The organism is Acinetobacter sp. I-MWF (assembly GCF_025433935.1).
GTDB classification, from domain to species: Bacteria; Pseudomonadota; Gammaproteobacteria; order Pseudomonadales; family Moraxellaceae; genus Acinetobacter; species Acinetobacter guillouiae.
The window spans coordinates 1843945-1950114 of record NZ_JAMBAR010000001.1; the positions used below are offsets into that span (position 1 = coordinate 1843945).

Genomic DNA, 106170 nt, shown 5'->3' on the forward strand with positions numbered 1-106170 from the left:
ATTTTGGCTGGTCTGTCAATATTACTGAATACACTACAATTATTATCTGAACATTCGGTTGATGACCTTAAGCTGATTGCTGAAATTGCATTAGAGTCTCTACAAAAAGATGTGTAGATACCTATGCCCTCTGGGAGAAGGTTAGGATGAGGGTGCTTTTATGTTGATTTATGGTTTTAAAAAGCACTGATGAAAGAAGTCTAATAGACCTTAAATTAACTTGATATGTGTCGTAAATAAATAGTGAACATTTAGCCAAATGAGTAGCTTTATTTATTTCGCTCAGTAAGATTGAATTTTACCCGATAGTAAAATTTAACTACTGGGCTTTTTCATGTTTAAAATACAGGACGTTGCTTATGAAAATGTTGAAATTATTAGCATTGGATCGCTTTACGATACTTTTAATCGCGATGGTGGTTTTAGCTTCTATTTTACCGATTTCAGGTCAGGCAGCGCTTATCTTTGGAAAAATCACCACAATTGCGATTGCAATTTTATTTTTCCTACATGGCGCAAAATTATCACGTGAAGCGGTGATTGAGGGAATTTTGCATTGGAAATTGCATGGATTGGTTTTTGCTTTTACCTTCTTGGTTTTCCCTTTATTGGGGCTAATGGCAAAACCTGTGCTTGAACCTTTGCTGGGTCAACAGTTGTATTGGGGCTTTCTGTTTATGTGCTTTTTGCCATCGACAGTACAATCGTCAATTGCATTTACCTCTGTTGCAAAAGGGAACGTGGCAGCAGCTGTATGCAGTGCCTCATTTTCAAACCTGATCGGTATGTTTATTACTCCGATTTTGGTGAGCATATTTATTTTCGGTCAATCTAAGCATAATTACGATCCAACCTCGTCTATTATCGAAATCACCTTGTTGTTGTTAGTTCCATTTGTTCTAGGGCAGGTATTACGCCCTTATGTATTTCCATTGATGCAGAAAATGCCAAAGATCGTCAAAGTTTTTGATCAAGGCTCGATATTGATGGTGGTCTATGGTGCATTTAGTGGGGCAGTGGTGGCAGGTTTATGGCATCAGGTCAGCTTATCTACATTGATTTATCTCACCTTGGCATGTTCGATTCTACTTACGGTGATTATGCTATTGGCGTTGTATGTTACAAAATGGCTTGGATTTAGCAAAGCAGATCAGATTTCAATCTTCTTCTGTGGATCGAAGAAAACCCTTGCCAGTGGTGTGCCTATGGCGCAGATTTTATTTATTGGGCAGCCTTTAGGTATGATTGTGTTACCGATTATGATTTTCCATCAAATCCAGTTAATGGTTTGTGGGGTGATTGCAAACTACTGGTCTAAGCAAAAGCATTCTGACGAATAAATTAGTATCGATTGTTAATTGATTGGCTCGCAATTTATAAATATTTCGAGTATAATCTTGCCCACTTGTTGTGCTTAGCTCTGACGCTTATAGTCTCGGTGGGCCAAAAGAAATGGTCTGTTGTGGTGTTAACCTGCTGGTTTTTAATTTAAATCTGCTTTCCTCAAAGTTTTATTAGATTTTGAGAGTGGTTAATTGCGATGACAGCTAAACCTTTCTTAACTTAGGAGAATCGACCATGCGTGCCGATATTCACCCAAAATATGAAAAATTAGTTGCTACTTGTTCATGTGGTAACGTTATCGAAACTCGTTCAGCTTTAGGTAAAGAAACACTTTATCTAGACGTATGTTCAGCTTGCCACCCATTCTATACTGGTAAACAGAAGAATGTTGATACTGGCGGCCGTATCGATAAATTCAAACAACGTTTTGCTGGTATGTCACGTTCTGTTAAGCGTTAATACGACAAAACATAAAAAACGGGCTTTAGCCCGTTTTTTTGTTGCTGAATTTTATCTCGTGTTGATCTATTTCAGGATCAGACAAAGTGATAGATTTAAAAAAAGGTTGAGCATTTAAAACACTCAACCTTTTTTAGTATTAGACTTTATTGATCTTGAACATCAGTCAAGTGATCCAGTTTCTTTTGGAAATATTCACCTTGCAAGAATCTGACATCTACATTCCACGCATTTGCAAAAGAGTTCATATCATTTAGATTTTTCAATAACAATTCAATTGGCTTGATTGCATGATATTTTTCAAGAGTATGCTGGAATTGCGTCATAGTCGCATCACTATTGAGCTGCTTTGTAAACTTCTCATCCAGCGTTACTAAGCTCACATCCAATTGTTTTAAGATTGCTTCACTTGAAATGCTCGAACCAAAACGTCGAATTGAAATTTCGGCACCATGATCACGTAAAACGCCAATTTGCTTTTGAGTTTCTAAGATATTTTTTGCAATATCTTCCTCATCAAATTGTAAAATCAGTGGATGAGATTGGCGGCTTCCAACAATGGTCAATAGTTTAGAAATAAGCTCAGGGAACTGTTTGTCATGGAACAGCACATGACGATTTAAATTGACGATTAATTTTGCTTCTGGATATTGAGTGATAAAGTTATGTAATTGCTTACATGCTTCAACTAAAATCCAGCGATCTAATTTAATTGAAAGCTCAATATCATCATCTAAATCAATTAAATTACTTACTTTTTTCCACTGATTTTCAAAAATAAAACCGCTACTGACTTCATAAGTATTTAAATTGCTATCTTGTTTGTCATAAAGCTGTTGGTATTTTAGCTGAATCTCACCTTTTTCAAGCGATTGGGTAATTTGACCAAGAATCGCGGAGGTTTTAAAGATATGTGGCGCTGGCGTTTCTTGAATTTGAACTGGTTTCTCTACAGCTGTATTTTCAACTTGAGGTTTTGGGGCAAATTCAATGGAGTTACTTTGTATTTGCAGCGGTTCTGCTTGATCTAATTTGGGTTCAAGCAATGACAATTCAATTTTAGTGTCTTGTAAAGTCGCCGTTAATTGTTGCTCGGATACAGAGTCTTTTTTTGCCAGACGATGATTATAAGCTTGTTCTAAAACGTCGTTAAAACTTGCTTCTGTAAAGCTGTTTTGCTGTATGTTTGAATAGCCAATCTTAATATTCAGTGGGTAGGTATGACCATCAATTTCCAATAATTGAGGTTTTTCTAAAGCATGCAGCCCATGAATACGAGATTCTAAAATGGTGTCAGACTCAGCTTGTAAAATCACTGCATACAACAACATATCAATTTGATATACCGTGGTATTGGTTTGTTCTTGAATAAAGTTTTTAAAGCCTTCTAAGTATTGAACGGCTGTTTTCCAAGGAGAAGTTAAAATATTCTCAGGACAAGCGGCAAAGCTAAACAGTACCAATGCATTCGATTTGGCAGGTTGGTTAATTAAAGCGTACTGAATTTTTTGCAGACTAGTTGCGACAGCACTGATGTTTTTCTTATTCGATTCGGAGGATTGTGCTTGCGGTTTTTGACTTGCAGAATTGATCTCGATGGTGATTTGAATACAGTCTTCTTCATCTGAAGGCAGAAATTCAATTTTTAATGGATTTTCTGATTTAGCATTGCTATTCAGTGTATCAATTTCAAAACGTGCTAAATCAAAATTACCTTGAGAAATCTTTTTAAAACGTTGTTTAAAATCATTGATATTCTTCGGTTTTAAAATATCTAATACAGGCAATCCAATAATTTCTGCTTCATCTTTTAGACCAAACAATTTTAAATATTCAGCATTGGCTTGGGTATGGATACCTTCCTGAATTAAGGCAATCGCTTTATGTTGTTCTTCAACCAAGGCTTGAGCTTGATTTTTTGCACTTTCAAGATCGTTTAAAAGGTGCTTTTTCGCTTGTAAGGTACGGCTATAAGACAACGCACGGATTAAGCTAATATAAAAACGATCAGTATATTCTAAATTAACAACATCATAGATGCCTTTTTGAATATAGGACTGATATTGGTTGGTTTGATAATCTTCAGGTTTTAAGAACAAAACAGGCAGATCAATATCAGCAGAGGCTTGAATTAAGGTAATGGCTTGCTCAATTTTGATGTCATAAGCACGACCAAAAATAATCAAGTCCCATGAAGTATTGAGTTGTTTTTCAAAACTTTTTAAATCATCCAATAAAAGTGCTTGTACTTGATGATTCTTACTTTGAAAAAGATCAATAATTTGATTATAACGAATCTGGTTATCATCAATAATGAGTAATCTAGTTTCAGAGAGTTTTAATTTTTTCGATAATAATAAATTTCTCACTTTAAAGCTTCCCATACATCTTGATTATTCAAATTGGCAGATTGGTGTTGAATGAACTGATCAATGCGGTCATTTTCTTCATCATTGATCAATTCAAATTCGTACTGAATAAAGCTCTGGGTAATTAACAATGTTTTTGTTAAATACACCTTAATTTCTTCAGTGTCTAAACGTAGATAAATTGCTTGCTGTTCTTTGAAGAACGGTAAATTTGGCAAAATAATAGAAACATTGGATTCATTTAAATTTTGCACTTGAACCATAAGGCAAGGGTGGTAGTTAATCGTCGAACGATCCGCTGGAACTTTTACCGCACATGGGTAGATGTCTTGAGCTAAAACCTCTAAACCGACTTCATAAGTTTTTTTAACAGATTGTTTGATCCAACGAATGATCGCACCTTTCCATTTGTCATTGAGGCTTTCATTGACCAAGATAAATTCACCCGTGCGTAAATTTCGTGGGGTTTCATCTGACCAGCGAATACGATAACCATTTACACTGATATCCAGTACTTGGGTCTGATAGATCTGTTTTGCTTCACGGTCTAAAGTTTTGATTTGTCCTAAGTTCGATGCTGTGCTTGAACCTGTTGAAATCGATGAATGAATATTGGACTCAGACTGAAATGCATAATTATTATTTAAATTAAGTGTTTCATAAAAATTCTTAGCTTTGGATAAATAGAAGTGTGCGGTTTGTAAGCTAAAACAAATTTGAAGTTGTGCAGAGTATTCATAACGCTCATGTTGACGTTCAGTTGTGGTACCCAAGACATTTTGCACATGAAATTTTAATGCAGCAGATAAATAGATTTGTTCATTTTTAGACAGATATTCGTCTTTATGAATTGTTGAATTAATATGTTCAAGCAGATTCTGTGTAGAAATATACAAAGAAGTACGGAAATTCGCATGTTGTTTGCGATTATAAATTGGTGGAACGTCTTTAGAGCCATCAATCACATAACGCGATAAGCTGGTTTCTCTTGGTAAAATTTGGATCAGTTTGACCCAATCAAAAGTACATTGATAAAGTGCTTGTGTTTCTGAAGGGCGAATTTGGTGCGTATTAAAAATATCCAAAAGCAGCACTTGTGCATAGGCCTGCTGGATATTTTGAATGGTAAAGTGTGTACCTTGTAACTGGTTGATATTGATATTAAATTCTTGGTTTTTAACCGCAAGCTCGTAAAGATGATGTGTGGTGAGCCATTGATGGGTCAATGGGCCACTGTAGAGCATTTGCTGTTGAACCAACAATAAACCAAGTTGTTCTAAGGCATAAAAGGTTGCAAGTGTACGTGCTGTTTGTAAATTTCGTTTTTGTTTAAAATTAAAAAATGAGAATTTATTTGAAACCAGTGTCTGATGACTTCTTCGCACAATATTGATATAGACGTTGGCAAAATAGGTGCGAATTCTAGAGGATAAATCAATAATATGTTCAATACGCGCATTTTGAGAAAGACCTTGATTTAAGATGTTTTTTTCAAGGCTTGATAAAATGCTTTCGGTAATTGGGTGTAAAACTTGAATTAAATCAAAGCGTAGCATTTCGCTACAATCCAGTTCGCTGATTTCACAAATCGCTTTTAAGACCGATTCTGAGGTATCGCCAAGTTGCATAATAGACAATGTGGCCACCCATGCATTGACAGATGCCACCGAATTTTCTGCAAAACTTAGACTTTCTCGTTGTAGAACCGTGATATTTTGAAAAATTTCTGAAATTTCTTTATTTATCATGAGCATTTCAACTCTTAAAAGGTTGTGACTCCAAACAGCGGTGTTTTATTATTTTCTCCCGCGACTTCTCGAACCAATTTAGGAACTAGATAACCCGGTAAACTGGCCAATACATCCTTATAAATCTGATCAATTTTTTCCGCCCCTAAATCGAAATGATGCGCACCTTTTACTTTATCTAAAACATGAAGATAATACGGTAAAATTTGTGCTTCAAAAAGTCGTTGACTTAAATTAACAAGAGTTTGTGCAGAATCATTCACACCTTTAAGTAAAACGGCTTGATTCAACACAAGAATATTTTGTTTTGCTAAATGAGATAACTTTGCACAGGTCAAATTATCTAATTCTGCAGGATGGTTCGAGTGTACCACTAGAATTACACGTAGCCTACTGTTTTTCAATAAAGAAACTAGCTCTTCATCGATTCTTTCTGGAATTACAATTGGAACGCGTGAATGAATTCTCAAGATCTTAATCTGACTGAGAGATTCTAGACGTTCTATCCAAGTGGCTAATTTTCGGTTAGATAAAGTTAATGGATCACCACCACTTAAAATCACTTCATTGATTTCAGGATGAGCTTCTAAATAGCTTTTAATGTTCAACCAGTCTTCATTTTTAGGTAAATTTTCTTGGTATGGAAAATGACGACGGAAGCAATAACGGCAGTGCACGGCACATGCACCAGTGAGGGTCAGTAAAAAACGTGATTTATACTTATGTAAAACCCCAGGAATTTGATTGGCTTGTTCTTCATCAAGCGGATCTGTGACAAAGCCTTCGTGTTCTTCCATTTCCAGATGATGTGGTAAAACTTGCAGTAAAAGTGGATCTAAGGGATTGCCAACTTCCATCTTTCTGACAAATGCACGGGGCACACGTAGTTTAAATTGCCCAGACGCAAGGATTGCACCAGACAATAACTGTGCTTTAGAAAGTTCGAGTATTTCTAACAGTTCTAATGGATCAGTAATTAAATCACTGAGTTGAGATTGCCAATTTTGCTCTTGATATAAGTAGTTTAACATGCCACGTGCGATAAATAGTTGAAGATAGGGGAAAGCGGATGGTATTGCTTGTTCATATTGAATCTGTCAGGTTCAATATGAAATGTTTCACTGGAAAAATGCTTTCAGTATAGCTGATTTGTATTGAACAGCAGTGAATCTCCAATGAATCGAAGATTTTACCCTCAATCTGACCGAACATGGGTAATTTTTCATTGCTTCACGATGTATTGCTCATTTAGAATACGAAAAATGTAAAATACATTCTTTGCTGTTTGGAATGATCACTGTCACAAATCGGGTGATTTGTTGATAGCATCGCAGTAGAGATTTAAATTAGTAAGTTCGGAGTGTGCCTTTCATGGCCTATTATTCTACAAATGATTTCAAAGCTGGCCTAAAGGTTATGCTTGATGGTAACCCATGTTCAATCATGGAAAACGAATATGTAAAACCAGGTAAAGGTCAAGCGTTTAACCGTGTAAAACTACGTAACCTAAGATCTGGCAAAGTATTAGAAAAAACTTTTAAATCAGGTGAATCTTTAGAAGCAGCTGATATTGTAGAAGTAGAAATGGATTATCTCTACAACGATGGCGAATTGTGGAACTTCATGGATCCAGTATCTTTCGAACAAATTGCTGCGGATAAAGTTGCAATGGGCGATGCTGCAAAATGGTTAAAAGATGATTCAAACGAAAAATGCACAATTATGCTATTTAATGGTATTCCATTAAACGTTAGTGCACCAAACTTCGTTGTATTGAAAATCGTTGAAACTGATCCAGGTGTACGTGGTGATACTTCAGGTGGTGGTGGTAAACCAGCTAAACTTGAAACAGGTGCAGTTGTACGTGTTCCATTATTTGTACAGCAAGAAGAAAGCGTTCGTGTAGACACTCGTACTGGTGATTACTTAGAGCGTGCTTAATCATTTTATTGAAAAATGATGACGCTGAGGGATGATGAAAATCATCCCTTTTTTATTGTGCATAGATTGAGTTGGTATACGGCTTTTTAAAAGTACAAGCCTTTATAAAAATAGAGGGTATCGGCTAAATTTTCGACTAAAGTCGTAGATCGACAGCCTATAATTAATAGTAGAGTCAGAGAGTCAGATGATTACATTGATGATAAAAATAACAAAGTCGCGATTTAAGTCACTGTGATGTCATGCTAATAGTACATATTCAGACCAGTTTTAATGCCAAAGTCTTAGATGAAAACAAAAAAATGAGGAGTAGAGTCACCAAGGAATGAGTCACGGAAATGCATTACGCTTTATAAAAACAATGGAACTGCTTTTTGTAATCAAGATGTGAGGTTTTAATGGAAAATATTCAAACAAAATCATCACCCTTATCAAAATTGATCTGGGTGATTGTCGCCATAATTGGTGCAGTATCTTTTGGAATACTTGCAGTCAGCAAGGGTGAGCATGTCAATGCGGTTTGGCTAGTGCTTGCAGCGATATGTGTCTATAGCATCGCTTATCGTTTTTATAGTTTATTTATTGCGACCAAAGTTTTTGAACTGAATCCTCGGCGATTAACACCAGCACATCGTTTAGCAGATGGCTTGGATTATGTCCCGACCAATAAATATGTACTTTTTGGTCACCATTTTGCTGCTATTGCAGGAGCGGGGCCATTGGTTGGGCCTATTCTTGCTGCCCAAATGGGTTATTTACCAGGAACAATTTGGCTTTTGGTCGGGGTTGTTCTTGCTGGTGCAGTTCAGGATTTCTTGGTTTTATTTATCTCTACACGTCGAGACGGGCGCTCACTTGGTGAAATGGCAAAGCAAGAGCTGGGTTCATTTGCTGGTGTGGTGGTGATGCTTGGTGCGCTAGGTGTGATGATTATCATCCTTGCTGTATTGGCATTGGTAGTGGTGAAAGCACTGGCACATAGTCCATGGGGCGTGTTTAGTATCGCAGCGACGATACCGATTGCCTTATTTATGGGCATCTATATGCGCTATATCCGTCCGGGCAAGATTGCAGAAGTTTCTATCATTGGTTTTGTGTTGATGATGGCTGCAATTGTTTATGGTGGAAATGTTGCTGCTGATCCTTATTGGGGACCATTTTTCACATTAACTGGAACACAACTTACTTGGGCACTCATCATTTATGGATTCGTGGCTTCGGTTCTACCTGTTTGGTTGTTATTAGCACCGCGTGATTATTTATCAACATTCTTGAAAATTGGTGTAATTGCGGGTTTAGCAGTCGGTATTATTGTTGCAATGCCAATGTTAAAAATGCCGGCTGTTACGCATTTTGTTGATGGCACTGGTCCTGTATTTGCTGGATCCATGTTCCCATTCTTATTTATTACCATTGCTTGTGGTGCGATTTCTGGTTTCCATGCCTTAGTCTCGTCTGGAACTACACCTAAACTGATTGATAACGAAGTCAATATTCGTGTCATTGGTTATGGTGGTATGTTGATGGAATCATTTGTTGCAATCATGGCAATGATTTGTGCAACAGTGCTTGAACCTGGTGTTTATTTTGCGATTAATGCGCCAGCGGCAGTATTGGGTACTACAGTAGAGAGCGCAGCAGAAGCAGTACGTACACTTGGTTTTGTGGTTACACCTGAAACTTTGAGCTTGCTGGCAAAAGAAGTGGGTGAAAGTACGATTCTTTCGCGTACTGGTGGTGCGCCAACATTTGCAATTGGTATGGCTCACATCATCACGGATATTTTTAATAATCGTTCAATGATGGCGTTCTGGTATCATTTTGCGATCTTATTTGAAGCGCTGTTTATCTTAACCGCTGTCGATGCCGGAACTCGTGCATGTCGTTTTATGGTACAGGATACGGTGGGTATCGTTGTTCCAGCACTTAAAAACTCACACAACTTTGTGGGGAATATGATCGGTACAGCGGTTGCTGTCGCTGGATGGGGCTTCTTTGTTTATCAAGGTGTAGTCGACCCACTCGGTGGTATTAACAGCTTATGGCCTCTGTTTGGTATTGGTAACCAAATGCTTGCGGCAATGGCTTTGATCTTAGGTACAGTGATTTTATTTAAAATGAAGAAAGAGAAATATGTATGGGTTACCATTATCCCAACAATTTTCTTATTCATTACCTGTATGACTGCGGGTTGGCAAAAAATCTTCCATACCAATCCTAAGATTGGATTTTTGGCTCAGGCGGATAAATTCTCAACAGCAATTGCCAATGGTGAAATTTTAAAACCAGCCAAAACACTTGAAGAAATGCAAACCATTGTATTGTCCAATCAAATCAATGCTGTACTGTGTGCATTCTTTATGATTGTTGCGATTGTGATGCTGTTTGCTGCTATTGGCGCAATTCGTCGTGCATTGGCAAGCCCTACACCAACAGTAAATGAAGCTCCAGCGGTGTATGCAGATCCTGAAGAAGTGTCTGTTTCTAAATCACACTAAGTTGATATTACAGATAGAGTGAGAGGTGAGTGATGAAGCTTAAATTTGCTCAAGGTGGTAAAACGGTGATTTATAAAATCATCAAGATGACCATCATGTCGCAAAAGGAGCTAATTTTTAATCCTAAAAATTGGTCTAGAATTGCAACATTATGGACACGCTTACAGCAAAGTTTCCGTTTGATGGTGGGTGTTCCAGATTATCAAAATTATCTGGAACATATGAAAAAGCATCATCCCGATATGGATGCAATGGATGAAAAGACTTTTCATCGCTATTGTGTAGATGCCCGCTATCCAACGGCTGGTGGAACAATGAAGAAGTGTCCATGTTGATGGAAGGTATAAGTTGATTTAAAGCTTAAATAGAAACGGCACTTGGGTGCCGTTTTTTATTGAAGATGAGCGAAGTGATTTATCGGTTTAACACAATAACAGCGTACTTCATGATGAGACTTGTCGTATAACTGACAGTTGGCAAAGTCTAACTCCGCTAGAATCATGTAATACATATAAATGAAAAGGAGACTGCTATGAAAATCTGTATTTATGGTGCGGGTAGTATTGGATGCTATATTGGCGGTCGATTAGCAGCGGTAGGTGCTGATGTGAGCTTTATTACACGTCCTCGTGTATATGAAGAATTAAGCACGTCTGGTTTAAAACTGACGGATTACACTGGTAAAACGATAAAAATCGCGGCAAATGATTTACAGCTCAGTGTTGATCCTAAAATAGTCACAGATGCTGATATTATTTTTGTATGTGTAAAGTCGGCTGCGACTGAGCAAGTTGCCAAGGAACTTTATGACAACTTGGGCGCACACAGACCCTATATTGTGAGTTTTCAAAACGGGTTGAGTAATGTTCCAATTTTAAAGCAGATTTTAAAACATCATTCGATTTTAGAAGGTATGGTGCCTTTTAATGTTGCAGTTCAAGCAGTTGGGCATTTTCATCAAGGGACATCTGGTGCGTTGCATGTGAAAGCGTATGCACAGCAACAGGATTTAGCCAAGCTTTTTAAACAAGCAGAATTAGAAATTGTTTTTGATCAGGATATGCTTGCGGTGCAATGGGCAAAAATTTTGCTGAATTTAAATAATTCAATCAATGCTTTGTCAAAGTTACCATTAAAACAACAATTGTCTAATCATCAATATCGACAATGCCTTGCTATGGCGCAACAAGAAACATTACATCTCTTAGATTTAGTACAAATCAAGCCAGCCAAACTCACAGCAATTTCGGCACATCTATTGCCTAAAATAATCAGTTTGCCCAATTTCATTTTTAAAATATTAAGCCGTAAAATGTTGGCAATCGATCCCTTGGCGCGTTCATCTATGCAAGATGATTTGATAGCAGGGCGAACAACAGAAGTGGACTGGATCAACGGGGAAGTTATTCAGCTCGCCCAACAGCTAGGTAAACAAGCACCTATCAATAAAACCTTAATTGAATTGATTAAACAGGCTGAAATTTCAGGAAGTGAATTTTCAATTGGTGCGCACGATTTAAAAACAAAGTTAGAACATGCCGCAAAATTAAAAGTTTAAAATTTTGGTTGATGGGGGAAGCTATAAATTTTGAAGTGTATTCAGCAAATGAAAATATGGATTTATCGCAGTCAAGATTGAGTATTCCTTAAAACCGTGTATGTTAAGGAAGTTACAATAATTTTATTGGGGAAATAAAAGGTGATTTGGGGAACAACACAAATAAAAGCATCAGAACAACATAGCACTGTATCAAATTTAGACCTCACTCAGTTTTACCCAAAAATTGATGACTTTTTAAGTCAAATCAACCAAATTATTTTAGATAAAAGTCATCAGACTAAACTGGCACTCTGTAGTCTATTGGCTGGTGGACATTTACTTTTTGAAGACTTACCCGGACTTGGAAAAACCACCTTAGCCAGCAGCTTGTCACGTTTAGCAGGTCTCGATTTTCAACGGATTCAGTTTACCAATGATATGCTGGCAAGTGATGTGATTGGGATCAATATGTTTAATCAAAAAGAGCATCAATTTGAGTTTAAACATGGTCCAATCTTTACCCAAATTCTGCTTGCAGATGAAATTAACCGCTGTAGCCCTAAAACCCAAAGTGCTTTGCTTGAAGCAATGGAGGAGGGCAATGTCACTATAGATGGTACACGTTACCCTTTACCACAACCATTTTGGGTGATTGCAACACAGAACCCACTTTTTCAAAGTGGGACCTATAGTTTGCCTGAGTCACAACTTGACCGTTTCTTGATGCGACTGTCTTTAGGCTACCCATCACGCGCAGCAGAAAAACTATTATTGCAGCAAACCTCGCGCCATGATTTGATTGAAAAGTTGCAAGCGATTTTTCAACATCAGGAAATTTTGCAATTACAATGTATGGTAAATCAAATTACATTAAGTGATGTTGTTTTTGAATATATGCTTGATCTAGCAGAAGAAACACGTAAAGGTCGTCATGGCTTATCTCCACGTGGGTTATTGGCATTAAAAAAATCAGCACAAGCCTATGCCTTGATTGAAAAAAGACAATTTGTAATTGCAGATGATGTACAAGCAGTGTTTGTTGCTGTGGTGTCACATCGTATAGGATTAGGTGAGTCTGAGACACGAGCACTTATGCAAAAAGTTCCTGTAAAGGGCTAATTGGAAACGCTTATGTTAGGTCAACGATTTGTTAAATGGCTGCATCTTCGGTTTCGCTATACAGGAACCCGTACACTGAAACAAAACCAAGTGTTGGTGTTTATGTACCAGCAAGGTTTTCTGTATCTGGTCCTTATTCTGATTACTTTTATCGCTGGGATTAATTATGCCAACAATTTAATTCTTGGTTTTTGTTTTTTAATCAGTGCGATTTTATGTATTAGTTTCTATCTCAGTTTTAAACAATTACATGCGATTACATTAGATGTGGTTGTTGATGAGGTGGGTAAGGTTAATGAAGCTTTTAAGGTGAGAATTAACCTACAACAAGATCGTGCTACGCCTAAGTTTTTAAACTTTAAAATTGATGAACAATTACAATCTTTTCTATTTGAAGAAAAACAACAAAGTTTCGATTTGAATTTTATTCCACAACTACGGGGTGAATTTTCAGTTCCCCCAATTCAAATTTACTCCACATATCCGCTCGGTTTGGTGCGGGCATGGACCTATATTTATTTAACTGAAAGTTACTGGATTGCCCCTGAAGCGAAGCCTTTAACGCATCAATCACAGAATTATTCCAATACAGGTGAGCCTGATTTAGATGAATTTAAAGAGTTAAGGACTTTTAAATCAGGTGATTCATTGCAAAGCATTTCTTGGAAACAGGCCGCGCGTGGACAAGGATTATTTGTAAAGCAATTCGATGATTTGGTTGATACCCATGCGATGCAAATTGAATATAGCAAAATGCCAAGCGCAGACCATGAAGAGAAGCTAAGTTTTATGATGGAGTTGGTCGATCGATGTCATCAGACGGAAACGCCGTACAGCATCATTTTACCGCATGCACAAACTGAAAATGGAATTGGAGAACAGCACTATATTCATATCAAAACCTTATTGGCGCAAGCATGAGGATGAACAATGAATAAATCGATACAAATTTCAATTTTAGTTGTGCTGAGTTTGATTTGGCTGGCACAGCTGGCTTATATGCCTGTGGCATTGTCTATTTTATTCCTCATGAATATAGTGGCTCTGGAACTCTATTATGACAAAACCAATAAGCATCAAGTCTATAATCTGCCTCGATTCTTTGCACAAACCCCAAAATTAGTTTTTGCACTTTTAGCCTTAGTCATCATTTACTTTGATTCCCGCACTTTTTTAGGCGTAGAAGCAGGTACAGCGGTTCTCTCCACTTTTTTATTTGCGAAAGCACTGGAAACCAAATCAAAGCGTGACTTTATTATTCTGTTTAACTTTGCTTTGTTCGTCAGTGCCAGTTTATTTTTACACAGCCAAGCCTTTTGGATGGCACTGTTAGTTTTATGTTGTTTAATCAGCTGTTTGGTTGGCCTGTATCGTGTACAAATTGCCAACTTTGAAATAGAGCAACCGATTTTTCAGTCACTTAAAAGTGATTCATTGCATATTCTTAAATTTATTGCTTTGGCACTGCCATTCTTTGTTTTACTGTTTATGTTTTTCCCGCGTTTGCCACCACTTTGGCAAATCCCCATTTCCAATAACAAAGCGGTAACGGGATTAAGTGATCGCATGTCACCGGGTGATATTGCTGAGCTTTCACAGTCAAGTGCATTGGCATTTCGGGTTATTGGCAATATGAAGCAATTGCCAAATCGTAATGAGCTGTATTGGCGAGCGATGGTGCTTGATGGTTATGATGGTACAACGTGGACAAGTGAGTTTGCCAATAAACAGGTAAAAGCTTATTCCAATATCGTAGGGCAGATTGATGGATTTCATTATCAATATCTTGCCAGTGATCCAAGTCAGCAATGGATTACCGGTTTGGAAAAGTCCATTCCAATAGAACAACGTTTTGAGTTACACCAAGATTGGTCGATTACACCTAAGCGACTGGTACAGCGTACCCAGCCAATTGAATTGCAGTGGGTGGGGAGTCAGGTTAGAGATATTCAGGATGCACATTTTGAACAGATGATGCTGAAAAATAATCTCAGTTATCCGAAAAAGAATGATCTACAGGCCCAGAAGTTTGCTTTAAATCTATATCAGCAGAGCCAGTCTAATCCTGAAGCTTATATTCAGAATGTATTGAACTGGTACAAGAAAGAAAAGTTTGTTTATACACTTGCACCTGGAAGGTTGGGGAATAACCGCGTTGATGAGTTCTTGTTTCAATCTCGGCAGGGGTTTTGTGAACATTATGCCTCAAGCTTTGTCTTGCTGATGCGTTATGTTGGAATTCCAGCGCGTGTAGTCACAGGCTACCAAGGTGGTGAGCTGTCTCCTGATGGTCAAAGTTGGGAAGTACGCCAGTTAGATGCACATGCTTGGGCTGAGGTTTATCAACACGGGCAATGGCAACGCATTGATCCAACGGCCATCATTGCACCAATGCGTATAGATCGTGGTATGCAAAATGTGATGAATGATGATCGTTCGATTTTTGGTGATGCGGGTTATTCAAATTTGCGTTTTCAGCATTCATCACTGCTTAGAACGCTGCGTGTTTGGAGTGACTATGCTAGTTTTCAATGGCAGAGTAAGGTTGTCGGTTACGATGTAGAGAAGCAAAGTGGCTGGATGAAGAAGCTTGGTTTAACATCGGCTTATAGTTATGGTTTGGTTTTAATTTTTGGAATTCTTGGATTACTGTTGATCTATTGGGGCGTGACGAAATTTTGGCGCATTCGTCAAATGTCAGCGCTTGAGCGAATCATTGCTCAATTTAATCATCAATTATCTGAGGTTGATCAAAAAGCTGAATCGGAAACCTTTCAACAATGGATGCATCGTTTAGCCTTGCGGACTGAACAAAAACATCTGTTTGAGCAAGTGAATCAGATTTTTCAAAAAATTGTCTATTTAGGTAATGAAAATCAACAGGATATTCAAAATATCAAAAAATTGCTTAAAGAGTGTGCGAATGCATTAAAAGTAAAGAAATAAGGCTTGTCATCTTATTAAAAAATGAATAATATTCTCAGCACTTCAGGTGTATAGCTCAGTTGGTTAGAGCGCTACGTTGACATCGTAGAGGTCTCCAGTTCGAGTCTGGATATACCTACCAAGATTTTTAAAGACTTATAAGCAATTCAAAAGCTTATAGGTCTTTTTTTTTGCTTTTGTTGCATCTCTATTATTCGTGAATTCAGAAAAATTGCAGAAAATGGCGGTATATTCAACCTATTTGCAATAAGTTAGTGATCCTAGCCAGTATTGTAGACAGGATTTCCCTCTAAACTCTTAAAATATTTTTGCTCAAATACTTCGGGGCTTAACCAACCATTTGCAGAATGCCTTCTAATTCGATTGTAGTAAACTTCAATATATTCAAACAAAACTGAATTTGCCTCTTTTCTTGTAGAAAATACACTGTCATGTACAACACGTCCATTTAGTGTATGAAAGAAGCTTTCAGTAACTGCATTATCCCAACAGTTGCATCGCCTAGACATGCTCTGAATCGCTTTATTGGTCAGCAATGAAGGCCTAAAATCAAGACTACAATACTGACTACCTTGATCTGAGTGAACCTGACATTAGTTGGATAGCCTTGGCGTGCAAGTGCATAGTTAAATGCATCACATACCAATTGGCGATCTATTCGGATACTGGTTTGCCAACCAACGATACGTCGACTGAATAGATCTAACATCACGCATAAATACAGCCAACCTTCTTTTGTACGAATATACGTAATATCAGTTGCCCAGACCTTATTGGGTTCAGTCACTGTAAATTGACGAGCTAACAAATTCGGTGCTGTTGGTAAGCGATGATTTGAATCAGTTGTATGCCTATATTTACGAGCAACTTTGCTACGTAAGCCTAGCTTTTTAAGCATCCTACCCACAGTACGCTCACTCATGCTGTAACCTAGGTCATGCATATCATGAACGAGTGATGGTGCACCTAAGCGAGCATGATGCTGCCAATACACTGCTTTTAAAGCATCATATTGCTTTGCTATCCGTATCTGACGTTTTTCCAAGCATAGAAGCCTGATGTACTTACACCAAATTGCTTGCAAATAGCAGTAATATTAATCTTTTCCATCATAAAGTCTTTGATTACCGTGTACTTTTCTTGCCTTGATCTGCTAGTAAGTACACATGCACTTTTTTTAGAATGTCATTCGCCTCTTTGAGTTGTTTGACTTCTTTTTCTAGGTCTAAGATTTGCTGTTGCTCTGGAGTGAGTTGGCGTTCCTTGAACCTTCTGGATTGGCCATACGAATCCATTTATCAAGTGTTGAATATCCAACACCAAGTTTTACAGCAATTGAGGCCAATGATTCATGTGAGTTCGCAAGTGCATTATCAATTGCTTGTTGTTTAAATTCTGGACTAAAGCGTTTAGCCATTTTTACATCTCCAAAGTTAACGTTACATTATCTTCAGAGGGACGGTGTGTCCATTACTTTGGCTAGGATCAGTAATGTAATTAATCAATCTAATATAGTTTTATCCGCTTTTTTTTATCACTCTACAGTTTGATATTTAGGGTATCTAAAGCCTTTACCTTTTGAAGCACAAGCCACTTTCCATAAACTTTCACCTATGGTGTTTGATGTGACAGTGTTGTATTCCACATCTTTGCTATCAAATTGACTGGACGAGATAATATCACCTTTTTTATCATAATATACATAAGTTAAAAGCCTCATTTTATTTTCAACACATAAAAACTGGTATAAATTTTCTGCCCTCGTGTATGTGATCTTATTTCTGTAACCTTCGTAACCTGCATAACTTTCTGTTTTGAACCATGCTATAATAGAATTGTTTTTCTTATCATAATTATATTGACTGCTATCGACATAAATTCCCCTGTCATATTCATCCTGTGCCCCCATGGCAGCATACTTCCAATCAGCCCCAAAACTAAAACTTGAAGCTAACAACCCGCAAATTAAAAACAATTTTTTCATATAAGCTCCTTATTCTTATGAGGGATTTATAACATATAAATCAATAATATTAGAAATATAATATCTATTCTTTTTAAGCTGGTTTTTACCATGGTCTTTAGCTGATCAATAACCCAAATCCACACATACCACAAACATATTCAAACAAAAATATAAGTTTTCTTTTTTCGTGGTTGCACCTTTTTACCGATCACGATATTTTCTAGTTTCATAAAAACTCTGCATTTGCAGAGTTCCATAACTTTCCAGAGGTATTAAGAATAAAAATACTAAAATCACCATAACTATCATCATAGTTATTCTTATTCTGTATGTATTTAGAGACAAATTGCCAAGTTTTCAACAATGGGTTGGTGGTGCAATAACGAATGAGATCAATAAAAATAAGCCTTAAAAAAGCACTCGAAGGTGCTTTAATGTTATTAACTTATTTTTTTACATAATTAGGAAACTCTATTAATAGAGTTTTGCATGTTTTTCCTTTACCATCCTCATTAACATTACGATCAAATTCTTTCATGCCAAACATGAGAACTTCCTTGCCATATTCTTCGCCAAGTTCATGCTTAAAGCATTTTGCTGAATCAGAAATTAACTCATCATTATATTGGCTATATCCACATTCCATCTGTGCTCTGGTTAATAAGCCATGTACAGAAACAATCTGCTCGCAGTATGTTGGCTCTTCTCCATTTTTAGGATAATGCATTAGCTTGGGGTAAACCCAAAAATAGACCAATCAATATTAATTTTTTCATCCAAATATTCCTACAGAATTCCTTGTGAGTTATATGTAAAAAGCACCTGATAAAGAATCTATCTTCGTTCTAGTTCTTTTTCTCTAGCAATAGCTTTATTCATTAGACATTCAAACCTTAATGACATAGCACCCGTTCTGTCATCAAGTTGGTTTGCTAGTTGGATACAATCTGCTTCTTTAAATTGCACCCAAAGCCTTTGAGCTTTTATTAGTTGCTGTTTATTGTCAGGTTCAAGAATTTTTAATTTACTCTGATATGTTAAAAGCAATTTCTTTTCTGCTAAATTTAATTTCTCAGAATAGCATTCTCTAATATCTGTAGAGGACACCAATTCAAGGCAATCTTTAGCATTTATTGCACAGCTTATAAGGCTTATTAAGCTAAAAAAGATAATTTGTTTCATGAAAAATATTTCCACCGAGTTTCTAGTCATCTATAAATTAACTGCATCTTGTTCTTTTCAGTAAAAAATCTATCATAGAGTGAATAAAAAAGGGATCTAAAAATGAAAAAACTAATTTTAATTGCTTGTTGTATGTTTAGTGTTGGGGCTTACGCAAGTTGTGAAGATTTGAACAGAATAGCTGATAAAAAAGGCATACATTATGGAACTGAATACAGCTTTGTTGTTAAAGGACCAAAGGGACATAGAGCATACTTTCATTCTGCACCGGCGAATAAATGTAAGTATACCAAGTCTTACATAATTCCAAATGATTCAGTGATTGGTTATCAAAAGTTTACTAATGATAACCACAATTGGATCTATGTGATGTATGGCTCTAAAGATAGAGTTTATACTTCAGGATGGATTAAAGAAGATGACTTAAAAATATCTGATCGTATCAGTCCTATTAATTAATCAAGTAAGCACACTTTTAGAGATGAAAATAAATGAAAAAACTAATAATTCTTACCCTTTTATTAAGCGGCGGGGCTTGGGCTAAGACTTGTGATTATCTATCGAAGATAGCGGATGATAATGGCATACTTTACGGAACAAAGTATTCCTACACAGTTCAAGGTACAAAGGGGTTTAGATCATATTTTCATTCAGCACCATCAAGCGAATGTAAATTAAAGGGTGTATTTATTATTCCAAATGATTCAGTTATAGCTTATCAGGAATTTAAGAACGAAAATCAAACTTGGCTTTATGTAATGTTTATAGATAAAAACGGCAATGATACTTCAGGTTGGGTTAAAGCTAAAGATTTTAAATTATCTGGTCGCCTTAGTCCTATCAATTAATCAAGTAAACACAATTTTAGAGAAGCAAACAAATGAAAAAACTATTCCTTTTAACTCTTTTAATTAGTGGTGGGGCTTGGGCTAATGCGCCATACAAAGCTACAACCGAATGCCAATTTGATTATGATGATTTCAATTTTTGCTCAAAAGTAAACGTGGCTAAATACAAAAATGCCCTAAAAACACAAAAGCCTAACTTTAATCAAAAGTACATTCTACTCAACCTAAGCTCATCACCTAGAATTTTTAGATTTGTTGCTTTAGATACAAAAAATGGCTTGGCTTTACCTTTAAGAGATGGAATTCTAGGTTTCAAAGACAAAAAAGGAGGTCTAACAGGAAAACCTCCAGTAATCCAATACTCAGTTAATAATTCACTCTTATGCACTCAAGGTAGTATTTTTGCTTATCGAGATGATTATGATAATGTAAAAACATGTTATTCAATCCAAGATAATGAATACTCTGAATATGGCAAAGAGTTTAAAAGATCTGATACACCTGTGAGTATTAATTGACTAAATTATTAGTCCCTTTGAATTTCTAGTCATTTAAGCAAATAACAAGCATCAATTTTTTTATCATTACTTTTAGCACATGACCAATTTCCATCTTTATAGGATTTTATGATATTGCCTGTCTTATAATCTCTATAATACCTTTGACCATCATCTAAATCTTCAACGGTTCGTCCTACAGATGGATTACAACCTTTAGTATCATATTCAGGGCACATCGTTGATTCTTCAATGTGGACTTTAGTTTTACCAAAGTTTAAAACGGTATACATACCACCAGCACCACCACCTGAAGAAATCACACATTTTTTTGCTTGTATTAATTTATTATTAACAACATTTGCACATACTCCCTTGATATCAGGATTTTCATGTGCAATTGCTGTACAGCTTAAAAGTAATCCTAAACTGATTAAAATTAGTTTTTTCATGTGAAAACACCTACTGAATTTCTTGTCATTTGCAGATTAACAGCATCTTGCTCTTTTCGTACAAAAACATATCATAGAGTCATTCTAAAAAGGATTCCAAAATGAAAAAACTTCTTTTAATTGCTTGTTGTACGTTTAGTGTTGGGGCTTGGGCAATAGAACAATGTAAGCATGCACCTATCCCAGATATAAAAGGAAAACTTGATTATGATGAGAAATATCGCTCAAAGGTTTTAAAGTCTGGATGGAAGCCTATTCCTGTTTCTAAAGAAGAACAAGATTCAATGTTTTATGATAAAAAGATTCCTGAGCGTACTTGCGGCGCTCCTGCATGCTATTATCACTATCAAGATAAATACAACAATACTTTATTCATCTATGCTGGTGATATTATTGCAGATGTAACCCTTAAATGTAAAAAATAGGACCCCGCCTTTTTGAGTTTCTACTCATTTATAAGCCTATATTATTTTGCTTTTTTCGAATAAAAATCTATCGTAAAGTTAATTACAAACGGATTTAACAATGAAAAAACTACTATCAATTTTATGCTTCGTCAGTGGTGGGCTTGGGCTGAATCTTGTGACAAACTCTCTAAAATAGCTGATGATAATGATACATTTTATGGTAATAAATACAGTAATAGGCAATAAGAGATTTCGCTCTTATTTTCATTCAGCCCATCACGTCAATGTAAACTAAAAAAAAATTTATCGTCCCTAATTATTCTGTAATTGCTTACCAAGGATTCAAAAATGTATGTATGTAATGTCTGTTGATAAGAATGGAAATGATACCTCAGGTTGAGTTAAAGCTAGAGATTTTAGAATATTTGGTCGCTTTAGCCCAATCCAGTAATTAGCCAAATATCCTTTTTGAATTGCTAACCATTTCCAGATTTACTGCACTCTGCTTATTATTGGCAGTTCGAGCTGCAAGCATTGAATTAGAAACACCAGCAAATATGCGGCAAAATCAAAATACAATGTGGCAATTTTTGGCGTATTCAAGTCAAGTACAAACATCTTCGTGATGCTGGAACAGGAGATACCTTAGAAGAATGTATTATTGTTAGGACTCATAGCATACACATGCGACTTTAAATCAGGTTCTACTGTATTGAATTTAATACGGATTAAAATCTATTCACGTTATTGATATATTACTCAATAACCTTTCCAGCTTAGCTTAAATTTATCTTAAATATAGAAAGAAATATTTACATTTAATCATTAAATTACATTTTTAAAAAAATCATAATAAAAAAAGAAATAAAAATGAGTTATAGTCTAAATGATTTTAAATTGCAGGAATCACACTATTGAGTATTCATGAAATAGTACTTCAAGATGATAAATTTCATTTACATAAACTTGTCAAAGTTAAAGATAGTATTTATGACCCAGTCAAAAAAGATGAATCAACTTTATGGTTTTGGATTTATTCAGACACATCTGAATTTTTTTACTTTGAATTATGGGATGAACTTGATCATGCAAAAATAAACGAAAATATTAATTATAAAAATTGTAACTTTAAAGTAGTTAGTATTAATAATAACAATAAAATGAATTACTCATAAAACTTAATTATATTGCAGATAAATAATTTTCATAATAATTTAAAACATGTACCTAATGTAAAAACGATTTAACTTTATCTATTTAGGGATGGTAACAATACATCTCTATAAGTATAAGAAATTCAAAGTGAAAACTTAACAGCAGCCATCAATAGATTAATCCATTCATTAACTCGATTTGGTCTCTATTGTCGCTGGAAAACTTGTTACGCTTTTTAAATTAGTAAAAGCATCTATATCTGGTGAATCAGAGCAACTGGGTGCGAGTCAATCGGTCAAACTTTGAAATTCTTTAAAAGAGAGGGTCCATAACCCTCTCTTTTGATATTTAAAGAAAAGAGGAAATTCCTCGCTGATTTAAACCGACCTTTTTACGCACTCGAGTTTGCTTTTCTTTCAAAAGCTCATTTAATAAGCTATTTAAATGAGCTTTATTGAGGGCAGCTGGCGTAAATGAGTCATATCCAAGCTGATTAAAAAATAAATCAACTTTTGAGGACTTTTGCACGTATTTCATTGACCAGTTTTTAAAACTAATTTTGTCAATACCCATGATTTCAAATTCAATAATGCTATTATGCCTAGCGTCATTTTTTATACTTTGAAATAACGCTTGAACTATAGACTTTTCACCTTCAAGACATTGAAAAAAATGATTATTGGCATAATATAGAACGCCAAAAATTTTATTTTTCCCATTAAAATCACGCGCAGTATTTAAGATAGCATTTAAATCTTCAATAAGGTCATTGGCTAATTCATTTCGAGTACTCGCATAGCACAATCGAATTAGCATACATCTTTCCTCAAGTTGCGTAGATTCGCATAAAAAACCTTATTCATTGATATCAAAATTATATGGCTCAATAGCGTATTCCCCAGCCAAAAGGTCGATAAAAGAAGGGATCGTCTCGCTAGAAAGAAGAAATGGATTGAAATCATCACGATGATTTTCTAGGAAAAAGTCACCTAGTCTTTTATTGACAGGGGCAAATTTCATATTCCAATGCTTAAACAAACCTATGTCACATTTTTCGTAATATAAAATCTCACAATTTTGATGACGTTGATCTTTTAAAATTTGATTATAGAACAGATCATCAACCTTACTTTTATGACCTTCAAGACATTGAACAAAATATCCATGTCCATAGTAAAGAACACCTGTGATTTCATTGCGAGAGTTGAAATCAACAGCTGTGTTAAGAATATCTATCAAATCGTTCTTAAGATTTGGATGAGTACTCGTAGCTTTACTTGCATATAAAACTCTTACAAATTCCATTAGAAGGCTTCCACGATAAATAATTACTTCGAACTAGTGCTAACGCTTTAATTTTATTAATAAGCTTTATGTATTCACATAGAAAGATTAGTAACGATGACTACAATACATTGATAATTAATCAAAAGCTAACAAATCGTACCAATGGGGCGAAACAGGGAATGTAAAGTTTTTTTAACACTGTTTGAGTGTTTTGTTACTTTACAAAATAAATTTAGCATATTGTTAAAATTAACTAATTGAAAATAATAAATTTAACCAATATATTTTGATTTTAAAGTGGTTAAAAAACGTACAAATGTACGAAATTTCTCACAGTCATGTAAGCCATGGATTATTTTGCTAAATTTCATATTATTTATACTGCCTAGATACACCACAAGTGCTCATCATTATTATAAATCTGAATATTAATTTAAGGTGATTGTCGCTAACGCTTAAATTAAAATAATTCGTTATAAAAATGATGTGTTGAATAAAAAGTGTTGTGTATTGGGGGAGCCTTCCCCCTTAGTCGGACAACTAAGGGGGGAGCATTTTTATAAATATGAAATGAGAGAGGATGAAATGCAAATTTTAAAAAATATTGTTATTTTTATTGTCTCTGTTTTAAGTATTTCATTGCTTATTATTATTTTTGATCAATTGGGGATGAATAAAAAACTCAACTTGTTTTTATCAGCTTTATTGTATGGGGTATTCATCACAATTTATTTGCAAAAGGTATTCCTAAGTCTATCTTACTTCTTAGGATTCTATAGCCTTTTATTCATGATAAGTTACTCGGTTGAAGTCATCGTCATGCTTTTTATTTCTTGCTCTGTTTTATTGATTATAAAAATGATTATGCCGAAATTAAAGGATACACGTGTCGATAGATTTTTTATTCTTAATAAATTATATAAAAAGTAAGTTTTAATGATTACTTTTTTATTTTTTAATTTTAAGTTGATCTTAATTGGTGAGTTTAAGTGTTGGGTGTTATTTTGAGTTGTAAATATTATAAACTAGAACATTTTAATCACATAAAATAACACTTGAATTAAAATATTAATTTATAGTGTTGTTTTAAATCAAAATATATTTTAGGGAGTACTATAGTATGTTTCGTTGGGCGATTATCTTTGCTGTAATAGCACTTATAGCGAGTCTTTTAGGATTTGGTGGTGTAGCAGGTCTTTCAAAAGATTTTGCAGTTATTTTATTAGTAGTAGCTGTTATCCTTACTGTGATTGGTTTTATTTCTCGTGGAAAGGCATAGTCACTATAAACCATCTAACGATAGAATTTAATCATTCTATCGTTAGATATACTGAATTTGAAAGTACTTAAATCATTTAAATAAATTTGAACTGAGCACATTATGAAAAATATTAACTACGATTTTGTTTTAGAACAAATTTATAATTTTTTACTTTTAAGACCTGAGTTTAATAGTAAAACAAATTTTGAGAAGATCGCTGAATATTTCAGAGCTTTAAATGAGGGCACAGATGATGAGTTCAATTTTGAGAAACCAAACAAAATCTCGGGTAAATTTGGCAATAAAAAAAATATAGTAATAGTCAATGCACCTGAAATAAATAATAAAAATAAATTTTTGGAATGGGTTGATCGGCAAATAAATCTATAAAATTTTTTGATTAAGGGTATTTATATGCATCATAGACATAAGCGAAAAAATGCAGCATTGATTTCAGAATGGTCAACTGATCAAGACTGCTATTTGATTGAAAATAGTTCATTACCTATTGAAATATTAAAAGATTCTTTATCATTCTCTGAAGAGGAAATACTTGAAAGAAAGATGCAGCTAGGATTAGTTCGCCAGCAACGACAAATGATGAGAAGCAGTTGAATCAAATATTCTACGCTTCTCAATTCATTTTTATAATTTTAGCCTTAATTTAATCGGTCTAAAGTGACGAAGAGTTACCTCATAGAGTAACTTAACTAATCAAAACTACATCCTGAATATAAGATGCTACATTCATGGTAGTTTTTAAAGATGCAAAAATTTAGGGCTGTGTTTAGCTACTCGAAGTGAATAATCATAACGTTTTTCTGTTTCTTGGCCACCTTTAACAGGGGAAGCTAGGGCAGCTCAGCCATCTTAGTAGGTATATTTAAAAATAAGGCATAAACTTTATTCAAGTGAAAGCCAGTTACTAAAATCATTATACTTAAAATAAATACCTATACATGAGACTATTAAAAAGTGACATTGCTTACATGATTTTGACAGAAAATAAACTTAACTAATGATTTATAATAAAACTATTTAGGTGATAATGGATTATCAATCTTAATCTATAAATTGTTAATTATTTCATGTGTAAATTATTTATAAAATTTTAAAGATTATAAGTTTTATATTTAATGGTTTATAAAACTATTTGATTAAGATTTTTGAATTATCTTAAATAAGTGAGGAACGATTATGAAGATTGCTTTAATTGGTGCAACAGGTATGGCGGGTTCACGTATTTTAGAAGAGCTTGTTTCACGTGGTCATTACGTTAAAGCCATCGCACGTAATACACATAAAGTACCAGATACAGAGCGTGTCTTATCCGTAGATGTGGACTTAAATGATCATGAAGCGCTTGTAGAAGCTCTAAAAGGGCAAGATGTTGTGATAAGTGCTGTTCCTTTTCATGGCTTAGATGCGAATGCATTGATTAACACAATTCGGGATTCTAAAGTTAAGCGTTATTTGGTTGTTGGTGGTGCTGGTGGACTGACTATTCCCAACAAAAATGTACGCTTATTGGATACAGATGATTTCCCAGCCGCGTATAAACCTGAAGCAGAAGCTGCTGTAAATTTTCTTGAAAAACTTAAACAAGTCGATGATATTGAATGGACTTTTATATCACCTTCGGCAGAGTTTGGTCCAGGTAAACGTACTGGAGAATTTCGTTTAGGCAAAGATGAACTTATAATTGGTAAAGATGGCAGTAAAATTTCAGCTGAAGATTTTGCGATAGCATTATCTGATGAAATTGAAAATAACAACCATATTAATCAACGTTTTACTGTTGGATACTAAGAAGAAGTGTATAAGAGCCCTCATTTGAGGGTTTTTTTCTATAAAAATTAAATTGATGATTTTAGCATTTCCTAAACTTATTTGTACTTATAAGTATTTTATTTTAAATATTTTGGCCGTTGCTGTAGATCATTTTATTTATCTATATTGAATAAATATAACTGTATCATTTAAATGAATTAAGGATTGCAAATTTTAAAGATTGTGTTTAAAAGTTGAATGGACAATACATGTAATATTTTTATGATGATAAAACAGTTAATTATGGTTAATAAGCTGTCTGAAAAGTCATTATGGATTACATTAGTGGTCATAATTGATATAAATAAGACCAAAATTAAAATATAGAATTTGCTATTGATATATGGATTTGTCATGAAAAGCTCATTTTTGAATTGTTATACTATAACACTTTTATGTATGGACTTATATGTTGGAAATGTTATGAAACAAAAAGTATTCATTTAAAAAACTTTGAAAAATGTCTATCAGTTTCTTAGTTTAATCAGTATTTTTTATTTAAGTGTCTATTGGTTATAAGAATTTTAAGATAGTGTTATAATAGTCTCTAAAGGAGTCTTGTATGGAAAATAGATGAACGCATGATGATAAATGATTTATTGTCATTGGTTTTAAAATCACTATTCTGATTTTTCTAAATATTAATTCATTTAAATCAATAACATTTTTGATTTTGTTGTCATTTGAAGATAAATTATTTTTCGTGTTTTATTCATCAAACTTAGATTAGGTTGTACATAGATTAGGTCATACATGGACTGGCTCGTACTTGGATTAGTGCTGAGTAAAATGATATGAAGAGTTGCAACCATTGTAGATATGACTTTAAGTTTTATATTTTAGACATCTGCATAAGTCCTTTTTAAGACCATAGATCAACATAAAATCCCCCTCATCCTAGCTTTCTTCCAAAGCGAGAAGGAACTTTCAATATCCATCTGATTCACTCAATATGATCATTTTTTGATTTATGAAAAATCTTTTTTAACAACTACAAGGGTACAAATATATTAGGAAATGTAAGAATAGAAGGGGAAAATAACTAAAAATTGTTTTTTTATTGGCATTAAATCTCAAAATAGTAGAAATTTCAAAAGAATAGTAGTTGATTTTCATCCTAAGATTGAATTAGTATATCTATAAAATACGATATAGTGAATCGTAACTTAAGCACCAATGTCTGGATAACTGGTCTTTCTGATAAGTTAAAGAGTATTTGATTGGGGAGATACGAGATTCTTTATCTGGTTATGACTAGTGATTTAGGAAAGAAGGGATATGCACAAATTTTCAAAAATTGAGCTGGTAACAAATCATTTAACTAAAACACTAGAGGATTATCTCAAATTAAAAATGAGCTGTGATGGGGTATATACACATACTACAAAAAAAGAAGATGAAAATTATAAAATTGAAGTTGTTATTGATCCACCAAGTGATGTTTTAGAAACCTTTAAGAATATAGCACATGATATTAAAGATTATTTAGATGCTATTGATTATAAAGGAAAATTTGAGTTTAAATTTATTGTGTAGCGATATATAAACTACATGCAATAAGTCATATTTTCATTGAACTAAACTTCGTGTGTTTTTTACTCATTTTTATGATTTATACCCACAAGACCAGCTCTTTGTGGGTATTTCTTACATCATTTTAAAATAAATGCCAATAACTACCAAGTTTCATATCCCATTCTTTGGGTTCAATAACCATTCTTCCAGCATTAGGTGTTAGGGTTATTTCACTGAAATAGATATTATTTTTTGATATCAAAAAATCTATTCGACTATAACCATATTTCAGGCAGAGCGTTTGTGATAACTCAATTAAGATGCTTAGCCGAGCTGGTTTTTTTAAATATGCAGGGCTATTGCTTTTTAAATCAACTGTAAATGGTTGGAGTGTCCACGAAGTATCGTAAATATTTGAATATTCATTTTTGAGACTATCTTGTACATCGACTTCGATAAATTTGGGTTGACCTTCAAAGCAATGGACTCTACATGTGGTAATGGTTAATTTAGTTTCTTGGTCAATCAATAATTCAACATATTGCTCAGCTAAAATTGATGGCTTAATATTTTTGTAATGCCATTCTCTTTTCCTGAAATACATATTTTGCTTTAAATGATGTGTTAATTTGTTTTCCGCATTTCTTTGATCAAATTGACACTTATCATTGCAGACGATTGCGCTGCCGCTATCATGATTGCATTTCAAAACAAATCTATCGGGCAGTCGACTAAAGTCAATTTCATTGAATGATTGGTATACACCGATCAATGGGACCAGATGAGAAGAACAAATTTTATTGCTGATCACTTCTCTTACAGCCAATTTATCAGCCAATAAGGTATGCAATGGATCTCTTTCAAAAATCATTCTTGCTGTAACTTTTTCATTAAAACTTTTGGGTTGATCAAAATTGGGAATATAGCCAAGTTTATTAATAAAACGTTTGGTTAAATATTGCTTATCTGAGACAAAATATGCTCTTATAACTTTTGCAAAATAGGTGAGATTGTCAATCATTTATCAAAACCCAATTAATGATCGTATAAGTATAAATAACCAAAGCTTAAAAAATTTTTAAAAAGCCAATGACTTTATGTATGAGTATTATAGTAATAGGCTTATTACTTTGAATATTTCATACTTACTTTCACTTACGGGGTTATTGGAAAATCTTATTAGGCTACGTTTTTGAATTATAAATTATTATATTTAATCAATATGTTGAATCCAGTTTTTATATGTGTGATATGACATATTTGAATCAAGCGCGTGGTTATTGTAATCCATGAAAATTTAAGCTTTAGATCGCTTAGGCCGACAATCCTTAGGTGATTTGCTAAGGATTTAAGCAGTCTGTTACATAAAATTTACGATACATATATGAAGCTTTACCAAAAGGTAAAATATTTTCTTGAATCTTAATATGAATTGTGTAAAATTTAACCAGTGAAGAAGGTTGTGCTTTTCACTTTGACTTGGTATTTAAGTCTTTAATAAACCCACCTATTTTTAGGTGGGTTTATTAATTTTATCCTGATCAATAAATGATAGGTATCTGGCTTCTATCTAAAAGCATAAAAATGATTTAAAAAATGAATACTTAAGCTTTATTTAAAGAATATTGAGGATTTAATGTGATTTTAAGCACACTTTTAATAAATATGAATGAATTCATATTTGAAATAGCTACTGTAAACGGATGTTCTGCTTTCTAACTTAACATCATTGCAGTTCAAATAATGTACTATTTGATCTAATAATGTGGTCTTTTATTGTTTTGCTTAAAATCTATACGAAGGTATGGGTTGTTTATTTATAAATTTGATGTAAATTCAGAACAACATCTTTAAAATTAATTCTTATGAATATTTGTATAGGCGGTCCCTGGCATGGAAGTAAGTTGTTAGGAAATGATAATAAAAAGTCTTTTAAAGTAAAAGGCAAATTACCTAATTCAACAACAAACTATTTTAAAAGAAAGATTCAGTTTAAAAACGTATTTTATATTTTTTGGGTATCTGATGAACTGATGTTATTAGATGAGAATGAAATTATTAAAAATTTTTTACTTAAAAAATTAAATATTATTGTTTAAATAAACTTCATATAAATGAAAGATGCTATGGCGTCTTTTTTTTATATTTTTGCATTTTGCCTTGCTGCATTTCGGTTACAGTGAAATGGTGATTATTTTGGATAATCCATGATTTTTTTATTTTGATTGTTTGATAATTTATTTTAACAAATGGTAAAAAATATATTTTAAGTTGCTTAAATTGTTTGATATTTTACATAATTTATTGTATAAAAAAGAAACAACAATAAAATGAGGGTGAAATCATGATAGACAAATCAATAAACATCGTTTTTTTCTTTTCCGTATTTATTGCCTTAACTTTACTGGTACACCTGTTGGGAAATGTACCAACAGGCGTATGGTTTCCAAAATAAAACTGTTCAATAGAAAAGCTCATCTTGAGATGGGCTTCTTACTTTATGGAGGGATTGATTTTGATCCAGTTATTAAAATGTATGTTTGGCTTTCATCGGGTGATTGATACGCATTATTGTAAAGACGGAGAGTTGGCGGTGTGTCATCATTGTCTAAAAGTTGTTAAAAAATAATCATATAAATGAAATGACATGGAATACATGATATTTCAATTTCTATACTCAATTCAAAGTTAAGCTGTTCATAATATTTTTTTACTTTGTGAGTGTGAGTTTTTAAATGCCAATACCTAAAATGAATGAGACTAAAACAGATTCCAATCAAGCGCCATATTTTTCAATTGAGCAGCTTAAAAGATTTTTGAAAACACAAATTAGATTAAAAGCCGATGAAGGAGAGTTATTTGTAAGTGAATACATCACTACAGATTTCGCACAACATGACATCGTTAATCTGGGTGAAGAATTTAAGAAAGCAGGCTATAAGGTGAGGATCAAAAATGCTGGTAAAGAAAAAATATTTTCTGTTTTTTGGAATTAAAGCACTGTAAGTTTTAATGTCTCCTGAAGGAAATAACCATAACTTTATTCCACCACCTAAACGAACCAAGTTTTACTTTTTGATAGGGTTTAATTTTTTCAATCAAGACAGTCCCAACGATGAAAATCATTTCAATAGTCTGTCTCGTTTTATTGTGGGTTGAATCATATGTCGAAAATAAGATACATATCAACAAGATCAAGCTAAGACTCTGCATTTGCAGGATCAAATCAGTGAATTGATGTCAGCTATTGGCCGCGTAGAGGCAATATGGCATAGTTCTGCTATCGTGATGTAGTCAACTGAATAGCCCCTGAATTCACTGTGGAATTCTTATGCGAGGCTTATGGGAGAACAAAGTGAATAATTTAGAAAATCAAGATCTAGAACAGCAATCTCAACCAGAACAAAAAGATTCTAGCGTAATGAATGATATCGTGAATTCGATCAATCCTTTGGATGCCGTTGATCTGATCTTGGAAACAGGTCGGTTGATTGTGAATACGAGTAAAGATATTGTTTCTGACATTACCAACAACATTGATATTGATATAAGTCTTTAAAATCAATTCGCAAATGCACCCATCAAAAGTTGGGGCTTTAATTTATATGATTGAACTTTTTGTATATGACATTCAAATCAATGATGAACAAAATTCTTTTGGTATTTTTTATATTGAATTCGAAATTTAGCTTTGCTGATCCAATAAAACCAACTTTTCTTGAAGAAAAATTAGATATTAAAAAGTTTAAAAAAGAGCTAGATGATAAACATACATCTAAAATAAAAAAGTCGCTTTTTCTTGTAAAAAGAGAGCCAAAATTGGACCAGCCTAGATATAAAGCAGTGATGCTAAGAGTCGCTAAGGATAGGCAGGAGAATTCTTTTAAATATATGAAAATGATAAATTATGTAGACTGTGATAAAAATAAGATCTATACATATTTGTCATTTTATGATGAAAATGGCATTACACATGGTATTGGTTCATCTAATGACGATCTTGCAGATGATAGCCCATTAAGAAAACAAGTCTGTATCATTGAATGATGGTGAATAGTTGAAGAAGTATGCTTATTTTATGATTTAAAATTGACACATTTCACGTTATTTAGTAAAACTGTGATTGTTAATTCATTATAGTGAATAAACATACAATAATCCTTAATCAGCGCAAAATTAAGGGGAAGCCTCACAGTGATGTGAGGCTTTTTTATTCGAACAACTTATTCCAAAACAGTGTTCGAAATCGCTCGTGAGTAGTTGTTTGTGACTTTGTTTAAAACTAATAGAGATCATGCTCAGCTTTAAAGCGTTCCAGATTCCGAAGTGCGTCTTGATAACGTGAGCGTACTTGACTGCTATTGCTACGAAGATCAGATAATTTCTTTTTATAGTCGTCGCGATCTTTGGCAGATAGATCTTTGCTGTCTAATTTTCCAAGATAGTAATCTAGATTGTTTTGTGAAGTGTTAAATTCTGAATTCGCATGATAAAAGTTACTGGCCACTTGATAATAATGACGTAAGGATTCACGTTTCTCTGCAGGGCAAACTCGAAAATTACCGCGACCTTCTAAAGCTTCATAAAAGATATTTTCAGGTTGACAGTAAGCCCCTAAACCTTTTAGGTAACCCATTTCATAAAGATTTTGACTAGGAATAATATTGGCTTTTTTACAAGAGGAATAGTATTTATCTATGTGGGATTTATTTCCAGCAGCGCCATCTTTTTCACCAACGTTAAACCAATTTGCAGTTTTACATTGTTCAACACTCATTGCAGCACAACCGGAAAGTAAAACCGTAAAAGTAGATAAAATTACTATAAGTTTCATGAAAAATTCTTCCAAACGATTTTTGACTTACTTTAAAAAAATGATTTTATCATGACAAGATCAATAATTTCCTGATCATTAATATTGAATCACATGAAAAGTGAATCTAAATTCTTAAAAATACAATAGGGTTTTTATCTTGATTCTGCAGCTATTGCCGATATCGTATTTTAACTTTGACATATCTTCAGCTTGAGCATAATGTTTGTATCGCAGTTGATAGATATAAATCTAGGAATTCTATCTCCAAAAGAACAGAACTGCTAAATTCTTAACTTCATTTAATTTAAAAATAACGGATGGGCAGTTAAATTTAATAGATTGATAATTTGTTCAGGTTTTTTCTAAAAATAGGATTTTTCATCTAGCGTTGTAAAAATATAGTGGATTAAAGCAAGACTACAAATCCAAAACATAGACAATCATTGAGCTCAGTGCAATGATGATTACACAGAAATTTATAGTTACTTATTTAATTTCATAAAACTTATATACTATGATTTTATAGTTAAATTTACATTGATCTTTAAAGTGGCTTAATTCTAATGTTTGGGAAGATCGTTTTTACTGTATCGGTAGTCTTATCCATAGTTTTTTTTGTTCTCGGTTTAACGGAAGCTATTGTTGAGTTTATCGTTATTGGATGCCTTGGTTTTATCGCATCGGGTTTGGTTTTTAAACAAATGAAAATATCATTCAAGCAGAATGACGACTAATTTTGTGGTTTTAACCAAGAGTACTTTTGGCTAATTTTTATTGTCAAAAAATGCTATGCAATCATGGTGTTGGATTTAAAAATTAATTGGATATTTTTTAACTGTAATTATTTTCACAGATTTCTTATCTACGATTTACCTATGAAAAACAAAACAAACAAAAATTATAAAAAGTTGCTAAAAGAAAAAGATCTAATTTTACTATAGGAATGTAAGTACGGAGTTAAAAAGTACAAAAGCTTGATAGAGCCCTCATTGGAGGGCTTTTGTGTGTCAAGGTGCTGAAAAACATTAAAAAAATCACATATTATTATAATAATATAATATTTTATTATCATTTTATGATATTTTTATGTTGTTATATAGCGTTATAAATCTATATAAATCATCTTATATTGAATAAAAGGGGTAAAAAATAATGGCTAAAATTGACTTAAATCCATTGGCTGAGATTGATGGCTTCACAGCAGCAGCACTTGTAGACTATACAAGCGGATTATCACTTGCCGCTCAAGGAACGGGGATCGATTTAGAGCTTGCTGCTGCTGGAAATACGGAAGTTTTAAGAGCAAAAATTAAAACAGCAAAAGCCCTAGATTTGAAAGATACGATTGATGATGTTTTGATCACACTCGGGAAGCAGTACCATTTATTACGTCCACTTGAAAAGAATAGCGATTTATTTTTATATCTGGTATTGGACCGCCAAAAATCGAACTTAGCGATGGCAAGACATGAACTTCGAATTTTTGAAAAAGAGTTAGATTTTTCTTAAAAGCAGCAATTGGCTATTATATTGGATACGATGTAATAGCCATTTTAAATCATCAATACTAATAAAATAGAATGCATATTTAGCATATAAATATAGCCCGAATATAGGCTATATAAAGATGTTAAAACTTGAGTGAAATAGTCGACTTAAGTCTATGAATGTAAAGTTATAAATATGAATACCATAAAATAAAAAAATATCATTGAAAATCTCATAAATGTTATTAGAATTCTATTTCTAAATAAATTAAGAGATTGGGGATATGGAAAATAAAACAGCAAGATTAACTATTTTGATAGACCCGAATAAAAAGGAAGCTTTTGAAGAATTGTGCAACCGTCAGGATCTAAAGCCTTCACAAGTGGTTCGCCAACTGATTCGTGAGTATTTAGAAAAGCATGGTGTTGATTACGCGACTAAACCGACTTTACCAAAAAAGTAATATTTAAATTATCAATTTTATCAAGAAACGGGACTGTGCTTTTTAGGGGGAAAAGCGGGTCTTATTTATCTTGAATCAGAAAAATTCGAGTAAGATTGATCAAAAATGTTGTACTAATTATTGATGACTTTGATATTTATAAATTTTTAATATATTTGATTCTGTAAAGCTGACCAATTTGAGCTTGATGATATTGAGTAAAATAAGCAAAAGAGAGCTTACAAGCAGTTTTATGGCTTGTAAGCTCTCTTTTTTTGAAAAGAAAGTCTAGAAACAATATGATAAATAGATTTTTTTTAAATTTATTTTTGACAAAACTTCAGCTTAGTTTTGACTTTTATAGCGTTGTTTTTCATATGATTATGATTGAGTATTTCTCTGTTAATTGACTATAAATTAAAATTAAATAAATGATAATTATTATTATTAGCAATTGCATTTGAGGTTTTGCTCAAATACAATGCGCAACAATTCTTTCACAATTCCTCCTTAATTTGAGTTGCGTATTAACATGAATAAACAATTAAGATTTCAAACGCTGTCAATTTCCATACTCACAGCAATGTCAATTTCAGCATTTGCAAAAGATTCTTCTGAAGATGCGACAAAGTTAAAAACAATTGTGGTGACTGCGAGTAGTCAGGCTGTAGATGTTAAAGAAGCACCAGCAAGTATTAGTGTTATTACAAGTGAAGATATTGAAAAACAACCTGTCGGTAGTCTTGGAGAGTTATTAAGTAAAGTCCCCGGGGTAACGGGTGGAATTAGTCCTTCGAAGGAAGGTTCTAAGATTAAATTACGTGGTTTACCAGACAATTACACATTGATTTTAGTTGATGGCAAACGCATCGGGTCTTCAAGAGATGTCAGTTATCGTCCAAATTTAGGTCGTCAGGATTTAAACTGGATTACACCCGACATGATTGAGAGAATTGAAGTTGTTCGTGGTCCAATGTCTTCCTTATATGGCTCAGATGCCATGGGTGGTGTAATTAATATTATTACAAAGAAAATCCCCAGTGTTTGGGGAGGTAATGTCACTTTAAATTATATTCAGCCCACGACTTCTTCAGATTTAGGTACGTCTTTACAAACAGGTGTTATGGCCGCTGGCCCATTAACTGATACCTTAGGTCTGCGCTTGACAGCAGGGATGACAGAACGAGAGGCAGATAAAAAATATAAAGCAGGAAATGGGACTACAGGTTCTCAAGATCAAAACTACAATGCGATGTTGCACTATCAGCCAACAGATAAACAGTCACTCAGTTTTGAAGCAGGACACAGTATTCAAAAGAATGAAAAAGGTTCTCAAATTAACGCCACAACAGGTGCTGAACAGGAGACCAGTTGGGGCGCAAATAAATTAGAACATAATACATATAGCATATCGCATGAAGCTGAATGGGAGATTGGTAAATCCAAATTAAATGCTTATTACAATGATTATGACTCGAGTATAGGTGAGGTTACGAGCAAATCAAATGAAATGATTGTTGAAGGTAGTTTAACTATGCCATTTGAGGCAATGTTTAAGCAGGTCTTAACTGTCGGAGGCCAATGGAAAAAACAAGAATTAACCAATACTGACACGATTGGGACTCTACCAGGCGGGAGTTGGGATGGACAAGGATATAATAATCCTAAGGTAGATAATAAGAGCTGGGCATTATTTCTTGAAGACAATATTTCACTGCTTGATAATTTGACATTAACAGTAGGGAATCGTTTAGATCATGACGATAAATATGGTGCACATCATAGTCCAAGAGGTTATTTAGTGTATAGCCCCACAGATGATTTGGTAATTAAAGGCGGGATCTCAAAAGGTTTTCGTGCACCAACAGTGAAAGAATCATCTCCTGGTGGGGCAACTGAATCTGGTGGGAATGGTTGTAATGGGCTAAGAGGTAGAACTTGGTATGATGAGAATAAACAACCACATGAATATACGGGTGGTAGTTGTTTTATGACAGGTAATCCTAACCTTAAACCAGAAGAAAGCACAAACTATGAAATTGGAGTAAATTATACTGGTTTTGGTACAGACCTAGGTTTGACGTTTTTCCATACAGATTTTAAAAATAAAATTGATTACTCCCCATTAGGTTATTATTACGGTACTTGGTTTACTCGCAATGAGAATATTCAAAAAGCAGTAACACGTGGTATAGAAATGGTTGTAAATTTCCCGATTTTAGACAATCTAAAATGGAATAATAATGCAACGTATTTCTTAAAAGCAAAAAATGAAGATACTGGTGCAACTTTACTAACCACTTCAAAATTAACGGTAAATTCAGCTCTAAATTGGCAGCCAACAGATCCACTCAATGTGGAGTTGTCTGCGCAATATTTAGGTAAGCAATATTTGACCGATAAAGGTGCTACTCCTACGATGCAAAAACCACATACGATTGTAAATCTAGCAAGTAATTATCAAGTGAATGATAAATTGACTGTACGTGGTGGCTTTACTAACCTATTTGATAAAAAGCTGTCAAATGGTGGAGATAACTATTTGGTAGAACGTCAAAAAGTATTTGTAGGCGCAACCTTTAAATTTTAATCAAGTATACTGAAGTGAAAACTTACTTCAGTAATAAATCATGCGTTATAAAAACCATCTTTGGATGGTTTTTTTGTTATGTGTTTTTATTAGGAAAAGTGATTTTATTTCGATGAGTTAAGTGCTGTATATAAAATAGTAAAGCAATGATTTTCTTGATTTAAGCATTTTTATTCGCACCAAAATTTCCCCCAATATTTTTCGATAATTTTATAGTTTAATAAAATCAATAGGTTATGTGTGCTTTAAAAACTTTGGGTATTTTATGGTTTTTATACTTAACTGGCTGTTATCAGAGCGTTTTTTGATTTAAAATTATAGTTCACTGCCATATAGGCAGCTTAGAAATCTTGAATGGGTTGTCCTGCTGAATTCCAACAGTTCACTGCCATATAGGCAGCTTAGAAAATAACCACGTTGGGTTGATGATTTACCATCACGTTCACTGCCATATAGGCAGCTTAGAAAAAAGGAATATGCTAGTTGGTCACTTAAAAATAGTTCACTGCCATATAGGCAGCTTAGAAAATTCAGAAGTATTGAAAATACTGAGCTTTTATGTTCACTGCCATATAGGCAGCTTAGAAAACTCCACAATACTTTTCTGTTATCTGTTTGAGGTTCACTGCCATATAGGCAGCTTAGAAATACTTATGATTTTAGTAAGTTGAATAAAAATAGTTCACTGCCATATAGGCAGCTTAGAAAGATCAAAGGAAATGTTGAACGGTCATCCATTCGTTCACTGCCATATAGGCAGCTTAGAAATGGACAAGAATTTGCACTGCAGCGGAGTGTGCGTTCACTGCCATATAGGCAGCTTAGAAAATCCAACACCATCAACGAGAGCTTGTGTTGCAGTTCACTGCCATATAGGCAGCTTAGAAACAATGCAATCAAGTCTATTGCACGTGCAGAAAGTTCACTGCCATATAGGCAGCTTAGAAATGTTACGGGCTTGTTACGGGCTTTTTCGCTACGTTCACTGCCATATAGGCAGCTTAGAAACTGCAAACAACGAAATTGTATATAAAGAACAAGTTCACTGCCATATAGGCAGCTTAGAAAAATGATACAAGTGTCCTGAAAGCTATTGAATGGTTCACTGCCATATAGGCAGCTTAGAAATGACTGGTGTCTATGGGCTGCGGATCAATGCCGTTCACTGCCATATAGGCAGCTTAGAAACGATGGCGGGAACTCTACGCAGAAAAAATCCTGTTCACTGCCATATAGGCAGCTTAGAAAATATAACAGGCTTTGCAACGAGAAGCCCACTTGTTCACTGCCATATAGGCAGCTTAGAAATGATGTCATTACGATGGAAAACGTAAAGCAGAGTTCACTGCCATATAGGCAGCTTAGAAAACATCAGGGTGTGCTGTAAGTTTTTTTGCAAAGTTCACTGCCATATAGGCAGCTTAGAAATTACTTTTAAGTTTGGTGGTCTTTTGCGTTTAGTTCACTGCCATATAGGTAGTTTAACAATCAATGGAAGAACAATAGATGAGGTTTACTTTTAGGCCTGCAGAGGAGCTTATTCTAGTTATATTGATAACATTTGAATTTGTAGAGAAAGCCACCTTAACGGTAACTTTCTCTATATTTAACCTATTAATTTATTTAAGCTAAATCAATGTTTAGCTAATTATAAATAGGTTTCCAAATTACCAATCGTATTTTAAACCCACTCTAAAATTAGTTGGTGCACCGTAGTAACTATTCGTTGTAGCTAAATGATATTTTTCATTAAACAAGTTATTGATATTTAAATTCAGCAATAAATTTTTATTGATTTTATAACGTACCATTAAATCAACCAAAGTATAGCTGTCTTGGGTAAAACGAGTCTTTACAGGGAGCGTTATATCAGAATAAATATCACTTTGCCAACGTAGACCACCACCTATTGTTAGAGCTTGATCAAAGTAAGGTAGAGTATAAGTACTAAATAATTTAGCAGTATTATTTGGAATGTTGGTGTTTATACTATTACCTTGACTATTTTGTGATAAATTTCGAGTAAAACTTCCTGAAATTTGCCATAACTCAGAGAGTTTTCCTGTGGCTTCTAATTCAATACCGCGGCTTTTGGTTCCAGATTCCGCTGTATATGCTTGAGATCCATCGGGAGCAATGTGTGAATTATCGGGTTGTTCAGGAACAGCGACTGCAAAATTATCTTCTTTAGTTTGATAAACAGCAGCACCTATATTCAACTGATTATCAAAAAATTCACCTTTAATCCCTAGTTCAGTACTATTGCCGACAAGAGGGTCTAAATAGTCACCCTTAACTGTCTTTTTATCTTGTGGTGAAAAAATATTGGTATAACTGGCATATGTTGTCCAATGGTCAGTTAAATCATAGGTAAGTCCTACATAGGGGATTACTTCACCACTTTCTTTATGGATTTTGATATCTGTTGTATTTTTAGTATTGTCATGATTTATAGCGACACGTTTCCAGTCTTCTACACGTGTTCCTAAAATAATTGCTGCCTTATCTGATGGTTTTAACCGGACAGCACCGAATATTGAATGACTACTGTCATCGCCACTATACCAGCCGTCAATCATCGTCTCAGGTCGAGTTGGTGTATTGCCATTCCAACTGAAAATATTGTCTAATTTTCCATTCCAAGACATGCCATTATTCCAGCCTGAGTAGGTTGGACGTTGATTCTCACTTTTAGTAAAAGTTGTTCCCAAAACTAATTCATGGGTTTGGTTGAACAAATTAAATGAGCCATTCAGCGTTAAATTAAATAAATCTTGAGTAGGCTCATAATCCCAACGTGATGCGTAAATTAAAGCACCTTTTCCAGTTTGTTTATCTATCCCTGAGCTATAAGCATAACCAACAACTTCATCTGAAGAGGTTTTTGTTCGAGAAAGAATACCTTTAAGTTTCCAATTGTCATTGAACTTGTGTTCAATATCTGCAAAAAATGCAGTAGTTGATCGATCTGAGTACGTCCAGTCTGCAGCAGCCGAATCAGAGCGCGACCATTCAATTAAAGATCCATCAGTATAATATGAAGGTAATCCCCCACGGGCGATGCCTGAAATATCAATTTGTTGATAGCTAATTCCAAGACTTGCTTTGGTTCGATCTGTTAAATCTGCTTCAAGTACACCATAGGCAACTTTGCGTTCTTCTGCATAACGATCGATATAAGAGTCACCATCTTGATAAGCCAATACAGCACGACCACGGAGATTACCAGATTGATTCAATGGTGATGAAACATCGATATCTGTTCTATAGGCGTCCCAAGAACCAGCACTAGCACTTACAGAAGCTTTAAAGTCTTGTAATGGTTTTTTTCGAACCATATTAATACTAGCACTTGCAGAACCAGCACCAGTCATTAAACCATTTGCACCACGAACAATCTCTATTCTGTCAAAGAGTGCAGTGTCTTGACTTTGAAAAATACTAGAATATGAGTTCAGTAATTTCACACCATCTAATAAATAGTTGTCTACAGTTTGACCTCGTGCATAAATTGGTGAGTTATCTGAGCCAATATTTCCACCTTGATTAATTGTTAATCCCGCAGCTTGTGTTACGACATCAGTTAATTGTGTTAAGTTTTGATCCTCCATTTGCTGACGTGTGATTACACTGACCAATTGCGGTGTTTCTTTTAGGCTGAGTGCCAAGCCTGTTGAGGCGGTAGTAGCTTTTGCGGTATATAAACCAGAGCCTTCGGTTGTAAGGCTATTGGTATTATTGGCAGATACAGTGATGGTAGGAAGCTGAGTAGAGTTTTGTTCTTGGCCATCAGATGGGTTCGGTGCTGCAAATACAGATCCATGTATTAAACAAATAGATCCACCCCAAATTGCAGTTCGAATTGCAATTGCTAATGCATGTTTGCTTTGATGTTCCTTCATTAGATTCTCGTATGAGTCATATTCATCTACTTAGTCGTTTTTATTTTAAAAAAAGCTCATTTTTTTATGATTTAAATGAGGGATATTGTTGGATGTAACAACAATAGCGAGCAGGCGCGAATAGGGAAGAGGGTTATAACTATTTGTATGATCAATAGATCGATGTCATGAAAGTTCGAGAAGGATTTTTAAATATGTCTAATTGGCTTTATCTATTTATTTTTATTGAATCGTTTGTTTTATAAGTAAAAAGATTATGAGTTAAATGTTGTAGTATAAATACTGGAACAGGCTAAAAAAGCTTGTTTCATATCTCGTTTTACTGTGGCTTCAGAAATATTAAGTTTTTCACCGATTGCACGGTAAGTCATATCTTCCATTTGTGATAATAAAAAAACCTGTGCGACGCGTTCGGGTAGCTTTTCTAGCGTTTGTTGAACTTGATAGACACTTTCTCGAATACATATTTCATGTTCTACAGATGGATAGCCATCCTGTGGTGTATGTATTAGTGCATCTAGATATAAGTGTTCAACTTGTTGGTGGCGCCAATGATCAATAATCACATGTTTCGCAATTCCCAATAACCATGCTTTGGGTTCTTTAATATTTTCAAAACAGTAGTTACTTTTTAATGCACGATAAAAAACTTCCTGACTAAGATCTTCAGAGTGGTGATGGTTGTGAAGTTTATGTTTGAACCACAAAAGTAAAGTATTTTGATGGTCTTGATAAATATGATCAAACCATTGCTGCTTTTGTACGTTCAAATTCATAAGCGTTGCCTGTTAGAAAAGCCAACAACATGGAGTTTATTGATTAAAGGGAGGTGTTGAAAATAATGATAGTGATAATGATTATTAAATGCAATAATAAGAATTACAAAATGCAACATGATAATTAGCGAACTAAAAGACTATTTCTTCTTGATTATTAATGAGATGGGTGGTTGGTAATTGTGACATTTCACATTATTATCTAATTGATAAATGATAAATAACTTTGAAATTTCACTTTATTTATTTCGCAATTGTAAATTTTGATCGTTCTGCGACTGTATGAATAAGAGTTTTTATGAGTAAGCCATCTGTAAATGTAAACCCAAAAAAAAGTTTTATTGGCCGTAAGTTTAAATATTTAATTGGATTTATGCTGCTGATTATTTTCGGACTAGCAGGCTTCTATTGGAAAAAAACCTCATCCAAACCCGCAGAGGAATATAGCCAATGGAGTAAACCTGTACCCGTGCGAACTGTACCAGTACAACGACAAGATTTACAGATTGAAATCAAAGCAATTGGTACAGTCATTCCTACGCATACTGTGAATGTACAAAGTCAGGTTGCTGGGGTTTTACAGCAGATTTATTTTAAAGAAGGGCAAACCGTAAAAAAAGGTCAGCTCCTTGCACAAATTGATCCAGCACCGTTTCAGGTCGCACTTGCACAGGCTGAAGGAACACGGCAGCAGAATTTAGCACAGTTGCACAATGCTGAAACAGAGTTGCAGCGTTATCAATTATTGTTTAAACAAGATTCGATTGCGAAACAACAAGTAGAACAGCAACTGGCGCTGGTCAACCAGCTTAAAGGTCAAATACAGGCGAACAAGGCGCAAGTAGATGCTGCAAAACTACAGCTGTCTTATACTAAAATTTATGCACCTATTGATGGGCGGGTTGGATTTAGACAGAAAGATGCTGGCAACCTTATTCAAGCCAATGAAAGTGCTGGTTTAGTCAGTATTACTCAAGTTCATCCAATTTTTGTGCAATTTGCAGTGGCAGAAAACCATTTAGTAAATCTGCGTCAATCCTTAAAAAATGGCGATAAGGTGTTGGCAAGTGCTTGGGATAAAACAGAACAAAAACAACTTGCGCTGGGGCATGTACAAGCAATAGATAATCAGATTGATATCAGTACAGGGACTTTAAAAATAAAAGCAATTTTTGATAATTATGATGATGCCTTATTCCCAAATCAGTTTGTCAATGTGCGTTTAAAGACTCAAACCATTCAAAATGCAATCAGTATCCCGAGTGATGCTGTACAACATGGTGCAAAAGGCAGCTATGTTTATATCATCAATCCGCAAAATAAAGCCGAAATTCGAATGTTAAAACTGGGGATGACATCGAATGGTCAAATTGAAGTTTTAGACGGATTAACGGGTAGCGAAAAAGTAGTACTTGAAGGAATTGATCGTCTTTCGGAAGGCAAAGAAGTTCAAATTGTTGTAGAGAATCAACAGCCAATTTCTACGGCCAAGCCAACTGCTGGATAAATCATGAATATTTCACGATTCTTTATTTTACGTCCAGTCGCAACCACATTATTGATGTTAGCACTGCTGTTGAGTGGCTTCTTGGTTTGGCGGTTGTTGCCTGTCTCTGCTTTGCCACAGGTCGATTATCCAATTATTCAAGTCTATACTTTTCAACCTGGCGCCAATCCCGATACAGTACAACGCACAATCACCGCACCACTCGAACGAGAAATGGGCAAAATTGCTGGTTTAAAGCAAATGTCTTCTAGTAGTTCAGTGGGGGCATCCGTTATTACCTTGCAGTTTGAACTGAGCGCAGAACTTGGTGTCGTTGAACAAGAAGTACAGTCAGCACTCAGTACAGCCAGCAGTAAATTACCCAATGATCTACCAGCACCACCGATTTACCGTAAAGTAAATCCTGCTGATGTTCCTGTGATTACCCTTGCTATCAGTTCAGAAACTTTACCTTTAACAACAGTCTACGACATGGTGGATACCCGAGTTGCACAAAAGCTTTCTCAGCTTTCAGGTGTCGGGATGGTCAGCCTCGCGGGTGGGCAACGTCCAGCAATACGCGTGCAAATGAATGCTGCGGCACTTGCTGCCTATAAAATGAGTGCTGAGGATGTGCGTTCTGCAATTAATTCTGCCAATGCAAATCAACCCAAAGGCAGCTTTGATGGACCATATCGCACCACCATGTTGGATGCCAATGATCAGATTCGTTCGATTGCAGATTATGAAAATCTAATTTTACGCTGGAACAATGGCGCACCGATACGTCTTAGAGATGTGGCAAAAGTCATAGAAGGGAGCGAAGATCGCTATATGGCGGCTTGGGCAGGCAGTCAAGCTGCAATCTTGGTTAATGTACAGCGCCAACCGAATGCCAATGTGATTCAAGTTGCAGATCAGATTAAGCAAATATTGCCTGAGCTACAAAAAAATCTGCCTGAAAATGTCAAAATTCGAGTGTTAACCGATCGAACTGAGAGTATTCGCAGCTCCATTGATGATGTGCAAAAAGAATTGGTTTTTGCCGTGTGCTTGGTGGTGATGGTGACTTTTTTATTTTTAAGAAATTTATCCGCTACGATTATTCCTAGTATTGCCGTACCACTGTCGATTATTGGTACTTTTGTCGTCATGTATTTTTTAGGCTTTTCTGTCAATAACCTGACTTTAATGGCACTCACCATTGCGACAGGTTTTGTAGTCGATGATGCAATTGTGATGTTGGAAAATATTGCACGACATCGGGAGGCAGGGGAAAGCTTATTACAAGCCGCACTTAAAGGGTCTAAAGAAATCGGCTTTACCTTAATTTCCCTGACGATTTCCCTGATTGCAGTATTAATCCCATTACTGTTTATGGGGGATGTGGTTGGGCGACTGTTCCATGAATTTGCTGTCACTTTAGCAGCAGCAATCGCAATTTCATTGGTGGTGTCGCTTACATTGACGCCAATGATGTGCGCATATTTATTAAAAAATGCCAAACATTCAACTTCTCACAGTCGCTGGAGTCTAGACCGAATTATCCAGCAATACGGTAAAGCTTTACAGTGGGTTTTTCGGCATCAAGTACTGACTCTTGCGGTGATGTTGAGTACCGTCATTTTAGCGGGTCTGCTGTATTGGATGATTCCCAAAGGCTTTTTCCCTGTACAGGACAGTGGGGTCATACAGGTGGTGACTGAAGCGCCTGATGATATTTCATTCCAAGCCATGAGTAAGCGTCAACAAACACTCGCGGGGCAGATCTTAAAAGATCCTGCTGTGGAAAGTTTGTCTTCATTTATTGGTATAGATGCCAATAATCCAAAACTGAGTAATGGACGTATTTTAATTAATCTAAAGCCGCATGCTGAAAGAGATCCTGTAGATCAAATTATGGCACGACTTAGAGGACAATTCGCTCAAGTTGAAGGGATTGAAGGCTGGATGCAACCAGTACAAGAGCTGAGTATTGAAGATAAAATTAGTCGTACTCAATATCAACTGAGTATAAGTGCTGCTAAAACGACAGATTTAGCCGAATGGACCCCTATATTTGTTGATGCTTTACGACTACAACCTGAATTTGCACAAGTCACCAGTGAAGAGGGTGGACAAGGCTTACAAGCATTTATTGATGTCAATCGAGATGCCGCATCACGTTTGGGTTTAAACATTGAAGATATCAGTTTAGCTTTACAAAATTTATTTGCGCAGCGTCAGATTGCAACTTTATACACGCAATCTAATCAATATCGTATTGTTTTAGAACTTGACCCAACATTCACTCAAGGTATAGATGCTTTAGGGCAAACCTATATTCATAATAAAAGTGGAGAGCCGATATTACTCAGTTCTGTTGCCAATATTGTGCAAAAACGCGTGCCTATTATTCTGCAACAGCAATCACAATTTCCGGCCAATGGGGTATCTTTTAATCTTGCATCAGGGGTCGCGCTTGGGGAGGCAATCAAAGCGATTGATCGCGTACAACAGCGTCTAAATCTACCAACAGAAGTCAAAGTAAAACTACAAGGTGCAGCCGCTGCCTATGAGAACTCGCAACAACATACGTTCTGGTTGGTGATTGCAGCAATAGTGACCATGTACATTGTGTTAGGCATTCTGTACGAAAGTTTTATTCACCCGATAACCATTCTTTCTACCTTGCCATCTGCTGCAATTGGTGCTTTGTTGGCATTGTTTATGGTCAATCGGCCATTGGACATGATTGCCTTAATTGGGATCATTTTATTGATTGGTCTGGTCAAGAAAAATGGCATCATGATGGTGGATTTTGCTTTGGCTGCACAACGTAATGACGGATTGTCACCACAGCAAGCGATTTATCAAGCCGCACTGATGCGTTTTCGCCCAATTTTAATGACCACACTTGCGGCACTGGTTGGGGCAATTCCATTGATGCTTGCGTCGGGTTCAGGGGCTGAATTACGTCAGCCTCTTGGGATCGTCATGGTGGGTGGTTTGATTTTAAGTCAAGTCCTGACGTTATTTACGACACCAGTGGTTTATTTATTTTTTGATCGTCTGCAATATTCATTGCAACATACCAATTCAGATTTATCTGTAGATGATTTACCCACAGATCATGATACGACAAGGAGAGAGTTTTGACCTTTCTCTCGACCTTTATTCACCGACCTGTTGCCAGTATTTTACTGGGAATCGCAATTGTATTATTGGGTGTATTGGCCTATTTTCGCTTACCTGTAGCCGCGTTACCACAGGCAGATATTCCAACGATTGTGGTGCGAGCAAGTTTACCTGGTGCAAGTCCTGAAAGCATGTCTGCTACCGTGGCGACGCCGTTAGAGCGTGCCATGATGGGCGTTTCAGGGGTTAAAGCGATAAATTCTTCAAGTAATCAAAGCGCAACCCAAGTGGTTTTGCACTTTGATTTAAACACTGACATCAATGAAGCCGCCAGAGAGGTCCAAGCTGCAATCAATGCTGCGATGTCACAGCTGCCTTCTGGAATGCCAAGCCCTCCTGAATATTTCAAGATCAATCCAAGCCAGAGTCCAATTTTTTATTTGGCACTGAGTTCAGAACATCTTTCTGCGGGCAAACTCTATGAAATTGCCAGCAATCAGCTGCAGCCAAATCTTGCGCAAATTAATGGGGTTGGGGAAGTTGTCATTGACGGGGCATCTATGCCAGCTGTGCGAATTCAACTCAATCCAAATGCCTTGATTTCACAAGGGGTGTCTTTGGAGCAAGTTCGTGAAGCGATTGTAAAAAGTAATACAGTACAAGCCTTAGGGGCAATTGAAACTGAACAGTTGCGTTGGCAAGTTGAGCTTCCAAGTCGTTTAAAAAAAGCGGATGATTTTGCCAATTTGATCGTACATCAAAATGGTCAGACAGTTGTCCGTTTAAAAGATGTGGCTGAGGTACAGGATTCGGTTGAAAACCGTTATGTAAGTGGTTTTCACAATGGTAAACCCGCGGTCATTATCAAAATCAGCCGTCAGCCCAATGCAAATACCGTTGCCACAATTGAAAAGATCAAAGAAAAACTACCAGAGTTAAGCAGATTAATTCCAGCAGATTCACAACTGACCACAGTGATGGATGGATCGGAAATTATTCGGGCAGGCTTAAATGAGGCAAGGGATACTTTATTATTTTCCATGCTTTTGGTGATTATTGTGGTCGCTCTGATGTTAGGTCGTCTGCAAAGTGCTCTTGTACCAAGTATTGCTTTGCTGGTGACTTTGATTGGCGCATGCAGTCTGGTTTATCTCGCTGGATTTTCATTGAATAACTTGTCGATTATGGCGGTGATTGTTGCGATTGGACTTGTGGTTGATGATGCAATTGTGGTTTTGGAAAACATAGAACGTCATATAGAACAAGGTGAACAGCCTATACAAGCTGCCTTAAATAGTATTCGAGAAGTTGGTCTGACCTTGCTGGCAATGAATTTGGCTTTGGTGGTGATCTTTATTTCAGTGCTATTTATGGGTGGTGTGATCGAACGATTATTTAGGGAGTTTTCTTTAACACTGATTTTTATCATTATTTTATCTGTATTTGTCTCCCTAGTCCTTACGCCAAGCTTATCTGCACGCTGTTTAAAACCATTGGAGCGTTATCAACACCAGGCTTTATATCGCTATAGCCATCGCTTGATGCAGGGTTTGAGTCAACTCTATTTGCATTCACTGAAATGGATGATTAAACATGGTTATTTGGTCATTCTGCTATGGGGCGGTGCAATCGCTGCCTCTGTATATGTCTATCAAACATTACCCAAACGGGTGTTACCTGAGCAAGATACTGGACGGGTTGAAGCTTTTATTCGAGGGGATGATGGCTTCTCCTTTCAAATTATGCAGCCTAAAATCGCCACCTTTAGTGAAAGTGTATTAAAGGATCCCGCAGTCAAAGATGTGATTGGTACGTCTGGTGGTGCTGGCGGAATCACCAATTCTTTTTTAATGGTGAGTTTAAAACCCAAAGCAGAGCGAGATGGCAAATCTTCACATGAAATTGTAGACAGAATTAAAAAAAATGCCCCATGGCTGGCAGGTGCGATTTTTTCTGCACAAGTCAAACAGGAGCTAGAATTGGATGATCCATTTTCAAGTGGAAGTGGGCAAGATTATCTGTTGTTACTGCAATCTGATGATGTTGCGTTACTACGTCAGTGGGTGCCTAAAGTTGCTCAGGCAATGCAGAAGCTTCCAGAGTTGGAAGAAGTTGAAACTATGGGTGATGAAGGTGCTCAGCATGTGACTTTAGACATTGACCGTGAAGCAGCACGTCGTTTGGGTGTGGATATAGACAATATTTCAAGTGTACTCAATAACTCATTTTCGCAGCGCCAAATTTCGACTATTTATGATCAAACCCAACAGTTTTATGTGGTGATGGAAGTCGATAAACACTTTACTGAACATCCTGAAGCGCTGGCAAATGTACGCATTCCAAACCAACAAGGGATTGCTGTACCACTCAGTAATTTTGCCACATGGTCTTATGGTATTACCAATGATCGGGTTTATCGACGCAACCAATATGCTGCAATGGGGATTGGTTATGTGGTTAAACAAGGCTATAGCTATGAACAAGCGGATGCAGCTATTCGTAGTGTTTTACCCGAAGTGATGTTACCCAATGAAATTTTTATCATGACAGATAAAGATGTCGAGGCGGAAAGTTTGCAGGCTGGTTTATCGACCTCGTTACTTGTCTGTGTGGTGATCTTACTTATTTATATCGTTCTTGGGGTTACCTATGAAAGTCTGATTCATCCATTGACGATTTTATCGACAGTACCCGCAGTGGCTTTGGGGGCTTTGTTGACTTTATGGTTATTTAATTTCCAATTCACCTTAATTGCACTCTTGGGCATGTTTTTATTGATCGGAATTGTTGTTAAAAATGCCATTCTTTTAATTGATTTTACTTTATTAGAAAGAAGAGCAGGCAAGACTGCATATCAGGCTATTTTGTCTGCCGCAGCACTCCGTTTTCGTCCAATTCTGATGACCAATACCGCAGCGTTGTTGGGTGCAATTCCACTGGCACTTAGCTGGGGAGAAGGGGCAGAGCTACGTCAGCCTTTGGGTGTTGTCATTGTGGGTGGTTTAGCCTTGGGTCAATTATTGACGTTGTATACAACGCCTGTCTTGTATTTGGTGTTGGAAAAATGTGCTGAATCTTGTTTGAAATTAAAAAATAAATATGCACTTCATTGAGGTAAATAGGAAAATATAATGCAGAGTTTAATCGTTAAAAATGTCATGTGCCTTAGTGTGTTATTGATATTGACTGCATGCAATTCTACTGTTGTGTTGCATCCGCCTGAATATAAAGTGCCAGTCCTTCAAACGGATGATCATTATAAATATGCTGTTTTAAATTGGAAAAAAACCTCAAGCTTAGGCGTCAATGCCAACACTTGGTGGGAAATCTATCAAGACCCTATTCTCAGTCAATTGATGCAACAATTGAATCAAGAAAATTTGAGTCTGAAACAAGCTGAAGCACGCTATCAACAAGCCAATGCCTTACTTGAGCAGCAACGCGCTAACCGTTTGCCAAGTTTAAAGTTAAATGGTTCTGCACAACGTAGTGGAACAAAGGACAGTACGCCAAACAACCAATTTACGACGGGTGTTCAGGTCAGTTGGATTCCTGATTTATGGGGCAGAGTCGCCAAAGCGATTGAAGGACAACAGGCAAACTTAGGGGCTTCACAGGCTGACTTAGCCGCAGTCAAACTCAATCAACAATTATTGGGCACAGAAACCTATTGGAATATCCGAGTACTGGATGCACAATTGGATGTTTTACGACAAACCCAACACAGTTATCAGCGTTCCGTCAAAATTTTAAATAACCAATATGTTGCTGGAATGATCGCGCGCGCGGATGTGATACAGGCTGAAACACAGCTCAAGCAAGTGCAAATCCAGCAGATAGAAACCCAGCGGGAACGTGATTTACAAGAAAATATTTTAGCTGTGGTACAAGGTAAAACAGTTGCTCAATTTCAATTGGCCAAACAGAAACAGCACTTTCAAGTTCCACTATTACCAACTCAGCTACCAAGTCGGATGCTGATCCAGCGTCCTGATGTGATCCGTGCTGAACGTGAATTGGCGGCAACACATGCCCAATTGGGCTTGGCTCAAACAGCATGGTTACCTGATCTCAGTATTGGTTTAACGGGTGAATTAAATAGCCGCGTGTTGAGTCAACTGTTTCAAGCACCACAGTATTTGTGGTCGACGGGCTTACAAACAACGGCATTGATATTTGACGGTGGAAAACGTAAGGCTGAGATTGCACAAGCACAAGCCAGTTATGCTGAAAAAGCAGCAGCGTATAGACAGGCTGTTTTAACGGGTTGGAAAGAGGTGGAAGACGCGCTTTTACAGTCATCCAGTTTTAAACAGCAACAATCTGAACAGGCTCAACTATTTAAACTTGCTTTAGAAAATGAACAAGTTGTAACTCGTCGTTATCATGCAGGCTTAGTCAGTTATTTAGAAGTGGTTACCGCACAGAATTTAACCTTACAGGCGGAACAGGCAACTTTACAGCTCAAACAGTTGCAGTTAAAAAATACAGCCCAACTGATTGCAGCCTTAGGTGGCAATATAAGTTGAAGGCACGATGTAAAAACTTAAGTGACTTGGCTTAAATCTTTGAATAGTGTATTTAAACATTACTGATTTAAAAGCTTACACACTTTAAAAGCTTACATGCATTTTAAAGTGTGTAAGCTAAGCCGTCTAAACTCTTGTTATTGAAGACTTTATGTATTTAAAAGCTGTGTTTGATTGATTAAGTTTAATGTTGTTTTTTAATCATTATTTAAAATAAATAGCACCATTTTAGATGTATAGCAGGCTCTAAAATTTAGTATGCACTATGAAAGCGCAAGTTAATACTTGTGATTTGTCAGACAATTTTATTGTTAAAGTGTTATTTATGTCACGTTTATGTGTATAATCAGCGAAATTTATACCTTGATTTGATTTTGAAATGGTAAAGCTTGTAACTTTTTTCGTGTTGAGTAGTGTGATATTTCTAGGCTATTTTTCTTATGTCGATTCACAACAAAAAAAACAACAAGAAATGCAAGATATTATCAAAGATGCGAATTTAACCATTCGGAAAATTGAGTCTAATCCTAATAATCACAATCATTTCAAAGTAAGTAATACCGTGATTTGATTTAGGCACTGTATATCCTTAAAGCATTAAACTTCTGAGTTCACATGAATTGGATGACTAAAAGCGTCAGATTGATAAAATTATTTAAACTGTATGTTATAATTTGTAATATGTAATCGATAACGACCGTTAAACCTTCTAGAAAATGAAAGCTGCTAATCTGCAGCTTTTTTAATTCAAGTTTTTTATCGGAAATGTCATTTTGGTATGTTTATTGAATGCTGAATTATGGCCTTAATTGACGGCATTTAGCATTTTTTAAATGAACTCGATTTTATCAACGAATAGCTCAAACTTAACAGGGGCTCAACAATGACGAATCCAAATCCTTCAGCGGGTTTGCTTGAACGCTTATTTAAACTAAGCGAAAACAAAACAACGTTTAGAACCGAAATACTGGCAGGTTTAACGACATTTTTAACAATGTGCTACATCATCATTGTTAACCCATTGATTCTTTCAGAAACAGGTATGGATCATGGCGCCGTATTTGTGGCAACGTGTTTAGCCGCTGCGATTGGTTGTTTGGTCATGGGGGTTGTTGCAAACTATCCGATTGCACTTGCACCAGGTATGGGGCTGAATGCTTATTTTACCTATTCCGTTTGTTTAGGTATGGGCGTTGAGTGGCAAACCGCTTTGGCTGCTGTATTTGTTTCCGGACTTGTCTTTATTGCAATTAGCATGTTTAAAATCCGTGAAGCCATTGTCAATGCGATTCCAATGTCATTGAAATTTGCAATCGGTGGTGGTATTGGATTATTCCTTGCACTGGTTGCATTGAAAAACTCAGGCATTATTGTTGCAAATCAAGCAACTTTAGTAGGTTTGGGTGATTTAAAACAACCTACAGTATTACTGACTTTATTGGGTTTTTTCCTGATCGTGATTATGCACCACTATAAAATTCGTGGCGCAATTATTATCAGTATTTTAGCAATCACTGGTATTGCAACAGCTTTAGGTTTAAATGAATTTAAAGGGGTTGTTGGTTCGATTCCTTCTATTGCACCGACATTCATGCAAATGAATTTTGAAAACTTATTTACGGTAAGTTTAGTCGGCGTGATTTTCGTATTTTTCTTGGTTGATTTATTTGACTCAACAGGAACATTGGTCGGGGTTTCACATCGTGCTGGTTTATTGAAAGACGGTAAATTACCACGTTTGAAAAAAGCGCTATTTGCAGATTCAACTGCAATTGTTGCCGGTGCTGCTTTGGGTACATCATCAACAACGCCTTATATTGAGTCATCTGCGGGTGTTGCTGCAGGCGGTCGTACAGGTTTAACTGCAGTTGTTGTCGGTATTTTATTTTTAGCGTGTTTATTTTTAGCACCACTGGCTCAATCTGTTCCTGGATTTGCGACTGCTCCAGCATTATTATTCGTTGGTGTGTTGATGATTCAAGGCATCATCAATATTGAATGGGATGATATTACTGAGGCAGTTCCAGCATTTTTAACCATTGTATTTATGCCATTTGCTTATTCTATTGCAGATGGTATCGCAATGGGCTTTATCAGCTATGCATTGGTTAAATTATTTACAGGTAAAGCAAAAACAGTTCCATATATGGTTTGGATCATTGCTGTGCTCTGGGTGATTAAATTCGTTGCATTTGGTGGTTAATAAATTTAAGTAAGAAAAGGGTGTAAACTCAGGTTTGCACCCTTTTTTGTTTTAATCAGATTGAAATGAATCCAAGCGATTTGGATGATTGAAATTTAATTTAATAAGTTTGAGGAAAAACGTGAATAGATTAGAACTTATTCGTGCCTTACCTAAGGCAGAACTCCATGTACATATCGAAGGCACGTTTGAGCCTGAGCTGATGTTTGCGATAGCTCAGCGTAATCAGATTGATATCCCGTATAAATCTGTAGAAGAAGTTAAACAAGCGTATAACTTTCATAATCTACAGTCTTTCCTTGATATTTATTATGCTGGTGCCAATGTACTGATCAATGAACAAGATTTTTATGATTTAGCTTGGGCATATTTTGAAAAATGTGCAGAAGATAAAGTTGTACATACTGAAATGTTCTTTGATCCACAAACACATACCGACCGTGGTATTGCATTTGAAACGGTGATCAATGGCCTACAGCGTGCATGCGATGATGCTCAAACAAAGTTGGGTATAAGCTCTCATTTGATCATGTGTTTCCTGCGTCACCTAAGTGAAGAAGCAGCATTTGAAACGTTAAAGCAAGCCTTGCCATATAAAGATCAAATTATTGCTGTAGGTTTAGATTCAAGCGAAGTTGGGCATCCACCAGCTAAGTTTGAACGGGTTTTTGCTCAAGCACGCAAAGAAGGTTTCTTGGTGGTTGCGCATGCGGGAGAAGAAGGGCCTGCTGAATATGTCTGGGAAGCTTTAGATTTATTAAAAGTAAACCGTATTGACCACGGGGTGCGTTCAGAAGAAGACCCAGCACTGATGCAACGTTTAATCGCAGAAAAGATGCCTTTGACTGTTTGCCCACTGAGCAATTTAAAATTGTGCGTGGTGGATGATATGGCACAACATAATATTCACCGTTTATTGCAAAAGGGTGTGCATGTGACTGTCAATTCAGATGACCCATCTTATTTTGGTGGCTATATGAATGATAATTTTATTTCGATTGCTGAAGCGCTAGATCTTTCCAATACAGAGTTAAAGCAATTGGCAAAAAATTCATTTGAAGCGTCATTTATTTCAAATGAAGAAAAGCAAAAATGGAACAATCAAATTGATCAATTGGCTTAAATCAAGCTATATTCTTTAAGCCTATAAAAGCAGTGTGTGAACACTGCTTTTTTTCATGAGGAAAATAGAATGAAATTTTTAACAAGTCTAACCTTATTCATTATTTTACCTGTGACTGTTGCATGTGCAGACTCAAGCACAGAAACGATTACGCATAAGATGTTAAAACCTTTAATCGAACAGCAGTGTGCCAGTGAATTAAAAGCGTCAAAGATTTGGCAAGTATCCTCATTTTTATGGACAGCTACACAACAGCAACATGCACAGCAAAAAATCTGTGGCTGTGTCAGTGAGAATGCTTTGAATGATGTCCCTGCTAAACAGCTGGTTATGGCAACGTTTAATGAAGCTGCAAAAAATAAGCTGATTCAACAGGCGGTGATGAATAGTTTAAAAGGTTGTGCAAAAGAAGCATTAAAGTAAAGATCTAGAATTTAAGCAGCATAAATTTAAACCACAATAAAAATATAAAAAAGCACACCGTTTTGATGTGCTTTGCTAGATTTTTTAATTTATATTCAACTAACCTTGTCGTGTCATACTTTTCAATACATTGTCTTTATCAATGAAATGGTGTTTGAGCGCAGCCAGAACATGTCCGACAAGAAGTAAGCCTGCAGCCCATGAAATATAAATATGTAAAGGTTTTACAATCGCTGTTAAATCGGGGTTATCTTGTACAAGTCTTGGAATCTCAAATAAGTACAATACAGGCACGGGATGACCAGCACTCCAGCTAAATAAACATCCTGTGATTGGCAATGCCAATAACATGAAATATAAACCCAAATGACCTAAATGAGCCAAAGTTTTCATCAATGGTGACATGGTTTCAGGTAGTTCAGGTGCAGGGTGAGTGTAACGCCAAAAGATACGGATAATCACTAAAAAGATAATCACCGATGCAATATTCTTATGTAAGGTAATGACATCACCTTTAAACGGCCCATCGACATCATAGCTTAAAAAATTGCCACTATAAAAACCAATGACCCAAGCGGTAATAAAGATGATTGCCATAATCCAATGCAACCATTGTGCTGTCCTTGTATAGTATTGTGATTTTTGTTGCATGACACAGATTCCGATTTAATTTAGTGCTTATAATATGGATTTTATTAAAAGAAATCAGTTCTAAAAACTCAACGTATTGTTTTAAATTTGCAACGCTTAAAGCAATAATTGTGAAATATTTATCCATTTAGCGTCTAATGAGGTGATTATTCAAATTTTTAGTTTAATCCAAGTATAAGTTTAGGCAAAATAGCCTAGCTTTATCTCATAAAAAGGAAAAAATTGTGAAAAAACGCGTTGTCTTTCTTGCTTCAATCGCTTTAGCTCTATCGGCTTGCGCGACCAATGACCCAACAGGTGCTGCAGCAGCATCAACAACTCAGCAGTTAGGTGGTGTTGCGCTTAAAATTGCGATCAATGCGAAATGTACAACTGAACTGAATAATTTACCTGCTTGGAAGACTGCAACAAAAGTCATGACTGCAGATCAGAAAAACAATGTACAAAGTGAAATTTGTGGTTGTGTCAGTGAAAAAGCACCACAAAGTGTCAGCACTGTAGATTTGGCAACAGCTGCTTTAGACCCTCAAGCGCGTGCTACGATTGTTTCAAATGTGGTGACAAAAACAATTAATGCATGTGTTGCGGAAGCGATGAGATAATTGCATTAAAGCATCAAAGGCATATGAATTTATTGATACAGATTTTCTATATTGATAAATTCATGGTCTTAGGATTAATGCTGTTTTCTTTATATGGCGTCATTCACGCGAAGTAAAATATTCTAAATTTTGATCAGCCGATTGAATTTATGTACAAAGAAAAGGGCTTTCAATCTGTCATCATTTCAAGATGATGATCTATGAACTCAGATAAAACCTGTTGAGCTTCTTTTATGATAGGAAAGAAAATGTTAGTTGCTGGTGTAGATGAAGCAGGACGAGGTCCATTGGTTGGCTCTGTGGTTGCGGCTGCAGTAATTTTAGATCCAAACAAGCCAATTCAAGGCTTAAATGATTCTAAAAAATTAACTGAAAAAAAACGTGAAAAGTTATTCATTGAAATTCAGGAAAAAGCGATTGCTTGGGCAATTGCTGAAGCAACACATCAAGAAATTGATGAACTGAATATTTTACAAGCTTCATTATTGGCGATGCGACGTGCTGTAGAGGCACTTAAAACGCTACCAGAACATGTGCTTGTAGATGGCAATAAAGTTCCTAAAGGCTTAAGCATGAGCTGTGATGCGGTGGTAGGCGGGGATGCTTTACATGCTGAGATTAGTGCGGCAAGTATTTTGGCCAAAGTAACGCGTGATCATGAAATGGTTGAGTTAGACAAGTTATATCCGCAATTTGGTTTTGCAAAACATAAAGGTTATCCAACCAAAGCACACTTTGAAGCCATTGCTGAACATGGTGTGATTGATCAACATCGTCGTAGCTATTCACCAGTCAGAAAAGCACTAGGTCTTGAATAAAACGGATGATGTTTTTTACTGATCAATAAAAATTTAAAGCGGCTTAAAAGCCGCTTTAGTTTCCAAAACCACTATAATCTTAACGATTATAGGTGTTTTGCGAATTATCATCTTCAAAAGAAGGTTGATAATCTTGATCAATATGTTGCAAATGCTCGTGCATAGCACGCTCATGTTGAATACGTTGATAAATTTCTTCGCGATGTACAGAAACTTCTTTTGGGGCATTTACACCAATACGAACTTGGTTGCCTTTAACACCAAGCACAGTAACACTGACTTGATCCCCAATCATCAAAGTTTCTCCGACACGGCGGGTCAGAATCAGCATGTTTATCTCCTTGCTTAAACGCTAAACCTGCGATGAATTTCTAAAAACTAGAAAACACAACTTTAAATAGCACCGATAATTTTAACAGAATAATGTGACAAATTTTTCATTTTCACGTTGCTCTATTGAAATTTCTCTAAAACCTCAAAAACTAATATAACAGAGCCACTATAGAAAACACTATAGTGGCTCTGATTTTTTCTTGGTCAAAACAGCGAATAAGTAGCTATATTTGATCAAAAATTATGCACGCGCACTCGATTCGCCATGTTCACGGTCTAAACCGAAGGCTGTATGGAGTGAACGAACCGCAAGTTCTAAGTAATTTTCTTCAATAATCACAGAAATTTTGATTTCAGAAGTTGAGATCATCAGGATATTAATCCCTTCATCTGCAAGTGCAGTAAACATTTTACTTGCAACACCTGCATGAGAACGCATACCTACGCCAACAATTGACACTTTAACAATGTCATCACGCGTAGCAACTTCACGCGCGCCAATCGCTGTAGCCGTTTCTTCTAGGATTGCTTTGGCTTTTTTAAGCTCACCACGATTCACGGTAAAAGTGAAGTCAGTTGTGCCATCTTCTTCAACGTTTTGGATGATCATATCCACTTCAACGTTTGCAGCACCAATAGGCGATAAGATTTTAGACGCAATACCTGGTTCATCAGGGACACCTAAAATTGTTAATTTAGCTTCGTCACGGTTAAATGCGATACCAGAAATAATTGGCTGTTCCATATTGTCTTCCGCTTCAGTAGTGATTAGTGTTCCGACATTGTTTTTGAAATCTTCGTCGAATGCGCCATCATTGTCATTATCAAAACTTGATAATACGCGTAAAGGCACTTGGTATTTTCCTGCAAATTCAACAGAACGAATTTGCAATACTTTAGAACCGAGAGATGCCATTTCAAGCATTTCTTCAAATGAAATACGATCAACTTTTTTTGCTTTAGGTGCAACACGAGGATCAGTGGTATAAACCCCATCCACATCTGTGTAAATCTGACATTCATCTGCTTTTAATGCCGCAGCAAGTGCAACACCAGAGGTATCAGAACCGCCACGGCCTAGAGTTGTTGTATTGCCATCGATGTCGAAACCTTGGAAGCCTGCAACAACAATGACACGACCTGCATCCAAATGATTTGTCATCACATCTGTATCAATAGATTCGATACGGGCTTTGGTAAACGCGCTGTCAGTTTTGATACCAACTTGGCGACCTGTGAGTGACTTAGCTTCAACACCAATTGAATTGAGCGCCATTGCTAACATTGAAATCGTTACCTGTTCACCCGTAGACACCATTTGGTCTAGTTCACGAGGATCAGGGGTTTCGGTAATGGCTTTCGCTAAAGCCAATAAGCGGTTTGTTTCACCACTCATTGCAGATACAACCACTACAACCTTGTGGCCGTGGTCATGCCAACGCTTTACACGACGAGCAACATTTAAAATGCGCTCGGGAGTACCCATAGAAGTACCGCCATATTTTTGAACGATTAATGCCATAGTTGTTCCATATAAGCCATGACCCTAATCGGCATTAGGGTCAGTTACACAAAAGTGAAGTATTATTTTTGAGCAAGCCAAGCAGTTAAATCTGCCATCACTTGTTCAAACTTCTCGTTTAGTGGCGCGCCACCTTGTGCTAAGTCAGGTTTACCACCACCTTTACCACCAAGCTCAGTTGCTAAGTGTTTGATGATGTCACCCGCTTTTAGATTTGCAGTGAAATCTTTAGCTACAGATGCGATAAGACTAACTTTGTCACCTTCTACAGCCGCAAGCACAATCACTGCATTATCTAATTTTGATTTGACACTGTCATGAAGATGACGAACAGACTTCGCATCTTGTCCTTGAACTGTGGCAATAAGTGTTTGGCGACCCGCAATTTCCGTCACTTGACTGATTAAATCAGAGGCTTGGAAATTCGCCAATTTTTGATTCAATTGCTCAATTTGTTTTTGCAATTGATGTGCTGTTTCTAGCGTTGATTGAACTTTTTCAACAGTTTGATCTTTCTGTGCTTTTAATAAATCGTTGATATGCAAAATATCTGCATCAAATTTTTGAACGATTTCAAGCGCTTTGGTACCCGTAACAGCTTCAATACGACGAACACCTGCTGCAACACCACTTTCAGAGGTGATTTTAAACAGACCAATATCGCCAGTACGTTTTACATGGATACCACCACAAAGTTCGATAGAGAAATTTTTCTCATCTTGGATTGAACCCATAGAAAGTACACGAACTTCATCACCATATTTTTCACCGAACAACATCATTGCGCCTTTTTCTTTCGCAGCATCGATGTCTAAAAGTTCAGTAGAAACGGCGGTGTTTGCAATCACTTCGCGGTTTACAATACGTTCAACCTGTTGAATTTGTTCAAATGTCACCGGTTGGTCATTGGCAAAGTCAAAACGTAAAATGTCAGAAGCGACCAAAGAACCTTTTTGTTGTACGTGCTCGCCCAATACTTGACGTAAAGCGGCATGTAAAAGGTGAGTTGCAGAGTGGTTGCGTGCAGTTGCTTCACGAAGATCTGCTTTTACAATTGCTTCTACATTTTGAGTCGCTTTTAGGCTTCCCATTGTCACGATACCTTGATGGACAAAAGCGCCACCAGATTTTTTAGTATCTTGAACTTCAAAAATACCAGTATCGTTTTTGAACAGACCTGTATCACCAATTTGACCACCGCTTTCTGCATAGAAAGGTGTTTGGTTTAATACAATTAGTGCTTCATCGCCTTCAACAACTTCATCAACTTGTATGCCATCTTTATAGATCGCAATAATTTGACCTTGACCTTGAGTTGCTTCATAGCCATTAAATTGAGTTTCGCTATCTACTTTCACAATATTGTTATAGTCAACAGCAAACTTGCCTGCATCACGTGCACGTTGACGTTGTGCTGCCATTTCAACTTCAAAACCAGCTTCGTCAATTTCCAATTCGCGTTCACGTGCGATATCTGCGGTTAAATCAGCAGGGAAGCCATAAGTGTCGTAAAGTTTAAAGACGGTTTCACCTGGAATGGTTTTACCTTTGAGGTTGGCTAATTCACCTTCAAGCAGTTTTAAGCCTTGTTCAAGCGTTTTGGCAAATAATTCTTCTTCACGAATCAAAGCTGCTTCAATAACATTACGACGTTGTTCAAGCTCAGGATAAGCAGTGCCCATGGCATCGATTAATGGTTGCAACATTTTGTAGAAGAATGTACCCGTTGCGCCCATTTTATTACCATGACGTACTGCACGACGGATAATACGACGCAATACATAACCACGACCTTCATTTGAAGGGTTAACGCCATCTGCAATCAGGAAACAGCATGAGCGTGCATGGTCTGCAACCACTTTAAGTGAAGCAGGGTATTCAATAGGTTTATTGTTTGCTTGAGCAGTTGCAACCGCTTCAGATGTATCAACACCAATAATTTCAGCAGCAGACTTTAATAGGTCTTGGAATAGGTCAATTTCATAGTTTGAATTGACATGCTGTAAAACAGCAGAAATACGTTCCAAGCCCATGCCTGTATCTACAGATGGTGCAGGAAGATTATGCAGTACGCCATCAGCAGTACGGTTAAACTGCATGAAAACGTTGTTCCAGATTTCAATAAACCGGTCGCCATCTTCTTCTGGTGTGCCCGGTAAGCCACCCCAAATATGATCGCCATGGTCAAAGAAAATTTCAGAACAAGGACCACATGGACCAGTATCACCCATTGCCCAGAAGTTATCAGAAGCGTATTTTTCGCCTTTATTGTCACCAATACGGATAATACGATCTGCAGCTAAGCCAATTTCTTTGTTCCAAATGTCAAACGCTTCATCATCTGTATGATAAACAGTGGCATATAATTTATCTTTAGGTAGTGCTAACCATTCTTCACCAGTAAGGAAATCCCAAGCAAAACGAATCGCGTCACGCTTAAAATAATCACCAAAAGAGAAGTTGCCTAACATTTCAAAGAATGTATGGTGACGTGCTGTATAACCGACATTATCTAAGTCGTTGTGCTTACCGCCTGCACGGACACATTTTTGCGACGTCGTTGCACGAACATAGTCACGTTTTTCTAATCCAAGGAAACAGTCTTTAAACTGGTTCATCCCTGCGTTGGTAAAAAGCAGAGTAGGGTCATTGGCAGGTACAAGTGAACTTGACGCGACACGTGTATGTCCTTGCGATTCAAAGTAGCGCAAAAATGCTTCACGTATTTCAGCAGTTGTCATAAAACGAGTACTCACAACCAAGTCACTCCTTAATTTTCATATTGGCTAAAAGTGCGTTGCTGAGTCTGATTTTTGCGCTCAGTCACCACACGGGCTTATTTTTAAAAACGCCAAAGTATAACGGAAAATGTAGTGTCCACCAATGATTTTAAGGTGAATTATTGGTATTTCTATACATTTTCAACTTTAGCCTGGGGTAAATTTTGGTTGTATAAATTTAAAACATAGCTACATTGCCATTATCGGATTTAAGCTTGCTTAAAAAGGATCAATACTTAAAAAGTTATGATGCTCAAATTTATATACTTGACCATTAAATTTAAGCGTTTGTTGTTGCTTATATTGTTTTTTCACAGAAGTGCAGGTTTTATAGTTGGTTTTGGTCTGGTTTTTGGTTTCTTTTAAAATCATGTCCTGTAAGCCATGTGTCGTTTTATTTGATAAAATGAGGATACTTCTCACCTCTGAATTACTATTCTCTGGACAGTTTCCAATTCGTTCATCGCCGCTATCATTCATGCTGATACCGCCAATTTCTTTAATGGGGTGTTTAGGATTAACTTTAAATAAAGTTAAATTACTGTGACTATAAGTGAAACCACCTTGATGCGACGATGAAGTTTCAATTCCCACGACATCAATATCAGTTAATGTTGAAAAACGGGTCGTATGGAGTTGTGCACCATCATAATGATCTGCATCTGAGTAAAAAGTTTCTGGTGCTTTATACTTTTGCAGAATTTTATGCTGAGAAGAGTCAATTAAATATAAATTCAGATCATGTTCCATTTCATCATAAGATTTATAAGCAATTGGTTGACTGATTGCAATAAGCTGAATTTTTTGTTGATTGTCCAAATTGATACAGCTTTGATATGTTTTGGCTTCAGTATTGGCAAAACGTGGGTTAGTCAGTTTAAATTTTTGAATTAAAGAATCTTGTAATTGTTCTGAGCAAGCTTGATAAGGTGCTGCAAAACTATTTCCAGCAATAAAAAGCAGTGCAGTGTTCAATACAATTTGTAATGTTTTCATGCGCTCATCTCTAAAAAGTTCAAAATACAATTAAATTCCAAAGTCTAAAAAATTAAGATGTTCAAAACGATATTTTTTCCCATCAAATTTCATGATATGACGTTGCTTTTTGGCAATACGGTGGGTACTACAGTTTTTTTCGTTAAGTGTTATACGCTCTGTTTTTTCCGTTAATTGAATGTCAGCTAGACCATGACTGTTTTGTTTTAAGGAGTGAAGTAAAATTTGAGTCTCGGTTTGTACATCAGTTTCACATCTAGACGGCGTATTACCACCTGAAAAATTAGTCATAAAATTATCTAAAACGAGCTGAACTTTAGCAGCATTGATTTGAAATAGTTTTAATTCACGAATTGTATAATACATTCCTCCAGAATGCCCATAAGTTAAGGCTAATCCAATAACATGAGTATGGGGAGTTTTAGAGTAAGGATTGATATCAAATTTTAAATTTTCAAACTGACTGGTATCGGAAGAGATGGTTTTTGGATAAGTATAATGATTTAAAATTTTTGAAGATGCGGTATCGATCAAATATAAATTTAAATCATAATCCGCAAAGTCAGATTGCATAGCAACAGGATCGCTGATTGCAATAATCTGTTGGTGTTTACTGATCGTTAAGCAGGTTTGGAATACAGGATAACGCGCATCTAAATTTTGTTGTGTGTTTAAGTTGAATTTTTGGATGAGTTGTTGAGTCAGTGTTTCTGAGCAGTTTGAATAGAGATTTTGTGCATGTGTTGGTTGTGTATATAGAAAGGCTAGTAAAATCATGCAGTAAAGATAAAATAATTGATTTAATTTAAAAATATTTTTAATGGATGGATACATTTATTTTTATCCTAGCTGAATCAAAAAATTATTTTTGAGAAATTTTTATGACTAAATAAAGCATATTCTAACAGTAGTCACGCTAAATCTTATAACATATAGCGCATAAAGTAGTTTGGCTGTAAAAGGACATCTGATGCAACGTGTGGCAATAAACGGATTCGGGCGAATTGGACGGAATGTATTACGCGCTTGGTTTGAAAATCCGAAAAACTTCCATTTTGAAATTGTTGCCATTAACGATATTGCAGATGTTGAAACGCTGGTTCATTTATTTAAATACGATACTACCCATGGCCGCTTTGACGGTGCAGTGAATATCGTACAAGAACATGGGCAGCTTTATATGTCGATTGACGCACGGCAAATTAAACAGAAAGTGCAAATTTTAAGACAAGCCAATCCTGAATTATTGCCTTGGAAAGATTTAAATATTGATGTTGTTTTAGAATGTACAGGGCTGTTTCGATCAAGAGCTGCTGCAACGCAGCATATAACAGCAGGTGCAAAACGTGTCATTATCGGTGCAGCACCTTTTGATACTGTTGATGCTGCCATTGTTTATGGGGTAAATCATCATGATGTTAAAGCTAGTGATCAAATTATTTCGGGTGTGTCATGTACCACACAAGCTTTAGTCCCTTTGGTCAAAATTATTGATGATGCATTTGGAATTGACAGTGCATTAATGACTGAAATCCATGCGGTCACTGCGGATCAATCTGTATTGGATCATGCACATCGAGATTTACGCCGCGCACGTGCCTCAGGACAAAATATTATTCCAACTACATCTTCTGCTTTGGGTGCATTAAAACAAGTCATGCCCAAAATGGAAAACCGTATTGATGGTTTTTCAATCCGTGTACCAACAATTAATGTTGCCGCCATTGATTTAACATTTATTGCTAAAGCGCCAGTAACAGCTCATTTAATTAACCAAACCTTAATTCAAGCAGCAAAATATGATTATGCTGAAATTATGTCTGTCACAGATGAGCAATTGGTTTCAAGTGATTTTAATCATTCACCTTATTCACTGATTGTTGATCTGACTCAAACTATGGTCGTAGGTCAACAGGCGAAAGTGTTTGCTTGGTATGATAACGAATGGGGCTATGCAAATCGCTTGTTAGATTTGTGTGAATCATTTTATTAATCTAATATTTATCAGACTGTGATGAAAAATTCATGGATTATTATAAATATTCATCACTTTAAAATAACTTTAATGACTTGAGTTTAATCAAGACGAAGATTGACGTGTTTTGTTGGGGGTAAATGATGTTTTTTATATATTTGGTTATTGTGATTCTTTATCTGGCCATGATGTTTGTGATTTGGCAAATGGGAAAGTTAAAGAAAGAAAACCTTGAATGGCTTAAGCATGTGCAGAATCATGAGCAACAGATCCATGCACAAGAGCAACATCTCAAACAGACCTTACAAATTATGCAAGATTTGGCTAAAAAAATGCATGTACAGCAGGAAGTTTTAGACAATACCTCAACACGTTTGACTCAAGTTGAGTTTCAAAATGCTGAATTAATTAAAATATTACAGCAAAATTCAAAACCTTAATTGAGGTTTTGAATTGCATCAAGTCAGGAGTGACAGGCTATTGAGAACGTTTAAAGCATAAAGTATCTCAAGATCCCTGTTGCAATGATACTGATCAGTACAGTGGGTAATAATGAAAAATAACAAGCTGCGAACAGTGTGATGATAATTGCAATCAAGTTGGCTGGTTGATCCGTAACAAAGTAAGGTGCAATCACTGATATCAAAACACAGCCGGGGATCACCTGTAAAATTCGTGTGGTTCTTTTGCTAAGGTGTCTATTTTTTAACAGTAAATAACCTAAGATTCGAGTTAAATAGGTTGTTAATCCCACACAAACAATGGCGATGAATGTCGTCATATGAATCATTCTTCATCTCCAATTAATAAGAACGCAGCAATAATTCCTGAAATAGAACCAATCAATACATACCAGCCTTTGGGTAGATAATAATAGGCCAGTGCTGCCGCGATCAGGCTAATCAACCAAGGCAGAGCGGGTTTAAAGCCCTTCCACATTCCACGTAAAAGCACCAGAAAAACTGCGGGAAATGCCATGTCAAAACCAAACTTTGTGACATCGCCTAGGAAAGAACCAATGCCGACTCCCATCGTGGTAAAAACCACCCACATGACATATAACGCAAAACAAAGGCCGATATAAAAAAATACACTAAATCCTGCATAGGGATTGCGAGGGTTTTGTTTGTGTGCATCCGTAATGCTAAGGGCCCAACTTTCATCACACATAAAAAACAATAATGGAAGGGCTTTACGATTGGGCAAATGTCGAATATAGGGTGCTAAACTTGCACCCATTAAAATATGTCGGCTGTTGACCAGAAAAGTGATCAGAATTAAAAACAATAATTGAGGTGGCTGCGTCCAGACTTCAATAATGGCGAACTCAGAACCACCAGCAAAATTGAGTCCTGTTAATAAAGGAACTTCTAAGGCAGAAAAACCTTTTTGCGCTGCTTGTGTTCCTAAAACCAACGCAAAAGGGATAATACCCAGTAGCATTGGAATAGAGGTTTTAAGCCCACGTACAAACTCTCTAAATTCAATTGAATAGGTCAGTTCAGTCGTAGTGTTCTTAAAACTTAACATGAGTCGCTCAATGGTCGCTAAAACAAGGTGATTTTTATTTTATGCCAAATGATTCGCTATATTTCGCTAAACTTGCTGCTTGTAAAATAATTTTTGCAATATTATTGCTGGAATATGTTATTTTTTGGTTTTATCTACTAGAAATAATTTTATGAAATTGGATCAGATAGATCGGCGTATTTTGTGTGCATTACAACGTAATGGAAAACTACAAAATAATGAATTGGCAGAACAGATCGGTTTATCCGCTTCACCTTGTTTAAGACGAGTAAAGCAACTAGAAGATGAGGGAATCATTGATCAATATGTTGCATTGGTCAATCCACACAAAGTAGATCTCAGTTTGACAGTCTTTGCACGAATTTGGTTAAAGAGTCAGGATGAACAAGCGGTCAATCGATTTATCGAAAGCATTATGAATATTTCTGAAATTGTTGAATGTCAACTTATGGCAGGTGATTGTGATTTTTTCTTACGTATTGTGGTTTCTGATTTAGAGGCATATCGTAAATTTCAAATTAATCATTTAAATAAAATTCCAGGGATCCAGAATGTCAAAACTGAAATCCCTTTACAGAAGATCAAAAAGACCACAGCCTTACCATTGGATTAGTTTTTTTGATTCGCTTTCGAATAACTTTAAATATTTTATCGGCACTTGTTCCGTCAACCAAACCCCATTTTCAGCACAATAAAACTGGAAACCATCGTGGTGCATCTGTTTGGTGTCTAGGATGAAAATGATGACTTTGCCATGCCGTTGTCCCACTTTTTGTGCTGTGACTAAATCAGCAGATAAATGCACATGATGACGCTTACCTGAAATTAAGCCTTTTTCTAAAATACTGTCAACAAAGCGAGTTGCTGTGCCATGAAAAAGGGTATCGGGCGGCGTGATAGCAGCATACTCCCGTTGAACCTGAGCACTAGAGTGACCTTGTACTGCGCGGATTTTGCTTTGGTCAGGTGAGAGCTGGAAGCGTTTTTTATCACTACTTTCAACAATCTCGATCAACTCTACGAGTTTAAGCGGTCTTTTGTATTTGATCATTTGCTGTAAAAGGATATGTACATCCGTCCAGCCTTCGGAGTCGAGTTGGATTGCAATGGTTTCTGGTTGATGTCGAAGTACTAAACTTAGAAATTTACTATGTTCGCGTAATGTTTTTTCTGAAGATTTCATTTGTTATTCTTACATGATATGGATTTGGATATAAAATTAAGCCTGAGTTTCAATTGCTCTTACGACACTATCTACTGAATATTGCCCCCATTCAGAGAGTTGCTCGATAAATAAATTAATTGCATGACTATCAAAATGCGCAACCAGCATATAGCAAGCGGAACCACAGACTTTATAGCAACTTTCAATTGACTCAAATTGAGCGATAAATGCTTCAAACTGTTCAAATTCATTATTCTGCATCATCACACGTATAAATTGTGTTAATTGATGCTGTAGCGTAATTGTATATTTCTGAATTGTGCCTTCATCTTGCATTCGTGCAATGCGACTTCCTACAGCTTGCCCTGTACGGTGTACTAACTTTCCGATCTCTTTATTGCTTAAGCGAGAATCAGTTTTTAGTATTTTTAAAATTTTGAGGTCAATTGGGTCATTTGGCAACATAGTGAATTGAACAAATTTTCAGTTTGAAAGTTTCTAATCGATTATTCTTTCATGAGTGACTGCAAATCGCCAGCTGTTTTGATTAATCTTATAAAAACATCAACACAAGGGTTAGGAAAACACCATGAGCCAAACTGCATTATTAGTAATAGATGTCCAAAACGATTATTTTCCTCAAGGGAAGATGGAGTTGTTCTGTGCGGAACAGGCTTTAAAACACATCAATCGATTGGAAGATCTATTTATAAAGCGTGAGCAGCCGATTATTTATATACAGCATATTGCCAATCAACCCAATGCTACATTTTTTCAAGCAGGAACGCAGGGTGTCGCACTACATTCGGGTTTACGCGTTAAGGCCGATTCAATTGTGATTGAAAAACACTATCCCAATAGCTTTTTTCAAACCACTCTAAAAGCAGAATTAGAGCGACTGAATGTTGATAAACTGGTGATTAGTGGCATGATGACGCATATGTGTGTTGATGCGACGTCACGTGCAGCGGCAGAATTTGCTTATCAACCGACGATCATTGCAGACGCTACAGCGACGCGTCAATTGAGCTATTCAGGCAGAACGGTTGAAGCAGAAGATGTACAAACGGCCTGTTTATCAGCCTTTCAAATGTTTTCACAAGTGGTCAGTATCGAGGACTATTTAAAATAGTTGAAAGATTCTAAATAACAGGGAAGTACAGTGATTCGATTTTGTACTTCCCTTTAAATCTGAATAAAAATTTATGCTTGGTTTAAGAAACCTTCTTTGATTTTTTCAGGTAAACCTGTATGCCACCATGTATAAATGGAAGATTTTATTTCGTCATCTTGTTCAGGATCATTGAAAGGTTCATCATCTTCACGAATCAATTCATCACCTTCAAATTTAAACCAAAATTCCCACGGGTCATCATCCCCACAACCCCAAGCCAGTGTGTGAATTTCAGGGAGTAATGCTTTTAAGAAAAGTAGGATTGCTTCGATAAACTCATCACCCGAAGAACCATGCACAAAATGGGCAACTGAATAGCCTGCAATAGTGTGTAATGATTCAGGACCCAAATCAAACTCAATATTGTCAACTGTGTTTAAAAGATCTTCTGCAAGTTCTTGCCCCAATTGTGAATTGAGCTCAACTGCAACAGCAATAAATTTGTCTTGTTCACCGCGATGCTCTTGAAATAAACAGCCTAGCTTTTGCAAGATTTCCGTATTTGGATGCGTGTAATATAAGTTGCTATGTAGTTCCATACTTCCCCAGTTTTTAGTATTTCAGTTGCTTTAAATAGATGCTGTTTTTCTAAACGAATAAATTATATTTTGAACAACGTAAATAGCAATCAACACTTGTGTAAAAAGTTAAATAAATACAAAGAATTGAAGTGGAACAATGTGTAATAGATAGTTTTTTGCCTAAATTATGTATAAGTGGTCAAATTATCTAGGCATCAAAAGTTATTTTATTAATGCATGGCGCAGATGATCGTGCTAAAATAAGAGAAATCGGGTGTGTTCCCGATTTTTTTATGCGGATTACTTCCGCGCTGACAGGATTTAGGTTTACAACATGCCCATTTCAGAGACATGGTTATTACCTGATGGTGTAGCTGATGTATTACCAGAGCAAGCGCAAGTAATTGAAAAATTGCGCCGTGAAGCTTTAGATTTCCTCGCATCACGAGGTTATCAGCTGGTGTATACGCCATTCATCGAATACATCGAATCTCTTTCTTCTCTCTCCGAATCGAATCAAGATTTAGACTTAGCCACTTTTAAAGTCATCGACCAACTTTCAGGTCGTTTACTTGGTGTGCGTGCCGATATGACACCACAAGTGGCTCGTATTGATGCCCATGTACATCAAGTACAAGGTGTGGCGCGTTACTGCTATGCAGGAACTGTACTTCATACTAAACCACAAGGTTTTAATACCACACGTGCACCACTTCAGTTAGGTGCAGAGTTATTTGGATCAGACAGTATTGACGCAGACGTTGAAATGATCGACGTGATGCTCAATCTGATTAATACCGCGGGTTTAGCTGATGGTATCCATCTTGATTTAGGGCATGTAGGACTGTTTAGAAGTCTGGTAAAACATGTGGGTTTAAACAAATCAACAGAAAGCCACTTATCTGATTTGTATCAGCGCAAAGCACTACCAGAACTTGCTGAATTCACTCAAGATTTAGAATTTGGTTCTGATTTTTATGCTTTAGGTCGTTATGCAAGTGATCTGGATGCATTGCAAGCGAATATTAGCGCAGAGATTTTTGCTGATGAAGCATTTAAAAATGCTTTTGAGGTACTTAAAACAACATATACAGAAATTCAAGCACGTTGGCCAAAACTCAATATTGGTATCGATGTTGTAGAGCTTCGTTCATACCATTATCACACTGGGTTAATGTATGCGGTGTATGCGCCAAACCGTGCTGCGCCGTTGGCACAAGGTGGTCGTTATGATGGTATTGGTGAACACTTTGGACGCGCGCGTCCTGCAACGGGTTTTTCTTGTGACTTGTATTCCTTAAGTGCGGGTCAACGTCAACAGATTGAAAAAGTGGTTGCACCGAAAGGTACCGAATCCACTTTGCTGGATGCGATTGCCGTAGCACGTCAACAAGGTTTAAGTGTAATTCAGTTATTGGGTAATGACGATTTAAACTCAGTTCCAAATGCAACCCACCAGATGGTGAATGTTGCTGGTGAGTGGAAAATCGAAACAATTTAAGTATCAGATTGAATGTTCATGTCATTCGATTTGGTTTTCTATTTTAACAGCATGATGTAATGAGGCTATTATGGGCAAAAGTGTTGTGGTACTCGGTACCCAATGGGGCGACGAAGGTAAAGGTAAAATCGTTGACCTGCTCACAGATCAAGCAGCTGCGGTAGTACGTTATCAAGGCGGACATAACGCAGGGCATACGCTCGTCGTTGGTGGTAAGAAAACAGTTCTTCACCTCATTCCATCAGGTATTTTACGTGAAAACGTACTTTGCTTAATTGGCAATGGTGTTGTACTTTCACCTGAAGCATTGATCAAAGAGATGGATATTCTTGAGAAAGAGGGCGTACCCGTTCGTGAACGTCTACGTATTTCTCCAAACTGTCCGTTGATTCTTCCTCACCATATTGCACTTGATCAAGCGCGTGAGAAGAAACGTGGTAATGCCAAAATCGGTACAACGGGTCGTGGTATTGGTCCTGCTTATGAAGATAAAGTAGCACGTCGTGCGATCCGTGTTGCGGATTTAGTTCGCGGTGGCGAACATCTTAAAGCACAGCTTGAAGAGCTTCTTGAATACCATAACTTCCAATTGACTCAATTCTTCGGTGTTGAAGCCGTTAAAGTTGAAGATGTGTTGGCACTTTGTGATCAATGGCGCGAAGTGGTTAAGCCATTAGTTTTAGATGTGATTACAACATTGCATGACTATCGTAAAGATGGTGCAAATATCATGTTTGAAGGTGCGCAAGGCTCACTTCTTGATGTCGATCATGGTACATATCCGTATGTAACTTCATCGAACACTACCGCTGGTGGGGTAAGTTCTGGTTCAGGTCTTGGTCCATTGCATCTTGACTATGTTTTGGGAATTACCAAAGCCTATACAACTCGTGTAGGTGCAGGTCCATTCCCAACTGAGCTTGTTTATGATGCTGCCAATGATGTTGGTGATGCAGTTGGTAAACATTTGGGTACTGTGGGTTCAGAATTCGGTGCGTCGACTGGTCGTCAGCGTCGTTGTGGTTGGTTTGATGCTGAAATCTTACGTCGTTCTGTAGATGTAAACTCATTATCAGGTATTTGCTTAACTAAACTTGATGTTTTAGATGGTTTGGAAGAAGTGAAAATCTGTATCGGTTATGAAGCTGCGGATTCAGGTTGTGTAGGTTCTACAGATGCACTTGCATTTGAAACATTAAAACCAATTTATGAAACTATGCCAGGTTGGTCTGAGTCTACGTTTGGTGCGAAATCATTGGATCAATTGCCACAAAATGCAATTAACTATGTAAAACGTATTGAGCAGTTGATTGAATGTCCTATCGACATCATTTCAACAGGTCCAGATCGTGATGAAACAATTGTGATGCGTCATCCATTTGATGCTTAATTGATTCAATCTTTAAAAAGCTCCTTCGGGAGCTTTTTTTGTTATTATTTTTAGGTGTTTTAAATAAAGTGTGATTATATTTTGATTTTTTTTGTAAAATACAACATAATTCAGCCGCTAAGAGCTGAGCTTCGTTTTGAAGCTTGCAATAAGATCTATGAAATTTGGTGAAAATAATGATTAACAAGAAACTATTACTTGGCTTAGGGTTGGCTATAGGCTTAACAGGGTGTACCACTGTTGCTGAATTAACGGGTAATGATTCCGCGACGTTAAACATCAATGCAGCAGCAGATTATAAACTTCTTGTTGAAGATGCAAAGGCACAAAAAGCACTTGATACAACATCTGCAACATATAAACGAGTTAATGCTGTTTTCTTAAAGATGAAACCTTTTGCTGATCAAGCAAATCAAACGGGTCAAAAATTTGACTGGCAATTGAGCGTGCTTAAATCCAATGAACTCAATGCATTTGTCATGCCTGGCGGTAAGGTTGTTTTCTTTACAGGTATTGTCAATCAATTGAAACTGACTGATGCTGAAATTGCTGCCATTATGGGACATGAAATGACCCATGCCTTAGAAGAGCATTCTAAACGTGGTGCTGGCGCAACTGCAATTACAGATTTTGCTGTGAAAATGGGCAAAACTTATGCAGGCGATAAATTGGGCTCAGTTGGCACTCAAGCTTTAGATATCGGAAGTAAATATGGTGTAGGTTTGCCATATTCACGTAGTTTAGAGTCGTCTGCTGACCGTGGTGGATTAATGCTTATGGCGAAAGCTGGCTATAATCCTGAAGCAGCAATCAGCGTTTGGCAAAAAATGAACAAGATTGATGGTGGTAGTAATAATGGTGTACAGAAGTTCACTTCAACACACCCATCAAATAATGACCGTATTTCAGATTTAAACAAAAACATGGTTGAAGCAAAGCAAATCTATCAGTCTGTTGTTAAAAAGTAATTTGATCGCAGAACGCTAAGCCCGATGAAAATCGGGCTTTTTATTGACAGCTAAAAATACTAAAGTCGATATCAATTAGACTAGGTTTTCAAGTTTAGCTTGTTAAAATGTATTTTTAGATACACATTGAGTTTGTAGGATGCAAAAGAATATATCGAGCACGATATTTTATTCTCTGATTTTTGCTATGGGCGGTGCTCCAACGATCGCAATGCTGATTATTCAAGCTCAAACCAATGATCTGAATATCATCAATAATGCATTGCTTGGTCTGAGTGTGATGGTTGCATGTGTACTGGTTCCTATTATTTTGATCCAGAATGCGTTTTTGTTTATCAAAAGAAATGATCAACATTTAGAACAAAAGATTATTCCATTGAAAAACATATATTTGACGCTGAATGTGATTTGTCTCATATATTGGTTGGCGATTCAATTTTTGTGATATTTCACTTACATAATTAATATGAATTAATGGATTTTATTGATTTATCCTTATGTAACATTTGCATATAATCCACAATGCTTTTATTTGTTCTCCATGGAGTTGATTATAATGAACAATAAATTAATGCTTAGTCTTTGTGCGGCGACTGCCATTTCAATTTCAGGGTGCTCAACTATCGCAGATATGGCTGGTGCTGATTCTGCAACGCTTAATTTAAATGCAACGCAAGGCTTTAATAAAACAGTGCAAGAAGCACGTTTGAATAAGACTCTAGATACAACTTCTGCAACTTATAAAAAAGTGAATGCAGCATTTATTCGATTAAAACCTTTTGCAGATCAAATGAACCAAACGGGTCAAAGATTTGACTGGCAATTGGCAGTACTTAAGTCAGATGAAATCAATGCTTATGTTGCACCAGGTGGTAAAGTGGTTTTCTACACAGGGATTGTAAATCGACTGAATCTATCTGAAGCTGAAGTTGCTGCGGTGATGGGCCACGAAATGACCCATGCTTTAGAGGAACATTCTAAACAAAAATTAGGTGCGCAAGCGTTGACCAATCTTGCAGTTGGTATTGGTAAATCTTATGCAGGCAGCCAAATTGGTGAATTAGGCAATGCAGCGCTCGATTTGGGAAGCCAAGTTGGGGTAGGCTTACCGTACTCACGTAGTTTAGAGAGCCGTGCAGATGAGGGCGGCTTAATGATGATGGCGAAAGCTGGCTATAATCCTCAAGCGGCAATTACCTTATGGGAAAAAATGGCGAAACAGGGTGGAGGAAAGGGTTCTGCATTACTGTCAACACATCCATCTGATGTCAATCGTATCAATGCAATGAAAAAGAATTTACCTGCTGCAATGGCAGTTTATACTGCGCGAGGCGGAAGATAAGTTTTTTGATAAAACCTATCGAATAGAAAAGGATGCTTATGCATCCTTTTTTATTGAAAACAATGTAGAACAACACGTGTTTTAAAACCAGTACTTAAGGTGCGGGGTTTGGCTGCTGCTGATGAATCGCATCTATTTCCGATAAGATTTCTTCAGACAATTGGGTATCAAAGGCCTGAATATTCTCTTTTAGTTGGTCGAGCGTAGTCGCGCCAATAATGGTACTACTCACAAAAAATTGTTGTTTAATAAATGCCAAAGCCAATTGGGTAAGTGTTAAACCATGTTTTTCTGCAAGCTGTGCATATTGTTCAGTTGCCCAATCGCTCTGTGGATTGCTATAGCGGCTAAAGCGAGAAAATAGTGTAATACGTCCTTTTTCAGGGCGTGCGTCGTGGCGATATTTGCCAGTTAGGTAACCAAAGGCTAAGGGGGAGTAGGCGAGTAAGCCAACGCCCTCGTGTTGTGCGATCTCAGACATTCCAATTTCATAAGTACGATTGAGCAAACTATAAGGGTTTTGTACGCTCACTATTTTTTCTAAGCCCAATTGTTCAGCTAAATGTAAAAACTTTAAGGTACCCCAAGGTGTCTCATTGGATAAGCCAATATGACGAATACGCCCTTTTTTAACTTCTTTTGAGAGTGCTTCTAAAGTTTCAGCAAGCGGGGTGATGTCTTGTGTACGTGCCGCAAGCTGATTGCTGTAGCCCAGCGTGCCAAAGAAGTTAACAGGGCGTTGTGGCCAATGCAGTTGATAAAGATCTATATAGTCTGTTTGTAAGCGCTTGAGCGAGCTATCAATAGCACTACTGATCTCTGCTTCTATAAACTTGGTATGCCCATCACGAATTTGACTGCCACCTTGTTGGGGGCCTGCAATTTTTGTGGCAATGATAAGTTTGTCACGCTGACCGTTTTGAGCAATCCAATTCCCTATGATGGTTTCAGTCGATCCCTGTGTCTCTGGTTTAGGGGGTACGGGATACATTTCAGCAGTATCCCAGAAATGAATATTTTGATCGAGTGCATAAGCAAGTTGTTCAAATGCTTCATTCTGATTATTCTGTTCACCAAAGGTCATGGTACCTAAACAAATTTCAGGGACCACAAGATCAGAATGCCCTAAACGATTTGACTTCATTTTATGTCCTTCAAAATTAATATTCAGTATCTTATGAGAATAATAACGTAATTTAAATTTGATAACTAAGTGAAAGAATGTTTCTAATTATCAAAATAAGATAAAGTTATCTGATTCTTTTATAAAATGCTCATTTTAGCTTGGTCTTGTTTTATAGCATGGTCATGAGACTAGCTCACAGTAATTCTCTGTGTATTTATCGCAACATGAAAAAAGCAAACTCGGGAGTTTGCTTTTAAACTATATTTTAACTTTTTGACAATATTTGATATTTATCCCATTCAACATAATTCTTTAAGGAATTAAATTCTCAAATTTGTTCTCAAGCTTTATTCATCATCTGTGCTTAGTTCGTCTTCAGAAAAATTAGATTCTTCCAAAGATACATCAAATATAAGGATGGCTTTACCGTCGGTTTCGATCATGCCTTGTTCTTCAAGTGTTTTTAGAACACGACCAACCATTTCACGGGAACAACCCACGATACGACCAATTTCTTGGCGAGTAATGCGGATTTGACGGCCGTTTGGCAAGATCATCGCTTCAGGCTGTGCTGAAAGATCAATTAAACAACGCGCAATACGACCAGATACATCAATAAATGCAAGGTCAGTTACTTTGCGTGTTGTATTTTTTAAACGACGAACAAGTTGTGCAAATACTGCATAACTTAAGTCAGGATATTGTTTACTAATTTCGTGGAAATTATCATATGAAATTTCAGCAATTTCACATACGTCACGGGTTCTTACTTCCGCAGTACGTTGTGGATTCTGCTCAAATAATCCCATTTCCCCAAAAAAGTCCCCAGGGTTCAAATATGCAACAACAATTTCACGTTCATCATCTTCACGTAAAATAATTGAAACTGAACCTTTTAAAATTAAATACAGTGATTTTGACTCTGAACCTGCATCAATAATCGTTGAGCGTTTTGGAAAACGATTGATGTGGGCTCTTTTGAGCAAAGCTTTGACTGACTCAGGTAGTTGACCAGGAGACAAAGCATCTGTACTAAGTTGTGCAAAATTAGAAGACATGCTTAAAAATTCCGAATTGGATAATAACTAGATCTGTTGATCTAAATTGAACTCGTCACGTAGAAGCAGTAGAGATGAAATTCCTTATCAACTCATTTTATGCTAGTGTACAGGTACCCCGTAAATTTATAGCTTTTTTTAGGTAGTTGCAATGCAAACTAGCGTTCATTGGTTAGAGAATGTTGCTTTCGAAGCAAAATCAGAAAGTGGTCATCAAATTGTGATGGATGGTTCTGCTGAATATGGTGGTGAAAACCGTGGACCACGTCCTATGGAACTCATATTAATGGGACTTGGTGGGTGTGCTTCATTCGATATTGTGACCATTTTAAAGAAATCTAGGCAAAATGTAACAAATGTTGTTTGTCAGCTCAAAGCGGATCGAGCAGACACGATTCCAGCTGTATTTACGAAGATACATTTACATTTTGTGGTAACAGGGCATGATGTGAAAGAGAGGCAAGTGGCTAAAGCTGTTGAATTATCAGCCGAAAAGTATTGTTCAGCAAGTAAAATGCTGTCCGATGGTGGTGTTGAAATCACCCATGATTTTGAAATTATTTCTGCTGAATAACTGACTTAATTTTAAAAAAGCCAATCAAAAGATTGGCTTTTTTTTAACGCGTTTTGGCTGCTTAATTTGGTGACTTATCCGATCAAAATTAAAAAAAATAAATTATTACAAAATGTGTATTTGTTCAAAAATAAGCATTTTTGAAACAAGCGTTCAAAGGTTTCTTAGCATTTTTCTTGCTAAATTAAGGTGATAAAAATAATTGTGGGTCAACTCTGGCATTATTTAAGCTCATTCCCCAGTGTAGATGTGGACCTGTTACTCGTCCTGTTTTACCCACCAATCCCAATAATTCACCTTGTTTCAAGATTTGGCCTTTTTCTACATTTATTTTACTGAGGTGGCAAAACATACTGATCAGACCTTGTCCGTGATCAATCATGACAGTATTTCCATTAAAGAAATAACTGCCTGTCGCAACCACCGTTCCCGAAGCTGGCGCAACAACTTTTTGTCCGATTGGGGCAGGGATATCTAAACCAGAATGTGGAGCACGTTCTTCACCATTGAAAAAACGCTTACGACCAAATGAATTACTAAATTTTCCTGCTGTAGGACGGATAAATTTGGGAAAGTCTTTCCATTGTGCAGGGCTAAATGAGCTGTAAACACTGTTTTGTTCTTTCGCTTCTAGGCTATAACGATCAAGTTGTTCCTGATTTGGATTGACATAATCCTGATTTTTTACATTGAGGCGCTGTTCAGCGTATTTAAATGGCTTCACTTCAATATTAATTGGGCCTGTAGAGCTTTGTAATTGCAGTGTACCCAATGGTGCTGAAAGCGGAATACCAAAAACAATATGGTTTACTGAATTTTCACCATCCACGATCAAGACAGGTTTGTCTTGGTAAGTGACATTTAATACGGTTTTAGCAACAGGAATAACCGCTATGCCACCTGCACGACGTGAGTCTTGAGGTAAGGCAAAGGCTTGAGTTGCTATAATTAAGCTAGATAGTAGGAAAAGTTTTTTGATTGAAGGCATAAATAACATACAGGGTTTAATTTTTTGTAGTATCTCGCTTTTTTATTCAGATGCTCAAGCATGTGATTGTTAAATTATAAGACAAGAAAGATGTATGTGATTTACTTTATGCGATTGGTCATAAACTTAATAAGCCAGATAATTAAAACAGAAGTGCCATAAAAGACTGTCGTTAATTTGAGTAAATAAATTTAAATTATTAAATATAATTAATAACTCTATTAAATTTGCCTTAATAGTTGATTTTATGTTTTAATCGCTATGTTCTTCATTCAATAACAATAATTGGACTATGTATGACAAAACCTAATTTTTTACATGAATTACCAATTGAACAGTTAAAACAGATGTCTCAAGAAGACATAAAGCAAACAATAAAAGCAGAGCAGCTTTATTTTCGACATAGGCCCAAAAAAATCTATTACCTTGCGGTAAATGGGGCTAAAACTAAAAATGGTGGGTTAGTTAAAGCGAGTGCATTGCAAAGCCGAATAGGTGGATTGCCTATTGCTTTAGTTGGTGACGATGTTATTTACGCAGATGGGACAATTTCTAAAATCATTTCAGGAGCTGGCAAGGGTTGCCTTATAAATGGTCAGTCCGCTGCATTGGTGGGAAGCTCCTTAGAGAATGGTGATGAGATTGTAGATAGCCCTAACATCTCTGTAGTTATAAATATCTTTATTGGTGATAAGACCCCAGAAGGCTTTTTGTGCCAAGAAGGTGTTAATCATGGCTAAAGGTTTTGCAATTCATAACTCTATGACAAATCATGGAGGCATCATTCAAGCAACTCAACAGCGAACATCCCAAATGGGAAATCTATTTCTATGTGCAGGGGATGGCCACTTTTGTCCTAAGTGTAAATGCTGGTCGACAATACAACCGAGTCATAACCATATTATTATGGACGGAAAACCAGTCGCTTACGTTGACGATCTATTAAGTTGTGGAGCTAAAATTTTACCTAAACAAGATCATGTTGTTGGAACAAGTCAAGGTTCTCTTTATATTCGTTCTTCAGGCTCAAAAGAGCCTTTACAAAATAGCTTTATAGATAAAGTAATCTCAACAAATTTTGGTTTGCAGTATCAATTATTAGATAAAGCTACTCAGAAACCGTTGGTTGATTTTCCATACCAATTGAAACGAGCAAACGGTGAAGTTATTGAGGGGAAAACTGATGAAGATGGAAATACAGTTCATATTGATTCAGGTGATCAAGAGGAACAAGTAGAGCTAATTATTTATGACCTTTCTAAACCAATGCCTCCACTAGATGATGACTTAGGGTAAAAAATTATGGCTGACGTTATTGTAACTGATAATGGTATGTTTCCTAAGGGTATTGAAGTTTGTAACTATCCCACTGTAACGTGTAATCCAGCGTTTAAAGTTGGTAATTACTACATTGCTGCACCTTACAATTTTTTCTTTGACGAAGATCATTGGAAAGCACTTCAAGAAATAAATAAGGTAGAATTTTTCTTAGCTTTGCGCTTTGGCTTGGAATATGACATAAATAAATTTGGTGATGGAATGATTAATAAGCTTTCATTCAACACCATGATGTATATAAAGTTTCAACAATATGTGCGAAAACATGCTTTGAAAGATGCGACCAAGCTTGTAATGCAGTTTGAAAAAGCTACTTTTTCTTTGCGTTTGAAAGTTCCGCCATTTGGCTTAATGGATATATTTAAAGCTTTAGGTGTTAAAAATAACCTGAAATTACCTGAAGCTATGAGTAATATTCAGCAATTAGCAGAAAATGGTTATTCTCCACTTTATGTAAATAGGGCAACCTTTAAGTCTATTTTTAACACTGATTATCACCCAGCTATGCTTAAGCAATTAACTTTGGATGGGACGTATCGAGGTGAGGGTTCAGTATCCCAATTGCAAGAATATGATAAGAGATGAATAGAATAATATGATTTTTAGACAATTAACTCTCTTTGCTTTACTACCTTTTATTACTTTGGGTTGTTCTGCAAATGAGTCAGAAGTGGACTTTGTACAAAAATATATTGAAACAAGTGAAGTGTTTATTAGTTACGATATTCCAGTATATCGAGCTGCTGATGTAACCAAAAAAAATGTGGTTTCTGATGCAATATATAAATCCTCATTAGCAAAAATGTTTTCAATGTATGCGTATGAACAACAATTTCCTGAAAAGTATGTTGTAGAAGACCATACGGATCCTAAGAATTTTTTTGGTTATTGTTGGATGGGGAAATTTGTGACAGATTACAAACCATTTGCTCCGAAACCCTCTTTAGCTGATGTTGAAGCATTGCAGTGGCTCGATAAAAAGCGCGCTATATGGAGCCAGCATATTAGTAAAAATTTTAGCAAGAATACATCCGTGAAAAATTACTGTCCTTACTAACAGGTACAGCCGATATATTTATTTTAAAGTTATGAGTAATATAGTCTTAAAAATGTTGCAAAAATAGGTTGATAAAAATAATGGTAAATCAATCTGATTTAAGCTAAATAGCGACTTAATTAGTTTGTTGGAGTGTAGCGTTTTATCGAATTGAGAGGATATTTTTAGTCATTGGATGAATTACACACTCCATTCAAAAATAGATCATACAATCACCACCTCGAAAATCACATGCCTAATTAATTAAGCATGTGATTATGATCGATCAATAAAGTCTTTGGAAACTAAAACTTAAAAGCTAAAGTTTAAAATTAAGATTTATAAGGTTTAGCACGGCGCAGTTGATGCAATACTGAAACCAATAAATCAATTTCCTCAGTGGTATTATAAAACGCAAGAGAAGGGCGTACCGTACGTTCAACACCGAAACGGCGTAAGATCGGTTGGGCACAATGATGCCCAGTACGTACGGCGATTCCATATTGGTTGAGTACTTTCCCAACCTCTTCCGTTTCATAGCCTGCCAGTGTAAAAGACATCACACTGGCTTTATTTAATGCGATACCAATCAGTCGTAGCCCAGAAACGCTTTGTAGCGCATGTTGACCATATTCAAGCAAGTCATGTTCATAACGTGCAATGTTATGGATTCCAATGCTTTCTACGTATTCTAAGGCAGCACCTAAGCCAACAGCATCTGCAATATTCCCCGTACCTGCTTCAAATTTATTTGGTGCAGGTTGATAGACCACATTCTCAAACGTCACATCCTGAATCATATTCCCGCCGCCTTCCCATACAGGCATGCTATCAAGTAATTCAGACTTGGCATAGACAGCGCCAATACCTGTTGGGCCAAAAACTTTATGCCCAGAAAACACAAAGAAATCGGCATCTAAGGCAGTAACATTGGTGGGCATGTGCGAAACAGACTGAGCACCATCAATCAAAACTCGCACACCTGCTGCATGTGCCAATGCAATAATTTCTTGAGTAGGCGTTACAGTACCCAAGGCATTAGAAACCTGTGTAATTGAAACCAGCTTGGTTCTAGGATTGAGCAATTTTACAAACTCTTCAATCTGAATCTGACCAGTATCATCTACAGGAATTACACGGAGTTTTGCTCCAGTTTCTTTACTGAGTTGGTACCAAGGCACAATATTGGCATGATGCTCAAGATGGGACACAATAATTTCGTCTCCCGCTTGAATATTCTGTTTACCCCACGATTTTGCGATTAAGTTAATGCCTTCTGTTGTACCTCGAACAAAGACGATATTTTTTGCTGAAGCGGCCCCAATAAAGCGAGCCACAACATCACGTGCATGCTCATAAGCATCACTGGCCCGTGCTGCAAGTTCATGTGCTGCACGGTGAATATTCGAATTTTCATGTTGATAGAAATATGAAATTCGATCGATGACCGCCTGAGGTTTATGGGTGGTGGCTGCATTATCCAACCAAACCAATTGCTTACCATTTACACGTTCTTGTAGGATGGGAAAATCCCGACGGATTTGTAAAATATCAATGGGTTGATAGTTCTGAGCATTCGCTGGTATTTGCACATCTGAATGCGGACGAGCAGCTTCAATGGTAGGTGATTGAAGAAAATAATAACCAGACGCTGCGGTTGCAGGTTTGTCGTTACGATCTTGTAATACACTTTTTAATTGCTGGTCATCAGTCACATGATAATCATCAAAAGCATATGGATTTTTAAGCACATCAGTTTGAGCAGTATTGGTATTTACTGTTTGGGCACTGGCAACTTCAGGGTGAGGCAGATCCAAAAAGTAATAACTCGATTGCACTTGATGTGGCGCAGTCGTTGTTAGGTTTGATGGTGCAGTGTGTTGTGTGATTGGTGTAGGATTCAAAGACAAATCTAGCTTTTGTCCGACCGCAAATGGATCAGGAGTATTTGCACCACCAACAATGGGCGAAGAAGATAGAATTCTACGCTCGGGATGGTCGGCGGTCGGTTCTACATAGTGATGTGTAGAATCTGGGTTTAAATTTGCCTGTTGCACAATGGCAGGTATACGCCCAGACAATGCAGTAATTGGGTCTTTAGGCTGTGGTTGATGACTAATACCTTGAGATCGTTGATCGGGTAGATCAAAGTTAAAACCTTGTGGGTTTTGTTTGGGTAAAGCCGAAAAAAATTCAGCAGCCAATTGTGCAAGGACAGATTCACTGATGGGTGCATCAGCAATATGATCAGAAGAAATATCTGGAGTAGGTTGATTACTTGTAAGTTGTTGGATAGTCATGGTACTTGTCTACCTCCACATCTTCGAGCACAGCGAGTGCATCATCTGTCAACACAGCAAGAGAACAATATAAGGAGATTAAGTAAGAGGCGATTGCATTACGATTGATGCCCATAAAGCGTACAGATAGGCCTGGTGCCTGTTCACCTGCAAGACCGGGTTGGAATAAGCCAACAACACCTTGACGCTTTTCACCAACGCGTAACAGGATGATTTTGGTTTTGCCGTCTTCAACTGGAATTTTATTTGAAGGAATCAGTGGAATACCGCGCCAAGTGATGAACTGTGAACCAAATAGGCTTACAGTTGGTGGTGGAACACCACGACGGGTACATTCACGTCCAAATGCCGCAATCGCATCTGGATGTGCTAAGAAGAAGCCCGGTTCTTTCCAAACTTTGCGCAGTAAATCATCGAAATCATCTGGTGTGGGTGCACCCGTCAAAGTGGAAATACGTTGCTCATCTGCAACACTAGCCAATAAGCCGTATTCAGGATTATTGATCAATTCACTTTCTTGACGCTCTTTAATGGTCTCGATGGTTAAGCGTAACTGTTCTTTGATTTGATCATGAGGACTACTATATAAGTCAGAAACACGGGTATGAATATCCAGAACTGTGGAAACACCATTTAAAAAATATTCACGTGGATTAACTTCATAATCGACAAAAGTTTGTGGAAGTGTTGCTTCATCACGTTGTGTACACGCCACCTGAATGTCATCGGTATTGCTGACTTTGTTGACACGGTAAATACCCGCTTCAACAGGGGTCCATTGCAATAAATGTGTTAGCCAACGTGGTGTAATGGTGGAGAGTTGCGGTACTGTTTTTGTCGCATTGGCAAGTTGACGAGCTGCTTGATCATTCAATGCTTGGCGTGTGACTTCTTGGTTCTTAGCCATGTTTTAATCCTTGGTGGTATTGGAAATTAATTATTGATTACTGGTTTGATTTAAAAATGCTGTTGTTATCTTCTCCAATAAAGTAAAAATTTTGCTCTTGGGGTTTAATTGCGCTGTATATTTATTGGATTAATTTGAGGTTTATTGCGTGCGTTTTATTGCCATTTTCGAGGATTGATAAAAATCATAAGGGGAATAAAGCGAAAGCCTTATTCCTGACGCCAAGGTAAATTGTGGAAACGCCATCCATTGAAAGAACCACGATGATCATTTTCATCAAGGTCGCCTTCAAAGCCTTGTTCGATATTGTAAATATTTTCAAAACCCGCATTAAAAGCCACATTTGCAGCAGCAGCGGAACGTTTACCACTGCGACAAAGCAGCAGAATAACCTTGTCTTTTCCAATTTTAGTTTCAAGTTCTTTGGCAAAGCGTGGATTGCGGTTTAGTGCAGTTCCTGTTGCCCAAGGAATATGAATGGTATCTTCTACATAACCCACAAATTTACGTTCTTCGTTGGTGCGTACGTCGACAATCACCACATGTCCTGCTTTAAACAAAGCCCATGCTTCATGAGGTAAAATCGTTCCAGTAAATTCTAGATAATGATCTTCAACACGTTGTTTTGCTTGTTCAAAGATATTTTCAATTTGAGCCGTTGTTAATTCGGTAAAGTGTTGCTGATTTAAACTCGTCATTTCAATTGCCTTTTTTGAGACTTAAATCACGTCTAAGTCATCATGTATCAGATGTATTGATAACAACTATAATGATTTTATATATTCAATAAATTAATAAAAATTGAATTGCTTATTCTTATTTTGAAATAAGGTTTAAATGATTTTTAAAGATATCTTTATACGAAGAATGTTTATCTACAAGATTGCTAATAAAATAGTATCAAGGGTCTGCTAGCATTTCATATTATAGTTTGCGTTGTAAGTTAAAATGAGCACGAGGCGTATATGTCGTAACGCATGGGATAAGGAGAATAGCCAGCTTATTTCTGCGTTTTATAATGTAGGCTGAGATAATTTTAACGATAACCGAGAGTAAGAACAAAGCACTGCTTTGTTTGCAGTCTAAAGCGTAGTTGAGAGACTAGAGTGTTTTTTGCCGCTACTTCGTTATGAACTACTCATTTAGATGACTAAATTTCGTATTTCGTGCCTCGGATCGCCTAAAAAATACTCGTCGTCGCAAACATAAACGAATTGCCAACAGACCCTGTTCATTCAAAGTGAATAATAAAATTTCATGTTAAGCGCATGGATTGTGAAAAGTCATTTCAGTAGGTAAATATATGACCCAATGGAATATCCCCAATATTGTGGATGAGCTACAACAAGCTCGAAATGAATGGCGTACTCAACGTAAAAGCTTAAAAGACTTTGGCGGTAGGGAATTACCTTCAAAAGATGAAATTAAGAAAATCATGAATGATCTGTGTGGCATCTTGTTCCCTATGCGACTGGGGCCACCTGACCTACGCCAACAAAGTGAAAATTTTTATATTGCACATGCACTTGAGAAAACTTTGCACTCTTTATTGGAGCAAGTCAAACTCAATTTAACCTATGATTATAAATATAAAAAGCACAACGAAAATGCCGATGTGATTGAGGTATTGGCACAAAGTATCGTCAGTGAATTTGCGCAAAAATTACCAGATTTACGCCGTATTTTAGATACAGATGTGATTGCGGCCTATGATGGTGATCCAGCAGCGCGAAGTGTCGATGAGGTTTTATTGTGTTATCCGGGTATTTTGGCAATTATTTACCATCGTATTGCACATGAGTTTTATAAAAAAGACTTGTCACTGTTGGCACGTTTAATTGCTGAGATTGCACATTCAAAAACTGGCATTGATATACATCCAGGCGCACAAGTCGATCAAGGTTTCTTTATTGATCATGGTACAGGTGTGGTGATTGGTGAAACCTGTATTATTGGTAAAAATGTGCGGATTTACCAAGCCGTAACGCTTGGTGCTAAACGTTTTGAAATTGATGATTCTGGGCGTTTACAGAAAGAATATGCACGTCACCCAATCGTAGAAGACAATGTAGTGATCTATGCAGGTGCAACTATTCTTGGGCGTATTACCATTGGTCAGGGTGCTGTAATCGGTGGAAATGTATGGATTACCCAAAGTGTTGCAGCAAATAGTGCAGTTTCTCAAAGTTCTGCAACCAAGTCAGAAGTGTAAGTGTATTGAAAGCTTAATGAGTAGCTTAGCTTAAAATTTTATTGGGTTAAAATGCTTCATTAAGAAAGTGGAATGATGTAGTAAGTCTGATCAACCGAGATGATCAGTTTATTTCTGATTTGATATATCCAAGCAGTGTCAATGGGCAGCTTAAATTGTTTATTTTGCCCATGTTGTTTGATTTCAAATACGTCATAGCCAATAGGTGTAAACCAGAATATATAATGATTTCCTGAACCTTGCACATCATCAATACTTTGATATTTTAGATATTTGGCATTTACAGTGGATAACTCTACTGGCTTTTTGCATTCAGGCAGTCTTATCTCATCTTCCAACTGTGGCAGAAATTTGGAAAAATCGCGACTATAGAGATAACTTTGAGGTGTTTTTAAGAGCTGTGTTTCGTGATCAAGAATTAAATAACATTCTGCTTGGTGCTGTTGTAGGTAAAGCTTTAACTGTTGAATGAGTTTTAAATTAAAAGGTTCGGCAGGTTGAGCTGGGTAATCATCTGGTGAAAAATCACGTTTTGGTTGTTCAGGCTTGTTTCTAAAAATATCTTTGAAATTTTCGATTACAGATTGCTGCTGTTGTTTAAGTTCTTTTTGAGCTTCTGCGGCTGCTTTGGCTGAAACATATTGAGGATCAAAATAAACCGTTGTGCCATATTCTAAGACTTTCTTTTGATATGTTTTTTCTTGCACCATTTGCTCTAAAATTGTCTGAGCAAATGCGGTATAGGAAAATGAAGTCATGGCCGTTGAATTTTGTGTCTGTGCATTGAACAAATAAGCTTGCATTGGATCATTCACACCAGATTGAAAGGTTTTTATAGTGATGAGAAAGTGATTGTGATTTAAGGTGACAATTTGATCGATCAATTGATTTGTTTGCGCAGCAATGAAATGAGGCTGAATCTGTTGATCATGATTTAGATCATAAGTACATATTTTAAAATTCTTTACAGGATTTTGTTTTACATGACTTTCAGGGCAATTGTAGACAATAAAATTTTCATTGATGGCTTTTCTATTCATATCATCAGACGTTTTAAACCATGTGAATTCTATGCCTGATATATTCGGTGTTAATTGCTGGATATGTTGGTGCGGAAATTCTTCACTATTTGGCGCTTTGTAGCCACAGGCATACAGTGCAGATACTGCAATTAATACAGATAATGATTTACCGAAAGTCAACATTGTTCTTATACTAAAATCTCTCAATACTCCTTACTCTAAAAGCATATCGTTGAAAATACAAACGCTTAAAAAACTAATCTTCTATATTTTTCCATCAGCTTACTTGAAAAATAACGTTTCAGCACAGATATTAATACTGAAATCTATTCCAAGTGTTTTGGTAAGATTTTGAAAAATATATAAATTAATTCACTATTGCTATTGAAATCGAAAAAAACGTTCCCATTTATTATTCAAGTACAAAATTTGTTGTGAGGAATAACAAGAATGCGATTTGAAAAATTTACGAACCGCCTGCAGCAAGCCTTATCTGATGCACAATCTCAGGCAATGGGTAATGATAATACCGCAATTGAGGGTATTCATATTCTTTCTGTTTTATTGGAAGAACCATCCAATCTTAGCCTGTTGCAACAGTCAGGCGCCAATCTACCCGAGTTAAAAACAAAACTGCAAAAAGCCTTAACAGATGCGCCAAAAATTGGAACACCGACTGGGGATATCAATTTAAATCCTGAAGCTGTGCGTGCGCTTAATTTGGCAGACAGTTTTGCTCAAAAAGCAGGAGATGAATTTTTATCTACCGACTGGGTGATCTTGGCACTTGCTGAAACAGGTGCAACCAAAACATTGTTAACAAGTGTAGGCGTAACAACCGACAAACTACGCAAAGCAATTGAAAATATTCGAGGTGGCGAACAAGTTATGGCAAATAACCATGAAGATCAGCGAGATTCACTCAATAAATATACCGTAGATTTAACGGCACGTGCTGCGGAAGGCAAACTCGATCCTGTGATTGGTCGTGATGAAGAAATTCGTCGTACCATTCAAGTGCTGTCACGTCGGACTAAAAATAATCCCGTATTGATTGGTGAACCAGGTGTCGGTAAAACAGCGATTGTTGAAGGTCTTGCACAGCGTATTATCAATGGTGAGGTGCCTGAAGGCTTAAAAGGTAAACGTGTTTTATCGTTAGACTTAGGCTCGTTGCTGGCTGGTGCAAAATACCGTGGTGAGTTTGAAGAACGTTTAAAAGCAGTACTCAAAGATCTGGCTAAATTTGATGGTGAAATCATCCTATTTATTGATGAGCTACATACGCTTGTCGGTGCAGGTAAAGGTGATGGTGCGATGGATGCAGGTAATATGTTAAAACCTGCATTGGCACGTGGTGAATTACGTTGTGTGGGTGCAACAACACTGGATGAGTATCGCCAATTTATTGAAAAAGATGCAGCTTTGGAACGTCGTTTCCAAAAAGTTCTGGTGGATGAACCAAGTGTTGAAGACACCATTGCAATTTTACGTGGTCTAAAAGACAAATATGCAACGCATCATGGTGTGCAAATTCTCGATTCTGCAATCATTGCAGCCGCGAAAATGTCACATCGCTATATTACAGACCGTCAATTGCCAGATAAGGCGATTGATTTGATTGATGAAGCAGCATCACGTATCAAAATGGAAATTGACTCAAAACCTGAGCCACTTGACCGTTTAGACCGCCGTTTAATCCAATTAAAAATGCAATTGGAAGCGGTGAAAAAAGATGCAGATTCAGTCAGTAAAGCTGAAGTTGAGCATTTGGAAAAACAAATTGCAGATGTTGAAAAAGAATATAGTGATTTGGAAGAAATTTGGATTGCAGAAAAGCGTCTAGTTGATGGTACAAATCAGGCGCAAATCGAACTTGATAAAGCACGTACTGCATTTGAAAAAGCACAACGTGAAGGTGATTTGGCAGAAGCAAGTCGTTTGCAATATGGGGTGATTCCAGAGTTGCAAAAACGTTTGAATGAAGAAGAGGTTGCGGAAGTCAATGAAGAACCAAAACTGATTCGTACCAAAGTGACTGAAAATGAAATTGCAGAAGTGGTCAGTGCTGCAACCGGTATTCCTGTGTCAAAAATGCTACAAGGTGAGCGTGAGAAATTACTCCATATGGAAGATTTCTTACACAACCGCGTGGTGGGACAGGATGAAGCTGTGGTTGCTGTCTCAAATGCAGTTCGTCGTTCACGTGCGGGCTTATCTGATCCAAATCGTCCAAGTGGTTCGTTCTTATTCCTTGGACCAACCGGGGTGGGTAAAACTGAGTTAACCAAGGCTTTAGGTAACTTCTTATTTGACAGTGATGATGCGATTATCCGTATCGATATGTCAGAGTTTATGGAAAAGCATTCGGTGAGTCGCTTGGTGGGTGCGCCTCCGGGTTATGTGGGTTATGAAGAAGGTGGTGTTTTAACTGAAGCAGTACGCCGCAAACCGTACAGTGTGGTGTTATTTGATGAAGTTGAAAAAGCCCATCCAGATGTATTCAACATCTTATTACAAGTGTTGGATGATGGTCGATTAACAGACTCACAAGGCCGTGTGATTGACTTTAAAAATACCGTGATTGTGATGACATCGAACTTAGGTTCAAGTGATGTACGTGAACTCGGTGAAGGTGCTAGTGATGAAGATGTTCGTTTAACGGTGATGAATGCCGTATCACAACATTTCCGTCCTGAGTTTATTAACCGTATCGATGAATTGGTGGTGTTCCACTCGTTGAAAAAATCACAAATTCGTGGCATTGCGGATATTCAATTGGATCGTTTACGTTCACGTTTATCTGAACGCGACATTGGATTGAAAGTCGATGATCAGGCCTTTGATATTCTGATTGATGCTGGTTTTGATCCTGTATATGGTGCGCGTCCACTTAAACGTGCAATTCAACAACAGGTTGAAAATCCATTGGCTCAGCAAATCCTTGCTGGTCAATTTACAGCAGGTGATACCATCTTAATCAGTGCTGAAAATGGTCAACTTGATTTTGGTAAATTAAAATTAAGTTAATTTATCCAGCAGTATAACCGAAGCCAACTACCGTAAGGTGGTTGGCTTTTTTATTGGATACGCATTTATATTTTTGCGTGTTACAAGATTCCGATCAGTAGGACTTTTGCGTTCTGCATAAGTGTAAGCATTGGTGCAAGGGGAAGTAATATTGATGGATAGCACTTGTGAAGGGTAATTGAGGTTGATTGAGTAGTAGAATGCCAGATTAATAATTTCTGCATTATAGCGAAAACATTATATATCGCAGAATTAATACAAAGGTTTAAAGCCTGTTTAACTCCCCCAATCAAGCATCCAGAGCTATAGGGATGTATAGATTTATAAACCATTTAAAAGAAGCAATCGGCATAGCCTTGGCTTTTTATCGTATTATTTTAATCATCAGATATTTATGCGTGTTTATTTAGGTTTTACCTATTATCGGGTTTTTCATGAATTTATTGAAAAAACGGTCAAAAATTGATAGTTTTTCAATGAGGAATAATAAGAAAGGAAAAGTTGATCATGATGATCAAAGATAAGGACAAATCTGATTATTTAAAAATACTCGGTTTTCTCTTGATGGCATTTAGTTCGATAGAGGCATTGGCAGATAAATTAGATGATCAAGATCTTGCGGAGCAATCTGTAGGTGTGGTTAAACTGTCCCCCATTATTATTAAAGCTGTCAAGGATAATGCACAACAACCTGTCGAAGAGCAAAATAACCTGCATAAACAAGTTGCTCAGGAGAGGTCAGACGATGCTAAAAAAGATGAAATTTATTCTACCGTATTAACTGATTTCGAGTGGCAGAAAAAAGACCCAGATCCAAATCAACCTGGGGATAAATATTTAAAACCACTTGAAAAATATAGAATAATTGAGATTGGCTATAATCCATATCAACGCCATGATGTTCGAATTACAACCCAAGATCGCGTTACACTTTATATAGGACATGAAATTGACCCCGTGGCTTATAAATAAGCCCGAGGTCTAGTATGATTAAACAGGGAAGTGTTTAATTTTCCATGCTCTATGGATTTTTTGATTACGTTTGAAATCTAAGCCAATGGTTTCATTGGTGATCTCTTGTACATCAAACATTGCATCGATTTCTTCGTCCATCTCAAAACCACGATAGTTATTTGAGAAATACAACGTTCCCTCGGTGGTTAGACGATTCATTGCACGTTTAAGTAAAGAAATATGGTCACGTTGCACGTCAAAAGTACCATAGAATTTCTTTGAGTTTGAGAAGGTTGGTGGGTCAATAAAAATCATGTCATATTGTTCATGACCTTCTTTTAACCATTCAAAACAATCACTTGAGAAGAATTGATGCTGTTCATCTGGGTGATCAACCGTTAAGCCATTTAAGACAAAGTTTTCTTTAGACCAATTTAGGTAAGTATTGGATAAGTCAACACTTGTCGTACTTGCAGCACCACCTAAAGCAGCGTGTAGACTTGCTGTAGAGGTATAACTATACAGGTTCAGGAAATGTTTTCCTTTAGCTTCAGCTGCAATACGTAGACGCATTTGACGGTGATCTAGGAATAATCCAGTATCCAAATAATCAGTCAAGTTGATTAAAATTTTGGCTTTACCTTCTTGTACGATAAAACGTTTAGATGCTGTGCTTTGTTTTGCGTACTGAGTTTTACCTTCTTGACGGGCACGGGTTTTGATAAAGATCGCATCACGACCTAAACCTGTTACGGCACGGATTGAAGCCAAAGCAAGGTTAAAGCGTTTTTTGGCTTTTTCAGGGTCAATGGTTTTTGGTGGTGCGTATTCTTGAACATGTAAACGATCACCATACAAATCTACAGCGACATTAAAGTCTGGTAAATCTGCATCATAGAGACGTAAACAATAAATATCTTCTTTTACAGCCCATTTTTTCAAAGCTTGCATATTTTTTTGCAAACGATTGGTAAAGTCTTCTGCGCCTTCAATTTTTTCAAATTGTTGAGGTTGCCAATCTGCAAGGAAAGGTTTAACCACAGCTGCTGGCTTAATATCACCAAAACGAATATAAATTGGTAATTTACCATTCATTAAACGTAAGATTTGTGGATTGTTAAATGCCAATACATCAGCTTGTTCAACAGCCGCTGCGATAACGGCAGCATGCTGATTGGGGAAATTCTTTTGTAGAAGTGCTGACAGACCCAGATATAAAGCTCGGTTAGAGGCTTTTTCCCCTAAACGTTCACCATAAGGTGGGTTGGTGACAATAAATGAAGTTTTGCCTTCAGCTTGGAAATCAGGCCAATCTGCTAAAGTACGCTCTTCAATTTGAATTTGATCCAGTTGTTGCTCAAATCCAGCAGCAATAATATTTTGTTTGGTTGCTTTTACTGCTTCCCAATCTGCATCATAGGCATAGAATTTAGGTAAAGGTTGTTCTAAGGCAACTTTATGACGTTCAGCTGCTTCAGCTTTAATCGACATCCATAACTCATGATCATGTCCATTCCAGCCATTAAAGCCGAAACGGCGCACTAAACCAGGTGCACGATCAGTCAGAATCATCAATGATTCAATAATAAAGGTTCCTGAACCACACATTGGGTCAAGAATAATTTCTGGATTGCGTTGTTTAAGCTGTGCTTTTTGTAGGATAGCGGCGGCTAGGTTTTCTTTAATCGGCGCATCTGTCATAAAACGACGATAGCCACGCTTATGTAAAGAATCTCCAGATAAATCTAAACAATAGGTGTGTTCAGTTTTTCCAGCAAGCACATACAGGGTAATTTCAGGCTGTTTAATGTCGATACTTGGACGTTTACCGACAGCTTCCATGAAAGAATCAACCACACCATCTTTAACACGTAAAGTCGCAAACTGTGTATTGACTTTAATATCACGTTCTACATGAAGACGGATTGCGAAAGTACTTTGTGGTGCAAAAATAAGTGACCAATCAAAATTGATCGCACCTTCATAAAGTTCTTCTGCAACGTCACGTGCGTCATGGGTAAATTCAAGTTCATGAACATGGATCGGTGTTAGTACACGAGAAGCCAAACGTGACCACATACAAACACGGTATGCATCTTCGAGTTTGCCTTTAAAGATTAAACGTCCAGGAAATTTTTCAATATCTTGAATCCCTAAACCTTGAATTTCTTCTTGCAGTAAGGTTTCTAGTCCATCTGCACAGGTAACCCAATATGTAGAAAGACGTGGTTTCGAATTCATGAATATTTCCAAAGACATTAAAAAAGCAATCGCGTATTTTAGCGTATTTTGATGACGAAAACTTATAGAATGGCCTTTTAAGTCCGAAATTTTATAAAAAGTACCAAATTCAGTTAAAAATTCGGTTTTTTTGCTTGAAATATATTCAAATATCAATATGTAGATAAGATCAAATAACGAATTTAAAAAATGCTCAGTCTTATTGTTTCAATGTTTATTTTTTCGCTGTCTATGTCGATTTCACCGGGACCTGTGAATTTGACCATTTTAACCAGCAGTATGAATTATGGTGTAAAAGCAACTTTTGCATTTATTTCAGGGGCGACCATTGGTTTTACCTTGTTATTGGCATCAGTCTGTTTTGGTTTGTATCAAATGATTGTGATCTATCCTGTACTTCTTGATGTGATCACGATTTTAGGTACAGTTTTATTGTTGTGGATTGGGCTCAATATTCTACGTGCAAAAGGGACCGTTATCTCAAGTCAACCCCATGATGAAGCAAAAATACCAACCTTTATACAGGGTGCGTTGATGCAATGGCTAAATCCTAAAGCATGGATTGCCGCAGTGGCGGGTACAGGGCTATTTTCAACGGGGCATATCCATGCTGTTTTATTGGTTTTTGTAGCGATTTATTTTGTTGTCTGTTATCTATCTTTAGTACTGTGGGGGATTGCTGGTGAAAAGTTAGCAAGCTTTTTAAATACAGGAAATCGAGCACGTCTTTTTAATATCGTGATGGGTGTGTTATTAATTTTGATTTCATTGGAAATGTGTTGGCGCTATTTTTATCATTAAAATTTGATTTAACTTTCTTACATTCAATGTAAGGCTTAAACATGGATTTATTTTTACAATTGCACTGATGTATTGAACAGAATAGTGTCGCTGATAATCATGATGCTTTAGTTTATAGGCTAGGTCAAATGACTAAAAAGCAAAAAAATCGAAACATTGAGCAAAGCTCTGAAATATTTGAAGTATTACTGATTTGCATCAAGTCATTGATCATAAATGAAGCTTATGTTTTTGTATGAACTTTTAGAAACTCTTGGTTATCAATTCATTTTTGTATTTTTGAATCATAGATGGTGATCCTATAGTGGGGCGACAGGGATGTCGCCGTTGGGCGGGGGTAAAGGACGTACCCCTCGCACGACGGAAGATTTTTGTCACTTTTCATCTCTGAAAAGTGAGGCATCGCCTACGCAAAGCTATTTAAACTTTGAATATAAGATGTGGCATTGCAAGATTTTTAGAATTAAACAATTTATTTTTCTCATGTAATTGATTTAATTTAAAATATTGATTAAGAGAAATTATATTCTTGTGCCTGAGTTTTTTGACAGGTTGAATATAGTTCATGATGAGCGCAAAGTGCATACGGGACAATTTCTAGATCTATTTGAAGGTCCGCAATGTGTGGGTCGAGTTCTAGTCGGTAAACTTTTAAATAGAGAATAATGTGTATGCATTATTAATTCATTTTATGGCGTGATTTTGGTACACAATTTGCTTAATTATCCATCGTATTGGCTCAGAAATTTAATTGAATTTTTAATGAATTAATAAATACGGGGATTTCTATGCAAGATCTTAACAACAGCAGATTTATTGCACATGCAGATGCGTTTTCCATTGGGGCATTAATCTTAACGCGATTAAGACGTGTGACAGGACGTGTGATTGATGTGATGTATTTAGTGGATAATAAAAGCTATGCACAGTATGTGATTGATATGTCATTGGCGACTCAAGATCCAGAATTAAATCGTCATGCCTTGCGCTTACAGCATTTATTAGAACAGGAACAACCAGCTTCCTCTGTGAATACAGTAACGACAACGCAAGTCGAACAAAGCGAGGAAGCATATGTTTCTGGTGCAACAGAAGAAGAAATTTATCGAGCGCAAGTTTCACATCACTATATTGGTGCATTGAGATAAGTCGGGCAATAAGCTCTAACTATAGCGTTAGAGCTTAATTGATACAGTGTGATTAAAATAAAAACTCATTTATAGTATTTTTAAGCTGAGGATAAGCTGTGAGACAATCACTTGAGTTATACGAAATTCAATGCAGAAATTAGCAAATATTTAAAAAACCACCAAATGATTTACGTGGGTACGGCTGATGAGTCGGCACAACAAACTGAGCTACGATTAAGTCATTATCATCAGGCAAAGGTTGCTGTGTTTAAACTGTGGATTGAACAGAAAAAATATAAAGAATTGATCTCCTGTGCGCATGGGCGTTGGTATCCTTATGAGGATTTTACTCTGCCATTGGCACAATATTTTGCTGCTCAACAGGATTTTCCACATTTAAAATTTCTTTGTGAACACGAGATCCGCTTTCGTTTAGAAGATACCTTAAAGTGCTTAAAACGTGTAAAAGAATATGATGTGACATTAACCAATATACAAATATCGAAATATCAACTGCATGATTTTGATTCACAAAAGTACCATCCAATAGCAGAATTACTTAAATGGCGTAAGCAAGCCTTGCTGAGAATAGATGCTTATATTGAGCTATTAAAAGATCAATCAGATAGTGACTACCTCAATATGATTCAGCAACTTCGAGAAAAATTGATAAACTTAACACTCAAACTTGCAGACTTAAAGCAGATCAAATTTAAAATTTGATCGCTGACTTTTATGACTATTTGTCCAAAACTTCAACTGCCAAAGAAAAAGAAAATCTGTATAATACGTTAACTTAACCTCTAAGGAATCTCTCATGCACTTGGCGGCATTGCATACACCGAGTCAGATTCAACTCAATAATGACGGAAACTTAAAGCATTTCCTGACCATCGAAGGTCTTTCTAAAGCAACCCTCACCAAAATTCTAGATACAGCCCACTCCTTTATAAATGATCAAAATCAACTGATAACGACACCACTTTTAGAAGGTCGTACAGTGATGAACTTATTCTTTGAAAATTCGACACGTACACGAACTACTTTTGAAGCGGCTGCAAAACGGTTATCTGCAAATGTATTGAATATTGATATTGCACGATCAAGTACTTCAAAAGGGGAAACATTGCGCGATACGCTATGGAACCTCGAAGCGATGGCAGCAGATATTTTTGTTGTGCGCCACTCTTCATCAGGCGCAGCACATTTTATTGCTGAAACAGTTTGTCCACACGTTGCAATCATCAATGCTGGAGATGGGCGTCATGCTCATCCCACACAAGCAATGTTAGATATGTTAACCATTCGCCGTGAAACGAAAAAGAATTTTGAAGACATTAGTCTGGCGATTATTGGTGATATTAAGCATTCGCGTGTGGCACGTTCAGATATCGCAGCGTTACAGACTTTAGGTTGTAAAGATATTCGTGTGATTGCACCAAACACTTTGCTTCCGTGTGGTTTTGATGAGTATGGTGAAGGCGTTCGCTTGTTCAATAAAATGGATGAAGGCATTAAAGACTGTGACGTGATCATTACTTTACGGATTCAAAATGAACGTATTGATTCACCAGCTTTGTCGTCACAAGCTGAATTTTACAAAATGTATGGTTTAAATAAAGATCGGCTTGCCATGGCTAAACCTGATTGTATTGTTATGCATCCAGGACCGATGAACCGCGGTGTAGAGATTGATTCTAGTATTGCTGATGGTGCACAGTCGGTAATTTTGCATCAAGTGACCAATGGTATTGCAGTGCGAATGGCTGTTTTGGCTTTGGCAATGCAAGGTCAGTTGCAAGAGAAAGGTTTGTTAGACGCAATTGCGGTTTAAGGTTAAGGATAAAGTCATGAGTAGTGTAAAAATTGAAAATGTACGTGTCTTAGACCCAATTAAAAAAACTGACACTGTACAAACGGTTTATGTTGAACATGGAAAAATAGTTGAATCATCTGCCAATGTCGTGGATACCATTGATGGACAAGGCAAATGGTTGATACCGACCATGGTTGATTTGTGTGCACGATTACGTGAGCCAGGTCAGCAACAGCATGGTACCTTGAAGTCAGAAGGTAAAGCGGCACGTGAAAATGGTATTTTGCATGTATTTACCCCACCTGATTCAAAGCCGATCGTGCAAGACAATGGTGCTTTGATTCATGGACTTGTTGAAAAAGCCATGTTAGATGGTGGTATTCATTTACAAGTGATTGGTGCGCAAACCCAAGGTTTAAATGGTAAACAACCCGCAAATATGGCAGGTTTAAAAAAGGGTGGTTGTACTGCCGTTTCAAACGCCTATGCTACTTTTAAAGATGATGATGTGGTTCTGCGTACTCTGGAATATGCGGCTGGTTTAGACATGACTGTGGTGTTTTATCCAGAAGAGCACCAGATCGCAAAAGATGGTTGTGTACATGAGGGGTTTATTGCCTCACGTCAGGGACTACCGATGATTCCAGCACTGGCTGAAACAGTTGCTATTGCGAAATACCTATTGATGATTGAAGCAACAGGTGTCCAAGCGCACTTTGGTTTGCTTTCAAGTGGTGCATCTGTAGAGTTGATTAAAATTGCAAAAAACAAAGGTTTGCCTGTGACGGCAGATGTTGCAATGCATCAATTGCATTTAACAGAACACTTGATTGATGGTTTTAATTCTTTGGCACATGTGCGCCCACCATTACGTGCTGAAAAAGATAAAGAATTACTGCGCCAAGGTGTCAAAGACGGTGTGATTGATGCGATTTGTACCCATCATGAACCTTTGAGTGGTTCTGCGAAATTAGCGCCTTTTGCTGAGACTTTACCCGGTATTAGCGCATTTGATACCTATGTGTCTTTTGGGGTGCAATTGGTTCGTGAAGGTTTGTTTGAGCCTTTAGAATGGGTTGAAAAAGTTACGCTTGCCCCTGCAAAAGTGGCCAATATGACGGATCGTTGGGTCAAAGAGTCGGGGTGGGCTTTGGTTGATCCAGATCTAGAATGGGTTGTTAACAATGACAGTATTTTATCTCATGGAAAAAATACGCCATTAATCAATCAAAAAATGGTCGGTAAAGTACTGCAAACGTTTACTGCCTAAGCTGTAAAATTTACATAAGCGCAAAAATTGAAACAAAAAGCCAGCATAAGCTGGCTTTTCAAATAGATATTGAACACGCTGTGCTACAAAAAGCTATTATAACTATTAGAATTTAATCACTAGAATAAAAAATGATCAATAAAATGATTTTTAATGTGACAAATACAACAATGAAATCGGAGTGTCCAAAATTATGAATATTATTGAGCTTCTAAAAGAACGGGTGACCACAAAAGTTTTACAGGGTGATCTTCAGTTTCAAGATGAAAAAATCGGTGCTTTAAGTGCCTTTTATCCCATTCTCCTCTCAGTTTTAAAATCAAAACCAGAACTTATTAATACACTTCAACAAAATCTAAATCCTCGCTTAGGCGATATTTTCAGTCACCAACCAGAAACAGTCGCGCATTTTTTAGGACTGGTTGCGGGCAATGCACCAACCCAAGAAATTGAAAGCATATTAAACCACTCTATTGCTCCAACTTTATCATTGCTTGCAGATCAAGCAGGTTCAGATGGTAAGCATGAAATTTTTGATTTTATCAAAGCACAATGGAACAATATTCAAGATGCTTTGCCAGCTTGGGCAACAGGATTATTTGCCACATTGGGTTTAAGTGTAGGTGGTCTTGGTTTCGCAGCCACGACTCAAGCTGCTCCTGTTGCTGAGGCAGTTATCCCGCCTGTAGAACCTGTGGCACCGATACCTGTACAAAGTGTATCTCCAACACCAGTACCCCTTGATACGTCTACAATCACAGCAAATTCGATCCAAGATGAACCTAAAAAATCCAATTGGTTATTGCCAATTATCGCTTTGTTGGTGATTGCCGGATTGGCAGCATTGTTATTTAAACAGTGCAGTAGCAAGCCACCTGTAGGGGGAGATCCAGTAAGCAGTGGTGCTTCACAAGCTGTTGCTGATGTGCAAGCCGCTGAACTGCAAATTTCTACAGATGCTGAAGGTAAATTAGCGAGCTGTCAGGCACAATCGAGCAGTCAATCTTTATTGGACAGTTTAAAAACCAGTATTGCCTCAGTGTTTGGTCAAACCGATCATTGTCAACTTACAGCCAGCAGTGCTTATGCGGCTGATTTGCCGGATCAAAATGCTGTAGATCAGGTGTTGGCTAAAATTAAAGGCATTCCAAGCATTTCACTGGCTTGGATCGGTGATCAACTTACCATTCAAACTTCAGATTTAGCACAAGCACAAAAATTGGCAGATGAGTTAAAAGTTATTGCTCCTAATCTACATATTTCTGTAGAGCAAACAGCCGATGCAAATGCAGCTGCAACAAGCAGTGCTGCAAATGTAGATACAAGTAACTCACAAGCAGACCAAGCACTGTCAAGCATTCAGGCAGATAAAGCCAATGTAAATGATATTGCAGCTGCATTGAATTTACAGGTAATTAATTTTGCGACTGGTTCTTCAGGAATTCCAGACGCCAATAAAGCGATTTTGGATAAAGCTGCGAATTTGTTAAAACAACTACCAGATGCAAAACTCGTGGTTAAAGGTTATACCGATAATGTTGGGAATGCGGATTCAAACAAAAAATTATCTGAAAAACGTGCAAAATCGGTTGTTGCATATTTGGTTGAAAAGGGCGTACATACCTCACAGTTAACTGCTGAAGGACATGGTCAAGACAATCCAATTGCAGATAATTCAACGAAAGAAGGGCAATTTAAAAACCGTCGTATTGAGTTTGAAGTACTTGGTGCAACGACACCATAATCTTTTAAAGTGGTATGTTCGGTGCTAAAACAGGCATAAATTGTATAAAAAGCTTCTGAATATCCAGAAGCTTTTTATTTTTTACTCGAAAATTCTTCAATTATTTGGTTAAATGACCCACATAAAAATATGATCGGATAAACAATGAATAAATCATTAAACCCATTATTTATGATTGCTGCAATTTCTAGTACCTTGATGCTGTCAGGCTGTGATTACTTCAAAAAGAAAAAAGATGAAGGTAATGCTGAACTTGCAGAGTGGAGCTGTACCAATCAAGATAATATCAATCAAATTCAAAAGTATTTGAAAGATGAGTATTTGCGTGAAGTCGCAGACAATATTAAAAATTCTGGTTATGAAGCTGACCAAGCATTACTTCAAAAAATTAACAATGCTTTAAAGTTTGAAGTGAAGAATGTTCGTACGATCACTGAAGACTCATCTAAAACCAATCAACTGGAATGTGAAAGTCAGTTAGTGGTTCAATTCCCGAAAGGCTTACAACAGCGTGCTGAAAATTCATATGCAGAATTTGGGCAAGATTGTGAGGATGGATGTGAAGGTGATGGCTATCGCAGTATACGTGAGTATATCGAAGCTGGTGAATCTAAATTGGTACTAGCCAATGATCAGTTAAAAGGCAAGTTTAATTACAATGTTGTGAAAACAGACAAAGATGGTTTAACCCTTGATGTGCTTAATCAGGATGCAGTTATCCAAGGGGTAACTTTTGTTACGGTAAAAGCGGTGCAATACGCAGCCTATATGAAAGAAAATAAAGATATGCGTGAACGTGAGCAGGTCAACCAAATTGAAAATGCAGAGCAAACAGCACTTGCACAAAAAGCCATGGACATCCGTAAAAAAGAGCTAGATGAAGAAAAGCTTAAACAAGTTGATCGTTTAAACCAGACTTGGGACAGTTTGAGTGATGAACAAAAAGCACAATTTAAGCAAGATCAAACAGAATGGTTTGAAAAACGTGATGTTGATTGTAAAGTCATTTCACAGAAAAGTTTTGGTGATATTCCAGACAGTGAAATTGAAACCTATCAGCAACAACGTCAATATTGGGATGATGCGATGTCTCAACAAAATAAAGAGATGCAATATACCAAGTGTTTTAATAAACGTACCGCTGAGCGAATTATTTATTTAAACAATGCATTAAATTGATGTAGTCATCAAAAATAATCTGAGAGGGATGAATTGATTCATCCCTTTTTTATTGGCATGCTGTAAGTATATTTAAAGTTTTAGATGTCGATATGCGTATTAGTATTGTTGGTTCAGGTCGTGTTGCTACACATTTTGCAAAAGCACTGTCAAAACAACATCATATTGTTCAGATTTATAGTCGTGATTTAAACAATGCACAACGCTTAGCCCAGCAGGTGAATGCTCAGGCTATTGATGCTGTGCATTGTATAGAACCTGAAATTGATTTATTAATTATTGCGGTAAGCGACCAAGCCATTGCTCAAGTCATTCAAACGATTCATTCACAACTTTCGGATGTTTTGATTGTTCATACTTCTGGCAGTACCAATCTCAATATATTGACTGAACACCATGTAAAATCTGGGGTTTTTTATCCCTTACAGACTTTTAGCTTTGAACGTGAAGTGGATTGGCAGAATACCCCGTTGTTTATTGAAACAGCTTTGCAAGAGGATTTGTCTACTTTAACGACGCTAGCAAATAGTCTAAGTAATCAGGTTTATTCATATAATTCAGCGCAGCGGCTGAGCTTACATTTGGCAGGGGTATTTGCCTGTAATTTTACAAATTATTGTTATGACATGGCTAAACAAGTGGTTGATGCACAGCAGGTCGATTTTAATTTACTGTATCCATTAATTTTGGAAACAGCAAAAAAAGCCACTCAAAATGATCCTGAAACAATGCAGACGGGTCCTGCAAGACGTGGAGATGTGAATATTTTAGATATGCATCAGCGTATGTTACAGGATATGGGGCGGGAAGATCTTAAAGATGCCTATACACTTTTAAGCCAACAGATTCAGAAAAAACACTCTCTTGATTAAGTGAGTGTTTTATCAATCGTATCTTTTTAAATCAATTGAGATCTAGTTTAAAGCAGCGTGATCTGCACCGATTGTGACAATAACACCAATACAAAACAGGCTACAGTAGATAAAAAACCAGATGATCATGCGTTTAAAGGCTTTGTCTGAAATCGAGCTATCAGCATATTGTGGTTTTTTAGGGCTTTTGTCATCATTCATCGCAAAATCTCTTTCTGCTTAATATAGGTTCATTATGGATAGAAACATGTTCACACTGTAGATACAAAAAATTAGAAAAAAACTATAACAGATAAGTAAGCAATGATGAATCTGTTATAAAAATTCAGCTTATATCGTCACTGATTTACCAATAATATAAATCAATTGGTTTAATGCATTTTGAATCTTTTCATTCATTTCAAATGAACAATTCATCCGAATAAAGTGATTTTGTTGATTACTAATATTAAATAAGCTGCTCGGCGCGACACTGACACCGTGTTCTAACATGTGCTGATAGATCTCATTACTATCGACTTGTTCAGGTAATTCAATCCATAAAAAATACCCTGAAGGATAATAATTGACATGACATTGTTCAGGTAAATGAGTTTTTAAATAATTAAAATATTGTTTTTTATAGCGTTGTAAGGTGGATCGTAAAGTTTTTAAATGTTTTTCATAATGACGATGGGAAAGATACTCAACCAAAGCATTTTGGATAAATGAGTTGACTGAAAGGGTACTCATAAGTTGAGTGTGCTGAATATGTTCAGAGAATTTACCTGCATAGACCCAACCGATACGAAAACCTGCACCTAATGTTTTGGAAAAAGAAGAACAATGTAGTACCCAATTTTGTTGATCAAAATACTTCATCGAGAGGGGTTTTTTCTGATCATAGTAAAGTTCTTCATAGACATCATCTTCAATCAAATAAATCTGATATTGGTTGAGTAACTTTGCCAATTTTAATTTAATTTCATCACTCACGGTAAAGCCAATAGGATTCTGACCGTTTAACATCATCAAACATACTTTAATTGGATATTTTAAAATTGCCTGTTCGAATGCGTCTAAATCAATACCATGTTCAGGATGTTCTGGGATGGTAATTACTTTTAATCCAAGTCGTTCAGCCGCTTGCCATGCCCCATAAAAAATCGTCTGCTGTAATAAAATATAGTCCCCAGCTTGTGTAAGTGCTTGCAATGAAAGATTTAATGCATCTAAACCTCCAGACGTAATCACAATATCAGATGGATCCGTGGGGATGCCTTGCATAGCATATTTTTGAGCAATAATTTTTCTCAGTTGATAATTTCCGGGTGGTAGACTGGGTGTTTGTTCATAGCTACGCCGTTGTCGAGCAAGTTGTCCAAGCGTTTGTATCAGTTTAGCAGAGTAGAGCAATTGGCTATTAGGAAAGGCAGAACCTAAAGGGATAATGTGTTCAGACTGGGTTGATTTTAAATATTTGAAAACAACGGAGTTAATTTCAACTGTTTCATTAATCACATGTAATGTGGTGGGGTGATCTGAGCTTTGTTCTACAACAAAATACCCTGACTTTTCTTTTGAATAAATCAGACCTTGCGCTTCGAGCTCTTGATAAGCATTCATAACCGTAATCAGACTTAAACCTGATTGTTCAACCTGTTGACGTAGTGAGGGTAACTTTTCATGTGCTTTCCACGTCCCATTTTCAATCAATAATTTTAGGCTATGGGCCAGTTGTTCAGATTTATACATAGGTCAATGCAAGTGGGTATTTAAAATAACTATAACAGAAGCAATCATTACAGCTCTATCTGTTATATATTTTTTCTAAAATTTTGTGGCTATATTTCTTTTTGATTTCTTTCCAAAATACTCGCACGCGATGCAGTATAGAATGAGGCAGGGATATGTTTGTGACGACTCAGTTGAATGTGCTCACACAAGTTTTATGTGAGCATGATTGCTCTGAAAATGTGATAGAGCAACTCAATCAAAGATTTGTAAATCTAGAAGCAACATTATTGCGTGCCAAAGTCTTACGTGAATTTTCAAAAAAGAAAAGTACAGCGATTATCCAATCTGCAATTGCTTCAAATCATTTAAGTCTGGCTTATTTGTTTTCACCGTTTATTTTGGCGAATTTAAATCAAACAGTGCTTTACTCAACGCTTTTGACTGCACAAGTTCAAGATATTTTAAAACCTTATTATCAGGTTGAAAAAACCATGAACTTGACCAAGGATGATGTCGTTCTAGAAAGTTTAAAGTTATTTTTAGATCTACAAGATCAAACATGGGATGCACAGGAATTTGTTTATTTTCAGTTATTCAAAGCACTGACTCAAGCAGAAGTTGATCGTATCTTTCTAATTACAGATCAACCGATCAATCCAGATTATTTGTTTGAAATAGAATGTTTTTTTAAGGTTCGAATTTTCTTGGTAAATCCCGAAAATGATCAAGATGATCAAAATCTGCAATTAGATCATCATGATCATAAATTAAACATGCAGAAGCTTTTGTTTAAATATAAAGATGATTTTCATGTGGCTTTATGTCGTAAATTTTCAGAAATGAATGCTAAAATTTTAAATTTATCAGGTCTTTATGATCTAGCTCAAGCGCAAAACCTAGTCGAAGATATGTTTTATTCTGAACATATTTATGAAAAACTATCGGTTTATGCTGAATATATGCAGACACGATTACAAAACAATGTGTTTAGTCCAAAATTCAAATCTGTGTCAAGTTTGCAAGCTTAGATGCTAAGTATTTGCATACACAACGCTTTATTGAAGTGCTTTATGTATTGTATAAAGATACAACATGAGCCGTGAATACTTAGTTCTTAGGTAAAAGTCTGGTCTAAAGCTTTATATATTAGCGATCAGATAAATGTTTTTTGAGATGATCTAAAAAGAGCTTCACTTTTTTTGGAATCTTTTGTTGAGAAGGCGTGATTGCATAAAAATAAAGCTGCTTTGAATGATAATCCTCTAAACAACGCATAATTTTTCCGGCATCTTGATCTTTTTTTGCTAAAAAATCGGGTAAAAATATAATGCCTTGATCTTGTTTACAAAAATCTAAAAGGAAATCGCCACTGTTGCATGTCAATTTCGGCGTACAGTAAATAGTTTCTTCTTTTTTATTCTTACTCAGCACAATTTTAGTGCTTGAATCCGTTTGTGAATACAACAATAGACTGTGCTGTTTTAACTCATCGATTGTATTGGGTACGCCAAATTTTTCAAAGTAAGCTGTAGTTGCATAAAAATGTCGATGATAGGTACTAAACAGGTGGGCATTACGCTGATCAATATCCTGACTGATTCTGAGCACAATATCATATTGATCTTCACTGATATTTAAGAACTTATCTGAAAGAAACAAGTCTATTTTGATGTTGGGATACTGTGTCATAAATTTAGAAATGATCTCGGTAAGATGCGCATGTCTAAATGAATGAGGTGCATTGATTCTGAGTTTACCTTCAGGATATTTCTGGTCATGGGTAAAGTCACTGGTTGCCCATTCAAACTCACTCATAATGACTTTAGAGTGTTGATAAAATTTTTCACCTGAATGAGTTAAATCCATTTTGCGAGTATTGCGGATGAACAGGACTGTATTAAAAATAGTTTCCAGATGACAAATTCTTTTCGCAACTTGATCTCTAGTAATGTTTAAGTGACGTGATGCGCTGCTGAAATTTCCATATTCAACGACACTAATAAACGTATTGATACAGTCTAATTTATCCATTTAATTTTAAAGTACTCTTCACTTGAATGATCAGGGTCTGTTGACAATTCGTCTATGTTTGCGACTTCGAGTGGTTTTTAGATGATACAAGGCACGAAATATGAAATTTAGTCATTCTAAATGAATAGTTCGTAACGAAGTAGCAGCAAAAACCACACTAGTCCCCCGCTGCGCCTTGCGCTGCAAACAAAGCAGTGCTTTGTTCTTGCTCAGGGTTGTGGCTAAAATTATCTCAGCCTACGTTATGAAACTCGAAAATAGTCTCGCTATTCTCTTCGTTTCATGCCTTGCCTGCTCA

The 106170-nt window shown here is 36.6% G+C and carries 97 protein-coding genes, 1 tRNA gene, 1 pseudogene and 1 CRISPR repeat array; of the genes and pseudogenes, 63 read left to right on the forward strand and 36 right to left on the reverse strand.

From position 1 onward, the window contains the following. Nucleotides 1-359 precede the first annotated feature (359 nt). Entirely contained in the window at nucleotides 360-1340 is a 981-nt protein-coding gene (locus M2R48_RS08485) for a bile acid:sodium symporter family protein (protein WP_262085773.1), read from the forward strand. 238 nt (nucleotides 1341-1578) lie between these two features. Further along, complete coding sequence (gene rpmE / locus M2R48_RS08490; RefSeq protein ID WP_004721254.1) at nucleotides 1579-1803, forward strand: 50S ribosomal protein L31; 225 nt, start codon at nucleotides 1579-1581, stop codon at nucleotides 1801-1803. Between the two features lie 146 nt (nucleotides 1804-1949). On the opposite strand, the gene M2R48_RS08495 is transcribed toward rpmE, so the two are convergent. The 3 genes from M2R48_RS08495 to epmB are packed head-to-tail and all read right to left on the reverse strand — an operon-like array spanning nucleotide 1950 to nucleotide 6951. Continuing rightward, a complete protein-coding gene (locus tag M2R48_RS08495) occupies nucleotides 1950-4187 on the reverse strand; it encodes an EAL domain-containing protein (RefSeq protein ID WP_262085774.1) in 2238 nt (745 codons plus the stop codon). Next, a complete protein-coding gene (locus M2R48_RS08500) occupies nucleotides 4169-5920 on the reverse strand; it encodes a hypothetical protein (RefSeq protein WP_034612070.1) in 1752 nt (583 codons plus the stop codon). Before M2R48_RS08500 ends, M2R48_RS08495 begins: the two co-directional genes overlap by 19 nt. 14 nt (nucleotides 5921-5934) lie before the next feature. Continuing rightward, complete coding sequence (gene epmB, locus M2R48_RS08505) at nucleotides 5935-6951, reverse strand: EF-P beta-lysylation protein EpmB (protein ID WP_239045876.1); 1017 nt, start codon at nucleotides 6949-6951, stop codon at nucleotides 5935-5937. A 340-nt stretch (nucleotides 6952-7291) separates the two neighbouring features. Here epmB and efp point away from each other — a divergent pair, with 340 nt between their 5' ends. From efp to M2R48_RS08545, 8 genes are all read left to right on the forward strand, one after another. Beyond that, nucleotides 7292-7861 carry an elongation factor P gene (gene efp, locus M2R48_RS08510; protein WP_004721246.1) on the forward strand — a complete coding sequence of 190 codons (570 nt, stop codon included), beginning with the start codon at nucleotides 7292-7294 and terminating at the stop codon, nucleotides 7859-7861. A gap of 398 nt (nucleotides 7862-8259) precedes the next feature. Beyond that, nucleotides 8260-10359, forward strand: coding sequence for a carbon starvation CstA family protein (locus M2R48_RS08515; protein WP_262085775.1), 2100 nt, complete (start codon nucleotides 8260-8262; stop codon nucleotides 10357-10359). A gap of 32 nt (nucleotides 10360-10391) precedes the next feature. Continuing rightward, the gene (locus tag M2R48_RS08520) at nucleotides 10392-10694 is read left to right on the forward strand and encodes a YbdD/YjiX family protein (protein ID WP_004721243.1); all 303 of its coding nucleotides are present in this window, start codon (nucleotides 10392-10394) and stop codon (nucleotides 10692-10694) included. A 197-nt stretch (nucleotides 10695-10891) separates the two neighbouring features. Continuing rightward, nucleotides 10892-11917, forward strand: a complete 1026-nt coding sequence (locus M2R48_RS08525; RefSeq protein WP_262085776.1) for a 2-dehydropantoate 2-reductase — start codon at nucleotides 10892-10894, stop codon at nucleotides 11915-11917. Between the two features lie 141 nt (nucleotides 11918-12058). Next, nucleotides 12059-13018 (forward strand): AAA family ATPase, encoded by a 960-nt coding sequence (locus M2R48_RS08530; protein ID WP_262085777.1) that lies wholly within the window; start codon nucleotides 12059-12061, stop codon nucleotides 13016-13018. Nucleotides 13019-13030: 12 nt separating this feature from the next. Continuing rightward, the gene (locus M2R48_RS08535) at nucleotides 13031-13939 is read left to right on the forward strand and encodes a DUF58 domain-containing protein (protein WP_262085778.1); all 909 of its coding nucleotides are present in this window, start codon (nucleotides 13031-13033) and stop codon (nucleotides 13937-13939) included. Nucleotides 13940-13948: 9 nt separating this feature from the next. After that, nucleotides 13949-15964 (forward strand): DUF3488 and transglutaminase-like domain-containing protein, encoded by a 2016-nt coding sequence (locus tag M2R48_RS08540; protein ID WP_262085779.1) that lies wholly within the window; start codon nucleotides 13949-13951, stop codon nucleotides 15962-15964. 44 nt (nucleotides 15965-16008) lie between these two features. Continuing rightward, nucleotides 16009-16085 (forward strand) — tRNA-Val (locus M2R48_RS08545). 139 nt (nucleotides 16086-16224) lie between these two features. Here the strand turns inward: M2R48_RS08545 and M2R48_RS08550 are convergent. The 4 genes and pseudogenes from M2R48_RS08550 to M2R48_RS08565 all read right to left on the reverse strand — a co-directional run bounded on the left by M2R48_RS08550 (nucleotide 16225) and on the right by M2R48_RS08565 (nucleotide 19112). Beyond that, nucleotides 16225-17381: pseudogene (locus M2R48_RS08550) on the reverse strand (IS3 family transposase). 117 nt (nucleotides 17382-17498) lie between these two features. After that, nucleotides 17499-17948 carry a surface-adhesin E family protein gene (locus tag M2R48_RS08555; RefSeq protein ID WP_262085780.1) on the reverse strand — a complete coding sequence of 150 codons (450 nt, stop codon included), beginning with the start codon at nucleotides 17946-17948 and terminating at the stop codon, nucleotides 17499-17501. 427 nt (nucleotides 17949-18375) lie between these two features. Further along, nucleotides 18376-18657 carry a hypothetical protein gene (locus tag M2R48_RS08560; protein WP_262085781.1) on the reverse strand — a complete coding sequence of 94 codons (282 nt, stop codon included), beginning with the start codon at nucleotides 18655-18657 and terminating at the stop codon, nucleotides 18376-18378. A gap of 107 nt (nucleotides 18658-18764) precedes the next feature. After that, complete coding sequence (locus M2R48_RS08565) at nucleotides 18765-19112, reverse strand: lysozyme inhibitor LprI family protein (protein ID WP_262085782.1); 348 nt, start codon at nucleotides 19110-19112, stop codon at nucleotides 18765-18767. A gap of 102 nt (nucleotides 19113-19214) precedes the next feature. Here M2R48_RS08565 and M2R48_RS08570 point away from each other — a divergent pair, with 102 nt between their 5' ends. Genes M2R48_RS08570 through M2R48_RS08580 form a run of 3 tightly spaced genes read left to right on the forward strand, consistent with a single transcriptional unit; the run spans nucleotide 19215 to nucleotide 20478 of the window. Then, on the forward strand, nucleotides 19215-19571 hold the full coding sequence (locus M2R48_RS08570; RefSeq protein ID WP_262085783.1) for a hypothetical protein: 357 nt from the start codon (nucleotides 19215-19217) through the stop codon (nucleotides 19569-19571). 32 nt (nucleotides 19572-19603) lie between these two features. Further along, the gene (locus M2R48_RS08575) at nucleotides 19604-19960 is read left to right on the forward strand and encodes a hypothetical protein (RefSeq protein WP_262085784.1); all 357 of its coding nucleotides are present in this window, start codon (nucleotides 19604-19606) and stop codon (nucleotides 19958-19960) included. Between the two features lie 32 nt (nucleotides 19961-19992). Further along, on the forward strand, nucleotides 19993-20478 hold the full coding sequence (locus M2R48_RS08580) for a hypothetical protein (protein ID WP_262085785.1): 486 nt from the start codon (nucleotides 19993-19995) through the stop codon (nucleotides 20476-20478). A gap of 29 nt (nucleotides 20479-20507) precedes the next feature. On the opposite strand, the gene M2R48_RS08585 is transcribed toward M2R48_RS08580, so the two are convergent. Beyond that, nucleotides 20508-20909 (reverse strand): hypothetical protein, encoded by a 402-nt coding sequence (locus tag M2R48_RS08585; protein ID WP_262085786.1) that lies wholly within the window; start codon nucleotides 20907-20909, stop codon nucleotides 20508-20510. A gap of 101 nt (nucleotides 20910-21010) precedes the next feature. Here M2R48_RS08585 and M2R48_RS08590 point away from each other — a divergent pair, with 101 nt between their 5' ends. Then, a complete protein-coding gene (locus tag M2R48_RS08590; protein ID WP_262085787.1) occupies nucleotides 21011-21334 on the forward strand; it encodes a hypothetical protein in 324 nt (107 codons plus the stop codon). 896 nt (nucleotides 21335-22230) lie between these two features. Continuing rightward, the gene (locus M2R48_RS08595) at nucleotides 22231-22491 is read left to right on the forward strand and encodes a hypothetical protein (protein ID WP_034611905.1); all 261 of its coding nucleotides are present in this window, start codon (nucleotides 22231-22233) and stop codon (nucleotides 22489-22491) included. A 328-nt stretch (nucleotides 22492-22819) separates the two neighbouring features. Here M2R48_RS08595 and M2R48_RS08600 read toward each other — a convergent pair whose 3' ends face one another. Continuing rightward, complete coding sequence (locus M2R48_RS08600) at nucleotides 22820-23287, reverse strand: BLUF domain-containing protein (RefSeq protein ID WP_262085788.1); 468 nt, start codon at nucleotides 23285-23287, stop codon at nucleotides 22820-22822. 39 nt (nucleotides 23288-23326) lie between these two features. Then, nucleotides 23327-23776 carry a BLUF domain-containing protein gene (locus M2R48_RS08605; protein ID WP_262085789.1) on the reverse strand — a complete coding sequence of 150 codons (450 nt, stop codon included), beginning with the start codon at nucleotides 23774-23776 and terminating at the stop codon, nucleotides 23327-23329. A 468-nt stretch (nucleotides 23777-24244) separates the two neighbouring features. On the opposite strand from M2R48_RS08605, the gene M2R48_RS08610 reads away from it, so the two are divergent. The 6 genes from M2R48_RS08610 (at nucleotide 24245) to M2R48_RS08635 (ending at nucleotide 28385) form a co-directional block, all read left to right on the forward strand. Then, entirely contained in the window at nucleotides 24245-24688 is a 444-nt protein-coding gene (locus M2R48_RS08610; protein WP_410004158.1) for a hypothetical protein, read from the forward strand. A gap of 190 nt (nucleotides 24689-24878) precedes the next feature. Beyond that, nucleotides 24879-25037, forward strand: coding sequence for a DUF1328 domain-containing protein (locus M2R48_RS08615; protein ID WP_262085790.1), 159 nt, complete (start codon nucleotides 24879-24881; stop codon nucleotides 25035-25037). 102 nt (nucleotides 25038-25139) lie between these two features. Continuing rightward, nucleotides 25140-25409 (forward strand): hypothetical protein, encoded by a 270-nt coding sequence (locus tag M2R48_RS08620; protein WP_262085791.1) that lies wholly within the window; start codon nucleotides 25140-25142, stop codon nucleotides 25407-25409. A gap of 24 nt (nucleotides 25410-25433) precedes the next feature. Further along, entirely contained in the window at nucleotides 25434-25634 is a 201-nt protein-coding gene (locus M2R48_RS08625; protein ID WP_262085792.1) for a hypothetical protein, read from the forward strand. 582 nt (nucleotides 25635-26216) lie between these two features. After that, nucleotides 26217-26828, forward strand: coding sequence for an NAD(P)-dependent oxidoreductase (locus tag M2R48_RS08630; protein ID WP_004820758.1), 612 nt, complete (start codon nucleotides 26217-26219; stop codon nucleotides 26826-26828). 1299 nt (nucleotides 26829-28127) lie between these two features. Beyond that, complete coding sequence (locus tag M2R48_RS08635; protein ID WP_262085793.1) at nucleotides 28128-28385, forward strand: hypothetical protein; 258 nt, start codon at nucleotides 28128-28130, stop codon at nucleotides 28383-28385. Nucleotides 28386-28506: 121 nt separating this feature from the next. Here M2R48_RS08635 and M2R48_RS08640 read toward each other — a convergent pair whose 3' ends face one another. After that, on the reverse strand, nucleotides 28507-29385 hold the full coding sequence (locus tag M2R48_RS08640; protein ID WP_262085794.1) for an ATP-grasp fold amidoligase family protein: 879 nt from the start codon (nucleotides 29383-29385) through the stop codon (nucleotides 28507-28509). 883 nt (nucleotides 29386-30268) lie between these two features. Here M2R48_RS08640 and M2R48_RS08645 point away from each other — a divergent pair. The 4 genes from M2R48_RS08645 to M2R48_RS08660 all read left to right on the forward strand — a co-directional run bounded on the left by M2R48_RS08645 (nucleotide 30269) and on the right by M2R48_RS08660 (nucleotide 32411). Continuing rightward, entirely contained in the window at nucleotides 30269-30463 is a 195-nt protein-coding gene (locus M2R48_RS08645; RefSeq protein WP_016539065.1) for a hypothetical protein, read from the forward strand. Between the two features lie 636 nt (nucleotides 30464-31099). Further along, nucleotides 31100-31360 (forward strand): hypothetical protein, encoded by a 261-nt coding sequence (locus tag M2R48_RS08650; RefSeq protein WP_224965320.1) that lies wholly within the window; start codon nucleotides 31100-31102, stop codon nucleotides 31358-31360. Nucleotides 31361-31719: 359 nt separating this feature from the next. Next, complete coding sequence (locus M2R48_RS08655; RefSeq protein ID WP_262085795.1) at nucleotides 31720-31923, forward strand: hypothetical protein; 204 nt, start codon at nucleotides 31720-31722, stop codon at nucleotides 31921-31923. 80 nt (nucleotides 31924-32003) lie between these two features. Beyond that, on the forward strand, nucleotides 32004-32411 hold the full coding sequence (locus M2R48_RS08660; RefSeq protein ID WP_262085796.1) for a hypothetical protein: 408 nt from the start codon (nucleotides 32004-32006) through the stop codon (nucleotides 32409-32411). 235 nt (nucleotides 32412-32646) lie between these two features. Here the strand turns inward: M2R48_RS08660 and M2R48_RS08665 are convergent, their stop codons facing one another. Further along, on the reverse strand, nucleotides 32647-33198 hold the full coding sequence (locus M2R48_RS08665; protein WP_224965322.1) for a DUF2799 domain-containing protein: 552 nt from the start codon (nucleotides 33196-33198) through the stop codon (nucleotides 32647-32649). A 1134-nt stretch (nucleotides 33199-34332) separates the two neighbouring features. Here M2R48_RS08665 and M2R48_RS08670 point away from each other — a divergent pair. The 3 genes from M2R48_RS08670 (at nucleotide 34333) to M2R48_RS08680 (ending at nucleotide 37700) form a co-directional block, all read left to right on the forward strand. Then, complete coding sequence (locus M2R48_RS08670) at nucleotides 34333-34689, forward strand: hypothetical protein (protein WP_004721210.1); 357 nt, start codon at nucleotides 34333-34335, stop codon at nucleotides 34687-34689. A gap of 262 nt (nucleotides 34690-34951) precedes the next feature. Further along, nucleotides 34952-35131 carry a ribbon-helix-helix protein, CopG family gene (locus tag M2R48_RS08675; RefSeq protein ID WP_004721206.1) on the forward strand — a complete coding sequence of 60 codons (180 nt, stop codon included), beginning with the start codon at nucleotides 34952-34954 and terminating at the stop codon, nucleotides 35129-35131. Nucleotides 35132-35642: 511 nt separating this feature from the next. Further along, entirely contained in the window at nucleotides 35643-37700 is a 2058-nt protein-coding gene (locus tag M2R48_RS08680) for a TonB-dependent receptor domain-containing protein (RefSeq protein ID WP_262085797.1), read from the forward strand. Between the two features lie 320 nt (nucleotides 37701-38020). After that, a CRISPR array of direct repeats spans nucleotides 38021-39188; the repeat unit is 28 nt; unit sequence GTTCACTGCCATATAGGCAGCTTAGAAA. A gap of 179 nt (nucleotides 39189-39367) precedes the next feature. Here the strand turns inward: M2R48_RS08680 and M2R48_RS08685 are convergent. Both M2R48_RS08685 and M2R48_RS08690 read right to left on the reverse strand, forming a co-directional pair. After that, the gene (locus M2R48_RS08685) at nucleotides 39368-41602 is read right to left on the reverse strand and encodes a TonB-dependent siderophore receptor (RefSeq protein ID WP_262085798.1); all 2235 of its coding nucleotides are present in this window, start codon (nucleotides 41600-41602) and stop codon (nucleotides 39368-39370) included. A gap of 254 nt (nucleotides 41603-41856) precedes the next feature. Next, nucleotides 41857-42378, reverse strand: coding sequence for an RNA polymerase sigma factor (locus M2R48_RS08690; protein WP_004820783.1), 522 nt, complete (start codon nucleotides 42376-42378; stop codon nucleotides 41857-41859). A 298-nt stretch (nucleotides 42379-42676) separates the two neighbouring features. Here M2R48_RS08690 and M2R48_RS08695 point away from each other — a divergent pair, with 298 nt between their 5' ends. The 7 genes from M2R48_RS08695 (at nucleotide 42677) to M2R48_RS08725 (ending at nucleotide 55259) form a co-directional block, all read left to right on the forward strand. Then, complete coding sequence (locus M2R48_RS08695; RefSeq protein WP_262085799.1) at nucleotides 42677-43885, forward strand: efflux RND transporter periplasmic adaptor subunit; 1209 nt, start codon at nucleotides 42677-42679, stop codon at nucleotides 43883-43885. A gap of 3 nt (nucleotides 43886-43888) precedes the next feature. Next, nucleotides 43889-47002, forward strand: a complete 3114-nt coding sequence (locus M2R48_RS08700) for a multidrug efflux RND transporter permease subunit (protein WP_262085800.1) — start codon at nucleotides 43889-43891, stop codon at nucleotides 47000-47002. Further along, nucleotides 46999-50094, forward strand: a complete 3096-nt coding sequence (locus tag M2R48_RS08705) for an efflux RND transporter permease subunit (protein WP_262085801.1) — start codon at nucleotides 46999-47001, stop codon at nucleotides 50092-50094. The genes M2R48_RS08700 and M2R48_RS08705 overlap by 4 nt, the downstream gene beginning before the upstream one ends. A gap of 18 nt (nucleotides 50095-50112) precedes the next feature. Next, entirely contained in the window at nucleotides 50113-51510 is a 1398-nt protein-coding gene (locus M2R48_RS08710; RefSeq protein ID WP_262085802.1) for an efflux transporter outer membrane subunit, read from the forward strand. Between the two features lie 883 nt (nucleotides 51511-52393). After that, nucleotides 52394-53713 (forward strand): NCS2 family permease, encoded by a 1320-nt coding sequence (locus M2R48_RS08715; protein ID WP_004721188.1) that lies wholly within the window; start codon nucleotides 52394-52396, stop codon nucleotides 53711-53713. Between the two features lie 121 nt (nucleotides 53714-53834). Beyond that, nucleotides 53835-54836 (forward strand): adenosine deaminase, encoded by a 1002-nt coding sequence (locus M2R48_RS08720; RefSeq protein ID WP_262085803.1) that lies wholly within the window; start codon nucleotides 53835-53837, stop codon nucleotides 54834-54836. Nucleotides 54837-54905: 69 nt separating this feature from the next. Further along, the gene (locus M2R48_RS08725; RefSeq protein ID WP_262085804.1) at nucleotides 54906-55259 is read left to right on the forward strand and encodes a hypothetical protein; all 354 of its coding nucleotides are present in this window, start codon (nucleotides 54906-54908) and stop codon (nucleotides 55257-55259) included. 99 nt (nucleotides 55260-55358) lie between these two features. On the opposite strand, the gene M2R48_RS08730 is transcribed toward M2R48_RS08725, so the two are convergent. Beyond that, nucleotides 55359-55910: a cytochrome b gene (locus M2R48_RS08730; RefSeq protein WP_004721181.1), complete on the reverse strand. Its 552-nt coding sequence runs from the start codon at nucleotides 55908-55910 to the stop codon at nucleotides 55359-55361. Nucleotides 55911-56134: 224 nt separating this feature from the next. Between M2R48_RS08730 and M2R48_RS08735 the strand changes: the two genes are divergently transcribed. Further along, on the forward strand, nucleotides 56135-56512 hold the full coding sequence (locus M2R48_RS08735; RefSeq protein WP_004820799.1) for a hypothetical protein: 378 nt from the start codon (nucleotides 56135-56137) through the stop codon (nucleotides 56510-56512). A 248-nt stretch (nucleotides 56513-56760) separates the two neighbouring features. Then, a complete protein-coding gene (rnhB, locus tag M2R48_RS08740) occupies nucleotides 56761-57330 on the forward strand; it encodes a ribonuclease HII (RefSeq protein ID WP_262085805.1) in 570 nt (189 codons plus the stop codon). Between the two features lie 79 nt (nucleotides 57331-57409). Here the strand turns inward: rnhB and csrA are convergent, their stop codons facing one another. From csrA to M2R48_RS08765, 5 genes are all read right to left on the reverse strand, one after another. Further along, entirely contained in the window at nucleotides 57410-57661 is a 252-nt protein-coding gene (gene csrA / locus M2R48_RS08745) for a carbon storage regulator CsrA (protein ID WP_004721174.1), read from the reverse strand. 243 nt (nucleotides 57662-57904) lie between these two features. After that, nucleotides 57905-59185 (reverse strand): aspartate kinase, encoded by a 1281-nt coding sequence (locus tag M2R48_RS08750; RefSeq protein WP_004721171.1) that lies wholly within the window; start codon nucleotides 59183-59185, stop codon nucleotides 57905-57907. A 62-nt stretch (nucleotides 59186-59247) separates the two neighbouring features. Then, nucleotides 59248-61941, reverse strand: coding sequence for an alanine--tRNA ligase (alaS, locus tag M2R48_RS08755; protein ID WP_262085806.1), 2694 nt, complete (start codon nucleotides 61939-61941; stop codon nucleotides 59248-59250). Nucleotides 61942-62184: 243 nt separating this feature from the next. Then, entirely contained in the window at nucleotides 62185-62961 is a 777-nt protein-coding gene (locus M2R48_RS08760) for a hypothetical protein (RefSeq protein ID WP_262085807.1), read from the reverse strand. Between the two features lie 30 nt (nucleotides 62962-62991). Further along, nucleotides 62992-63738 carry a hypothetical protein gene (locus M2R48_RS08765; RefSeq protein ID WP_262085808.1) on the reverse strand — a complete coding sequence of 249 codons (747 nt, stop codon included), beginning with the start codon at nucleotides 63736-63738 and terminating at the stop codon, nucleotides 62992-62994. 193 nt (nucleotides 63739-63931) lie between these two features. Between M2R48_RS08765 and M2R48_RS08770 the strand changes: the two genes are divergently transcribed. Both M2R48_RS08770 and M2R48_RS08775 read left to right on the forward strand, forming a co-directional pair. After that, nucleotides 63932-64954, forward strand: coding sequence for a type I glyceraldehyde-3-phosphate dehydrogenase (locus M2R48_RS08770; RefSeq protein ID WP_262085809.1), 1023 nt, complete (start codon nucleotides 63932-63934; stop codon nucleotides 64952-64954). Between the two features lie 125 nt (nucleotides 64955-65079). Beyond that, nucleotides 65080-65376 (forward strand): hypothetical protein, encoded by a 297-nt coding sequence (locus M2R48_RS08775; RefSeq protein WP_004721164.1) that lies wholly within the window; start codon nucleotides 65080-65082, stop codon nucleotides 65374-65376. A gap of 50 nt (nucleotides 65377-65426) precedes the next feature. On the opposite strand, the gene M2R48_RS08780 is transcribed toward M2R48_RS08775, so the two are convergent. Both M2R48_RS08780 and M2R48_RS08785 read right to left on the reverse strand, forming a co-directional pair. Further along, a complete protein-coding gene (locus tag M2R48_RS08780; RefSeq protein WP_262085811.1) occupies nucleotides 65427-65726 on the reverse strand; it encodes an AzlD family protein in 300 nt (99 codons plus the stop codon). Beyond that, nucleotides 65723-66466, reverse strand: a complete 744-nt coding sequence (locus tag M2R48_RS08785; RefSeq protein WP_105712859.1) for an AzlC family ABC transporter permease — start codon at nucleotides 66464-66466, stop codon at nucleotides 65723-65725. Before M2R48_RS08785 ends, M2R48_RS08780 begins: the two co-directional genes overlap by 4 nt. Nucleotides 66467-66617: 151 nt before the next feature. On the opposite strand from M2R48_RS08785, the gene M2R48_RS08790 reads away from it, so the two are divergent. Next, on the forward strand, nucleotides 66618-67079 hold the full coding sequence (locus M2R48_RS08790) for an Lrp/AsnC family transcriptional regulator (protein ID WP_262085812.1): 462 nt from the start codon (nucleotides 66618-66620) through the stop codon (nucleotides 67077-67079). Here the strand turns inward: M2R48_RS08790 and M2R48_RS08795 are convergent. Both M2R48_RS08795 and M2R48_RS08800 read right to left on the reverse strand, forming a co-directional pair. Then, entirely contained in the window at nucleotides 67065-67649 is a 585-nt protein-coding gene (locus M2R48_RS08795) for an RNA 2'-phosphotransferase (protein WP_262085813.1), read from the reverse strand. The two genes, M2R48_RS08790 and M2R48_RS08795, sit on opposite strands and share 15 nt — an antisense overlap. 36 nt (nucleotides 67650-67685) lie before the next feature. After that, nucleotides 67686-68096, reverse strand: a complete 411-nt coding sequence (locus M2R48_RS08800; RefSeq protein WP_262085814.1) for an Lrp/AsnC family transcriptional regulator — start codon at nucleotides 68094-68096, stop codon at nucleotides 67686-67688. A 124-nt stretch (nucleotides 68097-68220) separates the two neighbouring features. On the opposite strand from M2R48_RS08800, the gene M2R48_RS08805 reads away from it, so the two are divergent. After that, nucleotides 68221-68763, forward strand: a complete 543-nt coding sequence (locus M2R48_RS08805; protein ID WP_209826325.1) for a cysteine hydrolase family protein — start codon at nucleotides 68221-68223, stop codon at nucleotides 68761-68763. A 71-nt stretch (nucleotides 68764-68834) separates the two neighbouring features. Here M2R48_RS08805 and M2R48_RS08810 read toward each other — a convergent pair whose 3' ends face one another. After that, the gene (locus M2R48_RS08810; RefSeq protein WP_262085815.1) at nucleotides 68835-69344 is read right to left on the reverse strand and encodes a hypothetical protein; all 510 of its coding nucleotides are present in this window, start codon (nucleotides 69342-69344) and stop codon (nucleotides 68835-68837) included. Between the two features lie 316 nt (nucleotides 69345-69660). Here M2R48_RS08810 and M2R48_RS08815 point away from each other — a divergent pair, with 316 nt between their 5' ends. The 5 genes from M2R48_RS08815 (at nucleotide 69661) to M2R48_RS08835 (ending at nucleotide 74527) form a co-directional block, all read left to right on the forward strand. Further along, nucleotides 69661-70827, forward strand: a complete 1167-nt coding sequence (locus M2R48_RS08815) for an ATP phosphoribosyltransferase regulatory subunit (protein WP_056510528.1) — start codon at nucleotides 69661-69663, stop codon at nucleotides 70825-70827. A 70-nt stretch (nucleotides 70828-70897) separates the two neighbouring features. After that, the gene (locus M2R48_RS08820; protein ID WP_004721148.1) at nucleotides 70898-72217 is read left to right on the forward strand and encodes an adenylosuccinate synthase; all 1320 of its coding nucleotides are present in this window, start codon (nucleotides 70898-70900) and stop codon (nucleotides 72215-72217) included. A gap of 176 nt (nucleotides 72218-72393) precedes the next feature. Continuing rightward, the gene (locus M2R48_RS08825; RefSeq protein ID WP_262085816.1) at nucleotides 72394-73185 is read left to right on the forward strand and encodes a M48 family metallopeptidase; all 792 of its coding nucleotides are present in this window, start codon (nucleotides 72394-72396) and stop codon (nucleotides 73183-73185) included. A gap of 139 nt (nucleotides 73186-73324) precedes the next feature. Continuing rightward, nucleotides 73325-73630, forward strand: a complete 306-nt coding sequence (locus M2R48_RS08830) for a hypothetical protein (protein WP_056510530.1) — start codon at nucleotides 73325-73327, stop codon at nucleotides 73628-73630. A gap of 111 nt (nucleotides 73631-73741) precedes the next feature. Beyond that, on the forward strand, nucleotides 73742-74527 hold the full coding sequence (locus M2R48_RS08835; protein ID WP_004721143.1) for a M48 family metallopeptidase: 786 nt from the start codon (nucleotides 73742-73744) through the stop codon (nucleotides 74525-74527). A 94-nt stretch (nucleotides 74528-74621) separates the two neighbouring features. Here the strand turns inward: M2R48_RS08835 and M2R48_RS08840 are convergent, their stop codons facing one another. Both M2R48_RS08840 and crp read right to left on the reverse strand, forming a co-directional pair. Next, complete coding sequence (locus tag M2R48_RS08840; RefSeq protein WP_262085817.1) at nucleotides 74622-75671, reverse strand: NADP(H)-dependent aldo-keto reductase; 1050 nt, start codon at nucleotides 75669-75671, stop codon at nucleotides 74622-74624. A gap of 329 nt (nucleotides 75672-76000) precedes the next feature. Next, nucleotides 76001-76711, reverse strand: a complete 711-nt coding sequence (gene crp / locus M2R48_RS08845; RefSeq protein ID WP_004721139.1) for a cAMP-activated global transcriptional regulator CRP — start codon at nucleotides 76709-76711, stop codon at nucleotides 76001-76003. 151 nt (nucleotides 76712-76862) lie between these two features. Here crp and M2R48_RS08850 point away from each other — a divergent pair, with 151 nt between their 5' ends. Next, the gene (locus M2R48_RS08850; RefSeq protein WP_262085818.1) at nucleotides 76863-77285 is read left to right on the forward strand and encodes an OsmC family protein; all 423 of its coding nucleotides are present in this window, start codon (nucleotides 76863-76865) and stop codon (nucleotides 77283-77285) included. A gap of 184 nt (nucleotides 77286-77469) precedes the next feature. On the opposite strand, the gene M2R48_RS08855 is transcribed toward M2R48_RS08850, so the two are convergent. After that, a complete protein-coding gene (locus M2R48_RS08855) occupies nucleotides 77470-78282 on the reverse strand; it encodes a peptidoglycan DD-metalloendopeptidase family protein (RefSeq protein WP_262085819.1) in 813 nt (270 codons plus the stop codon). A 287-nt stretch (nucleotides 78283-78569) separates the two neighbouring features. On the opposite strand from M2R48_RS08855, the gene M2R48_RS08860 reads away from it, so the two are divergent. Genes M2R48_RS08860 through M2R48_RS08875 form a run of 4 tightly spaced genes read left to right on the forward strand, consistent with a single transcriptional unit; the run spans nucleotide 78570 to nucleotide 80668 of the window. After that, nucleotides 78570-79013, forward strand: a complete 444-nt coding sequence (locus tag M2R48_RS08860; RefSeq protein ID WP_262085820.1) for a PAAR domain-containing protein — start codon at nucleotides 78570-78572, stop codon at nucleotides 79011-79013. Continuing rightward, on the forward strand, nucleotides 79006-79569 hold the full coding sequence (locus M2R48_RS08865; protein WP_262085821.1) for a PAAR domain-containing protein: 564 nt from the start codon (nucleotides 79006-79008) through the stop codon (nucleotides 79567-79569). The genes M2R48_RS08860 and M2R48_RS08865 overlap by 8 nt, the downstream gene beginning before the upstream one ends. A 6-nt stretch (nucleotides 79570-79575) precedes the next feature. After that, the gene (locus M2R48_RS08870; protein ID WP_262085822.1) at nucleotides 79576-80196 is read left to right on the forward strand and encodes a hypothetical protein; all 621 of its coding nucleotides are present in this window, start codon (nucleotides 79576-79578) and stop codon (nucleotides 80194-80196) included. 10 nt (nucleotides 80197-80206) lie between these two features. Then, complete coding sequence (locus tag M2R48_RS08875) at nucleotides 80207-80668, forward strand: hypothetical protein (protein WP_262085824.1); 462 nt, start codon at nucleotides 80207-80209, stop codon at nucleotides 80666-80668. A 311-nt stretch (nucleotides 80669-80979) separates the two neighbouring features. Here the strand turns inward: M2R48_RS08875 and M2R48_RS08880 are convergent, their stop codons facing one another. The 3 genes from M2R48_RS08880 to M2R48_RS08890 all read right to left on the reverse strand — a co-directional run bounded on the left by M2R48_RS08880 (nucleotide 80980) and on the right by M2R48_RS08890 (nucleotide 84552). After that, on the reverse strand, nucleotides 80980-82947 hold the full coding sequence (locus M2R48_RS08880) for a family 2A encapsulin nanocompartment cargo protein cysteine desulfurase (RefSeq protein ID WP_262085825.1): 1968 nt from the start codon (nucleotides 82945-82947) through the stop codon (nucleotides 80980-80982). Beyond that, nucleotides 82922-83854 (reverse strand): family 2A encapsulin nanocompartment shell protein, encoded by a 933-nt coding sequence (locus M2R48_RS08885; RefSeq protein WP_004721119.1) that lies wholly within the window; start codon nucleotides 83852-83854, stop codon nucleotides 82922-82924. Before M2R48_RS08885 ends, M2R48_RS08880 begins: the two co-directional genes overlap by 26 nt. Before the next feature lie 209 nt (nucleotides 83855-84063). After that, entirely contained in the window at nucleotides 84064-84552 is a 489-nt protein-coding gene (locus tag M2R48_RS08890) for a rhodanese-like domain-containing protein (protein WP_209826320.1), read from the reverse strand. A 605-nt stretch (nucleotides 84553-85157) separates the two neighbouring features. Here M2R48_RS08890 and epsC point away from each other — a divergent pair. Then, complete coding sequence (epsC, locus tag M2R48_RS08895) at nucleotides 85158-86066, forward strand: serine O-acetyltransferase EpsC (RefSeq protein WP_004820985.1); 909 nt, start codon at nucleotides 85158-85160, stop codon at nucleotides 86064-86066. Between the two features lie 59 nt (nucleotides 86067-86125). Here epsC and M2R48_RS08900 read toward each other — a convergent pair whose 3' ends face one another. Then, the gene (locus M2R48_RS08900) at nucleotides 86126-87271 is read right to left on the reverse strand and encodes a hypothetical protein (protein ID WP_262085826.1); all 1146 of its coding nucleotides are present in this window, start codon (nucleotides 87269-87271) and stop codon (nucleotides 86126-86128) included. A 267-nt stretch (nucleotides 87272-87538) separates the two neighbouring features. Here M2R48_RS08900 and clpB point away from each other — a divergent pair, with 267 nt between their 5' ends. Both clpB and M2R48_RS08910 read left to right on the forward strand, forming a co-directional pair. Next, nucleotides 87539-90118: an ATP-dependent chaperone ClpB gene (gene clpB / locus M2R48_RS08905; protein WP_004820987.1), complete on the forward strand. Its 2580-nt coding sequence runs from the start codon at nucleotides 87539-87541 to the stop codon at nucleotides 90116-90118. Nucleotides 90119-90625: 507 nt separating this feature from the next. After that, on the forward strand, nucleotides 90626-91090 hold the full coding sequence (locus tag M2R48_RS08910; RefSeq protein ID WP_262085827.1) for a hypothetical protein: 465 nt from the start codon (nucleotides 90626-90628) through the stop codon (nucleotides 91088-91090). An 18-nt stretch (nucleotides 91091-91108) separates the two neighbouring features. Here M2R48_RS08910 and rlmKL read toward each other — a convergent pair whose 3' ends face one another. Beyond that, the gene (gene rlmKL / locus M2R48_RS08915; RefSeq protein WP_004721106.1) at nucleotides 91109-93313 is read right to left on the reverse strand and encodes a bifunctional 23S rRNA (guanine(2069)-N(7))-methyltransferase RlmK/23S rRNA (guanine(2445)-N(2))-methyltransferase RlmL; all 2205 of its coding nucleotides are present in this window, start codon (nucleotides 93311-93313) and stop codon (nucleotides 91109-91111) included. Nucleotides 93314-93502: 189 nt separating this feature from the next. On the opposite strand from rlmKL, the gene M2R48_RS08920 reads away from it, so the two are divergent. The 8 genes from M2R48_RS08920 (at nucleotide 93503) to M2R48_RS08955 (ending at nucleotide 102125) form a co-directional block, all read left to right on the forward strand. Continuing rightward, the gene (locus M2R48_RS08920; protein ID WP_262085828.1) at nucleotides 93503-94114 is read left to right on the forward strand and encodes a LysE family translocator; all 612 of its coding nucleotides are present in this window, start codon (nucleotides 93503-93505) and stop codon (nucleotides 94112-94114) included. Nucleotides 94115-94902: 788 nt separating this feature from the next. After that, nucleotides 94903-95262: a hypothetical protein gene (locus M2R48_RS08925; RefSeq protein ID WP_004820990.1), complete on the forward strand. Its 360-nt coding sequence runs from the start codon at nucleotides 94903-94905 to the stop codon at nucleotides 95260-95262. 111 nt (nucleotides 95263-95373) lie between these two features. Further along, nucleotides 95374-95967: a hypothetical protein gene (locus tag M2R48_RS08930; protein ID WP_262085829.1), complete on the forward strand. Its 594-nt coding sequence runs from the start codon at nucleotides 95374-95376 to the stop codon at nucleotides 95965-95967. 94 nt (nucleotides 95968-96061) lie between these two features. After that, nucleotides 96062-97078, forward strand: coding sequence for an aspartate carbamoyltransferase catalytic subunit (locus M2R48_RS08935; RefSeq protein WP_262085830.1), 1017 nt, complete (start codon nucleotides 96062-96064; stop codon nucleotides 97076-97078). Between the two features lie 16 nt (nucleotides 97079-97094). Continuing rightward, nucleotides 97095-98330: a dihydroorotase gene (locus tag M2R48_RS08940; protein ID WP_262085831.1), complete on the forward strand. Its 1236-nt coding sequence runs from the start codon at nucleotides 97095-97097 to the stop codon at nucleotides 98328-98330. Between the two features lie 193 nt (nucleotides 98331-98523). Beyond that, complete coding sequence (locus tag M2R48_RS08945) at nucleotides 98524-100074, forward strand: OmpA family protein (protein WP_262085833.1); 1551 nt, start codon at nucleotides 98524-98526, stop codon at nucleotides 100072-100074. A gap of 144 nt (nucleotides 100075-100218) precedes the next feature. Then, nucleotides 100219-101253, forward strand: coding sequence for a DUF1311 domain-containing protein (locus M2R48_RS08950; RefSeq protein WP_262085834.1), 1035 nt, complete (start codon nucleotides 100219-100221; stop codon nucleotides 101251-101253). Between the two features lie 92 nt (nucleotides 101254-101345). After that, nucleotides 101346-102125, forward strand: a complete 780-nt coding sequence (locus M2R48_RS08955) for a Rossmann-like and DUF2520 domain-containing protein (RefSeq protein ID WP_262085835.1) — start codon at nucleotides 101346-101348, stop codon at nucleotides 102123-102125. A gap of 42 nt (nucleotides 102126-102167) precedes the next feature. Here M2R48_RS08955 and M2R48_RS08960 read toward each other — a convergent pair whose 3' ends face one another. Together M2R48_RS08960 and M2R48_RS08965 are read right to left on the reverse strand one after the other, a co-directional pair. Beyond that, nucleotides 102168-102326, reverse strand: a complete 159-nt coding sequence (locus tag M2R48_RS08960) for a hypothetical protein (protein WP_004721086.1) — start codon at nucleotides 102324-102326, stop codon at nucleotides 102168-102170. A gap of 129 nt (nucleotides 102327-102455) precedes the next feature. Then, complete coding sequence (locus M2R48_RS08965; protein WP_262085836.1) at nucleotides 102456-103859, reverse strand: PLP-dependent aminotransferase family protein; 1404 nt, start codon at nucleotides 103857-103859, stop codon at nucleotides 102456-102458. A 155-nt stretch (nucleotides 103860-104014) separates the two neighbouring features. Here M2R48_RS08965 and M2R48_RS08970 point away from each other — a divergent pair, with 155 nt between their 5' ends. Continuing rightward, nucleotides 104015-104869: a hypothetical protein gene (locus tag M2R48_RS08970; RefSeq protein WP_262085837.1), complete on the forward strand. Its 855-nt coding sequence runs from the start codon at nucleotides 104015-104017 to the stop codon at nucleotides 104867-104869. Between the two features lie 118 nt (nucleotides 104870-104987). Here the strand turns inward: M2R48_RS08970 and M2R48_RS08975 are convergent, their stop codons facing one another. Next, entirely contained in the window at nucleotides 104988-105872 is an 885-nt protein-coding gene (locus M2R48_RS08975; protein WP_239045789.1) for a LysR family transcriptional regulator, read from the reverse strand. Between the last annotated feature and the right edge of the window lie 298 nt (nucleotides 105873-106170).

Excerpts from the sequence above, each read along its gene's own strand:
- M2R48_RS08485 (WP_262085773.1), top strand. The coding sequence starts at position 360 with ATGAAAATGTTGAAATTATTAGCATTGGATCGCTTTACGATACTTTTA.
- rpmE (WP_004721254.1), top strand. The coding sequence starts at position 1,579 with ATGCGTGCCGATATTCACCCAAAATATGAAAAATTAGTTGCTACTTGT.
- M2R48_RS08495 (WP_262085774.1), bottom strand. The coding sequence starts at position 4,187 with ATGGGAAGCTTTAAAGTGAGAAATTTATTATTATCGAAAAAATTAAAA.
- M2R48_RS08500 (WP_034612070.1), bottom strand. The coding sequence starts at position 5,920 with ATGATAAATAAAGAAATTTCAGAAATTTTTCAAAATATCACGGTTCTA.
- epmB (WP_239045876.1), bottom strand. The coding sequence starts at position 6,951 with ATGTTAAACTACTTATATCAAGAGCAAAATTGGCAATCTCAACTCAGT.
- efp (WP_004721246.1), top strand. The coding sequence starts at position 7,292 with ATGGCCTATTATTCTACAAATGATTTCAAAGCTGGCCTAAAGGTTATG.
- M2R48_RS08515 (WP_262085775.1), top strand. The coding sequence starts at position 8,260 with ATGGAAAATATTCAAACAAAATCATCACCCTTATCAAAATTGATCTGG.
- M2R48_RS08520 (WP_004721243.1), top strand. The coding sequence starts at position 10,392 with ATGAAGCTTAAATTTGCTCAAGGTGGTAAAACGGTGATTTATAAAATC.
- M2R48_RS08525 (WP_262085776.1), top strand. The coding sequence starts at position 10,892 with ATGAAAATCTGTATTTATGGTGCGGGTAGTATTGGATGCTATATTGGC.
- M2R48_RS08535 (WP_262085778.1), top strand. The coding sequence starts at position 13,031 with ATGTTAGGTCAACGATTTGTTAAATGGCTGCATCTTCGGTTTCGCTAT.
- M2R48_RS08540 (WP_262085779.1), top strand. The coding sequence starts at position 13,949 with ATGAATAAATCGATACAAATTTCAATTTTAGTTGTGCTGAGTTTGATT.
- M2R48_RS08555 (WP_262085780.1), bottom strand. The coding sequence starts at position 17,948 with ATGAAAAAATTGTTTTTAATTTGCGGGTTGTTAGCTTCAAGTTTTAGT.
- M2R48_RS08560 (WP_262085781.1), bottom strand. The coding sequence starts at position 18,657 with ATGCATTATCCTAAAAATGGAGAAGAGCCAACATACTGCGAGCAGATT.
- M2R48_RS08565 (WP_262085782.1), bottom strand. The coding sequence starts at position 19,112 with ATGAAACAAATTATCTTTTTTAGCTTAATAAGCCTTATAAGCTGTGCA.
- M2R48_RS08570 (WP_262085783.1), top strand. The coding sequence starts at position 19,215 with ATGAAAAAACTAATTTTAATTGCTTGTTGTATGTTTAGTGTTGGGGCT.
- M2R48_RS08575 (WP_262085784.1), top strand. The coding sequence starts at position 19,604 with ATGAAAAAACTAATAATTCTTACCCTTTTATTAAGCGGCGGGGCTTGG.
- M2R48_RS08580 (WP_262085785.1), top strand. The coding sequence starts at position 19,993 with ATGAAAAAACTATTCCTTTTAACTCTTTTAATTAGTGGTGGGGCTTGG.
- M2R48_RS08585 (WP_262085786.1), bottom strand. The coding sequence starts at position 20,909 with ATGAAAAAACTAATTTTAATCAGTTTAGGATTACTTTTAAGCTGTACA.
- M2R48_RS08590 (WP_262085787.1), top strand. The coding sequence starts at position 21,011 with ATGAAAAAACTTCTTTTAATTGCTTGTTGTACGTTTAGTGTTGGGGCT.
- M2R48_RS08600 (WP_262085788.1), bottom strand. The coding sequence starts at position 23,287 with ATGCTAATTCGATTGTGCTATGCGAGTACTCGAAATGAATTAGCCAAT.
- M2R48_RS08605 (WP_262085789.1), bottom strand. The coding sequence starts at position 23,776 with ATGGAATTTGTAAGAGTTTTATATGCAAGTAAAGCTACGAGTACTCAT.
- M2R48_RS08615 (WP_262085790.1), top strand. The coding sequence starts at position 24,879 with ATGTTTCGTTGGGCGATTATCTTTGCTGTAATAGCACTTATAGCGAGT.
- M2R48_RS08620 (WP_262085791.1), top strand. The coding sequence starts at position 25,140 with ATGAAAAATATTAACTACGATTTTGTTTTAGAACAAATTTATAATTTT.
- M2R48_RS08625 (WP_262085792.1), top strand. The coding sequence starts at position 25,434 with ATGCATCATAGACATAAGCGAAAAAATGCAGCATTGATTTCAGAATGG.
- M2R48_RS08630 (WP_004820758.1), top strand. The coding sequence starts at position 26,217 with ATGAAGATTGCTTTAATTGGTGCAACAGGTATGGCGGGTTCACGTATT.
- M2R48_RS08635 (WP_262085793.1), top strand. The coding sequence starts at position 28,128 with ATGCACAAATTTTCAAAAATTGAGCTGGTAACAAATCATTTAACTAAA.
- M2R48_RS08640 (WP_262085794.1), bottom strand. The coding sequence starts at position 29,385 with ATGATTGACAATCTCACCTATTTTGCAAAAGTTATAAGAGCATATTTT.
- M2R48_RS08650 (WP_224965320.1), top strand. The coding sequence starts at position 31,100 with ATGCCAATACCTAAAATGAATGAGACTAAAACAGATTCCAATCAAGCG.
- M2R48_RS08660 (WP_262085796.1), top strand. The coding sequence starts at position 32,004 with ATGATGAACAAAATTCTTTTGGTATTTTTTATATTGAATTCGAAATTT.
- M2R48_RS08665 (WP_224965322.1), bottom strand. The coding sequence starts at position 33,198 with ATGAAACTTATAGTAATTTTATCTACTTTTACGGTTTTACTTTCCGGT.
- M2R48_RS08670 (WP_004721210.1), top strand. The coding sequence starts at position 34,333 with ATGGCTAAAATTGACTTAAATCCATTGGCTGAGATTGATGGCTTCACA.
- M2R48_RS08675 (WP_004721206.1), top strand. The coding sequence starts at position 34,952 with ATGGAAAATAAAACAGCAAGATTAACTATTTTGATAGACCCGAATAAA.
- M2R48_RS08680 (WP_262085797.1), top strand. The coding sequence starts at position 35,643 with ATGAATAAACAATTAAGATTTCAAACGCTGTCAATTTCCATACTCACA.
- M2R48_RS08685 (WP_262085798.1), bottom strand. The coding sequence starts at position 41,602 with ATGAAGGAACATCAAAGCAAACATGCATTAGCAATTGCAATTCGAACT.
- M2R48_RS08690 (WP_004820783.1), bottom strand. The coding sequence starts at position 42,378 with ATGAATTTGAACGTACAAAAGCAGCAATGGTTTGATCATATTTATCAA.
- M2R48_RS08695 (WP_262085799.1), top strand. The coding sequence starts at position 42,677 with ATGAGTAAGCCATCTGTAAATGTAAACCCAAAAAAAAGTTTTATTGGC.
- M2R48_RS08700 (WP_262085800.1), top strand. The coding sequence starts at position 43,889 with ATGAATATTTCACGATTCTTTATTTTACGTCCAGTCGCAACCACATTA.
- M2R48_RS08710 (WP_262085802.1), top strand. The coding sequence starts at position 50,113 with ATGCAGAGTTTAATCGTTAAAAATGTCATGTGCCTTAGTGTGTTATTG.
- M2R48_RS08715 (WP_004721188.1), top strand. The coding sequence starts at position 52,394 with ATGACGAATCCAAATCCTTCAGCGGGTTTGCTTGAACGCTTATTTAAA.
- M2R48_RS08725 (WP_262085804.1), top strand. The coding sequence starts at position 54,906 with ATGAAATTTTTAACAAGTCTAACCTTATTCATTATTTTACCTGTGACT.
- M2R48_RS08730 (WP_004721181.1), bottom strand. The coding sequence starts at position 55,910 with ATGCAACAAAAATCACAATACTATACAAGGACAGCACAATGGTTGCAT.
- rnhB (WP_262085805.1), top strand. The coding sequence starts at position 56,761 with ATGTTAGTTGCTGGTGTAGATGAAGCAGGACGAGGTCCATTGGTTGGC.
- csrA (WP_004721174.1), bottom strand. The coding sequence starts at position 57,661 with ATGCTGATTCTGACCCGCCGTGTCGGAGAAACTTTGATGATTGGGGAT.
- M2R48_RS08750 (WP_004721171.1), bottom strand. The coding sequence starts at position 59,185 with ATGGCATTAATCGTTCAAAAATATGGCGGTACTTCTATGGGTACTCCC.
- M2R48_RS08760 (WP_262085807.1), bottom strand. The coding sequence starts at position 62,961 with ATGAAAACATTACAAATTGTATTGAACACTGCACTGCTTTTTATTGCT.
- M2R48_RS08765 (WP_262085808.1), bottom strand. The coding sequence starts at position 63,738 with ATGATTTTACTAGCCTTTCTATATACACAACCAACACATGCACAAAAT.
- M2R48_RS08770 (WP_262085809.1), top strand. The coding sequence starts at position 63,932 with ATGCAACGTGTGGCAATAAACGGATTCGGGCGAATTGGACGGAATGTA.
- M2R48_RS08775 (WP_004721164.1), top strand. The coding sequence starts at position 65,080 with ATGTTTTTTATATATTTGGTTATTGTGATTCTTTATCTGGCCATGATG.
- M2R48_RS08780 (WP_262085811.1), bottom strand. The coding sequence starts at position 65,726 with ATGATTCATATGACGACATTCATCGCCATTGTTTGTGTGGGATTAACA.
- M2R48_RS08785 (WP_105712859.1), bottom strand. The coding sequence starts at position 66,466 with ATGTTAAGTTTTAAGAACACTACGACTGAACTGACCTATTCAATTGAA.
- M2R48_RS08790 (WP_262085812.1), top strand. The coding sequence starts at position 66,618 with ATGAAATTGGATCAGATAGATCGGCGTATTTTGTGTGCATTACAACGT.
- M2R48_RS08795 (WP_262085813.1), bottom strand. The coding sequence starts at position 67,649 with ATGAAATCTTCAGAAAAAACATTACGCGAACATAGTAAATTTCTAAGT.
- M2R48_RS08800 (WP_262085814.1), bottom strand. The coding sequence starts at position 68,096 with ATGTTGCCAAATGACCCAATTGACCTCAAAATTTTAAAAATACTAAAA.
- M2R48_RS08805 (WP_209826325.1), top strand. The coding sequence starts at position 68,221 with ATGAGCCAAACTGCATTATTAGTAATAGATGTCCAAAACGATTATTTT.
- M2R48_RS08810 (WP_262085815.1), bottom strand. The coding sequence starts at position 69,344 with ATGGAACTACATAGCAACTTATATTACACGCATCCAAATACGGAAATC.
- M2R48_RS08815 (WP_056510528.1), top strand. The coding sequence starts at position 69,661 with ATGCCCATTTCAGAGACATGGTTATTACCTGATGGTGTAGCTGATGTA.
- M2R48_RS08820 (WP_004721148.1), top strand. The coding sequence starts at position 70,898 with ATGGGCAAAAGTGTTGTGGTACTCGGTACCCAATGGGGCGACGAAGGT.
- M2R48_RS08825 (WP_262085816.1), top strand. The coding sequence starts at position 72,394 with ATGATTAACAAGAAACTATTACTTGGCTTAGGGTTGGCTATAGGCTTA.
- M2R48_RS08830 (WP_056510530.1), top strand. The coding sequence starts at position 73,325 with ATGCAAAAGAATATATCGAGCACGATATTTTATTCTCTGATTTTTGCT.
- M2R48_RS08835 (WP_004721143.1), top strand. The coding sequence starts at position 73,742 with ATGAACAATAAATTAATGCTTAGTCTTTGTGCGGCGACTGCCATTTCA.
- M2R48_RS08840 (WP_262085817.1), bottom strand. The coding sequence starts at position 75,671 with ATGAAGTCAAATCGTTTAGGGCATTCTGATCTTGTGGTCCCTGAAATT.
- crp (WP_004721139.1), bottom strand. The coding sequence starts at position 76,711 with ATGTCTTCTAATTTTGCACAACTTAGTACAGATGCTTTGTCTCCTGGT.
- M2R48_RS08850 (WP_262085818.1), top strand. The coding sequence starts at position 76,863 with ATGCAAACTAGCGTTCATTGGTTAGAGAATGTTGCTTTCGAAGCAAAA.
- M2R48_RS08855 (WP_262085819.1), bottom strand. The coding sequence starts at position 78,282 with ATGTTATTTATGCCTTCAATCAAAAAACTTTTCCTACTATCTAGCTTA.
- M2R48_RS08860 (WP_262085820.1), top strand. The coding sequence starts at position 78,570 with ATGACAAAACCTAATTTTTTACATGAATTACCAATTGAACAGTTAAAA.
- M2R48_RS08865 (WP_262085821.1), top strand. The coding sequence starts at position 79,006 with ATGGCTAAAGGTTTTGCAATTCATAACTCTATGACAAATCATGGAGGC.
- M2R48_RS08870 (WP_262085822.1), top strand. The coding sequence starts at position 79,576 with ATGGCTGACGTTATTGTAACTGATAATGGTATGTTTCCTAAGGGTATT.
- M2R48_RS08875 (WP_262085824.1), top strand. The coding sequence starts at position 80,207 with ATGATTTTTAGACAATTAACTCTCTTTGCTTTACTACCTTTTATTACT.
- M2R48_RS08880 (WP_262085825.1), bottom strand. The coding sequence starts at position 82,947 with ATGACTATCCAACAACTTACAAGTAATCAACCTACTCCAGATATTTCT.
- M2R48_RS08885 (WP_004721119.1), bottom strand. The coding sequence starts at position 83,854 with ATGGCTAAGAACCAAGAAGTCACACGCCAAGCATTGAATGATCAAGCA.
- M2R48_RS08890 (WP_209826320.1), bottom strand. The coding sequence starts at position 84,552 with ATGACGAGTTTAAATCAGCAACACTTTACCGAATTAACAACGGCTCAA.
- epsC (WP_004820985.1), top strand. The coding sequence starts at position 85,158 with ATGACCCAATGGAATATCCCCAATATTGTGGATGAGCTACAACAAGCT.
- M2R48_RS08900 (WP_262085826.1), bottom strand. The coding sequence starts at position 87,271 with ATGTTGACTTTCGGTAAATCATTATCTGTATTAATTGCAGTATCTGCA.
- clpB (WP_004820987.1), top strand. The coding sequence starts at position 87,539 with ATGCGATTTGAAAAATTTACGAACCGCCTGCAGCAAGCCTTATCTGAT.
- M2R48_RS08910 (WP_262085827.1), top strand. The coding sequence starts at position 90,626 with ATGATGATCAAAGATAAGGACAAATCTGATTATTTAAAAATACTCGGT.
- rlmKL (WP_004721106.1), bottom strand. The coding sequence starts at position 93,313 with ATGAATTCGAAACCACGTCTTTCTACATATTGGGTTACCTGTGCAGAT.
- M2R48_RS08920 (WP_262085828.1), top strand. The coding sequence starts at position 93,503 with ATGCTCAGTCTTATTGTTTCAATGTTTATTTTTTCGCTGTCTATGTCG.
- M2R48_RS08925 (WP_004820990.1), top strand. The coding sequence starts at position 94,903 with ATGCAAGATCTTAACAACAGCAGATTTATTGCACATGCAGATGCGTTT.
- M2R48_RS08935 (WP_262085830.1), top strand. The coding sequence starts at position 96,062 with ATGCACTTGGCGGCATTGCATACACCGAGTCAGATTCAACTCAATAAT.
- M2R48_RS08940 (WP_262085831.1), top strand. The coding sequence starts at position 97,095 with ATGAGTAGTGTAAAAATTGAAAATGTACGTGTCTTAGACCCAATTAAA.
- M2R48_RS08945 (WP_262085833.1), top strand. The coding sequence starts at position 98,524 with ATGAATATTATTGAGCTTCTAAAAGAACGGGTGACCACAAAAGTTTTA.
- M2R48_RS08950 (WP_262085834.1), top strand. The coding sequence starts at position 100,219 with ATGAATAAATCATTAAACCCATTATTTATGATTGCTGCAATTTCTAGT.
- M2R48_RS08955 (WP_262085835.1), top strand. The coding sequence starts at position 101,346 with ATGCGTATTAGTATTGTTGGTTCAGGTCGTGTTGCTACACATTTTGCA.
- M2R48_RS08960 (WP_004721086.1), bottom strand. The coding sequence starts at position 102,326 with ATGAATGATGACAAAAGCCCTAAAAAACCACAATATGCTGATAGCTCG.
- M2R48_RS08965 (WP_262085836.1), bottom strand. The coding sequence starts at position 103,859 with ATGTATAAATCTGAACAACTGGCCCATAGCCTAAAATTATTGATTGAA.
- M2R48_RS08970 (WP_262085837.1), top strand. The coding sequence starts at position 104,015 with ATGTTTGTGACGACTCAGTTGAATGTGCTCACACAAGTTTTATGTGAG.
- M2R48_RS08975 (WP_239045789.1), bottom strand. The coding sequence starts at position 105,872 with ATGGATAAATTAGACTGTATCAATACGTTTATTAGTGTCGTTGAATAT.